114 protein-coding genes, 5 pseudogenes, 2 riboswitches and 2 other annotated features are annotated in these 115,343 nt (G+C 32.5%); of the genes and pseudogenes, 26 read left to right on the top strand and 93 right to left on the bottom strand.

Annotated features, from left to right (window positions below; translation table 11 throughout):
* The first annotated feature begins 12 nt into the window (after window positions 1-12).
* The 4 genes and pseudogenes from DET63_RS08385 (at window position 13) to DET63_RS08370 (ending at window position 2,976) form a co-directional block, all read left to right on the top strand.
* The gene (locus tag DET63_RS08385; RefSeq protein WP_113936397.1) at window positions 13-378 is read left to right on the top strand and encodes a hypothetical protein; all 366 of its coding nucleotides are present in this window, start codon (window positions 13-15) and stop codon (window positions 376-378) included.
* 79 nt (window positions 379-457) lie between these two features.
* A pseudogene (locus DET63_RS08380) lies at window positions 458-1,653 on the top strand (alpha/beta hydrolase-fold protein).
* A 21-nt stretch (window positions 1,654-1,674) separates the two neighbouring features.
* Complete coding sequence (locus DET63_RS08375) at window positions 1,675-2,082, top strand: DnaJ family domain-containing protein (protein WP_113936396.1); 408 nt, start codon at window positions 1,675-1,677, stop codon at window positions 2,080-2,082.
* A 78-nt stretch (window positions 2,083-2,160) separates the two neighbouring features.
* Window positions 2,161-2,976 (top strand): YwqG family protein, encoded by an 816-nt coding sequence (locus tag DET63_RS08370; RefSeq protein WP_113936395.1) that lies wholly within the window; start codon window positions 2,161-2,163, stop codon window positions 2,974-2,976.
* A 710-nt stretch (window positions 2,977-3,686) separates the two neighbouring features.
* Here DET63_RS08370 and DET63_RS08365 read toward each other — a convergent pair.
* Both DET63_RS08365 and DET63_RS08360 read right to left on the bottom strand, forming a co-directional pair.
* Window positions 3,687-4,082, bottom strand: coding sequence for a RidA family protein (locus DET63_RS08365; protein WP_113769500.1), 396 nt, complete (start codon window positions 4,080-4,082; stop codon window positions 3,687-3,689).
* A 194-nt stretch (window positions 4,083-4,276) separates the two neighbouring features.
* On the bottom strand, window positions 4,277-5,044 hold the full coding sequence (locus DET63_RS08360) for a hypothetical protein (protein ID WP_258550632.1): 768 nt from the start codon (window positions 5,042-5,044) through the stop codon (window positions 4,277-4,279).
* Window positions 5,045-5,811: 767 nt separating this feature from the next.
* Here DET63_RS08360 and DET63_RS08355 point away from each other — a divergent pair.
* Window positions 5,812-6,774 (top strand): MBL fold metallo-hydrolase, encoded by a 963-nt coding sequence (locus tag DET63_RS08355; RefSeq protein ID WP_113936394.1) that lies wholly within the window; start codon window positions 5,812-5,814, stop codon window positions 6,772-6,774.
* Window positions 6,775-6,832: 58 nt separating this feature from the next.
* Here the strand turns inward: DET63_RS08355 and DET63_RS31020 are convergent, their stop codons facing one another.
* The 13 genes from DET63_RS31020 to DET63_RS08295 all read right to left on the bottom strand — a co-directional run bounded on the left by DET63_RS31020 (window position 6,833) and on the right by DET63_RS08295 (window position 17,139).
* Complete coding sequence (locus DET63_RS31020; RefSeq protein ID WP_113936393.1) at window positions 6,833-7,078, bottom strand: hypothetical protein; 246 nt, start codon at window positions 7,076-7,078, stop codon at window positions 6,833-6,835.
* Between the two features lie 148 nt (window positions 7,079-7,226).
* Window positions 7,227-7,736 carry an NUDIX hydrolase gene (locus DET63_RS08345; protein ID WP_113936392.1) on the bottom strand — a complete coding sequence of 170 codons (510 nt, stop codon included), beginning with the start codon at window positions 7,734-7,736 and terminating at the stop codon, window positions 7,227-7,229.
* Between the two features lie 22 nt (window positions 7,737-7,758).
* The gene (gene dnaN, locus DET63_RS08340; RefSeq protein ID WP_113936391.1) at window positions 7,759-8,889 is read right to left on the bottom strand and encodes a DNA polymerase III subunit beta; all 1,131 of its coding nucleotides are present in this window, start codon (window positions 8,887-8,889) and stop codon (window positions 7,759-7,761) included.
* 30 nt (window positions 8,890-8,919) lie between these two features.
* Window positions 8,920-9,363 (bottom strand): NUDIX hydrolase, encoded by a 444-nt coding sequence (locus tag DET63_RS08335; protein ID WP_016101906.1) that lies wholly within the window; start codon window positions 9,361-9,363, stop codon window positions 8,920-8,922.
* A gap of 189 nt (window positions 9,364-9,552) precedes the next feature.
* Entirely contained in the window at window positions 9,553-10,761 is a 1,209-nt protein-coding gene (locus DET63_RS08330) for an L-lactate MFS transporter (protein ID WP_113936390.1), read from the bottom strand.
* A gap of 278 nt (window positions 10,762-11,039) precedes the next feature.
* Window positions 11,040-11,183, bottom strand: coding sequence for a hypothetical protein (locus DET63_RS30160; RefSeq protein ID WP_002013225.1), 144 nt, complete (start codon window positions 11,181-11,183; stop codon window positions 11,040-11,042).
* A gap of 31 nt (window positions 11,184-11,214) precedes the next feature.
* On the bottom strand, window positions 11,215-12,243 hold the full coding sequence (locus tag DET63_RS08325) for a serine hydrolase domain-containing protein (protein ID WP_002013222.1): 1,029 nt from the start codon (window positions 12,241-12,243) through the stop codon (window positions 11,215-11,217).
* 113 nt (window positions 12,244-12,356) lie between these two features.
* The gene (locus tag DET63_RS08320; protein ID WP_002013220.1) at window positions 12,357-12,629 is read right to left on the bottom strand and encodes a heterocycloanthracin/sonorensin family bacteriocin; all 273 of its coding nucleotides are present in this window, start codon (window positions 12,627-12,629) and stop codon (window positions 12,357-12,359) included.
* 199 nt (window positions 12,630-12,828) lie between these two features.
* Window positions 12,829-13,275 (bottom strand): NUDIX domain-containing protein, encoded by a 447-nt coding sequence (locus DET63_RS08315; protein ID WP_002013219.1) that lies wholly within the window; start codon window positions 13,273-13,275, stop codon window positions 12,829-12,831.
* 372 nt (window positions 13,276-13,647) lie between these two features.
* Entirely contained in the window at window positions 13,648-14,217 is a 570-nt protein-coding gene (locus DET63_RS08310; RefSeq protein WP_113936389.1) for a DUF4256 domain-containing protein, read from the bottom strand.
* Between the two features lie 261 nt (window positions 14,218-14,478).
* Window positions 14,479-14,943, bottom strand: coding sequence for a GNAT family N-acetyltransferase (locus DET63_RS08305; RefSeq protein ID WP_113936388.1), 465 nt, complete (start codon window positions 14,941-14,943; stop codon window positions 14,479-14,481).
* A 77-nt stretch (window positions 14,944-15,020) separates the two neighbouring features.
* Entirely contained in the window at window positions 15,021-15,944 is a 924-nt protein-coding gene (locus DET63_RS08300; RefSeq protein ID WP_113936387.1) for a nucleoside hydrolase, read from the bottom strand.
* Between the two features lie 283 nt (window positions 15,945-16,227).
* The gene (locus DET63_RS08295; RefSeq protein WP_113936386.1) at window positions 16,228-17,139 is read right to left on the bottom strand and encodes a DMT family transporter; all 912 of its coding nucleotides are present in this window, start codon (window positions 17,137-17,139) and stop codon (window positions 16,228-16,230) included.
* 152 nt (window positions 17,140-17,291) lie between these two features.
* On the opposite strand from DET63_RS08295, the gene pdxR (DET63_RS08290) reads away from it, so the two are divergent.
* Window positions 17,292-18,725 carry a MocR-like pyridoxine biosynthesis transcription factor PdxR gene (gene pdxR, locus DET63_RS08290; protein WP_113936385.1) on the top strand — a complete coding sequence of 478 codons (1,434 nt, stop codon included), beginning with the start codon at window positions 17,292-17,294 and terminating at the stop codon, window positions 18,723-18,725.
* Window positions 18,726-18,770: 45 nt separating this feature from the next.
* On the opposite strand, the gene DET63_RS08285 is transcribed toward pdxR (DET63_RS08290), so the two are convergent.
* Window positions 18,771-19,301, bottom strand: coding sequence for a DUF4269 domain-containing protein (locus DET63_RS08285; RefSeq protein ID WP_113936384.1), 531 nt, complete (start codon window positions 19,299-19,301; stop codon window positions 18,771-18,773).
* Window positions 19,302-19,472: 171 nt separating this feature from the next.
* Here DET63_RS08285 and DET63_RS08280 point away from each other — a divergent pair, with 171 nt between their 5' ends.
* The gene (locus DET63_RS08280) at window positions 19,473-19,940 is read left to right on the top strand and encodes a DUF2306 domain-containing protein (RefSeq protein WP_113936383.1); all 468 of its coding nucleotides are present in this window, start codon (window positions 19,473-19,475) and stop codon (window positions 19,938-19,940) included.
* A gap of 102 nt (window positions 19,941-20,042) precedes the next feature.
* On the top strand, window positions 20,043-20,456 hold the full coding sequence (locus DET63_RS08275; RefSeq protein ID WP_113936382.1) for a magnetosome magnetite crystal formation protein family: 414 nt from the start codon (window positions 20,043-20,045) through the stop codon (window positions 20,454-20,456).
* A gap of 133 nt (window positions 20,457-20,589) precedes the next feature.
* On the opposite strand, the gene DET63_RS08270 is transcribed toward DET63_RS08275, so the two are convergent.
* Both DET63_RS08270 and DET63_RS08265 read right to left on the bottom strand, forming a co-directional pair.
* Entirely contained in the window at window positions 20,590-21,465 is an 876-nt protein-coding gene (locus DET63_RS08270; RefSeq protein ID WP_113936381.1) for a glycerophosphodiester phosphodiesterase, read from the bottom strand.
* Window positions 21,466-21,511: 46 nt separating this feature from the next.
* The gene (locus DET63_RS08265) at window positions 21,512-22,312 is read right to left on the bottom strand and encodes a GNAT family N-acetyltransferase (RefSeq protein WP_113936380.1); all 801 of its coding nucleotides are present in this window, start codon (window positions 22,310-22,312) and stop codon (window positions 21,512-21,514) included.
* A gap of 507 nt (window positions 22,313-22,819) precedes the next feature.
* Between DET63_RS08265 and DET63_RS08260 the strand changes: the two genes are divergently transcribed.
* On the top strand, window positions 22,820-23,518 hold the full coding sequence (locus DET63_RS08260; protein WP_002085281.1) for a hypothetical protein: 699 nt from the start codon (window positions 22,820-22,822) through the stop codon (window positions 23,516-23,518).
* Between the two features lie 91 nt (window positions 23,519-23,609).
* Here the strand turns inward: DET63_RS08260 and DET63_RS08255 are convergent, their stop codons facing one another.
* Complete coding sequence (locus tag DET63_RS08255; RefSeq protein WP_002085280.1) at window positions 23,610-23,993, bottom strand: winged helix-turn-helix transcriptional regulator; 384 nt, start codon at window positions 23,991-23,993, stop codon at window positions 23,610-23,612.
* 143 nt (window positions 23,994-24,136) lie between these two features.
* Between DET63_RS08255 and DET63_RS08250 the strand changes: the two are divergent.
* Window positions 24,137-24,993: pseudogene (locus DET63_RS08250) on the top strand (SDR family oxidoreductase).
* Window positions 24,994-25,198: 205 nt separating this feature from the next.
* On the opposite strand, the gene DET63_RS08245 reads toward DET63_RS08250, so the two are convergent.
* The 15 genes and pseudogenes from DET63_RS08245 to DET63_RS08175 all read right to left on the bottom strand — a co-directional run bounded on the left by DET63_RS08245 (window position 25,199) and on the right by DET63_RS08175 (window position 41,304).
* Entirely contained in the window at window positions 25,199-26,503 is a 1,305-nt protein-coding gene (locus DET63_RS08245; protein ID WP_113936379.1) for an MFS transporter, read from the bottom strand.
* Window positions 26,504-26,616: 113 nt separating this feature from the next.
* A complete protein-coding gene (locus DET63_RS08240) occupies window positions 26,617-27,840 on the bottom strand; it encodes a methyltransferase domain-containing protein (protein ID WP_113936378.1) in 1,224 nt (407 codons plus the stop codon).
* A gap of 146 nt (window positions 27,841-27,986) precedes the next feature.
* Entirely contained in the window at window positions 27,987-28,793 is an 807-nt protein-coding gene (locus tag DET63_RS08235) for a DegV family protein (RefSeq protein WP_078176616.1), read from the bottom strand.
* Between the two features lie 196 nt (window positions 28,794-28,989).
* Window positions 28,990-29,496 carry a DUF3189 family protein gene (locus DET63_RS08230; RefSeq protein ID WP_002085266.1) on the bottom strand — a complete coding sequence of 169 codons (507 nt, stop codon included), beginning with the start codon at window positions 29,494-29,496 and terminating at the stop codon, window positions 28,990-28,992.
* Between the two features lie 80 nt (window positions 29,497-29,576).
* Window positions 29,577-30,032, bottom strand: a complete 456-nt coding sequence (locus DET63_RS08225; protein ID WP_113936377.1) for a CcdC protein domain-containing protein — start codon at window positions 30,030-30,032, stop codon at window positions 29,577-29,579.
* Window positions 30,033-30,203: 171 nt separating this feature from the next.
* Window positions 30,204-30,755, bottom strand: a pseudogene (locus DET63_RS08220) (GNAT family N-acetyltransferase).
* A 27-nt stretch (window positions 30,756-30,782) separates the two neighbouring features.
* On the bottom strand, window positions 30,783-31,808 hold the full coding sequence (locus DET63_RS08215) for a serine hydrolase domain-containing protein (protein WP_113936376.1): 1,026 nt from the start codon (window positions 31,806-31,808) through the stop codon (window positions 30,783-30,785).
* A gap of 111 nt (window positions 31,809-31,919) precedes the next feature.
* Window positions 31,920-33,158, bottom strand: a complete 1,239-nt coding sequence (locus DET63_RS08210; protein ID WP_113936375.1) for an MFS transporter — start codon at window positions 33,156-33,158, stop codon at window positions 31,920-31,922.
* Between the two features lie 65 nt (window positions 33,159-33,223).
* Window positions 33,224-33,481, bottom strand: a binding site (T-box leader).
* A gap of 191 nt (window positions 33,482-33,672) precedes the next feature.
* On the bottom strand, window positions 33,673-35,811 hold the full coding sequence (locus DET63_RS08205; RefSeq protein WP_113936374.1) for a penicillin-binding protein: 2,139 nt from the start codon (window positions 35,809-35,811) through the stop codon (window positions 33,673-33,675).
* Window positions 35,812-36,035: 224 nt separating this feature from the next.
* Window positions 36,036-36,635 carry an undecaprenyl-diphosphatase gene (locus tag DET63_RS08200; RefSeq protein ID WP_002085252.1) on the bottom strand — a complete coding sequence of 200 codons (600 nt, stop codon included), beginning with the start codon at window positions 36,633-36,635 and terminating at the stop codon, window positions 36,036-36,038.
* A 273-nt stretch (window positions 36,636-36,908) separates the two neighbouring features.
* Window positions 36,909-37,898: a zinc-binding dehydrogenase gene (locus DET63_RS08195; RefSeq protein WP_113936373.1), complete on the bottom strand. Its 990-nt coding sequence runs from the start codon at window positions 37,896-37,898 to the stop codon at window positions 36,909-36,911.
* 148 nt (window positions 37,899-38,046) lie between these two features.
* Entirely contained in the window at window positions 38,047-39,462 is a 1,416-nt protein-coding gene (locus DET63_RS08190; RefSeq protein ID WP_113936372.1) for a HAMP domain-containing histidine kinase, read from the bottom strand.
* On the bottom strand, window positions 39,459-40,133 hold the full coding sequence (locus DET63_RS08185; RefSeq protein ID WP_002032425.1) for a response regulator transcription factor: 675 nt from the start codon (window positions 40,131-40,133) through the stop codon (window positions 39,459-39,461). Before DET63_RS08185 ends, DET63_RS08190 begins: the two co-directional genes overlap by 4 nt.
* A gap of 12 nt (window positions 40,134-40,145) precedes the next feature.
* A complete protein-coding gene (locus tag DET63_RS08180; RefSeq protein WP_002085249.1) occupies window positions 40,146-40,676 on the bottom strand; it encodes a hypothetical protein in 531 nt (176 codons plus the stop codon).
* A gap of 109 nt (window positions 40,677-40,785) precedes the next feature.
* Window positions 40,786-41,304 (bottom strand): GrpB family protein, encoded by a 519-nt coding sequence (locus tag DET63_RS08175; protein WP_113936371.1) that lies wholly within the window; start codon window positions 41,302-41,304, stop codon window positions 40,786-40,788.
* 126 nt (window positions 41,305-41,430) lie between these two features.
* Between DET63_RS08175 and DET63_RS08170 the strand changes: the two genes are divergently transcribed.
* Window positions 41,431-42,312, top strand: coding sequence for a protein kinase family protein (locus DET63_RS08170; protein WP_113936370.1), 882 nt, complete (start codon window positions 41,431-41,433; stop codon window positions 42,310-42,312).
* A 46-nt stretch (window positions 42,313-42,358) separates the two neighbouring features.
* On the top strand, window positions 42,359-43,678 hold the full coding sequence (locus DET63_RS08165; RefSeq protein WP_113936369.1) for a sensor histidine kinase: 1,320 nt from the start codon (window positions 42,359-42,361) through the stop codon (window positions 43,676-43,678).
* 99 nt (window positions 43,679-43,777) lie between these two features.
* Here DET63_RS08165 and DET63_RS08160 read toward each other — a convergent pair whose 3' ends face one another.
* From DET63_RS08160 to DET63_RS08145, 4 genes are all read right to left on the bottom strand, one after another.
* The gene (locus tag DET63_RS08160) at window positions 43,778-43,876 is read right to left on the bottom strand and encodes a YjcZ family sporulation protein (protein WP_000007808.1); all 99 of its coding nucleotides are present in this window, start codon (window positions 43,874-43,876) and stop codon (window positions 43,778-43,780) included.
* Between the two features lie 135 nt (window positions 43,877-44,011).
* Window positions 44,012-44,812 carry an energy-coupling factor transporter transmembrane component T family protein gene (locus tag DET63_RS08155; RefSeq protein WP_113936368.1) on the bottom strand — a complete coding sequence of 267 codons (801 nt, stop codon included), beginning with the start codon at window positions 44,810-44,812 and terminating at the stop codon, window positions 44,012-44,014.
* Window positions 44,805-46,505: an ABC transporter ATP-binding protein gene (locus DET63_RS08150; RefSeq protein WP_113936367.1), complete on the bottom strand. Its 1,701-nt coding sequence runs from the start codon at window positions 46,503-46,505 to the stop codon at window positions 44,805-44,807. Before DET63_RS08150 ends, DET63_RS08155 begins: the two co-directional genes overlap by 8 nt.
* A 10-nt stretch (window positions 46,506-46,515) precedes the next feature.
* Window positions 46,516-47,064 (bottom strand): ECF-type riboflavin transporter substrate-binding protein, encoded by a 549-nt coding sequence (locus DET63_RS08145; protein WP_113936366.1) that lies wholly within the window; start codon window positions 47,062-47,064, stop codon window positions 46,516-46,518.
* A gap of 139 nt (window positions 47,065-47,203) precedes the next feature.
* A riboswitch (SAM riboswitch) is annotated at window positions 47,204-47,319 on the bottom strand.
* 150 nt (window positions 47,320-47,469) lie between these two features.
* On the opposite strand from DET63_RS08145, the gene DET63_RS08140 reads away from it, so the two are divergent.
* Complete coding sequence (locus DET63_RS08140) at window positions 47,470-48,153, top strand: aspartate/glutamate racemase family protein (protein WP_113936365.1); 684 nt, start codon at window positions 47,470-47,472, stop codon at window positions 48,151-48,153.
* A 49-nt stretch (window positions 48,154-48,202) separates the two neighbouring features.
* Here DET63_RS08140 and DET63_RS08135 read toward each other — a convergent pair whose 3' ends face one another.
* The 7 genes from DET63_RS08135 to DET63_RS08105 form a co-directional block, all read right to left on the bottom strand.
* The gene (locus tag DET63_RS08135; RefSeq protein ID WP_113936364.1) at window positions 48,203-49,381 is read right to left on the bottom strand and encodes a macrolide family glycosyltransferase; all 1,179 of its coding nucleotides are present in this window, start codon (window positions 49,379-49,381) and stop codon (window positions 48,203-48,205) included.
* A 256-nt stretch (window positions 49,382-49,637) separates the two neighbouring features.
* Window positions 49,638-50,168 (bottom strand): signal peptidase I, encoded by a 531-nt coding sequence (lepB, locus tag DET63_RS08130; RefSeq protein ID WP_113936363.1) that lies wholly within the window; start codon window positions 50,166-50,168, stop codon window positions 49,638-49,640.
* 77 nt (window positions 50,169-50,245) lie between these two features.
* On the bottom strand, window positions 50,246-52,372 hold the full coding sequence (locus DET63_RS08125; protein ID WP_113936362.1) for a peptidoglycan D,D-transpeptidase FtsI family protein: 2,127 nt from the start codon (window positions 52,370-52,372) through the stop codon (window positions 50,246-50,248).
* Window positions 52,373-52,591: 219 nt separating this feature from the next.
* Window positions 52,592-54,379: a PAS domain-containing sensor histidine kinase gene (locus tag DET63_RS08120; protein WP_113936361.1), complete on the bottom strand. Its 1,788-nt coding sequence runs from the start codon at window positions 54,377-54,379 to the stop codon at window positions 52,592-52,594.
* 353 nt (window positions 54,380-54,732) lie between these two features.
* Window positions 54,733-55,584 carry a Cof-type HAD-IIB family hydrolase gene (locus DET63_RS08115; protein WP_002085231.1) on the bottom strand — a complete coding sequence of 284 codons (852 nt, stop codon included), beginning with the start codon at window positions 55,582-55,584 and terminating at the stop codon, window positions 54,733-54,735.
* 177 nt (window positions 55,585-55,761) lie between these two features.
* On the bottom strand, window positions 55,762-56,340 hold the full coding sequence (locus tag DET63_RS08110; RefSeq protein WP_113936360.1) for a cysteine dioxygenase family protein: 579 nt from the start codon (window positions 56,338-56,340) through the stop codon (window positions 55,762-55,764).
* 114 nt (window positions 56,341-56,454) lie between these two features.
* Window positions 56,455-57,669 carry a cytochrome P450 gene (locus DET63_RS08105; protein ID WP_113936359.1) on the bottom strand — a complete coding sequence of 405 codons (1,215 nt, stop codon included), beginning with the start codon at window positions 57,667-57,669 and terminating at the stop codon, window positions 56,455-56,457.
* 140 nt (window positions 57,670-57,809) lie between these two features.
* Between DET63_RS08105 and DET63_RS08100 the strand changes: the two genes are divergently transcribed.
* Window positions 57,810-58,307 carry a PadR family transcriptional regulator gene (locus DET63_RS08100; RefSeq protein WP_088033681.1) on the top strand — a complete coding sequence of 166 codons (498 nt, stop codon included), beginning with the start codon at window positions 57,810-57,812 and terminating at the stop codon, window positions 58,305-58,307.
* A gap of 102 nt (window positions 58,308-58,409) precedes the next feature.
* Here DET63_RS08100 and DET63_RS08095 read toward each other — a convergent pair whose 3' ends face one another.
* The 6 genes and pseudogenes from DET63_RS08095 to DET63_RS08065 all read right to left on the bottom strand — a co-directional run bounded on the left by DET63_RS08095 (window position 58,410) and on the right by DET63_RS08065 (window position 63,760).
* Window positions 58,410-58,565, bottom strand: coding sequence for a DUF1540 domain-containing protein (locus DET63_RS08095; protein WP_000046089.1), 156 nt, complete (start codon window positions 58,563-58,565; stop codon window positions 58,410-58,412).
* 73 nt (window positions 58,566-58,638) lie between these two features.
* Window positions 58,639-59,268 carry a Vat family streptogramin A O-acetyltransferase gene (locus DET63_RS08090; protein WP_113936358.1) on the bottom strand — a complete coding sequence of 210 codons (630 nt, stop codon included), beginning with the start codon at window positions 59,266-59,268 and terminating at the stop codon, window positions 58,639-58,641.
* Window positions 59,258-60,541 carry an MFS transporter gene (locus DET63_RS08085; protein ID WP_113936357.1) on the bottom strand — a complete coding sequence of 428 codons (1,284 nt, stop codon included), beginning with the start codon at window positions 60,539-60,541 and terminating at the stop codon, window positions 59,258-59,260. Before DET63_RS08085 ends, DET63_RS08090 begins: the two co-directional genes overlap by 11 nt.
* 267 nt (window positions 60,542-60,808) lie before the next feature.
* Entirely contained in the window at window positions 60,809-62,044 is a 1,236-nt protein-coding gene (locus DET63_RS08075) for a cytochrome P450 family protein (RefSeq protein WP_113936356.1), read from the bottom strand.
* A 160-nt stretch (window positions 62,045-62,204) separates the two neighbouring features.
* Window positions 62,205-62,609 carry a hypothetical protein gene (locus tag DET63_RS08070; RefSeq protein ID WP_002032464.1) on the bottom strand — a complete coding sequence of 135 codons (405 nt, stop codon included), beginning with the start codon at window positions 62,607-62,609 and terminating at the stop codon, window positions 62,205-62,207.
* A gap of 146 nt (window positions 62,610-62,755) precedes the next feature.
* A pseudogene (locus tag DET63_RS08065) lies at window positions 62,756-63,760 on the bottom strand (DUF1835 domain-containing protein).
* 298 nt (window positions 63,761-64,058) lie between these two features.
* On the opposite strand from DET63_RS08065, the gene DET63_RS08060 reads away from it, so the two are divergent.
* Window positions 64,059-64,262, top strand: coding sequence for a hypothetical protein (locus DET63_RS08060; RefSeq protein ID WP_002142003.1), 204 nt, complete (start codon window positions 64,059-64,061; stop codon window positions 64,260-64,262).
* A gap of 352 nt (window positions 64,263-64,614) precedes the next feature.
* On the opposite strand, the gene DET63_RS08055 is transcribed toward DET63_RS08060, so the two are convergent.
* Window positions 64,615-64,818: a hypothetical protein gene (locus DET63_RS08055; protein ID WP_002085220.1), complete on the bottom strand. Its 204-nt coding sequence runs from the start codon at window positions 64,816-64,818 to the stop codon at window positions 64,615-64,617.
* Window positions 64,819-65,442: 624 nt separating this feature from the next.
* Here DET63_RS08055 and DET63_RS30565 point away from each other — a divergent pair.
* Window positions 65,443-65,634: a hypothetical protein gene (locus tag DET63_RS30565; protein WP_002070042.1), complete on the top strand. Its 192-nt coding sequence runs from the start codon at window positions 65,443-65,445 to the stop codon at window positions 65,632-65,634.
* Window positions 65,635-66,233: 599 nt separating this feature from the next.
* Here the strand turns inward: DET63_RS30565 and DET63_RS08045 are convergent.
* From DET63_RS08045 to DET63_RS08000, 10 genes and pseudogenes are all read right to left on the bottom strand, one after another.
* The gene (locus tag DET63_RS08045; RefSeq protein ID WP_113936355.1) at window positions 66,234-66,713 is read right to left on the bottom strand and encodes a homoserine dehydrogenase; all 480 of its coding nucleotides are present in this window, start codon (window positions 66,711-66,713) and stop codon (window positions 66,234-66,236) included.
* A 244-nt stretch (window positions 66,714-66,957) separates the two neighbouring features.
* A complete protein-coding gene (locus DET63_RS08040; protein ID WP_113936354.1) occupies window positions 66,958-68,016 on the bottom strand; it encodes a glycosyltransferase in 1,059 nt (352 codons plus the stop codon).
* Between the two features lie 364 nt (window positions 68,017-68,380).
* A pseudogene (locus DET63_RS08035) lies at window positions 68,381-68,715 on the bottom strand (DUF3995 domain-containing protein); the annotation flags it as partial.
* Window positions 68,716-68,858: 143 nt separating this feature from the next.
* Window positions 68,859-69,626, bottom strand: a complete 768-nt coding sequence (locus tag DET63_RS08030; protein ID WP_002085215.1) for a DUF3959 family protein — start codon at window positions 69,624-69,626, stop codon at window positions 68,859-68,861.
* Between the two features lie 210 nt (window positions 69,627-69,836).
* Complete coding sequence (locus DET63_RS08025) at window positions 69,837-72,218, bottom strand: pPIWI_RE module domain-containing protein (protein ID WP_113936353.1); 2,382 nt, start codon at window positions 72,216-72,218, stop codon at window positions 69,837-69,839.
* Between the two features lie 331 nt (window positions 72,219-72,549).
* Window positions 72,550-73,236, bottom strand: coding sequence for a thiaminase II (tenA, locus tag DET63_RS08020; protein WP_113936352.1), 687 nt, complete (start codon window positions 73,234-73,236; stop codon window positions 72,550-72,552).
* 125 nt (window positions 73,237-73,361) lie between these two features.
* Window positions 73,362-73,467: riboswitch (TPP riboswitch) on the bottom strand.
* 73 nt (window positions 73,468-73,540) lie between these two features.
* Window positions 73,541-74,455 carry a D-alanine--D-alanine ligase gene (ddlB, locus tag DET63_RS08015; protein WP_113936551.1) on the bottom strand — a complete coding sequence of 305 codons (915 nt, stop codon included), beginning with the start codon at window positions 74,453-74,455 and terminating at the stop codon, window positions 73,541-73,543.
* 4 nt (window positions 74,456-74,459) lie between these two features.
* Complete coding sequence (pdxR, locus tag DET63_RS08010) at window positions 74,460-75,908, bottom strand: MocR-like pyridoxine biosynthesis transcription factor PdxR (RefSeq protein ID WP_002085207.1); 1,449 nt, start codon at window positions 75,906-75,908, stop codon at window positions 74,460-74,462.
* Window positions 75,909-76,004: 96 nt separating this feature from the next.
* The gene (locus DET63_RS08005) at window positions 76,005-77,030 is read right to left on the bottom strand and encodes a homoserine dehydrogenase (protein WP_098168297.1); all 1,026 of its coding nucleotides are present in this window, start codon (window positions 77,028-77,030) and stop codon (window positions 76,005-76,007) included.
* A gap of 86 nt (window positions 77,031-77,116) precedes the next feature.
* On the bottom strand, window positions 77,117-78,358 hold the full coding sequence (locus DET63_RS08000; protein WP_113936351.1) for an esterase/lipase family protein: 1,242 nt from the start codon (window positions 78,356-78,358) through the stop codon (window positions 77,117-77,119).
* A 278-nt stretch (window positions 78,359-78,636) separates the two neighbouring features.
* On the opposite strand from DET63_RS08000, the gene DET63_RS07995 reads away from it, so the two are divergent.
* Window positions 78,637-78,978 (top strand): DUF3914 domain-containing protein, encoded by a 342-nt coding sequence (locus tag DET63_RS07995; RefSeq protein WP_113936350.1) that lies wholly within the window; start codon window positions 78,637-78,639, stop codon window positions 78,976-78,978.
* A 76-nt stretch (window positions 78,979-79,054) separates the two neighbouring features.
* Here DET63_RS07995 and DET63_RS07990 read toward each other — a convergent pair whose 3' ends face one another.
* From DET63_RS07990 to abc-f, 5 genes are all read right to left on the bottom strand, one after another.
* Window positions 79,055-79,738, bottom strand: coding sequence for a lipoprotein BA_5634 family protein (locus DET63_RS07990; protein WP_113936550.1), 684 nt, complete (start codon window positions 79,736-79,738; stop codon window positions 79,055-79,057).
* A 54-nt stretch (window positions 79,739-79,792) separates the two neighbouring features.
* Entirely contained in the window at window positions 79,793-81,724 is a 1,932-nt protein-coding gene (locus DET63_RS07985; RefSeq protein ID WP_113936349.1) for an FtsX-like permease family protein, read from the bottom strand.
* Window positions 81,699-82,469 (bottom strand): ABC transporter ATP-binding protein, encoded by a 771-nt coding sequence (locus tag DET63_RS07980; protein WP_113936348.1) that lies wholly within the window; start codon window positions 82,467-82,469, stop codon window positions 81,699-81,701. The genes DET63_RS07985 and DET63_RS07980 overlap by 26 nt, the downstream gene beginning before the upstream one ends.
* 468 nt (window positions 82,470-82,937) lie before the next feature.
* A complete protein-coding gene (locus DET63_RS07975; RefSeq protein ID WP_113936347.1) occupies window positions 82,938-83,531 on the bottom strand; it encodes a GNAT family N-acetyltransferase in 594 nt (197 codons plus the stop codon).
* 20 nt (window positions 83,532-83,551) lie between these two features.
* Window positions 83,552-85,180: a ribosomal protection-like ABC-F family protein gene (gene abc-f, locus DET63_RS07970; RefSeq protein ID WP_113936549.1), complete on the bottom strand. Its 1,629-nt coding sequence runs from the start codon at window positions 85,178-85,180 to the stop codon at window positions 83,552-83,554.
* Window positions 85,181-85,691: 511 nt separating this feature from the next.
* Between abc-f and DET63_RS07965 the strand changes: the two genes are divergently transcribed.
* Window positions 85,692-86,681: an aldo/keto reductase family protein gene (locus tag DET63_RS07965; RefSeq protein WP_113936346.1), complete on the top strand. Its 990-nt coding sequence runs from the start codon at window positions 85,692-85,694 to the stop codon at window positions 86,679-86,681.
* A gap of 116 nt (window positions 86,682-86,797) precedes the next feature.
* Here the strand turns inward: DET63_RS07965 and DET63_RS07960 are convergent, their stop codons facing one another.
* From DET63_RS07960 to DET63_RS07945, 4 genes are all read right to left on the bottom strand, one after another.
* Window positions 86,798-87,697, bottom strand: coding sequence for a LysR substrate-binding domain-containing protein (locus tag DET63_RS07960; RefSeq protein WP_113936345.1), 900 nt, complete (start codon window positions 87,695-87,697; stop codon window positions 86,798-86,800).
* Window positions 87,698-87,897: 200 nt separating this feature from the next.
* Window positions 87,898-88,881, bottom strand: coding sequence for a sensor histidine kinase (locus DET63_RS07955; protein ID WP_113936344.1), 984 nt, complete (start codon window positions 88,879-88,881; stop codon window positions 87,898-87,900).
* Window positions 88,878-89,585, bottom strand: a complete 708-nt coding sequence (locus DET63_RS07950; RefSeq protein ID WP_016091485.1) for a response regulator transcription factor — start codon at window positions 89,583-89,585, stop codon at window positions 88,878-88,880. The genes DET63_RS07955 and DET63_RS07950 overlap by 4 nt, the downstream gene beginning before the upstream one ends.
* A gap of 119 nt (window positions 89,586-89,704) precedes the next feature.
* The gene (locus DET63_RS07945; protein ID WP_113936343.1) at window positions 89,705-90,619 is read right to left on the bottom strand and encodes an acetamidase/formamidase family protein; all 915 of its coding nucleotides are present in this window, start codon (window positions 90,617-90,619) and stop codon (window positions 89,705-89,707) included.
* 159 nt (window positions 90,620-90,778) lie between these two features.
* Here DET63_RS07945 and DET63_RS07935 point away from each other — a divergent pair, with 159 nt between their 5' ends.
* Window positions 90,779-91,207: a cell wall hydrolase gene (locus DET63_RS07935; protein ID WP_113936342.1), complete on the top strand. Its 429-nt coding sequence runs from the start codon at window positions 90,779-90,781 to the stop codon at window positions 91,205-91,207.
* 61 nt (window positions 91,208-91,268) lie between these two features.
* On the opposite strand, the gene lysS is transcribed toward DET63_RS07935, so the two are convergent.
* Both lysS and DET63_RS07925 read right to left on the bottom strand, forming a co-directional pair.
* The gene (gene lysS / locus DET63_RS07930) at window positions 91,269-92,822 is read right to left on the bottom strand and encodes a lysine--tRNA ligase (RefSeq protein WP_113936341.1); all 1,554 of its coding nucleotides are present in this window, start codon (window positions 92,820-92,822) and stop codon (window positions 91,269-91,271) included.
* A 77-nt stretch (window positions 92,823-92,899) separates the two neighbouring features.
* Window positions 92,900-93,156: a binding site (T-box leader), on the bottom strand.
* Window positions 93,157-93,227: 71 nt separating this feature from the next.
* Window positions 93,228-93,398, bottom strand: coding sequence for a DUF2197 domain-containing protein (locus tag DET63_RS07925; protein ID WP_113936340.1), 171 nt, complete (start codon window positions 93,396-93,398; stop codon window positions 93,228-93,230).
* 140 nt (window positions 93,399-93,538) lie between these two features.
* Here DET63_RS07925 and DET63_RS07920 point away from each other — a divergent pair, with 140 nt between their 5' ends.
* Both DET63_RS07920 and DET63_RS07915 read left to right on the top strand, forming a co-directional pair.
* Window positions 93,539-94,441, top strand: coding sequence for an SMP-30/gluconolactonase/LRE family protein (locus tag DET63_RS07920; RefSeq protein WP_113936339.1), 903 nt, complete (start codon window positions 93,539-93,541; stop codon window positions 94,439-94,441).
* Entirely contained in the window at window positions 94,438-95,142 is a 705-nt protein-coding gene (locus DET63_RS07915; RefSeq protein ID WP_113936338.1) for a class I SAM-dependent methyltransferase, read from the top strand. The genes DET63_RS07920 and DET63_RS07915 overlap by 4 nt, the downstream gene beginning before the upstream one ends.
* Window positions 95,143-95,203: 61 nt before the next feature.
* On the opposite strand, the gene DET63_RS07910 is transcribed toward DET63_RS07915, so the two are convergent.
* Window positions 95,204-96,130 carry an NADP-dependent oxidoreductase gene (locus tag DET63_RS07910; RefSeq protein WP_113936337.1) on the bottom strand — a complete coding sequence of 309 codons (927 nt, stop codon included), beginning with the start codon at window positions 96,128-96,130 and terminating at the stop codon, window positions 95,204-95,206.
* Between the two features lie 241 nt (window positions 96,131-96,371).
* Here DET63_RS07910 and mleBCA point away from each other — a divergent pair, with 241 nt between their 5' ends.
* Complete coding sequence (mleBCA, locus tag DET63_RS07905; protein WP_113936336.1) at window positions 96,372-97,229, top strand: BCA family alpha/beta fold macrolide esterase; 858 nt, start codon at window positions 96,372-96,374, stop codon at window positions 97,227-97,229.
* Window positions 97,230-97,449: 220 nt separating this feature from the next.
* Here the strand turns inward: mleBCA and DET63_RS07900 are convergent, their stop codons facing one another.
* Together DET63_RS07900 and DET63_RS07895 are read right to left on the bottom strand one after the other, a co-directional pair.
* A complete protein-coding gene (locus tag DET63_RS07900; RefSeq protein WP_002085171.1) occupies window positions 97,450-97,785 on the bottom strand; it encodes a hypothetical protein in 336 nt (111 codons plus the stop codon).
* A gap of 11 nt (window positions 97,786-97,796) precedes the next feature.
* Window positions 97,797-98,966, bottom strand: coding sequence for a ParM/StbA family protein (locus DET63_RS07895; protein ID WP_113936335.1), 1,170 nt, complete (start codon window positions 98,964-98,966; stop codon window positions 97,797-97,799).
* 209 nt (window positions 98,967-99,175) lie between these two features.
* Here DET63_RS07895 and DET63_RS07890 point away from each other — a divergent pair, with 209 nt between their 5' ends.
* Entirely contained in the window at window positions 99,176-99,580 is a 405-nt protein-coding gene (locus DET63_RS07890; protein ID WP_113936334.1) for a hypothetical protein, read from the top strand.
* Between the two features lie 41 nt (window positions 99,581-99,621).
* Here DET63_RS07890 and DET63_RS07885 read toward each other — a convergent pair whose 3' ends face one another.
* The 6 genes from DET63_RS07885 to sleB form a co-directional block, all read right to left on the bottom strand.
* Complete coding sequence (locus DET63_RS07885; RefSeq protein WP_113936333.1) at window positions 99,622-100,158, bottom strand: DUF1697 domain-containing protein; 537 nt, start codon at window positions 100,156-100,158, stop codon at window positions 99,622-99,624.
* Window positions 100,159-100,322: 164 nt separating this feature from the next.
* Window positions 100,323-100,820 (bottom strand): GNAT family N-acetyltransferase, encoded by a 498-nt coding sequence (locus tag DET63_RS07880; RefSeq protein WP_113936332.1) that lies wholly within the window; start codon window positions 100,818-100,820, stop codon window positions 100,323-100,325.
* A 27-nt stretch (window positions 100,821-100,847) separates the two neighbouring features.
* Complete coding sequence (locus DET63_RS07875) at window positions 100,848-101,204, bottom strand: hypothetical protein (protein WP_002085167.1); 357 nt, start codon at window positions 101,202-101,204, stop codon at window positions 100,848-100,850.
* 104 nt (window positions 101,205-101,308) lie between these two features.
* On the bottom strand, window positions 101,309-101,905 hold the full coding sequence (locus DET63_RS07870; protein ID WP_002085166.1) for a YhcN/YlaJ family sporulation lipoprotein: 597 nt from the start codon (window positions 101,903-101,905) through the stop codon (window positions 101,309-101,311).
* A 26-nt stretch (window positions 101,906-101,931) separates the two neighbouring features.
* Window positions 101,932-103,272 carry a germination protein YpeB gene (gene ypeB, locus DET63_RS07865; protein ID WP_113936331.1) on the bottom strand — a complete coding sequence of 447 codons (1,341 nt, stop codon included), beginning with the start codon at window positions 103,270-103,272 and terminating at the stop codon, window positions 101,932-101,934.
* A 15-nt stretch (window positions 103,273-103,287) separates the two neighbouring features.
* Complete coding sequence (gene sleB / locus DET63_RS07860) at window positions 103,288-104,067, bottom strand: spore cortex-lytic enzyme (protein WP_113936330.1); 780 nt, start codon at window positions 104,065-104,067, stop codon at window positions 103,288-103,290.
* A 144-nt stretch (window positions 104,068-104,211) separates the two neighbouring features.
* Between sleB and DET63_RS07855 the strand changes: the two genes are divergently transcribed.
* On the top strand, window positions 104,212-104,544 hold the full coding sequence (locus DET63_RS07855) for a DUF3889 domain-containing protein (protein WP_113936329.1): 333 nt from the start codon (window positions 104,212-104,214) through the stop codon (window positions 104,542-104,544).
* 56 nt (window positions 104,545-104,600) lie between these two features.
* On the opposite strand, the gene DET63_RS07850 is transcribed toward DET63_RS07855, so the two are convergent.
* The 5 genes from DET63_RS07850 to kynU all read right to left on the bottom strand — a co-directional run bounded on the left by DET63_RS07850 (window position 104,601) and on the right by kynU (window position 109,092).
* Window positions 104,601-105,236 carry a Pr6Pr family membrane protein gene (locus tag DET63_RS07850; protein ID WP_113936328.1) on the bottom strand — a complete coding sequence of 212 codons (636 nt, stop codon included), beginning with the start codon at window positions 105,234-105,236 and terminating at the stop codon, window positions 104,601-104,603.
* A 20-nt stretch (window positions 105,237-105,256) separates the two neighbouring features.
* Window positions 105,257-106,174, bottom strand: coding sequence for a serine hydrolase domain-containing protein (locus tag DET63_RS07845; protein ID WP_113936327.1), 918 nt, complete (start codon window positions 106,172-106,174; stop codon window positions 105,257-105,259).
* Between the two features lie 126 nt (window positions 106,175-106,300).
* Window positions 106,301-107,140, bottom strand: coding sequence for a tryptophan 2,3-dioxygenase (gene kynA, locus DET63_RS07840; RefSeq protein ID WP_000661975.1), 840 nt, complete (start codon window positions 107,138-107,140; stop codon window positions 106,301-106,303).
* 33 nt (window positions 107,141-107,173) lie between these two features.
* A complete protein-coding gene (gene kynB, locus DET63_RS07835; protein ID WP_078185613.1) occupies window positions 107,174-107,803 on the bottom strand; it encodes an arylformamidase in 630 nt (209 codons plus the stop codon).
* Window positions 107,804-107,805: 2 nt separating this feature from the next.
* Window positions 107,806-109,092 (bottom strand): kynureninase, encoded by a 1,287-nt coding sequence (gene kynU, locus DET63_RS07830; RefSeq protein WP_002032712.1) that lies wholly within the window; start codon window positions 109,090-109,092, stop codon window positions 107,806-107,808.
* Between the two features lie 159 nt (window positions 109,093-109,251).
* Between kynU and DET63_RS07825 the strand changes: the two genes are divergently transcribed.
* The gene (locus tag DET63_RS07825; RefSeq protein WP_113936326.1) at window positions 109,252-109,863 is read left to right on the top strand and encodes a TetR/AcrR family transcriptional regulator; all 612 of its coding nucleotides are present in this window, start codon (window positions 109,252-109,254) and stop codon (window positions 109,861-109,863) included.
* Window positions 109,864-109,910: 47 nt separating this feature from the next.
* On the opposite strand, the gene DET63_RS07820 is transcribed toward DET63_RS07825, so the two are convergent.
* The 6 genes from DET63_RS07820 to DET63_RS07795 all read right to left on the bottom strand — a co-directional run bounded on the left by DET63_RS07820 (window position 109,911) and on the right by DET63_RS07795 (window position 114,388).
* The gene (locus tag DET63_RS07820) at window positions 109,911-110,150 is read right to left on the bottom strand and encodes a DUF3953 domain-containing protein (protein ID WP_002165667.1); all 240 of its coding nucleotides are present in this window, start codon (window positions 110,148-110,150) and stop codon (window positions 109,911-109,913) included.
* 21 nt (window positions 110,151-110,171) lie between these two features.
* Entirely contained in the window at window positions 110,172-110,417 is a 246-nt protein-coding gene (locus tag DET63_RS07815; RefSeq protein WP_000873838.1) for a DUF3977 family protein, read from the bottom strand.
* A 115-nt stretch (window positions 110,418-110,532) separates the two neighbouring features.
* Entirely contained in the window at window positions 110,533-112,383 is a 1,851-nt protein-coding gene (locus DET63_RS07810) for a sigma-54-dependent Fis family transcriptional regulator (protein ID WP_113936325.1), read from the bottom strand.
* A gap of 314 nt (window positions 112,384-112,697) precedes the next feature.
* The gene (locus DET63_RS07805) at window positions 112,698-113,036 is read right to left on the bottom strand and encodes an NIPSNAP family protein (RefSeq protein WP_002127705.1); all 339 of its coding nucleotides are present in this window, start codon (window positions 113,034-113,036) and stop codon (window positions 112,698-112,700) included.
* The gene (locus tag DET63_RS07800) at window positions 113,009-113,605 is read right to left on the bottom strand and encodes a GNAT family N-acetyltransferase (protein WP_113936324.1); all 597 of its coding nucleotides are present in this window, start codon (window positions 113,603-113,605) and stop codon (window positions 113,009-113,011) included. Before DET63_RS07800 ends, DET63_RS07805 begins: the two co-directional genes overlap by 28 nt.
* 12 nt (window positions 113,606-113,617) lie before the next feature.
* Window positions 113,618-114,388, bottom strand: coding sequence for a DeoR/GlpR family DNA-binding transcription regulator (locus tag DET63_RS07795; protein WP_113936323.1), 771 nt, complete (start codon window positions 114,386-114,388; stop codon window positions 113,618-113,620).
* A gap of 253 nt (window positions 114,389-114,641) precedes the next feature.
* Between DET63_RS07795 and DET63_RS07790 the strand changes: the two genes are divergently transcribed.
* Complete coding sequence (locus DET63_RS07790) at window positions 114,642-115,139, top strand: hypothetical protein (RefSeq protein ID WP_113936322.1); 498 nt, start codon at window positions 114,642-114,644, stop codon at window positions 115,137-115,139.
* The last annotated feature ends 204 nt before the right edge of the window (window positions 115,140-115,343 follow it).

Genomic DNA, 115,343 nt, shown 5'->3' with positions numbered 1-115,343 from the left:
GACAGCACTAACATGGAAAACGTGTCAAAGATAGATAAATTGGAATCAATAAAATCTTTACAATCGACAATTCGTAAACTTGAAAATGCTTTTTCACAGATGACTCAAAAAGGAGCAAATACTACCTTAGTAAAAAAAAGGCTTAAAGCCGTTTGCATAGGGCTAGCAGTGTTAGAGAACGTGTGGAATCAAGAAAGTCATCGGTATAGCCAAGAAGAGTTGGCAGAAGCTCGTAATGTCCTTGCTGGTTTGCTCCCATCAATTGAGAGAGCCTATGATAAGTCTAAAGATGGTAGTCCTCAAAGAACGCTTTTAACAAGACGGATAAAAGCGTTGGAGCTTTCTATTCAGGCAATTGATAAACTTTCTAATAAATAACTCATCTAAATACATAACATCCTAATCCTAAATTTTATAAAAGCAATCTAGTGAAAAGAAATACAAAGGAGGAAGATGGATGACTTCAATAATTAGTCCAAAGTTAGAGGAACTTAATAATCAATTGAAAAACGGAAACGAGAAAGCTTTTTATACTTTTTTGCATGAAATAAAGTCAAATAATACGCCATTAATAGAACAGTGTCCAGTAGATAATCGGTATAAGCTTATAACGTATATATGGTTAGGGGACCGAAAAACTGAAAACGTTTATGTATTCGGTAGTTTTCCTGGTTGGGATCTGTCTGTAAATCAATTGCAACGGTTGTTACATACAGATATTTGGTATCGAACGTTTAGAACGGATAAGCGTTTTATTTCAACTTACTATTTTTCAGTAAATGATTTTTTCGAAAATGATTGGATAAAGCGTAGTGAGCAGTACCGACTAGACCGATTTAATGGAAATGTATTTGGAGAAGATGCCAATAAAGCATCCGTGTTAGAAATAGATATGAAAGTGCCGTATGATAGTCGATTTCCTTCTAATCATTATCCATCTGGAGAAATTGAAACATATTCTTTCTATAGTTCAACTTTAAATAATACACGTAAGATTCATATTTATACTCCTCATAATTATTCTCAAACTTCACACCTTCATGAACTTCTCATTGTATTTGATGGGAATTCTTTTATTAAAGACCTTTCAATCACAAGAACACTCAATTATTTAATTTATAAAAAAGAAATTCCGTCTTGTATAGCTGTTGCTATAGATCCTGTTGATCGGCTAGAAGAGCTAACCTATAACGATAAAATGAATACATTTTTAACGGAGGAATTACTTCCGTGGATTCAAGCTAAGTATCACGTATATCAAGAAGAGAGGAATACAACAATTGCCGGTTTCAGTCTCGGTGGCTTAGCAGCTTTTTATGCAGCTCTTCAAAATCCACATATTTTCGGGAATGTGTTGTCAATGTCTGGATCCGTACATTGGAAAAAGGATGGCTTTGAAAATAAAATTCCGTGGATTGAAAATCAAATTACATCTGTAAATCCCGATACGTCTCAACCTCATTTTTATTTGGCAGTAGGACAACTTGAAAATGAACCCCTTTTAACGGCTAATAAGCGCTTATATAGAGCTTTAAAAGATAAGGGATACCAAATACTTATGAAGAGTTTCGAGGCGGTCATGACAGTGTTTGGTGGCGAGAAAAGTTATTTGATGGATTGAGAGCATTAAAACATACAAAAACCACACTATAAAATAAAAAGGAGAGAGAATCTATGAATCAAGATGAGCTAGATAAAAAACTTAAAAAACAAGAAATTTTAGTTAAAGATGAAAAAGTTTGGTCGTTCACGTATGAGGATCATATTAGTTCTATCGTTAAACAGGCAGAAAAGACAGGAGCGTTTAATGATTTACCTGGGAAAGGGAAACCTCTTAATCTTGATAAAGATCTTTCGTATAATCCTGACAAGCAACTTTATAGAACTTTGAAAAATAATCATGTTTTGCCTAGGTGGATTGAACTTTCAAAGGAAATAGATCATCTAAAAGAAAATTTAAAAGAACTAACGGATAATGCAGAAGCAGCTATGTTAATTACAACTATTAATAAAAAGGTCTCAGAACATAATTTACTTTGTCCGCCAAGTGCGCAAAAAATGAGGGTTAAAACGGATTTTTAGCTTTTTTTAATGAAACCATCTTTTGCAATATAATTGAGGTAGGCATTTATTATTTATCTTTAAAGGGAGGCAGAAGAAATGAAGAATACGTATCAGCTTCAATTACCGAAAGAACTAGAGCAGTATCGAAGTATTTTAGAAGAAAGTGTGAAACCGTATATTAAAGTGTCTGGAACGCAAGCAGAAACAACTCTTTTTGAAAGTAAGTTTGGTGGCTATCCGTATGTACCTATAAATCAAGAGCATCCTAAAGACTCGAACGGACAACCTATGATGCTACTTGCGCAGTTAAACTTTGAAGAAATGCCGCATATTGACACTATGCCCCAAAAGGGACTATTACAATTTTTCGTAAGTGCTGATGATGAACTTTTTGGAATAGATTTTGACCATCCAACTAGCCAAAAAGACTTTCGAATTATTTATCATTCTACAATAACGGAAGATTTAACTAAGGTTATTACTGATTTTAGTTATTTAAACACTTTAGATTTAGAGCATTTTATCATACCTGAAGCAGCTAAACTAAAGTTTGAATTGGATTATCAACCAGTAACATCAAGAGATTATCGATTTGAAAAAATTTTTAAGGAAAACATTGATTGGGAAGAAATTGTTGATGAAGAAAATAAAACAAAATTAGGCGAACTGTATGATGATCTATACGAAGATCAAGGGCATAAAATTGGCGGTTATCCATTTTTCACACAGACAGATCCGAGGGAATGGGAAGAAAAATACCAACAACACGATATATTATTGTTACAAATCGATACAGATGATTCATTAAATATTATGTGGGGAGATTCTGGTGTTGCTAATTTCTTTACACGTAAGGAAGATTTGTTAAACCTAGATTTTTCCAATGTTATTTACAATTGGGATTGTTACTAAAAATAGATAAATGGATTACTAGCTAGCAAAAGAAATCTTCCTGAAGGTGAGGAGGATTTCTTTTGCGTTAAAAATAAACGTTATGTTAACTAGAATGAAGAATACAATGAAAGTCAAGCGTAAATAAAAGAAATAACAACAAAAATATAAAATAATAAAACATATGTAATTAGCAATAAATCTATAAAGCAAAACATAAAATGAAATTTATCATTTGTATAGAAAAATTTATTTCGCATAAAAAAATTCCGTGCTAATCAAAATTATTTTTGGCTCGTTAAACGATAATCAATCGATTAAGATTTGCTGTGATTAATTTATAGCAAAATAAACGATAAAAACTGTAGAAATTCATTTAGATAAGATTTTATGTGAATCTCATTAAAAATCCCGTTTCATCTCATTAAGTATAGTTTACTTGGTTTTTGATACAGATAAACACTTACTCTATACAACTTTGTATAATATATATTATGTTAACTAGTAAAAAGTGATAAACTTATTATATGTTAGTTATGGTTGTTAGGCTCCCCTTTTTAATTTGGTTCATAATGTGTTGTAGATTGTGTGGTTATTTGTTTTTTAAGTTATTTATGTTGTGTTATTGATAAGAATGTTTCCGTGTATAATTTATATTTTAGTTAATAAAAAACGCAATTCGTTTAAAGTGAACGAATTGCGTTGATATGATTAAGAATAAGTTTTTAAAATTAGTTTGCTACAGCAATTGCTTCGATTTCGATTAATAATTTATTGTTAATCAATTTATTAACTTCTACAGCTGAACTTGCTGGTGGATTGTTTGTGTTGATGTATTGATCTCGAATATCTCTAACAATGGCCATTTGAGAAATGTCCGTCAAGAAAAATGTTAATTTTACTACATCATTAAAATTTAAGTCTGAAGTTTTTAATGCGATTTTAATATTTTCAAATACTTGTCGTGTTTGTGTAGCTAAATCATCAATTCCAACTATTTGACCGTCAGTATTAATTGCTACTTGTCCAGATATGTAAATTGTTCGTTTAGCGTTACTAACTTCAACTACATGTGAGTATCCAAAAGTTGCTGGCATAGTTTCCGGATTGATAAATTTCTTTTGCATGGCTCTTCTCTCTTTTTAATATCTTATTTTCTTTATATTAGGTTTTGATTTCGGATTATCCTCTATTTACTAATTATTGTCTATACAACATTCAGCTGCTACATATGCAAAAGTATATTAGTCATTTTAATTTAAAGTTTTTAATAGATTATGTACGTTTGATTTTTTTGAGCGCTTGTTATAATTACGCCTTTTTATATTAATTCTTCAGTTACCTTTGTATAGAAAAAGTGATACCACCAAATAAAAAATTCTTCGTAAGTTATTTCTTTTGAGTATCTGCTGCTTGCAAAGTATTCTTTTAAAGGCTTCTCATTTTCTTTACATAATAAAATCAAATCTGCACTGATCGTGTTCGCGATTTCGTTAAGTATAGATAAATCTACGGCTGTAAACACTGGGATAACAGGTTGTGAATTTTTATATAAGCCTAATTTTTCGTATAATACATTTGAATTTAAGTCTACTTGTCTAGCTACTGCTGCAAAATTTTCAACTAATTGCTTTTTCGTATAATTAATATCGATAATAGCATCGTGAAAATATTCTTCAAACGTTTCCTTATTCGCAGTTATTAAATTCAAAGTTGTATATCGTGTGTTTCTAAAAAGGCCAATTTGAACTTCCCCTAAATCCAAATACGTATTACCATACATTCCAAAGGACTCTTTGTCTGTTTGTTCTTGTTCTAGAATCGCATAATAATATCTTTTATTGTTTCCCAAAGGCCGTTCTGTTTCTAAATAGCTTTCTTCAATGTTAATTATTTGTCCAGAATCTAATAACACACCGCTATAAAGTAAAAGACTATACGATTCTTTAGATAAATAATTAAATGTCTCGATTCTTTTAGACATAGCATCAATTTGATTAGAATACTTTTCAATTATGTTAAGTGCAGTTTTAATTAGAGGCTCACATAGGTTATACAGTTTTTCTCCTTCATTAGCTGTTATAACCATACATGTTGGATAGTAACTCCCTTCTGTCTTATTCAATAAACCCTCTAGTTCTAATGCGTGCATTTGTTTTTCGAATTCCTCGTTAGTCCAATTTAGCTTCGTTTTTATAGTATTTGACTCAATTCCATGATGGAGCATTACAAGTAAATATTGAAGGTTTGTTCCGCTTATTTTTAAAGTTGGATAATTGTCAACTTATGAAATCATTTTTGTCTCATAAGTTGTTTTAAGTATTTTCTCCGGAGGATAATTAGCAAGCATTTTAAAATCCCTTCTTTTTTAGTAATTTAATTGTAAAATCTATGTATTTACTATGTTCTATAAATAAAAATAAGTATCCTTTAATGATTTCAAATAAAAAACCTTAGTATAGCTATGTTAATACCTATACTAAGGTTATCTAGAATTCTATATTTGGTTATTGCTATTTAATAGTTTATATTTAGACTTCTTTTTTCTTTCTTCAAGCATTTATAGACTCTCCTTCCTGTGGATAATTAGTTACCTATCTGCTTCTATAACATATAAAGAAACATACGGTCTTTGTTGTTTATAAGAAAGAATTTACTTAAACAAAACAATTCACAAATACATAATATTAGTTTTAGCTGCTGCTAAATGAATTCTATTTTTTATATATAAATAATAAATTTGAAGAATTTATGAAATGTACTGCATTTAAGATGAAAGGTAAAATGATATAGTTTAAACTACAATTAGCTACGATAACAACATACGTATATTGTTAAACGTAAAAAGGAGAACTAATGAAAAAGAAATATATGAATCAAATTCCGACTGATGTAAGTTTTAATCCGAAAGATATTATTGGTTTAATGACTGATTACTTTAAAATGAAAACAAAGCTGCGTCCTGTAAAGAATTTACCTATTGTTTTATCGAATAAAAATAATGAGTCTTTAGAGAGTGTGACATGGTTTGGGCACTCTGCTTCTCTTTTGAAAATAGAAGGTAAAAAATTGTTATTAGACCCTATGTTTGGAGATGCCTCTTCCCCATTTCCTGTGTTTAATAGTAAGCGGTATAGTGGTGCTTTTTCTTTAGAACATGATGAACTTCAAGAAATTGATGCGATTATCATTTCTCATAATCACTATGACCATTTAAATTACAAGAGTATTATGCAGTTAAAAGATCGCGCAAAGCACTTTTATGTACCAACGGGAGTTGCGCAATATCTTATTAAATGGGGTATTTCACCTAGTAAAATTAGTGAACATAATTGGTGGGAGGAAATTACGTTTGATAATATTAAGTTAGTTTGCGCTCCTGCAAGGCATTTCTCTGGACGAAGTATGACAGATAAAGATCGTTCTTTATGGTGTTCATGGCTTATTCTTGGTCAAGAAACTAAAGTTTTCTTTAGCGGTGATAGCGGTTATGCGCCTCACTTTAAGGAAATTGGTGAGAAATATGGTCCATTCGATCTTACTTTAATGGAATGCGGGCAGTACGATACGAGATGGTCTGCTATTCATATGTTGCCAGAAGAAACAGTACAAGCTCATATTGACGTTAAAGGAGAATTGCTTGTTCCTATTCATTGGGGTGCTTTTACGTTAGCATTACATGAATGGAGTGATCCTATTGAACGTGTTACGAAAGAAGCAAATCGTTTAGGGGTTAATATTGCAACGCCACAAATTGGTGAAGCTATTACGTTAAAATCTAGAGAATATCCTACGTCAGCTTGGTGGCGAGAAGTATAATTATAATAAAAAGCGAACCGATTTAATATTGATGGTTCGCTTTTTATTCATTTATGACTCATCTATTAAAATTTTTTGTTTTATCTACTGGAATTGCATTTTTCATCTTTTCTGTTGTCCAATATCCTGTAGGGTCTTCTATATCGTTTGAATCTTGAATAGCAGATGGGATATTGGGGGATTTTTTCACTTGAGTAAGAGTATCTTTTTTGCTAGAGGTTGCCAATGCTAAGTAAATAATTAAGGGTATTATAATAGTAACACTAGTTATATATATCCAAAATAAGTGATTTCCTTTTTTTATGAGCTCCTCCTTCTATTACATACTAATCTCCCCTAATTACTACTTTACTATATTTGCTTTCCCGCTATTTAAAATACTCTCCCTCACGTTAAATTTTATCTTTAGTTTCACTTCGACTACATTAGCTATTTTCTGTTACTGCTTACACTCATTTATGTATTGAATCTATTGGGCTGTTCTGCTGAGCTAATTCTTTATTCTTATATTCTACTAATTTATGATTTGATAAAACGAAAGAGTGCTCTAATATTAATTCATTATAAAGTACTTCAGTTAAAAATTTAGGTATCACCTCTCCTACGCCGTAATTATAGTCACTTAGAATCCAAGATACCTCTTTCCAATCTAGAATTCCTTCTGAGACTTTTTTTGGAGTGTGATATGTAAATTCATTAAGTAGCTCTACTAAATAGACATACATGCCACCAGAATATGAGGAATCCTCCCATTTAATAATGCCTTTAAATTGAATTTGATTTTGTTCAACATCTATATTTGTTTCTTCTTTTATTTCACGAATTGCATTTTCTAACGGTGTTTCTCCTTTTTCTATCTTCCCTCCTACACCGTTCCATAATCCTTTTACAGGATCATATTCTCTATTTAGCATAAGTATTTCTTCATTTCTTTTTATAAAACATAAAGTGTGCTTGTACATAATTTAATTCCTTCCTTTGTTCTTAATAAGTTCTAACAGGCGATATTAAATATACTGCTGCAGATTGTTCACCTGCTTCAATTAATATCGGTCTCATGGAACCGCCAAAACTTAAAGTAACTCTATCTTCTTTTATTGCTTTTAAAGTATCGACCATATATCGTCCATCGAAAGATATATTTAATTGCTTTTCGCCGTGAATAGCATCTATTTGTTGTGTCTCAGATATTTTACCAATCTGAGAAGCGTTAGAAGAGATTTGTATCGTGCATTCGTCGATGATTTCTAAGTTAACGTTGTTGTTTGCCCATTCACTAGCCAATAAACTTGACCGATCTACACCTTGTAAAATCTTTTTTCTATCTATATTAATAACCGTTTGGGATTCATTTGGAATTAGGACGGATATATTAGGATATTTTCCTTCAATAAGCCTTGAATACAACGTAATTGTACTGAATTTAAAAATAATGTGACTCTCTGAAAGATATATGTATACTAAATTTGAATTACTGTTCATTAATTTTAGTAGTTCACTAATAGTCGAATTTGGTACAATGCAATTTAATTTCGCATGTGAAGAAATGGGTATTTCACGTAAAGCCAGTCTGTGCGAATCAGTAGCAGCACAAATTAATTTGTTATGATCAATAACGAAATGTACGCCAGTAAGAACTGGTCTAGATTCATTTTTAGCAGTTGCAAAGACAGTTTGTTTGAATACCTCAATCAGCTGTTCCGTTTCTACTTGTATTTCTGTATGTGCGTCTAAAAATGGTACATTAGGAAATTCATTTGCCGAGAGTCCATTTAAGTTTAAAGTAATTTCATCTGATTGAATTGTAATCAACTGCTCATTCATACTTTTTATTAAAATCTCACTTGGCATTTTCTTAATAATTTCAATGAAATACTTTGCTGGTACAACAATACTCCCTGCTTTTAAAATAGTTGTAATTTGTTCGTCTTCAATTGAAATAGGTATAAATTTTTCAATGAAAATATTCGAATTACTTGCGATTAAAGTAATTCCAGATTGATCTGCTGTTATCTTTATTCCGGATAATATAGGAATTAAAGTTTTTGTTGAGATAGCTTTACTTACTTCTGAAAGAGCTTGTGTAAATTGTTTGTGATTAACGATAAACTCCATTTTTCCCCCGCCTTAAATGAAATACTATCTTTATGAAGATTGATGAATAATAGTTCCATTAAAAATATAAGGAACTGTTTCTTTCTTTTGTAAAAGGCTTTTTAAGTGTTCTGGTATACGTAAATAAGGTTCTGCTGAATCTAATTCCATCCAGGTAATCTCCTCAATCTCTTTTGGCCGTGATATACAGATTTCCCCTCCGATTATTTCTCCTAAAAAATTAAAGAAGATTGCATGATGTCCTCTCTCCTCAAAAAAGGCTTCACTAATGGAACAAACCCCTTTTACGGATATATCTAGCCCTGTTTCTTCTTTCACTTCACGAATTGCTGCCTCTTCTAACGTTTCCCCGAATTTAACTGCTCCACCTGGTAAAGTGTAATAAGAACCATTTTCCCCTTTGTTTTTAACCATTAATAGCTTTTCATGAGTTTCATCATATAGAAGTGCGTATGTAACATTTACTTTTTTCATATGTAACCCCCTTGAATGGTGAGAATTTTCTGTCTTTATTTTATTCTATCATTAAATTGCTTGGATTCATAAAAAGTAATTTGAGTAAATAACTAATACGAAACGAATTAGATTTTTTGAATGGCATCCATTGTTTATACATTATGCTGTAATGAAAAAGAGCCCTAGCATAAGGACTCTTTCTTAGCATTAAGCTATTTTTCGATTTAACTGTTTTATTTCCTTCTTCTTTTCTGCATTTGGAGGGCGAATTAATATAGAGATAACGAATGATATAATACTTAAAACACCGATTGTAATGAAGGTTGGTTGAAACCCTCCAAGTAGTGCTCCAATGAATGATCCTGCAAGTGCACCAAATCCGAAACCTTGGTAAACAATCCCGTAGTTTGTACTATGGTTTTTTAATCCGAAGAAATCCCCGACAATGGCTGGGAATATAGTGATATTACCACCAAAGCAAAAGGCGACACTTGCTACACAAGCAAAATAAATCCCGTAATTTAGTGGAATAAAACTTAAAGTGAAGACGGATAATCCAATAATAATAAATGTAGCCGAGACGATTTTTAATCGACCTATTTTATCTGATAACGTTCCAAGAATAATTCTACCTATTGTATTAAAGATTGCAATCATTGCGACGGCATTAGCGGCCGTCGCTGTACTAAGACCAACGAGCTGCACCCCAATGTCTTTTACCATACCGATTAAATATAAACCACCCATACAGGAAGTGAATAGCATAAAAAACAAGAAATATACTTGTTTAGTGCGCATCATTTCACGCGGAGTATAGTCATTGTGTAATGTTTCAGCCGTAGTGTTACTTACAATTGCTTCACGTAAGAAGAACGATCCGATTAATACTAAAAGTAAGACGATAATACCCCAATATAAAAATGCTTGTGATACACCAAGACTATCGATAAGATTTCCGTTTACATATCTAAAAATTAAGCTTCCCATTCCATATGCTGAAACAGATATACCAGAAATAAGCCCTTTACGGTTTGGAAACCATTTAATTAAATTAGATAGTGATGTAATATATGCTGTTCCATCAGCGTATCCAACGACAACACCGGCTAATAAATAAAGTAATGGTAATGAGGAAACTTGTGAACTAAGTATTAAACCGAGTCCTAAAACAATTCCTGCAGTAGCGATAAGTTTACGAAGTCCAAATTTTTGTTGTAGCTTTCCTGCAAATAGAGTTGAGAATGATAAAGAAAAACTCGTAATTGAGAACGTGATCGCGACTGAATTGAGATTCCATCCAAACTTACTTACAAGGGGTTGATTAAATAAACTCCATGTGTAAATTGTTCCTAGGCCAATTTGAACAATGATTGTACCTAGAACAATTAGCAATGGATTTATAGATGTTTGTTTCATGCTAACTGTCCCCTTCTTTTATCATGACATGAATTTTCACAGTTAGTATATCCATGATAAATTGCAAGATACTGTACGGAAAATGGAAATTGAGTTAGCTTACACAAAAAGACACTTCATCAAGAAGTGCCTTTTTGTAGGTTATATACAGCATTTAAAGAAAGCTTTGTTAAGATAAGACATTTTCGAATGCTTATGTATATATGTTATCAAATAATTTGCTGAAAGTGATGAGACTTAAGACGTATTTTTCTTTCATAAATAAGTCGGAGAGAAAATTAATATTCAATTTCCTCAAAGTCTTTCGGCTGCGGTACAGTTTGCATATTAGCTGCATCTTTCGGATCGCTATAAATCGCGTTTTGTTCTGTGTTTACATCCTTTATATTTTGCTTTTTATTTTTATTCACTTCATTTTTCATTAAAGTTCACTCCTTTTTATTATAGGAGTAGTTATACCCTAACCATATTATTTTTACTGCTACTAAATGTATCAGCGACTAAATTGCTAAATTCACGTAAATAATATAAATAATTATCCCCACCATAGTTGTATCTTTTATTGTACATTTTAGCAACGACGACATTATATTCTGGAATGACTAATATCGTTGGTCCTGTAATTCCTAATATTTGATAGGAACCTTTAGGAACTCGCTCACCAAGTTCGCTAAATAAAGCAGGTTCATTTTGAACGAACCAAAACAACCCGTTTTGAGGTAGTTCTTTATTTGTATACTCTGGACTTTGTAAGCTCGTAGCAAGTGCTATAACTTCTTTTGGCACAATTTGTTTACCATTTAAAAACCCTTTATTTAAATGCAGGTTCCCCCAGTAGGCAAATTCTCTCGCGGAGACAAAAAGATTTTTCTCGGAGCCGTCATCTACTGCACCAACACTACTTATTGCATCTTCATTTGGATTTACAATAACCTTAACTAAATTTTCATCATGTTCTATTCTCCATCCAGTTTCATTGAAGTTGGCAGGTAGGAATACACGCTCCTTTAGTAATTCAGGAAAACTCTTATTATACAGCTGATAAATAAGCTGCGTCACCATTCTTACATTAATATCTCTGTACGCCCAAGCTTGTCCCGGTTCAAATTCACGAAAAACTGTCCCCTCATCGGTTTCATTTAAACCGTGTGAATGAGTTACTAAATGTCTTATCGTTGTCTTACCGAGTAATGAAGGATCATGTTTTTCAAAATAATTTACTGCCTCGTCATCAAGTGATTTTATTTCCCCCTCATAAACTGCATAAGCTACCATTAATCCTAAATAGCTTTTTCTTGCGGAAGCGACATTGAACTGTGAAGATATGGTTACTTTTTTACTAGTAGGAGTATTTGAATGCGTTCCACTATAATGCTCTAGTACAATCTTATTATCTTTCATAATACAAAGTGCTGCCGCAGAACTTTGATTGGTCTCTTTAATGCTTTCTACCCATGAAATTAATTTTTCATATTTGTACAAATAAATATCCCCCTAAAACATATAAAAATAACAGCATGAAAGAAAAGTTTCAATACATTATAACTTTGCATCTGCACTTTTCTTTCATGTGAAATATTATAGATCTATAATACTTAAATAAACCACCAGTTCCAGCAATTAGAACAGCTGAAACAACCAACACAACCTACGCAACCGCCACAACGTCCGCCGCCACAACCACCACAGCGACCACCACAACCGCCACCGCCACAACGTCCGCCGCCACCGCATCCGCCACAACGACGTGCATCGTCTTGAATGTAGTAATATGGATATTGATTTTGTTGCTGATCCCAATACACAACATTACCAGGTTGATAAGCATTAAGGTTTAACGCTTGTAGTTCTTGTTGAAACTCATTCATTATGAAACCCTCCATTTACAAATGTAAATTCCGTCCAAATTTTCGAGTTTATTTACTTTTAAAAATAAAGTAGAAATAAGGCTATAGACTAAATGCGTACATCAACAAAATATGACTTTACACTAGGTGATGTACCTTGTTTATGAGCCTATTTTCTTTATATTCTTTTAGTGGACGGAATTAATATAAATAGAGACAATTAAAAGTTACTAATCCAGCAAGTTAATAGTTCATCACTTAATTTTCTTTCTAGTAATTCTTTTACTGAAGGTGTCGGCATTATTGTATAGGAATTTATATTTTCTTTATTAAAATCAATCCAGTGAAATGCTAAATGGGACTCTTTAGATATTGGAGTGAAATCGGATTTTAACTCATTTGAATCTATTTCAAAAATGTGGTTAATTTCATGGTGGAGGGTTTCTTTGGCTTGCCATTGATTCTCTATGACGCCTAAAAATTGTTTTATACTGCAAGTTACTCCAAGTTCTTCTCGTAACTCTCTTATTAGTGCATTCTCTGCTGATTCCCCAATTTCCACATGACCACCGGGTAAAAAATAGTGATGGCCTATGTATTCAGCAACTAGTAGTTTTTCATCTTGTATCATGATAGCTCGTACAATATGATGGAATTTACTTTTCATTTTGTATTCCTCCTAATCATTCACTTTATACTTGCTCGAAAATTTTCATTTAAAAGCGGGATAATATAAATCATAGGTGTTTCATATGGGTGAATTTCATTGATAATTGCAAGAGTACCTTTTACAAGTTCTCGTTTATACGTTAATTAAAACTAATAATTTTGATAAACGATTCTAAAAAAGAGTATGTTTATGAAGAAAATTATCAAAACATACTCTTAATATTTTTAGTTGATTCATTCTTTTACAATAAGGTTTGATTAGCCCTATTCTTTGCGGCCTCAAAATCGAAGCCGTAGCTAAAGTATGCAATCACTACTATTCCCTAAGCAAATCTATTCTCTACTTCAAATTTACCTGCCTGTACAAATTTTAGACTCTTAACGAACCACGAAAGCCTCTTGCGGCATAGTAAGATTCTGCCCCATTGTGATACACAAAGACGTGTCCAAAGCGATAATCGCAAAAAAGGGCACCGCCAAGTTCTCTAATATCAGAAGGTGTTTGCACCCAACTCGACGTCTTCATATCGAAATTTTCAAGATTATGTAATGTACGATATTCTTCTTCCGTTAATAGTTCAATACCCATGGTAGTTGCCATATCAATAGCGTTATTTTCTGGTTTATGTTTCTTTCTTGATTCTAGCGCTTCAAGATCGTAACAAACACTTCTACGACCTTTAGGACTTTCTGCTGAACAATCATAAAAAATATATTCGCCTTTTTCTTTATCAAAATCAACAACATCAGGTTCGCCACCAGTTCGTTCCATTTCGTTGAGCGACCACAACTTTTCAGTATTAGCATCCAACCTTTCTTGAACATTAGCCCATTCTAAACCTTTATGACGGTTCATATTATTCTCAAAACGATCTTTCAATGTTTGTAGTAATTCTTCACGTTGCTCTAGTGACAACTTTTTTTTATTGCTTTCTTTCATATTAGTTCCTCCATTGATGTTTTTATTAATGATAGTTTAAGTATATATAAATACTGTTTTATAATAAAATGTTTAAATAATTGCGTGAATTGAGTTTGCGATAATTTATATGAATTAGTACAACCAATTCTCTGCAATATGGCCCTTTAACGGAACAACTTATTGTTTCAAAACAGTTTCTTAATCGATCTTTCAATTCTAGATGTTCTTTTCCTTTTCACTATAAATACACGATATAACTTTATTCAAAACAGTACATCTTTATTTCAACAACAATAAGCGATATACTTCCTCACCGTCATATACATTTCCTAATGGTTTAAAATCATAACATTCATATAGTTTCTTTGCAGAAATATTATCTTTATGGACAGTTAATCTAATTTCCTCACACTCTTTAAAGTTATTTTTTATTAAGTTAATGATTTCCTGTAATGCTGCTTTTCCATATCCTTTTCCTTGCTCTTTTTCATCAATGATAAATCCGTTAATCCAATACATATCTGTTGACTCTCGTACAAAAGCATGCATAATAAAACCAACTATAAGGTCACCATCATATATAGCGAATGGAATATATTCGACATTTTCACCATCTGGTTTTATGTATACTTTAGCAAGTGATACTGCCACTGCCGGAACAAATTGCATTTGATTTTCTTTAACTCGTAACTTTAATGCGTCTTCCCAATTTTCTCTCGTAACAATTTTTAATTGGACGTTCACTATTTTAAGCTCCTTTAAAAAGAGAATTTATCTTTTATATTCAACGGAGTGAAATGATTCCCTTTTTCGACATCAACTTATAACATGATTTTCATAAAATCCTGAATAAATTTTTCCTCATCTAATTGTAACGCTATACGCGCCCCTTCAGATTTAGAGTGTAGGCGAAAATCAGCAAAAGTTTGTCCCTTCGTTTCGCCGCAAATATCCACAGTCACTTTTCGGGATGTATAATTTAAAAATGTAGGATTCACTAAACCGCTTATAGCAAGTACATCGTGTAATAATGGCCCTTCAATAGATGGATTGAGTTTTTGGTATGCTGATAAATAATAATCGTACATGGGTTTCATAATCGGCTTAAATGGATTTTGTGTATTAACTAAAATATAAGTAAATACACTTGGGGTTAAAACCGTTTTATTTGTTACATTTAAAGGGAATAACGTTAAATTTTTCGCTTGCTGAAATACAATTTGACTTGCTATAGGATCTCCGTACACGTTTGCCTCTGCTAATGGAGTAACATTCCCTGCTTCTAAAAAGACACCACCCATAAAATAAATTCCTTTTATATTTAACATCAAGTCGTTCCATAAATTAAAAGCAATCGCTAACGAGGTAGATCTTCCTACATCGACAATTGTTAAATCTTTTCCATACTTTACAAGAATCGCAGCAATACTACCAAAATTGTATATCGGAATAGATAACACACTTTCCGGTACATGTATGGGTCCTAATCCTTCTGGTCCATGAATTTCAGGATAATACGTTGTAATTTCATTTGTAAGTGGCTTTGTTGCCCCGCTAATTACAGGAATATCTTGTCTGTTTGCTAACTGTAAAATATATGCGGCATTATGAGCGGCATGTATATGTCCAACATTTCCATATCCAGTTACGATACCAACAATTTCAATTTCAGGATGCAGTAAGCCATACATAATTGCAAACGAATCATCAATACCTGGGTCTCCAAAAAATAAAACCTTCTCCAAGAAATGCACTCCTTTCATAGGTAAGATAATTATGTATATGTGGAAATAATTTAAATCTATACAGTTCTAAGCAAATATTAATGGTGAGTAATGTATTGATAAAAAAGAACTAGCATTATGCTAGTTCTTTTGCAGATAAATAATCTACCAGTTTAATTAAATCTCGTACAAATATTGGACTAACTGATTTTAATATAGATTATCCCCACTATATTTATAGAATTGAAAGCCTGTTATTAATCCGAAATTTTGCATTCAAATTGCAAATACTCGCAGGGATGTCTTACCATACTTTTTCGCTCTCGATTTGCTTATAATTATCTTTTTTAAATATTAAATGAGCAATCACAACTCCAAGTATAGTAATTATCCCTCCAATTATCGAAACAAAGGTTGGCACCTCGCCTAACCATATCCACGCAATAAAACATGCAGTAACTGGTGTTAAATATAGAGAACTCGTTGCTTCAGAAGCCCCGGCATGAGATGTAATATACGCTAATGCAATATATGGAAGGACTGTCGGAAACACACCTAAATATATAACGCTCAAAGTAATTTCTATAGGAGCTGCTACAATTTCTTGATAAATCCCTGGTAAAAAAATAAGCATACATACAGTACCAGACCAAATTGTATATATTGTAAATGGTAAGAAACCGTACTTTTTTAAATAAGACTTTTGAAAAACGAAAAATAGACTTTCTGAAAATGCCGCTAATAATATTAGTAATACCCCACTATTCAATTGAATGGAATCTCCTTGACTTAATGATAAAAAAGCAATTCCTACTAAACTAATTACACCACCAATCCAACCATTTAATTTCATTTTTTCATTCATAAAAACAGAAGCAAGAATTGCCGTTAATATAGGTGTTACTGAAACAATTAAACTAGCAGGTCCAGCATTTACACTCTGTTCACCGTAGTTTAGTGCAATATGATAAATAGTAAATCCTAGAGCGCCAAATATAAAAATTACTGGAATATCTTTTAAATCAGGTAACCGTAATTTGTATATAAGTGAAAACAGAAGAAGAATCAAAGAAGCAATTAGTAATCGTAGCAAAGTAAGGTGTTCAGGGGTGTAAGCTTCAAGCCCCATCCGAATTCCTGGAAAAGCTGTTCCCCATATAAGAATCGTAAAAGCGTGAGCACATACAATACGAAAATCCCATTTTTTATTATGCATATTTTCTCTCCCTCTCCAATAAACCAGCCATTTTCTAATTACCAATTATTTCTTTTCATCATATTTAATAGTTGATACAATGTCTTCAACCAGTTAATCCTCGAAAAAACCAACCACTTTGCATTTTTAAAATGAATGAGGGAGTTTTTAATATGTCTACTGATAAAAAACTGCCTAAATATCGGCAGATAATAGACTATATGAAAGAAAAAATTGAATACGGAGAATGGCCGATTGGAAGTAAGGTTCCTAGCCAGCGGCAGTTAGCGAAATTATTTCATGTAAATCGTAGTACTGTAATAACCGCACTAGAAGAACTTATGGCAGATGGCTTAATTCAAGGGCAAATCGGGTCAGGAACAATTGTAACGAATAATACATGGTCATTATTAGCCACCAATCCCCCGCCCGATTGGAGTGAATATGTAAAGGCTGGTATTCATAAACCAAACAAGTTAATGGTACGAGAAATAAATAAAGCAGAAGCAAATAAAAAATTGATTCATCTTAGTAAAGGAGAACTTGCACCTCATCTTTTCCCGTTAGAAACTATGCAATTCATTATGCGTAACGTATGTGAGGAACTAGATTATTTCGGATATGAAGAACAAAAAGGATATTTCCCTTTACGTGAAGCAATAAGTAATTATGTAAAATCATTTGGAATAAATACATCACCAAGCTCTATATTAATAGTCTCTGGTGCATTACAGGCATTACAATTAATATCAATCGGTCTTTTACATAGAGAGTCAACTGTTTTACTTGAACGACCTTCTTACTTATATTCTCTTCACGTATTTCAATCGGCTAATATTCACCTTTCAGGAATACAGATGGATCAACATGGAATTATCCCTAATGACTTGTTAAGAAGAATTAATTATAGTCAAAAGAAAAATATTTTATATTCGATTCCTTGTTTTCAAAATCCGACGGGTGTATTAATGTCCAAGGATCGAAGAAAAGAAATACTAAAAATATGCGAAAAAGAACAATTGCCTATCATTGAAGATGATATTTACCGTGAATTATGGATTGATGAAATACCGCCACTACCTTTAAAGTCGATGGATAAACATGGACATGTTTTATATATCGGCAGTCTATCTAAAACACTTAGCCCAGGACTTAGAATTGGCTGGATTATCGGGCCAGAGCCTGTTATTGAGAGATTGTCAGACATAAAAATGCAAACTGACTATGGATCAAGTTCTTTATCACAAAGAGTTGCTGCAGAATGGTTGAGTAAAGGATTTTATGAAGAACACGTTGCGAACGTAAGGATCCACCTGAAAGAGCGGAGACGAATGATGTTACAAGCTTTAGACAAGTATTGTGCAGATATTGCTACATGGGATATTCCAAGTGGTGGATTTTTTATATGGCTAACGGTTGTACCTAACATTCCAATGAAAAAACTGTTTTCAGAAGCACTATCAAAGGGAGTTCTTTTAAACCCAGGACGTATTTATGAAGAAGAATCGGATCAGTGCATACGCTTATCGTATGGATATGCTTCCTCTGAACAAATTACTCAAGGTATTTATATATTAAGTAATTTAATTCGTAAGTTAATGGCATAATAAAAATCCTCTTTTATATAAAGAGGATTTTTATGTGTACCCTATTTACCACAATCTCATTTCCTGTCCTAATAGAATAAGTTCTTCATAAGGATCTCCGTCAATTTTTAATACTTGTGCAAAAGCCGGTTCTGTTTTTATGCCTTGTTCTTTTAATTGGATGATTTTTTTTCTAATATGGGGATGCTGCATTAATAGCATGTGCTCCACTATCATATGTTTATATGCATTTTGGTTACGCACTGGCCGCGGTTGACCAAATAATTCAAATTCAAAACCTTCAAATTGAAAATTCACCTTTATTGTTAAGATATTTTTAAAGTTTTTCTTTTTCATTTCAAATCCTTCGTATGAGCCATACAATGATCTAATTTCCTGTTCAAAAAAATCATAATTATGTACTTCCATTACAATGTCTAAGTCAGAATGAAGGGTATCAATTCTAATAGGGATTGTCCCGCAAAGTACAGGGCTATATAAAGCTAAATCCTCCATTATGTTTAGTTTATTCATAACGTCGTAAACTTTTTGTTGCTTATCATTCCCAGATTGTAAATATGTAATAGATGTAAACATAGAAGTCTCTCCTTCATTTAACGTAATACTAGTCTCACTAAATTTGAGAAAAAATTTAATCATTCCATTTTGTTCTAGGAGTACCTATATTTCAATATATTAAGCCGAACTAACTATATTTTTCAACTTTTCTCCTATACTGCAATACTATAAAAAAAAGGAGGAACTTTCATGAGCATTTTCAACATTCTTTTGACCATACACATATTATTTGGAACCATATGTTTAATTACTGGTATTGTAGCGATGGTTGCTCAAAAAAAGAAAGGAAAACATACGGAATGGGGCGAAATATATCATGCATCGTATGTTGTCATCACCCTTACTGCAATACTATTATCCATTATAAACTGGGATAAAATCGCATATTTATTTTATGTAGCAATTTTCTCTTATTCATTTGCGATTTATGGCTACCTTGCAAGAAAAAAGCGTTGGAAAAATTGGATTCGCCACCATATTAGAGGTATGTTAGGCTCTTATATCGGTGCCGTAACTGCGCTTTTAGTAAACGTCGGCATTCATATTCCAATTATTAATTTACTGCCGCCTATATGGTTTTGGTTTTTACCTACCTTAATTGGCATTCCTCTCGTAGCCAGTGTATCAAAAAAATATAAAAAACAGAGGAAAAATTAGTTACATTTTGATTACTTTCTATTTCATTTTTATTCCATGTTTCCTATGATATAATGGGTTGTATTGTTTTTTACCATCTAAATTAAATATAGGAGGATTTTAATGATACTATCACAAGATAAAAACATTAAACTAGCGATACATGGAATTACTTTATTATCTTTCTTGGCCTTTTTCCTCTTTGGTAATACACTTTTCTTTATACCGCTCATACTTTATTTCGTTTTCAAATCACAAAGTATAAAAGAAATGAATCTAGAATCAGCCCTTTTCCAATTTGGAGTATGGCTCGCTGTATTTCTTTGGAACTTCGTAGTAGTCCGTACACTCATGCTTTCCTTATTACACATTGACTTGAGTACAAATTCCTTATTTGTTATTTTTGGAACAATTCCACTATATATAATATTTTTAGCTGCTGTAATTTTAGGACCACTTAAAGGGATTTTATATGAATTACAAAATAAAGAGTTTCATTATCCTATTGTTTCACGATGGGTGCATAGAACTAAATAAAAAGAATCCAATATTTTTATTGGATTCTTTTTGGTCTCTCTTTTGCATAGTTATTTAAACTTCGGCTCAAGGTATTTAATTATGTTACCGTCAGGAAAACAGCTGTACATCATTTCCTAGCGGGGGCTTCTTTTTACTTATGATTTTTTAAATCCAATATTGACTGCAAACGATCTGGATAATTAGTAAACATCCCATCGACGCCCCAAGAAAGTAATTTTTTCATATCTTTTTCATTATCTACTGTAAATGGATGAACTTCTAATTCATATTTCTTTATTTTTTTAACATAAGCTGCATCAATATATTTGTAGTTCATGCCAAGACCCATGCAGTATGTTTTATACTTTTCTATTTCTGATTCTGTTAATTGAACTGCTTTTTTATATGATAATAATTGTACTAACGGTATATTGGCATTTAAATTATGAATCTTTCGCAGACTTTCTTCACTAAATGATTGAATAATAGCTTTATCATTTATTTGGTAGCGATTTATAATTTCTAATAGTTTTTCTTCCATTCCAGGATATTCATCTGGTGATTTTGTTTCAATATAATAATTAGCATTATGTCCAAACGTTTCAATAATTTCTTCTAGTGTTGGAACTTTAGCATTTTTAAATTCTTCTTTTGCTAAATCGGGGTATTTTTCATTGAAAAAGCTGCCTGCATCAAGTTGTTTTATTTCTGTTAATGTATGATTTCTTACTAATCCAGTACCGTTCGTTGTACGATCCAATGTTTCATCGTGCATAGCTATTAAACGTCCGTCTTTTGTCATTTGAAGATCTATTTCTATATAGTCTCCCTTTAATTGTTGTCCTAATTTGTAAGCTTCTATTGTATGTTCTGGTGCATATGCAGATGCACCTCTATGTGCAATGTTTTTTATATGATTTAATGTATTAGTAGCTTTAATGTATTTATGTTCATTTATTTGCTGAAAAACAAAGATGCTTATTACCATAAAGAAGCATATGAGTGTAATTAGAGATATTTTTTTCATAACGGTATGTTAACTCCTATATTTAAAGTAATTTTATTTGGATGAATTATCCAAATAAATGCTGGTTTTCAAAAACAGTCATTTGTCCTACAGCTTTAAATCCAGATTTTTCATAAATGTTAATTCCATCAGGTGAAGCTTGTAGTACGCAGTACATATTTTTTAATTGTTTTGCTTCTTGCAGCAGGAAATTAAACATAGTAGAGCCAAAACCTTTTCCTCTCATTTCTTCTTTAGTCGCTATATCATAAATACCGACACTATCTTTCGTACATACTAAAGAGCCAACAGATACTACCTCACTTTTATAAAGACCTAAGTATAGTTTCATGTCATCGCTATTCCATACATCTAAAGAAGAAATTTGATTATAGTATGCTTGAACGTGAGTACCTTCTGCTGATGTACCGAATAAAGCCGCTAACGTTTCGCCAAATTGTTGTATTTGTTCTGGCGATGTTGCTTTTTGTATTGTAAAACCTACTGGAATGTCTATTATTGGATGAATTTTTCTTAAGTCTGCTACCATCGCGATATTCTGTTCTGCTTCTTTTAAACCAAGTTTGATTAATTCGCTTTTTATAGTCTGTTCTTGTTTATCATCCCAAAACCAAACACTCATTGGAAATTTCTTTTGATTATAGCATTCTACCTCCTTATATAATTTCTCAATCCCTTCCGTTACATTACTATTTAGTAGTGTAATAATATTAAATGTATCTGCAGGTAATCCGGAGTCGATAGTAATGTAATCCTTCGTTTCTTTTACATCCATTCCATTTACCTGCCGCGCAATATATGAGGTTTTATATGTGAAATTATCTATTAGTAACTGTTTATAATTCATTAATTTTGCTCCTTTCATAAAAATTCGTATTCGAATCTTTCAGTATTAAATATAACATATAAGAAATGTACCTATTTCTATAAAAATATCTCTATAAATCACTCTTTGCGCCCTAAAAGAATTAAAAATGATATAACGTTGTCGGAATGAAAAAAGTGGTATATAATAAATATTAACATTACTAGTAATTATTTTAGGTATTCCTAGAATAAAGGAGCGATACATATGAAAATTACTATTTATTTCGGAAGTCATGAGGATCAAGATGTCCGTACTATGGACTGTCATTTAGATGTAGAAGATACAGAAGAGATTGTTTCTGTATCTTAATATAAATAGTTGGGATGAACCCTCTTCCCTACAGCGTTTAAGACACCTTTTACAGGTGTCTTTTTTGTTGTTTTTTCATCAAAAACCCTTTACTTTAGAGCGTTTTAATAGTAAAATATAAATATACGAACAAACGTTCTTTTTATTTTAATTGTACATGAAGGGATGATTTTAACAATGACTCAAGCAAAGCGCAGAGGAAGAAAAAAGCAAACACCTATTATTTCAAATACAGGCTTTATCGGCTCTGTCTTTATTGATACATTGGAGTTACAAAAGAAATCCTATTATTTCGCTCGTAAAAAACTTCAAATTGTTCATCACGTACTAGATGGTCTATCTGGAGCAACGAGTGCATTATTTAAAGAACATAATATCGCTGCATACATGTCATGTGTGTATTTACATAAACAACAGAAAATTGGCTTCGTTCTTTCAACAAAACCGTTTGAACAAAGTGATGGTGTTTCTTATTTTATAAATTATTTGATCGAAAAGAATTTTTATGGTGACGAAGACATTGAATATCAAGAAGTATTTAATACAGGTTTTATTGGTGTAGTATTCGCGGATTTATCTAGTATAGATCGCTTTAATTTTGAGTTTGAAATGGGTATGCTAACGAAATTAATGAAAGATATGATTATTCCGGTTAAAGAGCTCTTTTTACGCCACAATGTACCGGCTTACATCTCCACTTCTCATTTAGAGGAGCAAAATAAATTAGGTTTCGTTCTATCTGTAAAGCCATATGATGAACGTGCAGAAGCAGATTTATACTTCGAAACATATTTAAAAGAGCGCGGATTATTTATTGGTGATGAAGAAGATGATATTGATAAAATAGTTATTAGAAAGACAGCCGAATTACGATAGTTTTCCAGTACAACTTACATTAATAAATTGTTCAGTATTTAATTTGAACTTAATACCTTCCTATTGGTAATAGGAAGGTATTAATAATTTATTAGTCCTGACGCTTTTCATACATCTCTATTTTTTTATTTAGTAAATCTTTACCCCAAGCTTGCATTGCTTCTAATACAGGTATAAACTTTTCCCCCTGCTCTGTTAAAGAATATTCTACCTTTGGTGGAACAACTTTATAAACTTCTCTGTGTACTAGCTCGTCCTCTTCAAGCTCTCTTAATTGTCTAGTTAAGATTCCTTTTGAGATGCCAGGTAACATCCTCAATAATTCATTAAACCTAATAATTTCATTTTTGCTTAAATGCCACAAAATCACGATTTTCCATCTTCCTGCAATTGCATTTTGGGTAACTGTTAATGGACAAATTTCTTGCTGTGTTTCTTCAGAAACCGATTCATCTTGATAACTAAAACGTGCCATAATAAAATCTCCTTTTTCGCTAAGTACTATTTTTATGACTATGTTATTAAATTGTGCCTACTTACATAAATCCTTCTTAAGAAATAGTATATGTAATGTATACAAAAATCAAAAATAACGCTGTATGTAACGGAGGAGATTGTATGAAAGTTTTTGTAACAGGTGCAAACGGAAATTTAGGTTCTAAAATTGTTGAGTATTTACTTACCAGATTATCAATTGAAGAAATAATTGTTGGTGTACGTGATGACAAGTCTGAAAAAGCACTAAGCTATAAAGAACAAGGCTTAGAAGTACGTGTAACGGATTTTGAAAATCAAGAAACCTTGTTTTCAGCATTCAAAGATGTTGATCGTTTATTCATCATGTCAACATTTGGTGACTTTGATACAGTTATACGTCAGCATACAAATGCAGTAGAAGCTGCCCAAGCAACAGGTGTAAAATAAATTATTTATCCAAGTGTTACAATGACTTCTTCCTAGCAGGCATGCATAGAGCACGTGAAGTAGCAATTATTGAATCAGGTATTCCTTATGTGATTCTGCGTAACAACTGGTATGTAGAAAATGAACTTGGTACAATTCAAAGCTGTATGGCTGGTGCCCCTTGGGTGACTTCTGCAGGAGAAGGGAAAATCGGTTGGGTATATCGTCCGGATTTAGCTGAAGCGGCAGCGAATGTTTTGGTAGCTGATGGTCACAAAAATAAGATTTATGAACTTTCTGGTGAAAATTTAAAACAACAGCAATTTGTTGATACATTAAGTGAAGTATTAGGTAAAGAAATTCCTTTATTAGAAGTAGATGACTCTTCTTATGAAGAAATGTTAAAAGGTGCTGGAGTACCTGAAGCCTACCTTCCAATGTTAGTAATGACTCAAAAAGGGATTCGTGAAGGAGGATTAGAATCAACACATACCCATTTAAATTTCTTATTAGAACGTCAGGCTACACCATTAAAGCAAGCATTAACACATTTATTAGTAAATACAAAATAGATAAATCAAATTCTACAGCCGAGATCAAATAATAAATTTTGTATCTTACAAAGTGCCAGTCCACATTAGGAATGGCACTTCTTTATTACTGCCTTTACTTCAACCATCTATCACTTTAGTTAAAGAAGGATTTTTAAACAACATTATTATTTTTTAAAGGACTCTATTGCAAAATAAACATCTTTTTGTTACTTAACAAATTTACTTAGCTACGCAAAACACTATAATCTTTTGAATGAATTTCTAAGTTCAACTTATTTGAATAAGCCTTATTCAAAATAAGAAATACTATCCCTCCTGTAATTGGAAGCGTGTAAGCAGGGATATAATTTAATAATAATCCTGATAATGCCAATGCTATTGGCTGCATCATTTTACCTATACTTAATCCAATACTGAGTACTCTCCCCCTATATTCATCAGGAATCTCTTTTTGCGTGAAGTAAATTAAAGGAATATCAATTAACGCTATTATTAGCCCTAAAAAGAACATAACAACACAATACGTAATAACGTATACAAAATCATTTACTTCAAAACTTTTGAATAGAACTGGAATTCCTGAAATAATCATAAAAACTGCCAACATTGAACTTAGCTTTTTCAAAAGATAAGAGTAAGAAAAACGATTAGTTATCTTTTTTACTAAAATTGCACCAATTATCATCCCTACAGGAAAAGTCCCTTGAATCATACCAAATTGCTTAGAACTTAGATTGAGAACAGTGTTTATAATATATGGCAATGGAACAGTTACAGCAAAACCTAGGAAGAAATTAATTGAAGTTAAAATACTAAACGTATTCTTTAAGCTTTCCTTTTCAATTAAGTAAAAAAACCCCTCTTTTATATCTTTAATAAAATTAATTTCTCTTTTTGAACATCCATCATTTATGTTGTACTCGAACAATTTAAAGTGAATAAACAATATGGATATGCCCGAAAGAATAAATGAAATACCATTTATAATTATAAAAGTTTTTATATCTAATACAGCAAAAACGATGCCACCTAACATAGGACCGAGAATTAAAGATACAGAATCGATAATTTTACTTATAGAGTTAATACTCATTAACCTCTCTTTAGAGACGATATTTGGTTTTGCCGCTTCTAACCCTATTCCAAAGAATGTTGTAAATACCGACATAAGAAAGGTAGTAGCATAAATAATGAATAAGTTTAATCCATAATTGCTGCTTACTATATAAACAGCAATTAATAAGCCTCCATTTAGTAGATCCATACAAATAACCAGCTTCTTTTTATCAACCTTATCTGCGATTACGCCGGCAAATGGATTCATAACAATCATTGGAATCGTTCCTAAAATGAGTGTAATTGCGAAATTTAATGCTGATCCGGTTATTTGTAAAACATATAATCCTAATGCGAAACTATAAATAGAGCTACCAAATATTGATACTGTTTTCCCAATTACATAGAGACAAATATTTCTTAGTTCTTGTTTTCTTTTTTCATTTTGTAAATGTAATCGTAAACTCCCCATAACTTTTCCCTCCCGCTTAACTTTGTATTATGTACAGTGTAAGTTCTCGGGTCAACCCAATATCAATATGCTAGTATTAAAAACTTTTAAAAGAAAAATTAAAAAAGATGGGGTTAACCCCATCTTTTTCCGAAAAATGCATATGTATAAATTTCTTCTCCTTGAACAAAGAAATCCTCGTATTTTCCTCCTCGTTCTATATATTCTGAAGTTCTTTCATCTATGGAATTAAACTGTAGCTTTTGGATTTCTTCCTTGACTTTTGAAGACGTAAAATTATCTCTTAATCTAGTTGTAATTTGGCTATTTATGCTAAAATTTTTAAATACAATAAATGAACTTAATAAATAACAATCAGGTTTGAATAGATAGTTTAATTCGTGCAATAAAAATTTTTCATGCTCAAAACTGTAATTACTTGTACCAGACTGATCAATTACAATATCAACAGAATGGTTCTGAATAGGTATACTTAAAAAATCAGCGCAAATAAAAAGAATGTTTCTTTTGGAATTTTTTTTTTCAATTACATCTTTTAAAAATAGAAGTTTATTCAAATCTCGATCAACAGCAATATATAAGCAATCCTCTGGCAGCTCTTCATAAATATTTCGTAAAAAGAATCCAAGACCCGATCCTATATCAAGTATTACCTTGTCATTTAAATCTAGTTGTTTTAGTTTCTTTTTCGCCCATTCTCCTATTCTATGTATATTCTCCAAATAAGAAGAATCAGTTGCATGGATATAATCTGAAATAGGATCTTCAAAAGAAGCCCTGTCAGACGTTTCAAACGATTTATCTGCTGTTAAAATCCCTGAATTAATAACATATTCTTCGCCGCAATTACAAGTTAATTTCCCCTCCGTAATTTGATTACTATTAATAATTCCATCTTGAAGAATTAAATTTCCACTACACTTAAAACATGTAAGAAAATTAAGCACCCTTAAATCTACCCCTAAAATTGAATTAGAAATCTCAGTTGTTATAGATAAATCATTTAACGCTACCTTTAATTTATCTCTTCTTTCCTCTAAAATTTGTATTTCTTGTTCAATCTTTTCATATTTCAATTTAAATAAAGATTGGTAAAAAGTATCTTTTTCATAATTTATAGATTTTGCTAAACTTTTATAAAGAAAAAGTTTTTTAATTTCATTCAAACTAAATCCTAGCCATTTGTACTCTAATATAAGCTCTACATCTTTTTGACAATACTCATCAAAAAAATAATGGCCACCCTTTTTTTCAGGAATAATTAGTCCGAGATCCATATAATGTCTAATTGTATCTATACTTATATTGTTTTTTTCTCCAAACTTTCCGATTTTCATAATATCACTACCATTTTAGTATTTGTTTATAAATACTTCTTTTCTAATAGTAGGAAATCCTTTTATCCATCTATATATAATTATCTAGTATAGGGTAATTGTAGAAAAAAATAAAAAAACCCGCGAATCATTCACGGGTTTTCCTCTTAATAACTAATTGCTATTGTACCTTCACCTGCATGTACAGCAAATGAAATCGGCAATGGATACAGTTTGAAATCCATTTCAGGAAATGATTGTTTAATATCTGAAATCCATTCTTCAGCTCCATCTTTATCGTTAGCATAGAACATATGAAGTACTTTTGGTAATTCTTTTTCAAGTTCATTTTTAATGTATTCTCTACATTTTTGGATTTTACGCACTTTCTTTTCAAGTAAAAGTTCGCCGCCTTTTACTTCTAAGATTAAGTTGACACTTAATAAACTTCCAAGTAAAAATTGAACTCCCTTTACTCGACCACTTGCATATAAACCTTTTAAGCTTTTTGGAAATACATAAAAAGGCCTTCTTTTTTCATCTACTAATGTTTTATGTATATCTTGTAAAGTCATACCATCATTGTATAACGTTTTAGCTTTTCTCAAAAGTTCATCCATTGGATAACTTGTCGTTTCACTATCTAATACAGTTAAAGGGAAACCTGCCATATCAGCAGCTAACTTCATATTTTGATAGGTCCCACTTACTTTTCCGCTAATAGCAACTGCAAAGCCTTCTTCATATTCTTCTTTGCATTTAGTAAATAATTCTACCATTTCCCCTATATTAGGTTGCGAAGTAGTAACTGTTCTTCCATCATTTAACGCTTCATAAAGGCGTTTATGAACTCCTTCTTCACAATCCTTATAAGACACTCCATCAATAATAACTTCAATTGGGATAACAAAGTTATCACCATCTGTTGTAAAACTCGCAGTTGTACTATCAGTAAACCAAGCAACACGCTTCATGTTGTTCCTCCCTTATTCTGTTCCTCTTTTCTGACTTTTCTATATATTTATCTTACGAAAAGAGAATATCCCCTGTAATAGTAACAGGACTTTATTATTTTGGCTATAGTAGATGTATAATAAATGTGAATGTTTTTTGTCTATTTATCAAAAAAAAGAAAACCACAAAATTTTCCGGCTTTCTTTTAACATTAAATTACTTAAATGTTTCGTTATCTAAAATGACAACATAATCATTCGTCATTCGCCCCGCTTCTTTCGTATAACTGACAAGTCGCTGGATGTTATCACAGCAAATCTTTGCTCCCCATACGAGTAACGGTACACCAATAAAATCAATATGAAATCTTCTAGAAAACAAACCGCCTAAAGTCATTGGCAATGGAACTGTTGGTGATGTATTAGAAAAAATAATCTTATCATGGTTTTGATAATGTTTTTGCAGAATCTCTCCTAAATGCTTCATTGCAGGTACAACGACCTTTGATGCCCCGCAGCCAATTGTATATACGGGATTCCCATATTCATCTTGTCCATGAAAAATAATTTTCCCCATATCTTCTGTTTTCAATTTATTAAAGTACTCCACATTTAAAATTTCTTCTTTCGTTAACTTCCGATCAGTTGGTAATTTATTTAAATGATAAGCTGCAGCTAGCGATGTTGTATGCGTTCCACCGAAATCTGTGTAGATAAAAATCATAATATCATCCCTTATTGTAAAAAGTTCAATGTTAATTAGTATCACCATTCAAAAGATTGTTAAACAAGGGATGAATTTTTTTATACTCTTTGTGTTAATTCATTATATTTTTTCCAAATATAATATCGTCTACTAATTACTGTACCTAATGTGATACAGAGGAAGGCATTCGTTACAACCATTAATGTGGAGTGCGTACTGCCAGAAAACATACTTTGCTTAATCACGATTTTCGCACCTAAAATAAAAAGGAGAATAATTGTACTTAACCAATTTCCTTTTCGTAATACATGACCCGTTTCACTATCTAACCGAAATGTTAAAGCTTTCCCCCTAATAATCCCAAGTGCCAATCCAATTCCAAACATTGCAACGAAGAGAAGTCCTTGCAATAAAGTTACTTGCTCCATGTGAACAATGGACTGAATTGTTACATAGCACAATAAAGCTGGAACAAGCCAAATACGATTAATTTTCACTTTACGTTCTTTCCCTTGCATTAAAACGATAATAAGAATAACAACGATAATATCCAATTAAATCCCCCCTATTTACACGTTTCCCTTTAAAAATTATATTCTTCTTTCTTTATTCGATACTCGAAATACAATATCTACATTAAATTGTAAAATATGGAGTGTTCTTTTACATCAGTCTTAAGCATTATTTATAAAAGTAAAAAGACGTACTTTTTACTCGTACGTCTTTTAGTACCTGTATTCAAAACGAGTACATTCATGAACCCGTTTAAATTGTTTTCTTATCTCTTCTTTATTTTCACCTGTGTAATGAGCAAATGTTTGAACCGGATTTAACTGTTCTATATTACTTTTTATTACATCTTTTATTTCATCTGTATGATCAGAATATACGTGTAAATATGAATATACGTTTACAAAAGCATTTTTTTCATACCATCCATGTACCCACAGATTGTCTCTATTCCATGCTTCTAGTCGATTTAGCTTGAGTTCTTTAGCTATCTTTTCTGCTTTATTTAATAGTTGATTACCAATGCTCCTTCTACGAAGATCCGGATGAACTGCAATATGCCAAATCATACCGCCAAGCCCTATTCCTCTTGAACAAACAGTACGCTCTTTTACTTCATATTCAATATCTATCAATCCTACTACTTGGTCTTCATATATAGCTACTAGTTCAATAGCGGGATTTTCATATTTTTCTTTCTCTCTAAGTACATTGTCATAATATGCTGTATCTAAAAAAGATAACGCACGGCAACGTACCTAGCTTATTTCGTCTTCTTTTTTATATCCATGTAATTACAAAACTCCTTCTATTTCTACCATTAGTTTTTCAGGTCCTGCCCCTTTATTTGATGGAATAACTAATGTAATTCCTAATTCCGGGTATACGGCCGAGCGAAAACTCACGCCTGGATCATATCCCATTACATGATATTTAAAAATATTTCCTTGTTTTTTTTCAATCCATATTCCATAGCCGTAAGACTGGCTATTATTCACTAAAATATGAGGAGTTAAAAGTAACTTCGTATATTCGTGGCTTAATATTTCGTTGTTAAATAGAGCTTCCCAAAATTTCACCATGTCTGGTGCAGTAATATAAGCACCACCATCAGAACCTCCTTTTATGGGTATAGAGTATGCATTTGTTCTCCATTTTTGACTATTTCCATCCTTTATATATCCGAGAGCTGTATGTTTTGGTAAATTATCTAAAGAGAAATAGCCTGAATCATTCATACCAACTGGAACAAATATGTTTCTTTCTATATATTCCGTAAATTCAAGTCCTGTCTGCTGTTCTATAATTAATCCAAGTATAATAAAACCTGCATTGTTATAGTAAAACTTACTTCCTGGTGTAAACATCATATTACTGTTTTGGAATAATGGTAAAAAGTCTTTTAAACTTTTTAATAGATACATAGGAGTTTGTTTCCAAAGGTCTTCAAAGTTATCCATGATACTTTCATCAAAATAATCTGGAATACCTGAACTATGCGTTAAAAGTTGATGTACTGTAATATCTTCATTAAAGTTTGGAAATTTAATATGTAGACAATCTTTTAACTTTGTATGAAAAGTAATTACACCTCTTTCAACAAGTTGACAGATACTGATAGCAGTGAATAATTTGCATCCTGAGGCAATTCCAAATCTTGTTTGTAGTGTATTGTTTATACATTCACTTCGGTTAGCATATCCAAATGAATTTTCATAAATAATATCATCATCTTTTTTTATTAAGACTAGCCCAGAAAAATCTATATTCTGATGTATTTCTTTTACAATTTTCTCTATTTGATCTTTTGTTTTTATCATAATAACCACCCTTGTTTATTGGTATTGTTCTTTCCCCTTATTATTTTTCCATATATAGGGGAAAGAAACCTCCTATTCACCCCCCTAAGTTTCAAATAAAAACCAAGGGAACTATTTCGAATTTATTGATTCAGCGGAATATACCTTAGACTGCGATGGTAATAAAGTAAACACGCACAATATGATAGTAATAAGTAGCATTACCAATACTCCTACAATGACTACAAGTTGTATAGAAGTGAATTGAGTTGCAACGCCGAACAGAATCGTTATAAAAATTGTAAAAACAGCTATAACGAGCCCGTATATACTCCCGATTCGTCCCATCATATGAACCGGAACGTTATTTTGATAAAATGTGTAAAATCCTGTATTTGCATATGCCATAGAGAAAGATAGAATAAAGAATCCAATAGCAGCCATTAAAAACTCATTTGAAAAAGCATAAATCAAATATCCGATTGCAATGAATAATGATCCTATCCCAATTAGAAATGAAGGTGCTAATTTTTTTGATAAAATTGTATTTGTTATTGCTCCTAAAATAAAACCCGCACCAGCGGTACTAACTAAAAAGCCATACTCACTATCTGTTAACAATAAAACTTCTTTCGCAAACGATAGTTCAAGTGAATCTATAGCGGTAGCTAAAACCATCATTCCTTGGAATAGGAAATAAACACATACTATATACACAGATTTTTTGCTGAAATTTAAAACTATGTTCCAATCTTTCTTTAATACAGTTAGTGACAATTTATCATTGGATGTATTAAAATCGTCTTTTTTATCAAGATTAGGTAAAAGTAATGTAATGAACCCTGATAGCAAAAATGCTATAGCATTCATATATATAGCAAACTCTGGTGTACCAGTTATTAATAATATCCCCGCCACTGCTGGACCAATTAAAAATGCACCTGATCCTATTAAACTACGTAGTGAGTTGAAACGTTGTCTTTGCTCTACTGGAATTAATTTCGTCATATATGTCATAGCAGTTGGTTCATAAATCGCACTGGCCATGCTTATAAAAAATACTAAGAGATAGACAATCCAAAGGGATGGAACCAAGGGTAAAATAGCGATAAATACTACTCGATATATATCGAGGTGAATCATTAACTTTCGTTTATTTAAACGATCTATCATACTTCCTGACCAAGCGTTTGTAAATAAAGTGGCTAATGGTTTTATCACATATAAAGTAGCGACAGCTAAGGCTGAGCCACCCATATTATAGACAAGTACATTCAGTGCGATTAAATAAATCCATGCACCTAAATTCGCAATACCAACTCCGGACAATAGTAATAAAGGATATTTCAAATCTTTAAGTAATTTTTTCACTTTAGGCACCCGCTTTCTAAATTGTTTTAAAACAATAAAAAAATCCCACCCCCAAGACTTAAAGTCTTAGGGACGAGATTTATCATCGCGGTGCCACCCTAGTTTGTTAATATGTCGCCATATTAACCTTATCAGGTACTGCACTATTTCCATGCTTATACCTTAGCTCTATAACGGGAGCTCCCGTCACACCATCCACTTTTAAAAGGTTCCGATGTGCTGCTCAGAGACTTGATTCAATAAAGAATTTTTGCTCCTTTTCAGCTAAATGGAGCTCTCTGTGAAAAATTCATTTTATTTACTCTTCTCTTCACTGCATTTGGTTTTTTCCATATTATCACATAGGTTTTATATTGTAAATAATTAAAAAGAATAATCAGTTTTTTTAAAAAGTGAGCATTCTTTATAATTTTGTAACTTGATTTTTTATTTATTAAAAAATACGGTGCGTGAAATTGCTTGTAACTCTAACAAAAAGAGCCTATTCTACTATAGACTCTTACAAAATTCGATATTAATTTGTACTCGCTTCTGCTAATGGTTCTAGAGGCGGTTCCAAATCTAGTTTTAAAGTATCACCTTCTTGTATATATTGTTCCTTTTCAATGCTTTGACTCGTTACATACCCTGTACCTGTTGTTTTTAAATCTAATTTCAACAACTTAGAGAAATACATAACATCACGCATTGACCAACCTTTTAGGTTAGGCATTTTCACATTACTTCCTACTAGAAATATGCGATCTCCTTCACTCATTACCTCGCCAGTCTGTGGATATTGTTTTATTATCTTTCCTTCTCCTAATAATACCGGCTGAAGTTTCTCTTTTTCTGCAATATTTTTTACGGTATCCATTGTTTGATTTACATAATTTTGTACTTTTATTTCAGATTTCTTTGTTGCATCTGCCATTTGCTTTTCTGTATATGGTTTCACTTTTAAATATTCTAGACTATTTTTCATAACTGGTTTAAAAATTTCAGCAAGAGGCTGAGCACCGTATTCATTCCCTTTTAATTTAGGTTGCTTAATGGCTAAATATACGACTAATTGCGGATCATCAATTGGAGCCATTCCTAAGAATGAAAAAATATAATTATCTTTCCCTTCCATATATCGTCCATTTTCAGGATTCGGAATTTGCGCTGTCCCTGTTTTACCACCAATCGGATAACCATCAATTTTATACATCGTTCCCGTTCCTTTAGATGATGTTATAACACGCTCCATTAAGTTCCTTACCTTATCTGCGGTTTCTTTTTTAATCGGATTCCCTATTTCTTTAGGTTGATTTTCCATAATAACTTGTTTATTTGTTGGATTTACAACCTTATCAACAATATAAGGTTGCATCATTTTCCCGTCATTTGCTATAGCTGTGGCTGCTTGTACTATTTGAATAGGGGTTACAGTAGAGCCTTGACCGAAAGAAGTAGTAACTTGTTGGATTTGAGTATTTAGCAATAATGTATTTTTACTTTCTCCAGGCAAATCTATACCTGTTTTTTGATTGAAACCAAATTTATTCATATATTGCTTGAATTTATTTGGTTTCAGTAACTGATCTTCTAAAATAGAAAAAGCAACGTTCGATGACCGTTCAAACCCTTCATCAAATGTAATTGAACCCCATCCATAGCCGCCATTATGATCTTTAATCTCTGCTGAACCAACTGCGTATTTTCCTGATTGGAAATATTCTTTCCCGTTATATACACCTTCATTAATTGCAGCAGCTAATGTAAAAACTTTCATTGTAGACCCTGGTTCGAATGCATTCGCAATTGGATCGTTTAAAAAATATTCAATGTCTCCTTTGTTAGGATTATAACTAGGCTTACTAGACATTGCTAAAATCTTACCTGTTTTTGGATCCGCAATAATACCTACTAACATAGAAGGGTCATAGTGTTGCTCCGCTTTGTTCATTGCATCTTCTAAAAAACTATTAATTTGTTTATCAAGCGTAAGGTATACGTTATTTCCATTTTTAGCAGGTTCTATTTTTCCTATATCATTTGTAAGTGGGATACCATTTCGTGAACCTACATATTTTACATTTCCGTTTGTAGAGCGCAAATATTTATCAAGACTTTGTTCGAGTCCAAACTTACCTTCTGCATTTCCTTTTTCATCTGGCCTAGCAAAACCTAGGATATATGATGCAAAGTCTTCGTTTGGATATACTCTAGCTTTTTCTGTCGTAAATGACACCCCTGGTATTTTTAATTTTGCTATTTGTTCCTTCACTTCTCTAGGTAAATTCCGACCAATTTTACCAATTTCAACTTGCGTACGTCCTTCATGAAAATTTTTCATGATCTCCTCTTTATCAACTTCAAGCGCACCTGCTAAACGTTGTGCAGTATCTTCTTTATCTTTTAATTTATCTTTTCCTTTTAAATTTACAACGATGCGATATGTTGTTGAGTCTTGGACTAATACTTTCCCGCTTTGATCATAAATTGTGCCACGATTTGCTTCCAAAACTCCATTTTTATTCTGTTGTTCATTCGCAAGATCCTTTACATTAACATTATGCACGACTCCTACTGCTTGAATATAAAATATACGTAAAAGCATCGTAAGAAACAAAACAATAAAAGCAATCATCATATATCGAGCGCCTTTATTCGTTTGAAGTTTATGCATACTGATCTCCTTTCCTTTACAATTTATTAATGCAAATATGCACTTTTTTATTTTAGATACTATATTTTTCGTAGTTTTTTCAGTGAATTCCTCTAAAACGATAAGAAAACAATCTAAGTTGCTATTTGTTTCTGATCGTTTATGTATTTAAATATAAAATACGGTGAGTGAAATTTTTCGAATCTTCAAATGAAAAGAACCTACTTTTTGGTAGGTTCTTAAGTTTACGCTATGTGGTTATATTTCGCTAAAAAAGGAACTCGTTTTGCTACTAGTGCATACATTTTGAAAATAAAACTTGCTAACGGTTCAAATATACGTGCGCTTTGCATCACTAATCCACTTGTAATAAATGTTAAGAACGCAGCACCAAGTATATCTAGAGGATAATGAACGCCTACGTACATGCGTGATACACCGACTAATATTGCCCATATTAACGCGATATATTTAAGTTTTTCTCCTCTTAGAATAAATACGAAAGCAATCGAAAATACGAGTACAGAATGATCACTTACAAATGATGAATCTGCTGCATGCGGTACTAATTGATTTACATGATGTGTTATAAAAGGACGCGGATGGTAATATACCGCATGTATAAGAACATTTACTAATAATGCAATACTAACTGAAAGTGTCGTATATAACACTGTATATTGTTTTCTAATTGCATTCTCTTTCTTTCCATTATTGAACCATAGGATAAGCATGAATAGAATAGCTACATATGGAACACTATTTGTAATAGCGATCATTAGCGTATCTAATAGCTTGGATGATCCAGCAAAGTTATTAATCCATTGAAATACTGTGTAATTCATATTACTCTCCCCTTATTATTACTCATTGTACTTTAAATAAAGATACAAGTGTTCTTGATTTACACAGTATACAACATCAATATGAAAATGGGCTTAAACTTTTCTCATCTAATTCTCATTTTATTACTATTCATATGACAATCGTGTAACTATTTACAAGAGCTAAGTATGTATAAAGCTTGTAAAACATTTTAAATAGTATGATAAACACTTTATGCATGAATATAATACTTAACATGTTCATTTAAATATAATTTCTCTGAAATCATATTTTCATTCCATACGAAGGGCAATATTACCGAATTGTTCTCCTTGCTGCATTCGATTTAAAGCTTGAATTGCTTCTTCTAATGGATATACTTTATCAATGATTGGTTTAATATTATGTTCCTCTATAAAATGAATCATCGCATTAAACTCTTCACTGCTCCCCATTGATGTTCCCATAATATCGATTTGATTATAAAATAATGCTCGTAACGGTAATTCGATTTTATCTCCTGAACTTGCACCAAAGTTAACGATTCTTCCATTTGGTTTTAATATATCAAAATATTTTAAGAAAGTCGCCGGACCTATACTATCTATAATTAAATCCACTTTTTCTCCATGTAGGCACTCGTCCCAATTACCAGAACTATTAAAAGAAAAGTCTGCTCCATATTTTTCAGCAGCCTTTCTTTTGTCCTCTATCCTTGAAGTAACACTCACCTTTGCTCCAATTGCTTTAGCAAATAACATAGCATAAGTAGCTACACCACCGCCGATTCCCGGAATTAGGACATGTTCTTCAGGTTTTAATCTACCTTTTGTAAAAAGCGCTCTATATGCAGTTAATGCCGATAAAGATAAAACGCCAGATTCTTCCCACGTAAGATATGATGGCTTTTCCACTACATTTTCTGCTGGTACAATAACATATTCAGCAAACGTTCCATCGGCTGGTCCACCTAGTACTTCAGGTAACTCTGGTATTTCATGAGTATTATTCCATCCAATACTAGGATTTATAATAACCTCTGTATGTAGTGCGATATTTGAAACATCTTCTCCTAATTCCGTAACAATACCTGCACCATCTGATCCTAGAATTAAAGGTAATTCCATATCTTTTCTATTATTCATTATAAATAAATCACGATGATTTAAACCTGCTGCTTTTAATTTAACTTTAACTTCCCCGGCCTTAGGAGCTATCTCCGGTGATAATTTATATTCTAAACCTTTCAATCCTTTTTTATGTTGATGTACAATAGCTTTCATTAATTATTCCCCCTTAATCCTTTCAATGTACTTTAAATATCAAAATAAATAAAATAATTTGATTACTAAGCATTAAAAAAGGAGGAAATACGAAATGTATTCCTCCTTTTAAAGAGTATTTTCAAAAAGAATTTTATACCTTTAACTATTAATGTGTAGCATAAGGAAATGTAATCGTAACAACTGTTCCTTCGTTTTCTTTACTCTCTAATTGAATAGCTCCGTTATATTTTTCTACAAGCCTTTTTGCAATTGATAAACCTAGCCCATTTCCACCTTGTTTTCGGCTTCTCGCTTTATCAACTCTATAAAAACGGTTAAGAACAAATGGTAAATCTGCTTCAGGTATTCCTGCCCCATGATCTATTATTCGGATTTTAATTTTGCCTGACCGCATACTTGATTCAATGCAAATATACTTATTAGCTTCTTTTGTATATTTCACTGCATTATCCATTACAATAATAATTATTTGTTCTAAGTAAGATGATGGTATTGAAACATACGCTTCATCTGCATCCAATTTCATATCAAATTGAAAGTCAGTTTGCAGTATTGCAAAGTTTTGTGTAACTTGTTTTAATACGCTATTAACATGGACTCGTTCGACTGCTATTGGATGCATTTGTTCTGCTTCAGCTCTTGATAGTTCTAGCAGTTCTGAAACTAATTTATTTAATCGATCTACTTCTTTTAGACTGGATTGAAGAGATTTATCCAATACTGCTGAATCATTTTTCCCCCATCGATTCAGCATTGATAAGTGCCCTTGAATAATTGTTAATGGTGTTCTTAATTCATGAGATGCGTCTTCTACAAACTGTTTTTGCTGTGTAAAAGAAGTTTCTACTTCATCCATCATTTCATTAAAAAGAATCGATAATTTTGCGAGTTCATCATTATTTTCTCGTACTGGAACTCTTTCATTTAGTCCGTTTTTCTTAATACGCTTCATCGTATCCGTTATGTTTTGGACACTTGATAAAAGCTTTTTCGTTATAAGTATTCCGCCTAAAAAACTAAACACTAATCCACATATCCCTGCAAAGACCATTACCACTAAGATAATTTTTAATAAATGATCAAATGTCTCTAAGTTTTTCGTAAGTTCAATAGTTCCCGTGAATTTTTTTGTTTGAATTGGTATGCGCTCAACTAATATTCGATCTTCTATATGTCTTTTTATTAAGGATTCATCTTGGGTAACCTGTTTTGGTTTTATCCAAGCTTCATTAAAATCTCGAGAAACAGTAACAATGGGCTTTCCATCATTTCCGATAATACGAATCATTTGATGTTTATCAATCATATTATTTAGAAATTCTTTACTATTTTCAAATGTTTTGCTCGAGAGCGTTTCGTTTTTATCTTGAAAATATGCCGCTATTTCTGTCAATTGTCTGTTTATTTGTTTCTGTTCATAATCTATAGTCCACTTATTAATTACAATGAATTGTAACGTGCTATACAAAATAAACAAAATGAATACTAGTGTAGTGGACCAAAGTGTTAATTTCCACTTTATAGGTAAATTTCGAATTCGGTGCACAATGTTTTTTATCATTTCATTATATATCCAGCACCGCGGACTGTTTGGATATACTCCTCCTTATCCACACTATGTAACTTATTACGTAAATAACGAACATATACATCGACTATATTCGTCTCAACCATTGCATCATAACCCCATACTTGGTCCAGTAAAATATCACGGGTAAGAACTCGATTAATATTTTTCATAAACATAAGCAGTAGCTCGAATTCTTTATTTGTAAGTTCAATTTCTTCATTTCCTTTAGTTATAGTTCGAGATTCAATCTGAAGCTGTAGATCTTTAAACGAAAGAAATGATGCGTGCTTTTGCTCTGTATTTTCTTCTCTCCTAAAAATCACTCTCATACGTGCTAAAAGTTCTTCAATTGCAAACGGTTTTGGAAGATAATCATCAGCTCCACTATCTAACCCTGTCACACGGTCCATAATACTATCACGAGCAGTCAACATAATAATAGGTGTACTTTTAGTTGCTCTTAGTCGACGACATACTTCCAGTCCGTTTAATCCTGGTAACATTAAATCAAGTAATATGAGATCGTAATTCTTTTCAAGTGCTGCTTCTAATCCCTTTCTTCCATCAAGTTGTATATCTACTATATATCCTTCATACTTTAATTCTAATTCTAAAAAATCTGCTAAGCTTTCCTCATCCTCAATAATTAGTATATGTTGCAACGATACTTCCTCCTATACGATTAAATGAATAAGTAATCCTATTCCGAATATGACTGCAATAATTTGATGTGCTTTTCGATACATCTTCAATTTTGTTTTCTGATTAGATTTCTGTAAAACAAATCCCGCAACCCCTAATGTTATTAAGGTTAAAAGAGAAAATATACCACTGTATATTAGTATTATATGACGACTTCCTTTTATTAAAAAGTAAACACCGTGAGTAGTCGCAACAGCTATTACAGCGTATCCAATTAATACGTGAAAATGTTTTATAAAAAGATATAGCTCTTTAATTATTTTAAATCCGTGAATATGTTTCTTCTTTAAAAATAACCATATATGACGTAAGAACCATAATGATGCAGCTATAATTACCCCGTATTCACCTAAAGAACCTAATTTCTTATTTAGCCATTGTACATTTAATACATTCCCGTACAAAACATTAATAAATAGCAATTCTACACTACAAACAATAATAGTAATACCAATTATTTTAACATATATATGGAAATATTTATTTCTAAGTATTTTCTCCATTTTATATAATCTCCTTTTGACTCAAAAGCTCTATAATCAGCAGTGTATCAAGTAAAAGAGAGAATAACATGAGAGAAAGATTAAAATAAAATGAGAATCTGAAAACTACTTATATTTTATTTATATCCTTTTTGGCCAATTCTAATATGTTGCAAATAAACGGTGCTTTTGCATTTGTATATGAAACACGATCAAAAGGATATGCAGCAGCAAGCATCTCTTTTAATACTCTATATTCTTCACGTGCCCACTCATGATTTATTAGAAAGTCTCGAAATAAAAGGTTGTTCCTCCATTCCTCGCTATTATAAATATAAACATGTAAATGGTGGGTACCAGCTCTCCATTTACCTTTTCTAAAAAAACGCCAATTAGGTGTTTTTTTAGGAACATATTCATAGCCAATTTCTTCTAGGGCTTCCCTCCAATTTCCGGTAATTTGTAAATTTGTTACGCCGATCATCATATCAATAAGAGGTTTAGCCCCTAACCCTTCTACGGCTGTGCTTCCGATATGTTCAATGGCAATAATTTCTTCATGGAGTAACGGCACAATTTTATTTTTTTCATTTAAAAACTCTGTATGCCAATATTGTTGGTACGGTTTAATTATGATTTTTCCATCCATTTGCTTTCCTCCTTATAACTATATATTATTATATTTATAAAATTTAATTTTATAAATATAGGGATTTCACAAAATATGTCGAATACTGTAATGGACAACTTAATTATATTAAATTTGAGGTGAATTATGAAAGATATTCCAGTTAAAATTCAGTTAGATACTATAACATTCCAACTAAAAAAACATCATAATTTTGATTGGCTTACAAAACTAGGTACAGTATTTGCGGTTTTTGACCAACAAGATTCCGGTAATATAAGTTTTGGTGTTGAAAAGAATGGGAAAAAGCACTTTATAAAATATGCAGGGGCACAAACACTCGCATATAATGCTTCTACAAATGAAGCTATACAAAGATTAAAAAGCTCAGTTACTATATACAATGAATTAAAACACGTTTCTCTTATAAGTTTAATTGATCACTATCCTGTACAACATGGATATGTTTTAATTTTCGATTGGTTTGACGGTGAATGTCTTCACCCGCACTGGAGTTTCCCACCCCCAGCAAAATACAATGATCCTAACTCACCATTTTATAAATATAAGAAATTATCCGTTAAAAATAGGCTAATTTCATTAAATTCTATTTTTAATTTCCATACTTACGTTGAACACAAAAACTATGTAGCTATTGATTTTTATGACGGTAGTATTTTGTACAACTTTAAAACTAATGAAACAAAAATTTGTGATATTGATTTATACAGTAACAAACCGTATGTAAATAAGATGGGACGAATGTGGGGGTCATCTCGTTTTATGTCACCTGAAGAGTTTCAACTTAACTCTATAATAGACGGACAAACAAACGTATTTAATATGGGGGCTATAGCTTTTGCACTACTAGGTGGCGGGCAAGATCGTTCCTTTATGAAATGGGAAGCTAGTGAAGGCTTATATGAAGTAGCATACCGTGCTGTAAATGAAAATCGTAGTGAGCGCTATGCGTCAATGGAAGAGTTTAATAATGCATGGTTAAAAGCCTATAACACTGAAAATCTATAAAAACTACATACATTATAAAAGTACATGTAAAACTTGCACTTTTATAATGTATAATACATATGGGATTGAAATTCAGGATAACGGGGCATGTATTATGAACTTTGTTTACATTAATCAAAATGTTTTAAATAATCTTCTTTATATTTTAAGCAGTATATTTGTTTTTTATTTTATTTATGATAGTGGGTACTTCGGGAAGAAATATAAGAAACTACTTATCATTCTTTGTACGAGTATCCCACTAATTTTATGTATGCGGTATCCCATCTATATGGATGAAAATTATATTCATGATTTAAGACAAATCCCCTTTTTAATTGGTACACTTTATGGTGGATTTCCAGTCGGTATTGCATTACTCATGATTTTATTAATAATACGTTTTATGTTTTATGGTTTTAGCCTGTTAACAATCATTGTTTATGGAACGATGTTAATCATTACAGCATTCGCATCATCAAAATTTAATACATACAATAGGAAAATAAAAGTAACTTCATCTATGTTTTTAACTTTTTTCCTTGCAATATTTACAACAGTAATTGTTTTAACTCTATCAGATTTTGAAGTGAATAATTTGTACATTATTTATTTCATTCTATTACCAACTATTTTAATATTATTTATGGTCTATTTTAATGAGGTTTTAAAAGATGCAATATTTATGCGATCAAAATTAATAAAAGTTGAAAAAATGGAGATTGTCAGCCAACTCGCTGCAAGTATTTCACATGAAGTAAGGAATCCATTGACTGTTGTAAAAGGATTTACACAACTTTTAAAAACACCCAATATAACTCAACAATCCAAAGATGAGTATATTGAACATATTCTTGAAGAGTTAAATCGTGCACAAGCAATTATTGATGATTACTTAACTTTTGCCAAACCAGCTTCAGAAAAACTAGATCATATTTCAGTGGAGCACGAGTTAAATCGAGTTATTAATATGATGTTGCCTTTTTGTAACATGAATAATATTAATATTACAAAAGAGTTCTCAGAGGGAACAATTATTGGTAATACACAGCACTTCCATCAATGTTTTTTAAATTTAATAAAAAACAGTATAGAAGCAATGCCATGTGGCGGTAATCTAATTATTTCTGCAACTGTCAGCAATAATAAGGTCATAATAAGGATTCAAGATAGTGGAGTTGGAATGTCGCAAGAGCAAATTAATCGATTTGGCGAACCGTATTTTAGTACAAAAACGAAAGGTACTGGTTTAGGTACGATGGTTGCTGTTAAAATTATTGAAACGATGCGAGGCAATTTAAAAATCCGAAGTATCGTTAATAAAGGAACTACTTTAACTATTACATTCCCAAAATATAATAATGAGAGCACGTTGCATAATAAATAAAAAAGGAGCATAATGGCTCCTTTTTTATTTCGATACAAAAAGTATCTGCTATGTTTTTTTAATTTACATTTAGAAGAGACTAATTAGAAATTAGTACCCTTAGCTCCAACAACTACATCCAACAATAATTAATAAAATAAATAACACAACTAATAAAGCGAAACCTCCACCAAAACCACAAGAACCGCCGAAACTCATATTTTCTCCTCCTTTTGGTTTGAAAACTAATAGGTAGTTGATCATTTTAACTGGTTCGTATTATACAGTATGTATATCTCCCTTTTTTGAGCATGTCTTCATAAAAATTAGTAAAAGCACTCTATTGAGAGTGCTTTAAAATGGGTACCAGAAGCTTTGGAATACATTCAGCTTTAAGTAAACTGCAATAATCAAAATGATAATACCAACAAAAAGTGTGATGTAATCCTCCTTTTGTGCGTCTTTTGCATAGTACCACGTTCGTTTATCCTTTTTTCCAAAACCTCTTAAATCCATTGCATTTGAAACAGTATCAATCCTTTCTAATGAATGAATAATAAGTGGCCAAAAAATTAAAACACGGTTTTTCATACGAATCCACAAGCTCGCTTCTCCTTTTTCAAAAGGTACGCCTCTTGCTTCCTGCGCGTGTCTAATGATTATATATTCAGATTGAATGCTTGGTATATAACGCAGTGCAATATTTATTGCATATGTAATTTTATAAGGAACAGCAAATTTATTTAAGCTGCTCACAAATTCACTTGGATGAGTTGTATAAATAAAAAGAAGTGTAAATGGTAATAACGTAAAATATTTCAATGAAAGTGTAGCTGCATAAAATAAAGTTTCATATGTAATTGTTGCATAACCTATATAAAAAAAAGAGGTATACGATCCCGTTAATTCCGATCCATGGGTGGGCGTAATGAAAAGAATCATAACGGAATTTAATAAACTAAATGTAAATATAACGCTGAAAATAACTATAATTTTACGCAATTGAATTTTTGCAATTAAGAGGCTGATACATCCAACAATAAATAAAATTAGCAATATACGAAAATCAAAAAATAAAAAAGTAAGTGTCATACAAAATATAAATAAAGATAATTTAATTGCACCATCCATACGATAAAAATACGTATTATGCATATTCCTCCCTCCTATTAGCCTCAATATAAAGTTTCACAAATGTTTCTGGAGTTGGAATTTCGCTTAATTTAGCTAGTTTTATTAATGAAATCTCCCGTAGATTAGCTCTTTGTAACGTTCCTTGATCCCCTAAAACAGCAGATACAGTATTGTCCGCAATAATTTTCCCTTCATGCAGAACTACCGCTCGATCTGCATATTCTAAAGCAAGATTCATATCGTGTGTGATAATAATAAAGGATATGCCCCTTTTAGCCAGTTTTCTAATAAACGACATAAACTGTTTGTAATGGTAATAATCTTGTCCAGCTGTTGGCTCATCTAATACAATAAGTTTTGGGTTTGTTATAAGTACAGATGCAATAGTAAGCCTCTTTTTTTGTCCATAGCTTAATGCCTGAATTGGCCAGTTACGAAATGGATATAATCCACAAATTTTTAAAGATTTTTCGACTCTTGTCTCAATCTCATCTTTAGAAACCTTTTTTAATTTTAATGAATATGAAACCTCTTCTAAAACAGTAGGCTGTGTAATCATTTGATTTGGGTTTTGCATAACGTAAGAAATAACTTCCCCGCGTTTACGAATAGACCAACAATTTATATTTTCTCCATCGAATGTTATTCTCCCATTCTCTGTTTTATTTATTCCTATAAGAGTATGAGCTAATGTCGATTTTCCTGCTCCATTATGACCCAATAACGCTACTATTTCTCCCTCTCCTATTGAAAGGTTGATATCTTCTAAGGCTGTATGTTTGTTATTGTACGTAAATGATAAATTTTCTATCTTGCATAAAGCTTTTTTAATATATTTGTTTTTTGATGAAACTTGCTTATGCATCCAGTTCTTTAATAGGCTATGAACGCCTGCATTACGAAGATTTTCAATTGGAAATACCCTCACATTATTACTATCAAAATTTAATTTCTTTAGCGCCTCTATATAAATAGGTTCTCTTAGTCCGATATTTGGTAATATATCAGAATTTAAAATACTATCCGGTGAACCAACGGCAATAACTTCTCCCTCATCAATTAAAATAATTTTATCTAAATCAAGGTTTAATATTTCTTCTATTCGATGTTCAATAATTACAATTGTTTTATTATATTTCTCATGTATATTTTTAATGAGTTCTATTGTATTCAAACTACATGCAGGATCCAAATTAGCTAACGGTTCATCAAATAATAATATATCTGCATTTGTCGTTAGCAGACCTGCAAGAGAGACTGTCTGTTTTTGACCTCCTGATAATTCATGTGGACTTTGTGTATGAAAGTCCTGCATGCTTACCTTTTTTAAAGAATCCGTAACAATCTTTCTCATTTCTATTTGATTTACACAATCGTTTTCTAATGCAAATGCTACATCCTCTTCGACAGTAAGGCCTATAAATTGTGCATCTTGATCTTGTAATATTGTCCCTACGTGTTTACTCTGTTCAAAAACACTACCTTTTCTCGGATCCTTTCCAGCTATTAAAATGTTACCGGTACTTATCCCTTCGTAAGAAAATGGGATTAGCCCATTTATACAATGAGCTAATGTTGACTTACCTGAACCACTTCGTCCGGCGATAAGTACCTTTTCCCCAGGATATATTTGAAATGTAATATCTTTTAAAGTAGGCTGCGTGGTATGCCTATATTGAAAGGTAAATTGTTCAAAAGAAATAATTGGTTGCATGTATTCATCCCTACTTTTCAATTTTTAAATGTGTATGTTTCTTATTTGATTTCGCTAGACCGATCGTGATTGGTAAGCCAAGAACTAAAAATACGATAACGTCTGCAATTGTTGCGCCTAGTACTTGTATAACTATTTTGTCAAACGGTTCTCCCATCACAATAATATCGAATGCTCCAGCAAATATAATAGCTATGACAATACCGATTAACCCTGCAATTGCAAAATAAGAAATATCACGGTTATTATACGTTCCATGTTTTACACTAAAACCAACTCTTTTTTGTATGAGTCCCATTGCTAAACCAATAATACCTGAACTAATAACCCATCCCCACCAAATACCCCATCCAGCGATCGTATCTGTAACGGTATGACCGATGAATCCTATTAAAAGTCCTGCTACTGGGCCAAATAAAGCTCCAAAAACTGTTAAAATAGCCAATGCGGGTTTAATAAATGTATTCGGTGCGATAGAAAATCCCCAAAGCCCTAATACCCCGTATAAAGCTGCTCCAATTCCAATAGCTACTACTAGCTTTGTCGTTAATTTGTTCATTACAATTCCCCTCTCGTATTATTCAACTTTTAATACTCTATATTTATTTTGAAAATGAATTATGCATCGACACTTCCTTTCTATACAACAAAAAATGACCTCTTAAATAAGAGGTCATTTTCTTTCACGTACAAGAATCCCCTTATCTTTCAAAAGACACATCGTGTCCTCTGCGGAATTAGCACCTTCCTATGTAATTACATAGGGGTTGCTGAGGCTTCAAAGGGCCGTTCCCTCTACCTCTCTGGATAAGTATGTATTTGTAATCTGTATTATGGCACTAACAATAAATAATTTCAATACTTTTCTTACTATTTTTATTTTTCGATAAATAGTTCAATTAAATCATTGTATTCTTATCGGAATTATGAAATAATAAATTCAAAATTGTTACAGGAGGAATGCATGATGAAAGTAATTGGCTTAATTGGCGGACTAAGTTGGGAATCAACATCGTTATATTATAAACATATTAATACACTAACTCTCTCTCAATATGATCAAAATGCGAAGCTTGTTTTATATAGTATGGACTTTGGTGAAGTAACTACATTATTACAAAATCATCAATATGAAGAAGTGAAAAATGAATTAGTCGCAGTAGCAAAAAAGGTAGAAAACTCAGGAGCTGAATGTTTACTAATGTGTTCTAATACTGTACATCTATTTGCTGAGGAAGTAGAACAAGCAATATCAATCCCACTTCTTCATATCGGTGATGTAAGTGCTAAAGAAATGGTAGAACAGAATATAAAACGGATCGGATTATTAGGAACGAAACAAACGATGGAACAAGATTTTTATACATCACGACTAGCAAAATATAACATTGAGACAATTATCCCAAATGACGAAGAAAGAACTTTTATCCATCACGTCATATTAAATGAATTAAGTAGAGGAATTATTTCAGAAACATCAAAAGAAAAACTAATACAAATTACCAATTCATTAATTCAAAATGGTGCGGAAGGAATATTACTAGGCTGTACTGAAATACCATTGCTTATTTCCCAAAATGACCTTACTGTTCCTGTTTTTGATACTGCTTATTTACATGCAAATACTGCTGTACAATTTGCTGGATAATAATATAAAAGCATACAGGTAGAGCCTCTATGCTTTTATATTGTCCGAACTATTTATTTAAAAGAGCATCAATAACTGCAATGGCTCTTTTGGAACCACCACACCCTAAAAAACTTTCATTCAGTTTTCGAATGCCATGTTTATACTTTTCATTTGAAAGAACGTCTGTTACCGCCTTTTTTAAAGTTTGCACATTAACATGCTCTTTCAATAATCTATGTGCTGCCTCAAGCTCAGTTAATCTTTGCGCTATCATAGGTTGATCTTTATCATGCGGTATTATCACAAATGGGACATTATAATGGATTGCATCGTGCACACTATTCATTCCACCATGTGTAATAAAAACATCTGCTTCACTTAATATTTCTGATTGAGGTACGTAAGGGGTTATAATAAAGTTGTCTGGCGCTTGCTTAATTTTTGAAATATCATTTCTATCACCAATCGCCATTACTACAATCCCTTCGAAATTTGAAAAAGCATCAATACAAGTATTAAAAAATGGTTCGAGCCCTTCGAGAAGTGTTCCCATTGAAATATAAATAACTTTCTTTTTTGAAAGCAATTCAAGTGGAAACTTTACATTTGTTTTGCGCTTTATAATACTCGGTCCAATAAAAACATTGTTTTCTCCGAACGAATCGCTATTAGGTTGAAAATAACGACTTGTATACACGAGACTAATATCTCCCTTATTATGCATAAATTGAAGATTATTTTTGGGCTTTACTCCAAATTCATGTTCCATTTGATGCAGTAACTTTTCAGAGAGTTCATCGGGTTGGAATTGTATTTCTGCATTTGGATGAAAAGGCAAGGTTTCCAATAATACTGGTGGAATTAAAAATATAGGAGAGGAAACTATGCCTGGAACTTGTAAATATTCCTTTACTAACTCTCCAGCACCAAATATATCATAAACTACGAAATCAAAATTAATGCTTTTACATAATCGTTTCGTAATTTCTAATATGTATAAAGAAGTTTGAACATGTACATGAAAGAAAGATTTTAATCCATATGAAGTTTCATTATCAATAGAAATCTCCTTTAATAAATCCGGATGAGTATGTACAATGGCTCCCAAAACTTCAAGCCTTTCCTTAAAGCTTTCCGTTGTAATATAGTGTACGTTATCACCTCTTTCAGTAAAGGCCTTTACTAAACTTAATGTAGGATTTACATGTCCCTCTGCAGGGAAATTAACTATTAAAATGTTCATCACTTATTTCTCACTCCTTACAATTCAATGTTCTTATTAATCGTACTGTTATTATTACAAGCAATCTCCCCTTAATAGTCCCAATATACTTACTACTTTAGGTTGATAAATAATTATCAGACATTGAAAAAGGCATCTACATAAAATGTAGATGCCTAACTGTGATAAGGAGTGTTCTGTGAGGTTAGGATAAGCTTTTCTGCTTGTCCTATGCTATCAATATATGATTTATTTTGTAAAACGTGCATATCTAATAGAATTATTTTAACCATTTTATTTGATCAAATGGATAATATACCATTTTTACTTTACCTATTACATGTGACTCATTGATCAGTCCAAGTGTATTCCTACTATCCATACTATGATTACGATTATCACCTAGTACAAATAATTTATGCGAGGGAACTTTCATTTCTCTAAAGTTTGAAAAACGATTTGATACTTGTGACATATCTAACTGTATATACAACTCATCTCGCTTTTTACCGTTAATATATAACACATCGTTTCTTAATTGTACGTTATCCCCTGGTAATCCAATAATTCGCTTCACGTAGTATGTAGGCGAGTCTTCTTTTTTTATTATTACAACATCACCATGATGAAAAGAAGAAAAATAGATGCTAGCCTTATTAACTAGTATGCGATTATTCTCATTCAAAGTAGGTTGCATCGAAATTCCTTCTACCATACAAAATAAAAATAACTTATTAATAAAAATAATTCCTATTATAATTAAAATATAGCTACATATTTTTCTCCAATCTTTTAGAATCAATTGCTTCATATATACCTCATTTCTAAACTATTCGTATGTAAAAAACGTCTCTAGTTCATATAATTGCTAGAGACGTTTCGTATATTTTAATTCTCTTTAGAGTCATCTATTTTTGGTGCTTCGCCAGTTAATCGCTTATTTTTTAAATCAAAATAAGCATCTAAAACTTCTTTTCCAATATCAGAGTTAATACCTGATTTATCATTTATAACCCAGGGCACAACAACAGAAAATGCTACTTCTGGATCGTCATATGGCGCATATCCTGCTAACGTTAAATTATAACATTCTCTTCGCTCGCCTTTTTCATTTCTTCCAATATCACTTTCTCCACCGTATACTGTCTGTGCTGTCCCTGTTTTTCCCGCTGGTTTATACGGTGCTTTTTGGAATGCCCTTACTCCAGTTCCATCACCTTCTTGGAATACTCTCCTAAATCCTTCCTTTACTTGATTTATATAATCCTCTTTCATATCTATTTTATTTAAAACGATTGGTTCTACTGAATGCACCACTTTACCAATCTCATCTTTTTGCGCGGTTTGCTCTCTAACCTCTTGAACAATTTGTGGCTTCATTCGATATCCACCGTTTGCGATTGTTGAAATATACTGTACAAGCTGAAGCGGTGTATACGTGTCATACTGGCCAATTGAGTAGTCTAATAAGAAACCTGGCTGGTTATCTTTTTTACCAATTTGTCCAGCTGTTTCATTCGGTAAATCGATACCTGTTGGAACACCTAATCCAAATTGCCTGAAATAATACCTCATTTTATCAAAGTATTCCTGTTTAATATTTAATGAGCTATTTTTCACATAATCCACACCTGCAATTTTTAATGCTGTATTAAACATATAAACGTTTGAAGAAACTTGTAACGCTCTTAAATCGTCTATATTTCCAAACTCTTTCCAAGACTTCTTCTCCTTAGTTCCTTTAAACTTCATAGGCGCATCATAAAAATAAGTACCTGGTGTTATAGCTTTCGTTTCAAAACCAGTCAATATTGTCGCACCTTTAACAGTTGATCCAAGCTCATATGAACTTGTCATCGTACCTAAAGCATAATCTTCAACTTCTGTTTTCCCATCTTTTTCTACTAATTTTTTCCCTGCCATTGATAATACTTGACCATTTTTCGGATTTATCATTACAACGAAAGCACGGTCCAACATCGATTCTGAACCTTTATAGGCCTTTAATATTTTTTCTATGCTCTCTTCTACTTTTTTCTGTAATTCCATATCTATTGTTAAAGTTAAATTCTTGCCGCTTTTTCCTTCAGAAACTGTTTCAGTTCTAATTGTATTACCTTGTTTATCAGCAATACTTCTTACTTCTTTTTTCGTACCATGAAGCACATCTTCGTATTGCTGTTCGATGTAACTTTTCCCAACACGATCATTCCGGCTATACTCACGCACTAAATAATAATCTAATCGTTCACGTGGTAATCCTTCATCAGCATTCGAAACATTTCCAAGAACTGAACGGAATAAGCCATCATTTACATAGAGCCTTTCCCAATCAACTGATGCGTCTACACCTGGGAGATTTGCTAAATTTTCACTAATCACAGTATATTCCTTTTCACTAACATCTTTTTTAATAATTTGAGGTGCCATTTGATAACCTGAAGTCATTTTACTTTTAATAGCTAACACTTCTATATCTATGGCTGTTAATTCTTGAAGATTTTTATCTGTGATGCGCTTTCTTTTTAACTCTTCTATTTTTTTGTCTAGATCTTTCCCATTAATATCCTTTTCCCTAAACGTATCTATTTCTTTTTTAGATACTAAGTTTTGAGTAAGTTTTGGATTTAATTGCATCCAAAAATCTTTCTTATCAGTCTCTGTTAACTTATCAATATCTTCTTGCGGCATTTCAATTATTGCTGCAAGTTGTCTTGCGGTTTTTAACATTTCTTCCGCTTTTACACCTTTCACCTTTGTATATGTAATCGTACGTAAAGACTTATTGTCAACAACTGGATTACCTTCACGGTCATAAATTTTGCCACGTGGTACTGTAAGATTAACAGTTGCATTCTCTCTTTTTTCTACTTCGTTTTTATATGTTTCTCCATCGAAAATTTGTACTTTGCCTAACTGGATTATAATTCCAGAAAATAATAAAAACACACAAAAGAATAAAATATTTAATCGTATAGGTAGTGCTCTACCACTCTTTTTCTCTTTCTTTTTCACCTTGTCATAATCTCCTCCTTACAACATTTCTAATAATTTTAAGCTTTCTATATTAAAAATAATGTACAATTTCCATACATTACTTTGTACGCATATTAATATAACGTTTAAAACTTAATAGAAATTAAAACAAACATAAAGAAAAGGTAAAGTTTACTAAATTAAATATAAAAATACCCAATAACAAAAGCTTAGCTTTGTTATTGGGTATTAAGTATTTTAGGAGTTAATATTAGAACGTATTGAAATACATCTATCATCACAATTTGATAGAGATTGTTTACTCTGAATTTTCGGCAAGTAAATAGTTACAGTTGTCCCGACGCCAACCTCACTCATTATACTTATTGTTCCTTGATGACCTTCAATTATTTTATAACTTAACATCAATCCAATACCGGTACCTTTTTCTTTCGTACTATAGAAAGGTTCACCTAATCTTTTAATTCTTTCTTCAGGTATTCCTATTCCTTCATCTATTACACTAATAATGACACCTTTTTTATGTATTTCTTTTATATGGATTGAAATTTTCCCGCCATCTAGCATTGCTTCGATTGAATTTTGCAAAATATTAATAAATACTTGTTTCAATTGATTTTCTGAGCATTCAATGATTATCTCTTTGGAATCTGTAAATAGTTCAACTTGAATATTTGTCATGATTGCTTTTGTATTAATTAACGATACGACATTTTTAAAAATTTGATAAATATTTTTCTTTTCTGTATTTATTTCATCAGTTTTAGCAATCGACAAAAACTCTTGGAGGATTGCTTCTATTCTTTCTATTTCGGAAAGCATAAGGTCAAAATATTTTTCTTGATCTTCTCTATTAATTTGGAATAACTGTATAAATCCTTTAATTACAGTTAATGGGTTTCTCACTTCATGAGCTACACCGGCTGCTAATTGACCAATTGCCGCAAGTGTATCTGATTTATTTAGCAATTCTTCTGCCTTTTTCCGCTCTGTAATATCGCGGACAATGATCATAATTTTATCTTGTAATAATGGTAAACATCTAGCTTCAAAGAAATCAATACTTCCATTAATTGTTAGAGGATATTCTACAATTACATTCTTTCCTTCTTCTTTCAATTGGCGAATTGCTTCTTGAAATTGCTGTGCTACTGGAGACGGTAATATTTCGTAAAACTTTTTCCCCATAAAAGCTTCTGCGGGTACGTAAAATTTTGTAGGGGACCCTGCTTTATAATCTATAATTGTCCCGTCATCTTCTGTTAAAAAACATAAATCTGGTAAAGCTTTAAAAATTAATTCTAATTCAGAGGTTTGTTGTTTCAATTGCTCTTCTATCGCTTTTAAATGTGTAATATCTACACCAACAGCCCAGTAACTAAATCCTGTTACAGGAAACTGCTCTGATATATTGGACCACATTATCGTTTTAATTTCACCATTTTTACATGTTAAACGCATTTCCCAATCTCTAAAATTTTTTCCATGAGTCAAAAATTTATTTTGTATTTGATAGCGATAATTATGGTCAGGATACAGTAATCGAAGTGCGTTTGGATTCCCAATTATTTCTTCAGCAGTATAACCTGTTACAATCTCGCATTCTCGATTCCACAAAACAAAATCTCCATTATAGTCAAGCGCATCAACCATAACAGGCATGTTTTGTAAGATTGTATGCAGTTCTTCCTCTTTTCGAGAAAGTAACGATGTATTTTTACTTTGAACTACTTTTTTCACCCCATCTATAATGAGGTTAGAAAGCATTTCAAAATATTTCTGGCAATTTAAGATTTCACTTCTTTTGGACCATACAACAAAAGATCCTAAATATTGATTGTATAAGAAAAGGGGGATTTCAATTTTTGGAAGTTTACATACTTTCATTTCATTAATTCCAAATGAAAATATACATTCGTTTTCAGCATCAAGAAGTTGATGTGATATGTTGGTTAATTTATAAAATTGTTCTGCCATGGTTTCTATTGTACTCACATCAATAAGTTCCATTAGCCGCGCATTCATTCCTTTTTCACCTCGATATGTAAAATTTATACAAATTCAAAATTCATACTTCTTCATTATACGAAGAAAGTGCCCCTAGGTATATAGCTGTAGAATAATTATTCAAACAAATTCTATTTTTCAATTAAAAACAGAAAATAATATGGGATTGTTACGCGCTGCTAGTGGCAGTATAAAAATACAATAACTGTAAAATTCACAAAAGTTTCACAACTTTCATGAAAAATATAAACATTTATTCCAATATATTCTATATAATGAGTTGTAATAAGGCTTCTATGAATCTCATAGAATACCTTACCCCTAATAAAAAGAAAAAAAGAATCTATTTGGATTCTTTTTTTCTTTTTTTATTACATTACATATTTATATAAAGCATGTGCGACACCATGTTCTTCATTTGTTAACGTTTCGTATTGACACATCGCTTTTATTTCTTCAACTGCATTTCCCATTGCAATTGATATATTTGCTTTCTCCATCATAGAAACATCGTTTAAGCCATCGCCTATTGCTACAGTGTTTTCAACCGGAATATTAAGATGTTCTGCTAAAGTATATAATCCATTTCCTTTTTGAGCATCTCGATGATTAATCTCTAAATTATGCCAGTAGGAAGATGTAATAGCTAAATCCGTATTATGCAGAAACGTTTCTTTTAATTTTTTTAATTTCTCTATGTCATAAGAAAACGGTAAAAGTTTATGCACATGTATATCCATTTCTACAATTGGTTTACAACTTTCTGTACTATGAAATGCTGTATGCTCAAGGTATAATGCAGCAATCGTTTCTAACTCTTTCAAATCGAAATTCTCTTTTGCATTCCTCACATACTCGATTTCATTACGTACACTCTCTACTCCATAATCCGGTACATACACACCTTTATTAGTATAAAGCTGATAATACAAGCCATTCTCTTCAAGATATTCTACAATCTCAAGTGCCTGCATATTTTGAATTGGGTATCTCTTCATCATTTTTTTATCTTTATATATAAGTGCACCATTCTCCGCGATAATCGGACACTCCAAATCAACTTCTAACAATAGTCGTTCAATATCCACAATAGAACGTCCAGTACAAATTGCTACAACATGGCCAGCTTCTTGACATTTCCGAATTGCTTCTGCATTCTCTTTACTAATCATTTTATTCCCTGAAAGAAGAGTTCCATCTAGATCAATTGCGATTAATTTCATTATTTCTTCACCACTTTCTATAAATACACGAGATCTATTTAACAAAAAGGTATCGTTTTCATATTGAGCTCGTTAAGTACTTCTTATTTATAATTTATGAAAAGCGTTTCAGGTCAAGAAATAATTAAAAATAAAATCAAAAGCTTTTCTCTTTAAAGAAAAGCTTTTGATTTTAAACTATGAACTATAACTAATATATTTTGTCTCACACATGTATACGTTTTTTTCTTCTGTTGGTATATATACTTTAAACTTTTCTAAACGTTTTCCGTATATATGAATAGTGATTACGCTTTCATTTCCGGATATCTCTAGAATATGACAATCAGCTGGTGGCATTACTTTATCTGTTTCGCCTTCTCCCAAATAAAGATTTCCTGTATGTGTTAAATAAGAAAGTGAATTTCCAAGCTGCTTCGTTTGAACAAAGTTCTGCACCATTATCCTCCCTGAAAAAACGCCTTCTACTCCCCATGTGCCATCATGATCATGTAATGGTGTAGATTGTCCATCTTTCCATACGAGAGCTAATACTTCAAAACGTTTTAACGGATCTTCATACAGTAAGTGTCGTGCATATTGAGCCGAATTCACCTTCTGTTTATCTAACGGAAGCCATGTTTTCTTTTCTAAAAGTTCTTCTAGTAATGTTTCAATTTCACACACGATTTGTTCTTCCAATAAATCACCATCTATTAAATCAGTTACAGCTTTAATAAATATTTGAAACGTTTTACTCCCATCGCACGTTAACATAAGCATCCTCCTCCACTCTTCTTTCACACACTTCCATACTAAATAGACCACTAAAAATTTACAATTGAGAAATAAAAAAACAAGGTACAGTAATTTTGTACCTTGCTGAACGTTTTACCTAGTTTTCAAAAGAATAGGTAAGTATTTTAATGTTTGTTCATTTTCTAATATACATTTTTCTAAATTGAACGATGGAGATAACTCTATTTTTTCAAAGGCATTTATAAAGGTAGTTAATGCAATCTCAGCTTCTAAACGTGCAAGTGGCGCCCCTAAGCAAAAATGAGGACCTTTACCAAAGGTTAAATGCTTTTCATTTCCTATTCTGTGTAAATTAAATTTAGAAGCTTGTAAGAACTTTTTTTCATCTAAATTTGCTGCACTAACCCACGCAACAATCATTTGATCCTTTTTCATAAAAGGTCCAAATATATTTGTGTCCGCAGTAATCCTCCTAGCTAATGTAATGGGAAAACGATAGCGTAAAACTTCCTCAATCGCTTTTGAAATTAACGTAGGTTCTTTTCTTAACTCTTTATATATTCCAGGTGAATCTACTAAAAAGCAATAAAAGCTGTTAATAATTAAATTTGTAGTTGTTTCATTACCTGCCGCTAATAAACCTAAAGAAAAAGTAACTATTTCTTCATCGGTTAATCTTTCGCCTTCATATTCAGCTCGTATTAAATCTGAAATAATATCGTCGGTTAAATGATATCTTTTCTCTTGGACAATTGGAAGAAGGTATGTTTTAAATTCATTTAACGCAATTCCTTTTTCTACATCCAAATCGTTAAATTTTTCTTTACTATACGGCATAAATAAAATATCAGACCATTCTTTAATTTTTTTACGATCCGTTGTTGGTACTCCTAATAAATCGGATATGACGGTAACAGGTAAAGCTACAGCAAACTCTTCAACGATATTAACCTCACTATATTTTCTGATATGTTGTACAAGTTCATTTGCGATAGCCTGTATTCGAGGTTTCCATTGTTCTAAACTTCTTGGAGTAAATGCTCTAGAAACAATAGAACGTACATTGCGATGTTCTGGTGGATCAGTAGAATTTATATTTATTCTAGTTTCTAAAGGTGGGATTGCGAATTGTCTTCGTTCCCTTCTACTGGAAAATAAGCGATAATCCGATAAAACTCGATTTACATCATCGTATAAAAAAACATTCCATACATCCTGCTCCTCATCATAATGAACCGGATGGTTATCCCTCATAAATTCATACCACTCATACGGATTCCACAATTCTTCTTTTGTTTTCAGCTTTGAAATTTCATGAACTAAAATCACATTTTCAGGCGAAGCCATAGTTCTTTCCTCCCTTTTCTTTTACAATAAAAGTGATAGGTCGGTAGTTCAAAGTTGTATAATCTAACATATGTTATTTTAACATATGTTAAAGGAGATTTTTCATTGGAGAACTTGAGAAATATATAAGGGGGATTTTTATGTACGTTGACATTTTATTACTAGCAGAATTAACGACTGGACCAAAACATGGATATGAAATAAAGAAAAATGTTCAAAATCGGTTAGGTGAGAATTTCGAATTAAATCATAATACACTGTATCCCGCTCTTCGGCGCTTCGAAAATATGGGCGCTATAACGAAAAAAATACATAAACAAGTCGGAAAGCCAAACCGAAATATGTACGACATAACTGAAACAGGAGAAGAAATTTTTTCTGAAATGTTAAGAGAGTTTCCCGAAAAGATTGCGACAAATAACGCTGAGTTCCTTGTGCGTATCGCACTATTTGAAAAACTTGATTACGAAGCTAGAAAAGAAATTTTAACAATACGCCAAGACGTACTACATAAACAACTTACTGCTATTCAATCTTTACATGTTAGCTCATCTTTTATTACAGAAGTCATTGAATTTAGTAAATCACGTATTGAACATGAATTGCTCTGGATTGCATCACTTATGAAGAAAATATGAAAAAATAAAAAGAAAAGTTAAAAACAATGAATGAAAATGAGATTTATTATCAATACTATAATTAATAAAAGGGCAACCACGATTTGGCTACCCTTCAAAAATTTATACTTCTGGATCAAAAGTTTTGCAATCTGTTTCTTCAGTTGTAGATGCATGTTTACCTTTATGACTTACTACATAAATTGCATCTGCACTACATTTATTGCCGTTAGCCCAAAATTTACAGTTGTTTACTTCACATAAAACGTCTTGTGCCATAGTATCACACCTCCTTGTTCTATTATCATTAACAAAATTCAGAGGTATGATACTCTTTGTCATGCATTTTTTATTACCTTTTTAACTTTCTTAATGGTTCAATATCTCCTTGTACAATGGCATCTATATTTTCGGTTATTTTTTCAATGTCAAAATGCCACCATTGAATTTGCAATAATTCTTCTATTATTGTATTTGTGAATCGTTCCCTTATTTTATTTGCAGGGTTTCCGCCAACAATTGTATATGGTGCGACATCTCTAGTCACAACAGATTTAGCTGCAATGATTGCACCATCCCCTATTTTTATTCCGGGCATAATAGTTGTATCCATACCAATCCAAACGTCATTTCCTATAACTGTATCACCTTTGTAAGGTAAATCAGACAAACTAGGTGTATACTTCTCCCACCCATTTCCAAATATATTAAATGGATATGCCGAAAATCCATCCATCCGGTGATTCGCTCCGTTCATAATAAAGGTAACTCCATTTGCAATACAACAAAACTTTCCAATGGTAAGCCGATCTCCAATAAATTCATAATGATATAATACTCGATCTTCAAATGTTTCTCCATCTTTCGCATCATAATAAGAATAGTCACCAACAAATATATTAGATTTCGTTATTGTATTTTTTATAAAATGAACGTTTTGATTTCCTTCAATAGGGTATTTAACATTTGGATTAGGATTCATGTTGCACAGCACTTCCTTTACCATTCATTTCACTTTCTACTGTTATTACTGGCTTTAAATTGTATATAGGTAAAATAAACAATAATCCAATTATAAATAGTAGAGCCGTTCCCTCGTACATCGTACCTAATGAAAACATCTCCTTTAAGGAACCAGCTATACTCATCGTTACTACCATTGAACCGGTGAATAGTGGACTTAAAATGCCGTTCACGCGACCAATAAAATCGGTATCGCTATTTTGAATAATGAGCGTATTAATACCAATTTGGATACATGGAAGAGCTAAACCACTAAAAAGTTGTGCCGTAAGTGTCACCCATAAATTTGTGGAGTAGCCTATAATACCAATTCCAATTGCCTGACCGAGCATCCCTACAATTAACATCTTTTGGGGAGCGACGTTTTTCGCAAATACCATCGCTAAAGCCCCGCCAACAATCATTCCCGCACCATTTACTGTTAGTAACCATTGTAAACTCTCTTTTGATAACCCTAACTGCTCAGTCACAATAAAGATGCCTAGTGGCTGAATTAAACCTATACCTAGTCCAGCTGCCATAAAACAAAACCCTAGCAAAGTTAATGCTTTTTTCTTTTTTACATATTTAATACCATCCAGCATTTCCTGTAACAGCGTAATTTCTTTCTTCTCATTATCATTTTCAAGATCTTTCGGAAGAAATAACAACACAGCTGCTGCAAGTAAAAAAGCGATACCTGTTATGATGATTGAAATATAAATTCCAAAACTATGAAAAATAAATGTTCCAAGAATCGGTCCTAACACCATAAATATTGCAAATATCGTTTGATATATAGACATCGCTAATTGAATTTGTTCCGTTGATAAATGCTGTTTAAACAACTTCATACCAGATGGTTGAGAAAACTGCGAAAGGATTGCAGAAATAAGCGTCACAAAAAACACGATTTTCCACGTTCCAAACATAAGAGTAATTAATACAGCGAATACGGAAATAGAACTTAACGTCTCACACCATATCATTGTCTTCTTTGGCTTCCACCTATCAGCAAAAGTTCCACCAATGAATGAGAAAATAAAAATGGGAGCAAATTCAGCAACCGAAATCATCGAAATGGCAAAAGCATCACCTTTCGTCATTTCCATAACATAAAGTAATATCGCAAAGTTACGAACCCAAATACCAACTTGTAAAAATAATGCTGATGCTAGAATCCCTTGCACAAATCGATTTTTTAATACTTGTGATACCCCATGATTTTGTTTCGTTTCTGCAGTCGTCGACATAAAAAAGCCTCCTATTTCGTGTTCTGAACAGGAGGCAGCACAAATCATATGAAAAGACTATATATTCGCAGTGCGAAACACATCCCTTTTCTATATATGCACATACTAATCCTATTCAGAAGAATATTTCGTTTTTTAACGAAGATCTCTTACAAATAGAATTAGTTGATCATTGGGATGTTTTCACCCTTCCGTTTCGAATTTAAATAACACATACATACTCTATGTTAATCATTTGTCGTGTATGCATGTCTCAATATAACTATTCTAAAAAGACAATGGTAATTCCTCTAAAGAACGCATTAAATAATTACCTTGCCAATTAATTTTTTCACGCTCACCTTTTATTTGTAACGATGGCATCCGTTTAAACAAAGTAGTAATAGCAATCTTTGCTTCCAACCTAGCAAGTGGTGCTCCTAGGCAGAAATGACTACCATGCCCAAAGGCAATGTGACGGTTATTTTCTCGTGTAATATCAAATACTTCTGGGTTTTCAAATACTGTTTCATCACGGTTTGCTGAAGCTAATGCGATAATGACCATATCTCCTTTTTGGATTGTTTGTTCGTGAATTTGAAACGGCTCAGCCGCCCATCTTGCAGTCGTCACCTCAACTGGAGAATAATAACGCAATCCTTCCTCAATAGCTGAATCAATTAATTTCGGATTATCTTTTAATAACTGTAATTGCTTCGGATTTTCAAGAAGTGCTAATACCGTATTTGTTATTAAATTCACTGTCGTCTCGTGTCCGGCTACAATTAATAACATGATCATTGAATATAGCTCTCGAGCACTAAGTTTATGCCCTTCATTTTCTGCAAGTATTAACGCACTAACCAAATCTTCTTTTGGATTTTTCCGTTTTACATCAACTATATATTGAAGATATGTAATAAACTCAGATAGTTGTTTTTCGGTTTCTTTTATTTCTTCAGGTGTTTCTGGCGATGCAATGACGGCATGAGACCAAATTCTAAATTTCGCTTGATCCTCTTTTGGAATTCCAAGCATCTCACTTATTACAATAATCGGTAATGGGAATGAATAATCATCTACAAGATTTAATGTACCTTTTTGCTCTATCTCATTTATTAAATCATCCGCTACTCTCTGAATTCTTCCGTCTAATTGTGAAATCATCTTTGGTGTAAAAGCTTTTTGAACTAAAGATCGTAAACGACTGTGGTTAGGTGGGTCCGAATTTAACATATGCGTTGTTAAATGATCACTATTGTCAACAGAAAGAAACATGTTCATTGTATCTTTAGAAAAAACATTATTTGGATCTTTTTTTAAGCGATTATCTTTTAAAAGTGGCAGAGCATCTTCATATCTTGTAATGAGCCATTCTGTACCAATCTCGACTTTATTGACAAATAAAATAGGTTGCACTTTTCGCGATTCTTTATAAATCTCATAAGCATCTTCTTTAAACTGAGCAGAAGCTAAATTAATGCCATCCTCTATTTTTCGGCCAACCTTATTTTTTATTGACATTACATTCCCTCACTCTCAATTATTTGTGTAAATCAACCTAACATTTGAATTATACTTCAATAAAAACTAGAAAATTGTAAATTTTTAATTAAAATCTTACTTCGTATATTGAAAAATAAAAAAGTGAGAGAGTAAAATTATTCTACTCTCTCACTTCCTATTATGCGAAGCACATAAAATTACTAATTTGTTGATATCGATAACTTACTTTACGACGACGACCACCTTGCCAAGTGTAGCCTGAAACCCCGCTTCTTCTTACCTCGGTTGGAAAGAACCATAAATCTCTTCCGAAAGGACCAGGTCGATGTAAACGTAAATAGCCCCATCTTCCTAAACAGTTACACATCCAAGATTTCATATTGCCTGCTTGTGCTGGAGAAGCAAATGTGGACGGTAACGACGGAGCTTGTGACGGTGGTGGTGATGTTGGAGCATCTTCCGCATCATCTGGTCTATAGTCTTCTTGTTCAATATCTCTCACTTCATTTGTAGATTCATAACCGTAGTTTTGTGGATTATAATACATCTCTTGATCATATGGATAGTTTTGTTGGTTATACATAATAACCCATCACCTTCTTTTCATTTGTTTCTTTTAACATTCATATGTGATACGCCATTCATAGGAAGCTTATGTATAGCCTAAATTCATCTAAAAAAAGCTCGTATTTTTAAAATACGAGCTTTTTTATAAACAAAATATATTTTTTATTTTATTAACTTCACACTATAAAAACGCATTTGATCTAACGAACCTTCATATTCAAATACTTCTTGCTTAATTAATTCTTTCAAGCGATATTCCAAAAACGTATCCCCAACCAATTGATCCGCAAGTCCAAGTGCTTCACCTATTACTCTCGGAGCTTTATGAAACTCTTTATCTGCTCCTACATTTTTCGCGCACTCAATAATGAATTGATCAAAATAATCTTCTTGTACAGAATGCACTTCATCGTCTTTCCAAACTCTTAAAAACTCCGTGCTTTGCGATAACCTATCCCACTCATGTGCAAACTTCATTCGCTTCACTTCAGTTAAATACGGAAATTCCACAAAACTTTTTTGGAAAAGAGCTAAACTTTCAGGAGATACTTCTCCAGTTCCACGGATATCATAATCTTGTTTTAATATTTCTCTACTCGCTTCAGAAGTATTCATAAGACGAATATTTTTCTTATCTTTTAATTGCGCAATTGCAAAACAAAGCCCTACGTGCTCATGGGCATTATCCGCCTTCCAGATGGTAATTGGTGTTTCATTCGGAATTGAATGTAGCTCTTCTAAAGTCTCCTTAAATCTTGGTAAATACTCTTCTTCAAAATAACAATCATAAGAAGTTAAGTTATTTTATAACCACTGTGCCCTTGCTAATTGACCTTCATTCGTATGTAATTGATGTATGGGACCAATTGAAAAGAATTCAGAGTATGAAACAACACTCTCCTCGTGTAATCCTTCTTGTTTCAACATATATTTTAAACATCCAGCAGTTGAATCATCAAAGGCAATATGAATGTGTGTGCTTTCTTCTAAATTTTTTTCCTGCGTTGTATGACTCGTCAATTGCTTAGGGATACTCGTTAAATTTTTTATCATATCTTCGCTATAATTCCCGTCTAATACATCTAACTGTATTAGAATACTTTGAAGTAAATGTTTTGCTTCATCTTCATACATATCCTCTACAACATTTTTAATTTTATCTATCATATAAATCCCTCTATTCATTTCTAAAATAACGTAGATTATAGTGTATCATTTTAGCCCAGATGTTTAAAAGTCTTTTTAAAATCAAATCGTTTATTACACAGATTGCTGCAGCCATCTAAGTTTTTAACAAAAGCTTTCTCTATGTTCCTCTCAATCTATAGATCTATAATATTTTTTTCTTCCTCCTTATTTATCTCCCAAAATCACATTAGTTGCTAAATAATTTTTAAACACTTTGTAAATCTTTTTATTTAAATGTATAATTATATAGAAAATAAAAAATACAGGAGCAATATTAATGGCGAAAGTACTTACTAATTATAAACATTATTTAAAAAATTGGAGATTTATATTTATTTGTATATTACCTGCTGTCGCTTTATTGTATACATTCGATGTCATCTTTGAACTACTGTGTCACCAAAATTTCTATTTGTCTAATTTAATTATTGCTATCATATTAATCTTAATATTTATTAACATTAAAGAAAACTATAATTGAAACGAAACCGTTGTGAAGCTACATTTTTCATAAAAAATTAGAGCACCCTGCTATTGGATGCCCTAATGTGATTAGAGGTTTTTTCTGAGTATTTAGTAGGACACGAAGATCTTGTCCTATTACATACTATATGCTTGTACTTATTACATTGTGCACTAGAAAGCACAATGTCTAGATACCAAATAGATACATACACATTGGAGTAACTAACACGCTAGAAAAGACCTTTCTATATCCATTCATTCTTAATAGCCTACATTATTACTAATAAAATTTTCTCATACTTTCATTGTACAATTGCTTTATTTATAAACAAAAAACATCCCCATGGATGTTTTTTATCTAATTACCTTTACACTTCCATAAATTTAGCAGGTACACCAATTTTTTCAACTACAGAAGATATATTAGTAGGGTTAATCATTACATTTTCAATACAAACTAATTTATTTTCTAATAATCCATTCTCTGTAGTAATAAACTCTTCAAATCGTTCTAAAGTCATTGAGAATTTGTGCTCACTTCCACCATTCATACTGACTTTTACATACTTCATAGTGTCACCGCCTCTCTTAATTATCTATAATTCGCTAAAAATACGCTTACATCCTTTTATTAAAACGTGGATTTATCACTTTTATCACTTCCCACTACACGTTTGAAATGATTTTGAGAAAAAAGCTACTAAACACCACCTGTTCTTTTCATTAAAATTTCAATAGAATGTTTCTAGAATTATATATCTTTGGAAAAGATTACATAATAATACTGATTAAATATTAGGAGTGTTATTAATGGTTGATATAATCCGACTCTTAATCACCATACTTATCGCAATTTTTTTATTTTCATCAATTATTATGGAGTTTAAAAAACCTCACAAAAGTATGTTTTGGTTCTCAATTGAAGTCTTGTTTCTGCTAGGAATCGTACTTTTAATGAAAGAATTTTTCATCAAACTTTCCGCATAAGCCCTTAAGTAAAACATAATATCCCATCAATAACGCAGGATAAATTATGATTGTTATTTTTTTCACTGAAGTTAATAATTTAACTTCAGATAGTTATCTTTTATTTATAACTACTTTATAAGCCTCTGCTAATTACTCTTTTTCGTATATTATCATGAAGACTAGAGCAAGCATGCCTTGTCATATATTAGATAAGGGATGTGATAACATTGGGTAACGATAACAATCAATTTATTTTTCATGTAGTACAAAGTTCGGCAATTAAAAGATTTATAATTATCGATATAATTGCTGGAACAGGAATTTATTGGACCGTAAATTTCATTTCTTCAAATGCATTACTCGCAATTATTAGTTGTTTTTTGGGGACAAAAAAAATGAAAAAAATGCATCATTCATAGAAGCAATAACTAAATCCCAATTCATTTCTTTCAAATTTGTTGCCTTTACTCTTCTTTAAGTGGGAAAGCAATTTTTCACAGTTGGCTAATTCATCTGACTTTCTGGCAGACAATACTTTTGATTGTCTGCTTTTTGTATGAGATTTTTTGTTTGACATATACTACTTTTGAACCTGTATACCAATACAAGCCATTTTGGTGTTTGGGATTTCCCTTCCTGGGATAAGTATTTTTGAACTTATCCCTTTTTTGTATAGGCATGAGTATTTGGGATAAAACTAATTACAAGCAGATTTTCTGTTTATTCGTAGTTCTTAACCAAAAGACTTTTCTCCTTTAAAGGACAGTAGGTACGACTACTTGTCCTTTTTTATTAATATTTCACACACCATTTTTTGCCCCCTTCTAAGCATTCTATTACAGCTCCCAAATAGCCAATGTTTATAGTCATACAAAATAAGCAGTTGCTGATACTTTCCTTTTTAAGTTACACAACACAATAAAAATGTGTAACTATAGATTTGAATCCATGTCCCTCCTATCTCAAAAGCTCTCCTAAGTAGCTAAAAAAAACACCTTAAGTGGGTGTCCTTTTTTCTTTATGTAAGAGAACATACAGATAACATTAATCCTCCAAATGTCACTGTTCCTAGTAACCCCAATACAACTCCTGTTAAACAAACACAATCAGCAAGACAAATTGAAGATTGCGATAATGGAACAAATGACCTACTTGTGCTCGATCCATAATGTTTTATTTTCTCATAATTTATATTCAACATTACATGTAGACATGATACACAACCCTCAATAGTTTGAAGAGATTCATTTTCTAACCGCTCCAATAACTTGTTATTTAAAGCAAATGGAAGAGGGTACTGCTTATCTAATTTCATATTTTGATAAATTAATTGTAAACGAGATAGCATACTATTTTTCTTTTTTTCAGATGCAGCCGTACATTTTATATTATTAAATTCATTTAATAACAGCGTCAATTCATCTCTATTGCCGTATAAATCCCTAGCTATTCTTCTCTTTAGTTTGTACGAATGGATAATAGATTTAATTTCAATCATTTAATTACACTTCCTAATTAAATATTATTTCCCCTTATATATAAAAAATACTTTTAAATCCTATTAACAATACACTCAAACATCTTAATTTACTATCAATTATCATTACATTAACCTTACATAGTTGTAATAATTTCTTAAGTTACGTACCAACTAGAAGCAGTCCATCCTCATAATTAATATTGTGTATATCACTATAGAAAATGAAATCATTAATAAAAATAACTTGACTTTATTTGCTTAATTAACCCTTCTCTTTACTTTGTAATAAAGTATTAAAATATTGCTGGTTATATATTACCGCTGGATGATTAGGTATATAATTTGCTGCTAATTCATTATACTGTAACGCCTTTTCATAGTTTCCTAAATGGCTGTAGCACAAGCTTATATGGAAATATGGAACCCAATTGTAACTTGCGGGGTTATAAAGTATCGCCTCGTTAGGATATGTAATTTTCGTGGCTGCTAAATACCAACGAATTGCTTCTTTATACTTTTTTTGTTCCATCATGACATGCCCTATCCCAACACAAATTTCCCCTCTTGGATTCCCGTATTGAAAAGCCCTTGTAAAAGTTTCTAATGCTTTATCCCACTTTTGAAGTTGCATATAACAATACGCTAAGTTTCCGCACACATAAACATTTCCTTCTCCCCATTTTTCTTTACTATCTAATACTTTTTTATAAAATTGAATTGCCTGATCATACTTTTGCTGAAACATACATTCATTCGCATAATTGAACCAATCTGTAAGCGTAACTTCTTCTGTCTCAATTATGGATTGGAGAATTTTAAAATTCTGATCAATTCTTGGCTTTTCTTTACAATGAGTAATAGTTATATCCGTGTGCAACACATTTCCTTCAACTTGTATAAATTCGTGCACTTTGTTAATCCATTGAAAATTTCTTGAGCGATTAACAAGCCTATAACGTGTTGTAATATACATTAGCTCCATACTTAATCCAGTATTCAAATGATACAACATTAATACAGCGTCAATATCATTATTCATTTCTTGTTTTAAATTTAAAAATTTCTGCTGATCCTTTTCAAATAAAACATCATCAGCATCCAACCATAAAATATAATCTTTTTTCGCTTTAGAAAATGAAAAATTTCTGGCCGCCGCAAAATTATCATTCCACTTATAATCATAAATATTAGTTGTATACTTTCGAACAATATCTTTAGTTCTATCTGTAGATCCAGTATCTACAATAACGATTTCATCAACTATGTGTTTTACTGAATCTAGACACCTTGCGATAACTTGCTCTTCATCTTTTACAATCATGCATAAACTAATTGTTATTTCGGTCAAGATAATCCCTCCTCCTAATGTATTATATGATTGAAAAAGAAATTATCTTCACAAATACATACCTCAAGATATACATGAAGTTATTATTTAATTGACTAATACTTCTAAAACTGTGCATACGCTATAATGTGTCACACTCTTTTGCAATAAAATGCAATCATACAAAATAAGCGGTTTCTGATTACACAGAAACCGCTTATCCGACATACGTATATTTATATTTTTTAAATTCACTATACAATTACCTTTTATATGTTCACGTTATTATTGCTAATAAGAAGGATAAAGATAAAAATGCACAAAGTGGTACATATAAAACAGTATCCATTCTAGCAAACTGCGTATCTTTTTTTCGTTTAAATATACCAAAATAATGAAACTCACCAATTACTCTTATGAAAAAACAACCATACAAACCCAGGGTCCTATTTGAACAAAAACATTGGGAACTGCGAAATAAACAATATTTTCTTGTTGTAATAAAATCATTGCTGCCATACTTAACAATAACGCAATGAACAATGTCATTCCTGCACCTGGTGTAAACGCCTTTTCTCCAGCTTTAGTTGGAATGAAACTATTTGTCGCCCACTTACCTCCGAAAGCCCAATAAACATGTAAAAAACTAACTAAAAATAATATGCAAACAGAAATATATGTAATAATAAGCATTTTGTCCTCCTATTATTTTACTTAAATCCTTACCTTTAAAATATGCTATGAATACTTCATACGCAACCTATATTTAATTACATAAAAACCCCTTAGTGATTTATCAATTTTACGATAAATCATTAAGGGGTTAGTGGAATTTATTATGCATTATACCTATTTTTTCGACGTTCCATCCTAGTTTGTCCTTGAACAGTACTTTCTTTATATTGATCTATTTGCTCTGCCATTTCATATGTTACAACTGGTTCTTCGTTATTACGCTCATGCATTGTTTCTGGCCTTTTACGTTTAGAACCTTTTCCACCAAACTTAAATAATTTCATCTTAAATTTCGGTAATCTTGGAAAGCGGATCTTAAATGATAGCCTTTTACGTTTCTTTTTTTGTTTAAATAAATTAGTATTTTCTTTATTAGTGTCTTTCTCTTTACGGTGTAATAACATCGCAAGTAATCCACCTAATATAAGTCCTCCAACTAAAAGGAGAATATATAAATAATGGCTTGTCATTAAATTCATCATACGCTCAAGTATGACTAACGACTGCACTTCTTTTATATCCCATAGTAACGCGGCCCATAATGAGAATAAGCCCAAAGTAAGCCCGTATGTACGAAACCGGAATAAACACGGAATTAACGCAATGCAAGCGGCGATTTTCGCGTTCGCTATTATTGAACTTATTGAAATATCCTGATTCCAAATAACTAACAGTAGTGTTATAAATGGTGCATAGGCTATCCAGCTACATATACGTGAATATATCTTTTTCGCAAAGTAACTACCGAAACTAGTAAAAAATAAAAGTCCTCCAATATATAAAGATTGTTCAAGAGGGATTTGCTTTAACATTCCTGCAATTGGAAAGAGGCCGCTCAGTAGCATTAATAATACATCTAATTTCTTCACAATTCCCCATTCCTTTCAAATTTTCTTTTCAATTAATAAAAATCGCTTTTCCATATGATGTAGTTTTTGTATTTCTAAAAAACATCTTAATCCTGTATGTAAATAAAGTAAATATGAAACCGAAAATATACATGACAAATCATATCTATATTTACAATGAAAAATGACAAATCCTGCTCATTATTACTAGCAGGATTTGTACACTATTATTTATATTAATATCAATGTATCTTCTTTTTCAAAAATTATTACATCTTCATCTAATTCGTCATTGAATTCTTTAAACTCCCTTGAATCAATATCGGTAGTATAATTTTTAATTAATTTAGCCATATGCATTACATGCGTATTATGAATATTTTGTTCTGAGAGCAAGGTTGATTTACAGCACATGTAATGTATCATTTTGGCGATTTCTTCTCTCTCTTCAGATTTTACACCAAGCGGGATAACTTCGAGTATGTACTGATGTACTATCTCATTACAATCTAATTCGTATGCAGCCGTGCTATAGTAAATTCCCATTTGATCTACAAATAATCTCGTTTCATTCATAACATGTTCTTGGTCTCTAACAATATAGTTCGGTACATCTGAGTTAGTATTAATTCTAATTATGTTTATATCCTCTTTTAAATTTGAGATTATTTCAGGTGAAACCCCAATATTAACGCTTTTATTTTGTAATTCCTCTATCCAATATTTCCTCATATTGGCATCTACAATAAAATAAACTTCTTTATTTTGTTTATGTGCATCTTGTGAAATTTCAACTAATGTTTCTGACATAAATTGTTTAAAACTGACTCCTATATCATTCCTTTTTGATGGTTGTGGTAAAAACACTTTATTATTACCTATATTTAATAAAGTATGATCAATTGTGCCCCATTCTTCTTGACCATATAATTTATATAATATTTCTCTCCCATTTATTTTTGAAAAAATAGGTAAGAAATCATATTTAGACATTTTCTCAATTGATAAATTTACAATTATCCCCGGTAATTTTATCTTATTCCAACTACACTTTAAGAACCCCTTTTGTTCTAACAAACTAAGAATGGCATTAATAATTTCTTTTTTAGATACACTTTGTCCGATAAATAAATTAATAAATGCTGAAATACGTTCCGTTTGAGCGAATCCTTCCCGAATAATTTGCTTTGGATTAATTTTTTCGCGACCATCACAATTTTTCATTGCAATTAATGCTAATTTCATTTCATTTTGCTCACCTGCCGTAGCATGTACAGCTTTTACGACATCGTCTACTAGTTTCTTTTTGTTTTTATGACTATATTGCATTCTATATGGATTTTGTAACAATTTCCCAATGTTATATCTTACTATTTTTAACAACACCGGATTGTCTGCATTTAATACATAGGAGGAATCTCCGTTTTGAGCTAAAACTATTTTGCTATCTAATAACGCTTGTTCTATCTCTATTACTATATCATCTGACCATACTTCTAAGGTAATTGTGTCTAATCCCTTTGGTGCAAATAAAGGTAATAACTCATTCTCATTATTAGTTAATACTTTTTTACCCTCTGGAAGTAATGTGAAGTATGGGAATATTCGTTGGAATTCATTAAAAAGTTCCTCTTTTTCTCTTACTTTTATACCAAATTTTATTTTTGTTCCTTGAACTTTATATATATTTTCGTTATATGGAAGAAGTACTCTTACATTAGTTCCTCTAATATACTCTTTCGGACATTGGAGAATGCGCTCTAATTTAACTTCTCCCCCTATCCTATAATCATCTTTTAAATTTCTAAAACGTTTAATCCACTTTATTCCTTTTTCAGCTTGTTGCACTTTTAACTTTATAAACCTTTGCTGTTTCTTATTTAATTCAAATTCAGGAGTTGAAATCAGTATTTGGCTCCGCTTTCGCCCTAAAAGTATAGAAATATCTTTATGATTATATTGTTGATAAAACCGCCTAATCCCTACAGATACTTTTAATAGCGGAATATTCTCACCTCCACGAGTTACGTATTCAAACCGATATACATAAGCGAAATAATCATGTGTTTCTTCATCTTTAATTGGCTCAGACATCGCTTCAGAAATATGTTGTGATCGCAGTGGCGAAAAATATATTTCTTCCTCATTTTTATTTTCCATACGTAAAGGCTGTTCGCAAAAGATATGAGTAATTAGAGCCGGTACCCATTTAGAAAACGTTTTTTTATCATGTAATACTGGTAAATTACTAATTAAATCATGCTGCCATTCTAAATGTGGTGGATCTATTAATTTATTCGGTTTCCAATCACGAATAACCTCATACCAGCTTTGGAAAATATAGTCTAACTGTTCTTGTCTCATTGGTTCCTTAGCCACAATCCAAGGTGTATCTTCCTTTAATATATATGGATTATGCTGAATGAATAATATATCAGAAAACATTTCATACAATCTTTCATTTACAAGTTTTAATTTGCTCGTTAATAAAAATGTTCTATAATGTATCTCTACAATCTCAAGCCATTCAATAGGAAAATAAATATACGATACTTTCTCATTATAGAGGGGTTCTACTATATTTTTAAATGCTAATAACTGTAATTTTTCCATATTATTAATACTTCCTCTCTTAATTTATATTGATCATGAATAATACTAGAAAAGATACCAATTTTTTAAGCATTAACGAATCAAATTTTAACCAAGCACATTAAAGGAAATAGCTAAATTACATTTAGTTATATAAATAAAACATTATTAAAATCAAATTAATATAAAATACCTATTAACATATAAATACCTCCTTATGGGACTTTATATTATAAAATCATTATAATGAATTATTATATTTTTTATCTATGATTTACAAAAAAATTACAGAAACTAAATATAATAAAAGGTATCGCCTCTTTATATAGCGATACCTTTTATATACTCTTAATTAAATAACACCTTTAACTTCTTCATTCATCGGCCATTTTTCTACTGTATATGCCATTTCCCAAAACGAATATTCATATTGACTACTAAAAATAAAATGTTGTCTCATACGATTACGGTCTGCCTCTGTTACCTTTTCAGCGATCATATCTAATCGTGTGATTTGCTCTTCTACTAGAGTACGGAACCAATCAGACCCATATGCAGAAATCCATTCTTGATAAATTGGCTCTTCTGGTTGACATTCTTTTAATCGTTCACCGATTTCATAATATAACCAATAACAAGGTAAAATAGCCGCAATAATATCTCCTAAATGCCCTTCATAAGCTGCACGATACATATGAGATGTATATGCATATGCAGTTGGCGCAGGAATGAAATTATCTTTTTCTTCTTTTGTAATCCCTAATTTTTTTGCGAAATTCTCATGTAATGATAACTCAGCTTCATACGTATTTTGTGCATGGTGTGCCATACGAGCTGTCGTTTCTAATTCAAGAGCCTTTGCAGCACCTAACGTTTGTACTCTAGCAAAATGACTCAAATAATAAGAATCTTGAAGCACATAATATCGAAAACTAGCTAAATCTAATGTTCCTTCGCCTAGTTTTTTTACAAAAGGATGGCTAAAACTTGCTTCCCAAATTGAATCTACTTCTTTACGTAATGATTGTGAAAAAGTCATTTAAATCCCTCCAAATAATGTAAAAAATATACGTATTTATCCACAATTATTAAAGCTGTAAAATAAAAAAAACTTTCTTTACAGGCGTAAAGAAAGTGAAATTGACAGTATATATTCGTTAAATAGCAACGTCTTTCCCACTTCCCTACGCTGGCATTAACCAGATCAGGTACTAAGAGTCTCAAAATTTCATCTGATCTCAGCCTATAAAAGGCCCCCCTAGTGGATAAATATTTAGTTGTCGTATTGTAATTATCATAGCATAATTCATGGAACTGTCAAAAGAATTAATTATATAACTACCTTAAAAACCTTCTTCTTTCCTTACTTTTAATGAAGTTTCAATTATCATATCTAATAGTTTGCTATAATTAATTCCCGCTGCTTCCGCACTTTTTGGTAGTAAACTTGATTGTGTCATCCCTGGTAATGTATTAACTTCCATTACATATGGAAGTCCTTCCTTCACCATCATATCAACCCTTGCATAAACACTACATTTTAATGCTTTATAACAAGCCAGTGACGCTTTATTTACACGTTCCTTTATTTCAGCTGGAAGTTCAATAACTTCTTCAACTGTACTAGTATCATCATATTTTGCATTATAGTCAAAGAACACAGCAGCATGTCGAATCGAAATGATAGGTAACTGTTGCCCATCAAAAATTGAACATGTAATCTCGTCACCTTTTATATACTTCTCAATTACTACTTCAGAATCCCATTCGAATACAGTTTCCAGCATAGAGATTAATTCATTTTTATCATAGACAATCTTAACTCCAACACTTGAGCCGCCAGAGTTTGGTTTTACCACTAACGGAAATCCTAATTTATCTAACTCCTCAAACTTTAGATCCTCCATTTTTGTAAGTTCAATCCAATCTGGTGTTTCTACTCCTTCATAACGCAAAATCTTTTTCGAAATATTTTTGTCCATACATATACCGCTAGATAACATATTGCTACCGCTATAAGGAATACCTAAACTCTCTAGCGTCCCTTGAACTGTACCATCTTCTCCGTACTTTCCGTGTAATGCTAGCAATGCAAAATCAATGTCTTTCGCTTTTTCAATTAAATCCATTTTTTCATTTAACGTAATTGGAACGATTTCATATTTACTCTTATCTAAATGTGCAATCATTTCATTCCCAGTCATAATTGATACTTGTTTTTCAGAGGATACTCCTCCCATAATAACGCCAATTCTCATTTTCTCAACTCCAAGTTTCATTTTTTAAAGTTTCACCAATTATTTGAATCCCTCTAACAATTTCCTGTTCTTTCAAACGTGAAAATCCTAATCGGAATGTGTTCGCTCCTCCTCCATCAGAGTAAAAAACATCACCAGGAGAAAAGGTAACTCCTTTCTCATAACACTTTTGTAAAAGTGTGCGGGCTTGAATTTTTTCTTCCAACTCTATAAACAAATGAAGTCCACCGTCTCCAGTCATTCTTTTAAACGGAATGTACTGATTACACGCCCCAACAGCTAACTCATATTTTTTCTTATAAACAGATCTTGCTTTTTTTAAATATTTTTCAAAATATCCTTCATGTAAATATTGAAACAGAACAGCTTGATCTAACGTAGATGTGTGAATGGTTCTGGCTCTTTTAACACTTTCTAAATAATGTATCAGTTCTTTATCTGCAATGATCCAACCTACACGTAAACCAGGGAAAAGTACCTTTGAAAAGCTACTAATATAAATCACATTATTACCAGCCCCTGCAAAAGTTAATAATGGCGATAAATGTGAACCCGAATAACGTAATTCTTCATTAAACCCATCCTCTATAATAGGGATCTTGTATTTTGAAAATAACCTCATCAATTCCGTTCTTTTCTCCGAACTCGTAACAATACCAGTTGGATTATGATAAGAAGGGATTAAATACGCGAAATCAAAATCCTTTTCACGCAAACTTTTTTCTACTTCATTCGTATCAATACCATCATCATTCATATCAATTCCATGAACTTCAAGTCCATGTAAACGAAAAAGCTTCAATGCAGCATGGTGAGTTGGGTTCTCACAAATAACACGCCCTGATTTCTTCGATAAAGAAGATAACACAATATCTAATCCTTCTGTAAATCCATTTGTAATTAGAATATCTTTGTTCGAAATATCTACACCTTTCATTTCCATGTAATGAAGTAAATAATTCATTAACGGTCTATAACCTTTGGCATATCCGTAGTTCAATACGATATCCCCTTCAATGGACATACGAGTAAGAAAAGCTCTTTTGAAATTTTCAACATCAAATAGCTTTTCGTCCGGAGCTATACTATTAAAAACAATCATTCCTTTTTCCCAGCGAACTCCATGCTTCATTAAGTCTAATTCATCCGCTAATGTGGTAACTGTATTAAGTTTATTTTTCCAATCTATTTCAACAGACGAGGTGTTACTTATATCCACCTTCGCAACGAAATTTCCTTTTCCTTTAACTGCATAAATGAGTCCTTCTTGTTCTAAATCCGCATATGCAGAGAGTACTGTATTTCTGCTCACTGATAATAATTCACTCAGTTCCCTTGTTGATGGGATTTTTTGGTCCCCCAACAAATGCCCTTTCATAATCATCTTTTTTAAATAATCCTTTAATTGAATATAAACGGGACGATCTTTTACAACTTTAAAATCTTTAAACAATTTCTTACCCCCTGCAATTATTTTTGCATATTTATTTCATTCTCAAAAGGTCCACTACATATGTATTTTTTATTAATAGCGGTACGGTTATAAAGCCTATAAATCATTTCGATATAAATTGATTACATCTTTTAAAGCAGCAGCTGCAGCTCCGCGTGGATTAGAAGCTCCACCAATTGTAGTGACTTGTCCCATTGTATCTGTAAAGAACGTAATTCCTTTTTCCGTGCCATTTATATTTGCTAACGGATGTTCTTTCTCTAAATTACAAGGTTGTACACTAAGGTTTACTTTTCCATTATCATCTTTATATGCTGATGCAATTAATTTAATTGATTTATTTTGTTCCTTTGCATTTTGAATTTGTTGCGTTGTAACGTGCTCTATTCCGTTTATTTTTATATCTTTGAGTGAATAATCGTTTCCCATTAAACTATTCGTCAAAAGTAATAATTTACAAGCGCTATCCATCCCGCTTATATCTAATAACGGGTTAGTCTCCGCAATTCCTTTATTTTGTGCTTCTTGCAATGCTTCTTCAAACGTCTTATATTCTTCATGCATCTTTGTAAGGATATAATTTGTTGTCCCGTTCAATATTCCTTCTATTTTTTCAATATGGCAACCTGCTAAACTTAGTTGTCCTATGTCTAATGTCGGTAACGCAGCGGCAGTTGCACCGCTATATCGAATGCGTGAGCCTGAAATACGTGCTGCTGTATTCAGTTCACTCCAAGCTGTAACAAGTGCACCTTTTGAAATAGCTACTATATCCATTTGTTTTTCAATAGCTTGTTTCATATACTGTTTCCCTGGATTTCCATTTTTAAGATTTGTAGCAGTTGATTCAACCAATACAGTACCATTTATATTAATCGTTCCGCGTTCCTCTGGATAATGTTCGATATATTTTTCAATTGCAGCAGAACCATCACCATACGTCAATAAATCATTAATCTGCAAACCTTTCCCGTTATGTATTGCAATATTTCTTCCTATCACTCCACTAACAACTAAGTCAATTCCATATGTTTCATTTATATATAAATATTTTTCATTTAATAATTTTATAAACTCTCTTCCTACTGTCCCGTATCCTGATAATACAATTTGAATTTTCATAATATCCCCCCATATCTTTATACCAAATCCCTCTTTCAATATAATATAAAGCGCCCTCGAATTCCATCGAGAGCGCTTTATATTATCTATTTCGGTAGACGTGATAATTTTCCAACAATTGTTCTATAAAACTCTTGAATGTTAGAAAAACCTAACGTGTCTGAAACACTAAGCCCTACCATATCAAGATGGTCCCAATTTGCTTTCATTTCAATATGATTCCATTTTCCAATTTGTAAAGACTCATTATTATTTACAAAAGTATTAGACGCAGGCGCAATCATAGAATTTGTATTTACTACACCATCGTTTTGCCACCAAGAAGTATCTATTAATGGTCGGTTTTCTTCATATCTTGCATAAGAGCCTAAGAAGAATGCATTCCCCATTAGCACTTTATTCATTGTTATATGCGGTAGATGCAAACCTGTTATAGGTGCTGCTTGCGATGCATGTCCACTATAGGATAAGTAATATACATCCGATTGCGTCTTTACCCAATTATTTAACTCCTTTGCTCCATCAGTACTTAAATCCCATTGACTAATATCTTTTGTATTCTCCCAAATTGAACTATTTAAAATACGATCAGTATATTGGAAAAAGGACTCTCCAGCATATTTTTTCATACCCCATTGATCCAATTTAAAATCATATAATGATAAATTATTGTTTCCTCCTAAACTCGCAGCTGTAATGAGAAAATCTTTAACGAATGGCAATAGAAGACTCCCGTCTGCAAGTGTTGTCCCATTATGAGGAGTTGCTAAAGTTGTAACACTATGAACATACGATTTACCGCCTTCAAATAGTGGTGATATCTTTGCGTTCGGATGATTTTTCACATGATTTTTTTCTTCATAACTGCCTTCTTTTAATAACTGCACTAATGTTCTTGTCGTTTGTCCACCCATGCTATGCCCAACTAAATGAACTTTATTTGTTTCACTCCAATTCGGTGCAAATCCACTATAAGTTCTACCAAAACGATTATGTCCATGTTTCTCAGCATGCGCCGCGCCGTAGTCTACTGTTCCACCGTTAATTTGCGCGTATAATTCACATGCACGGTCCCAGTTACTAGAAACTGGCCCAACAGCTGCAGTATGTACTGTATAACCATTTCTTTTTAAATCTTCTTGTATATCATGAACACCACCCCAATATTTTACCCCTAGCATTTCCTCTCTACCCCATCCAGCAAATCCATTCACTAAAATGATAGGATAATTATTTTGTTGTCTCTCTTCAGCGTATGTTGTTTTCGCTGCGAATGAACAAACAGTCACTAATGTAAAAAAACATACTTTTAAAAATAACTTCCCCATACTTTCTCCCCCTAATTAAACGCTTTCATTTTTCTGTGAAAAAGATTGACACAATCAGTTTTTAACTTAAACATAATGTAAAGTATTTTATATACGTTGTATATATAGACAACATACACAAATGTTGATAAATATTAATTCAAGTAAACATTTACTTTTCACAATACAACTTGTAAATCTGATTATTTGAATTTATAATTGAATATAGTTTCCTCATGTCAAATGGATTTAATAATCATAAGAAAACTTATTTCATTACTTGAAAAGGAGGAAAAAGCATGCAAATTGAATCAAACATTCATACATTATCTCAACCTACTAAAATAACTCCATCTATTCTTGAGCATAATACTATCTCTTCTACTAAACTTGAAGGTAAGAAAGCGGATGATCCTATCAAGTTCGATATTCGTTCCTCTGAAAAAGAAATGAAACAGCCTGAGCATAAATTTAACGAATTAGATTTATGGAAGATGTTAAAGGATAAAGGTGTTCCTTTATGGATCATCCTTGAAATGCTACAAAAGTCTCGTAAAGAAAAAGAAGCTCAAAATAATTCAGTTCAAAATTCAAATACGATTGAAGAAACGAGTGAGGCCCGATTAGATGAAGTAATGTAAAGCATAATATTTGATTGGTCTATAAACTAAAAAGAGTTCAAGATTGATAAAGTTTTTATCAACCTTGAACTCTTTTTTAAGATTTTTCTCCAATCGTTACAAATTGAAAAGATACTTCTCCTTCCAAACCTTTAATTAGCCTTGTTACTTTGACATTTTCATTAACCAATGTATTATCTGTCGACATTTTAGGTTTTTCATCTCCTAAAGATTTTTTCAGATGAAGAAGGTGCATTTTCGTTTCATTTACCTTTATTTCTTTATACACACTATTTTGTGCTACAATCACATACCATTGCGTTGGATATTTACGAGTGTTACCTATCCAAGCGTCACTATCGTATGAAACTGGAATCTCTTTTCCTTCTAATTCAATACTTTTCATATTCTTTTCGTCTTCATGTGTAAACAACAGCGAACCTTCTTTTGGGAATTTCGGTAACGTATCTATAATATAATTGGAGCCATTATCTCGTTTACGAAAAACTTTTTCTTTAATCAATGCTTGTGCTGTAGATTCATTTAAAATTAATACCTGTCCATTTCCAACTTTACCTTTTTTCACAGAAAACACTTCATTTTCTTTCGTAATTTCTTGATAACGATTAATAATTGGTGGAATTTTATTTTCATCTCCAATGATTAATAAACCGTTTGCAGGAAATGGATTTTCCTTTTTAGAGCATGCACTAAAACTTATTAAAAGTAGTATCGTTAACATAAAAATAGTTAAAGTTCTTTTCATCGCGTTTCCTTTCATCATACAGTTCATTTTTTCCACATACTTTAATGTAGTCTTACAAGCTAATAAACTCTATTGCTCCATAACTTTATAAAGCTTTTGTAGGTAACGCCAACGAGTTATAAAGAAATATAAAACTTGTATACATATAAATGAAATTAAAATAACGATCGAGCTATTTAAAATAGAAAAATCGACTAATTGTTGCAGTGCCGTATACGCAACTACAGTATGAATCACTGCAATGATAATCGGTAAGAAGAACATTAATACTAACTGTCTCGTTACAATTTTTTTTAATTCTCGTTTACTTAATCCCATTTTCGAAATCATTTTATATTGCTGTTGATCGCGATCCAAATCAGTATATAATCGGAAATAAATAAAACTAGCAGCAAATGTAAAGAAAACGATTCCGACTAAAATACTTGCCATAAGTAATAAACCATTCTTTTGTTTTGCCTCCAACAAGTTTAATGTTAAAGCTTCAAAGTAGAAATCTCTGTCCCTAAGATCTTTATCGAATACATTCTTTAATTGATTTGAAATCTCTTTCGTTTTTATCCAATCATCTACAACAAATCCGTAAGTACGATGTTGAATATTTTCATCTTTTGGATTACTTGTATGAGGAATTTCATCATACACATGATCTTGAACAGCAATATAAATACTACTAGGATCATGTGGTAAAACTAAATTTCCCACAGTTTTTTTCACACGAAATGTCTTTGTCCAATCTCCTTGAATGACTTCAATATTTTTTTTATAGTCACCATTTTTAAATTCTTGTTTTTGTGACACCCTCCCAGGGATTAGTAAAATTTCATCTTCTTTTTCAATCGTTTCTTGTTGGTACCCGAGTGCTCTCGTAAGTTCGTTATATTCACTTAATTTCAATACATTTACGTTACTTTCTGTAAATTTATTTGAAGATGAAGCCATTCGGTACGGAATATTTGCATCCTCAAGATGTTTTTTTATAATAGAGAGATGTTTATCTACCAATTTGTTGTTTTCAGAGCTTTCATACAGAAATGTATATGGGTTTGTCATCCATACTAAATTCCTATTACCAAGAGCAGCTGTTGTACCGATTGCTGTAAATGCAACTGCTGAAATAATAGATACAATGAAAAACATCGTTGCGTTATCTTTCATACGGTAAATTAATTCTGAAAATGTTAATATATTTGTTCGCTTTAAAAAGAATGATTCACTTCTTTTAGCAAGATACAATATATACACGCTACACTGTGTATATAAAAAGTACGTTCCTATAATAACTAGAAGTACACCCATTCCGAGCGTAATAAAATTAGTACTTGGGATAAAGCGAAATACTGAAATATATCCATAGCCTACACTAATTAAAGAAAGTAGTGATAATAGAATTGAAGCTTTCGGTTCAGGCTTTGGCTTTTCCTCTGCTTGAATAAGTTCCACAAGTTCCGTTACTTTTATCATTTTAAAAGTAACAAGCGAAACAATTAAAAATAATAAAAGAAATGTGATGAATGTTAATAATACCGCCTGCACTGGTATATAAAAAGGTAAACCATTACTAATCATTAATACACTTGCGCTTATCAATAACACTAGTTTAGAAAATATGAGTCCGATGAAAATCCCTATACAAATTGACCCAAGTCCAATTAACATATTTTCAATTAATAATAATTTCTTAAGCTGCCTCATTGACATTCCTTGCATCATTAAAATGCCAAATTCTTTCTTACGTGTTTTTAAAAATGAACTTACTGAATATAAAATAAAGAAAAATGAAAATACAAAAATCAAGCCTTGCGAAATTGTAAATCCTAATGTTCCAAATGCACTTATTGTTGTACTCGTCGATTTTAATTCACCTTGTAAATCAGGATGAAATAATAAAAGGGCATACGTAAAGAAAATCATAATAGAAAATGCACAACTTAAAAAATGGGCAGCGTATGTACGCTTATTACGAAAAATATTATTAAATGCGAACTGACGAAAAGTCATGCCTTTTCCCTCCTAACAAAGAAAGGACATCCATAATCTTTTGATAAAAGGCTTGCCTGCTGTCACCGCAATAAATTTCGTTATATAATTGACCATCTTTAATAAAGATAACTCTGCTGCAAAAACTCGCTGCATACGGATCATGTGTAACTAACATCATCGTAGCTTTTTCTTCTTTATTTAAAGTATCTAGCATCTCCATTACATCATTTGAAGATTTAGAGTCTAAATTCCCTGTTGGTTCATCTGCAAGTAATAATTGTGGCTTATGAACAATTGCACGAGCAATTGCTGTTCTTTGAGCTTGCCCCCCTGAAATTTCAAAAGTTCTTTTACTCAATATATCTGTAATATTTAATTTCTCTGCAATTTCTTCAACTCGTTTGTTCATTTCTTGTACAGAAACACCATCTAATGTCATCGGCAATACGATATTTTCCTTTACTGTAAGTGTGCTAAGTAAATTAAATGATTGAAAAACAAATCCTAATTGTTTCCTACGGAATAAAGCCAAATTATCTGATGTCAACTGGAAAGGATTTGTACCATTTATTAATATTTCTCCCGATGTTGGAGAGTCGATAGTAGATACCATATTTAATAACGTTGTTTTCCCGCTCCCTGATGGCCCCATAATCCCTATAAATTCACCTTCTTGAATTGATAAATCAATATCTACCAATGCTTTAAAAGGCATTTTCCCTTTATATACTTTACTAATACTTTTTGCATGTAAAATTTCCATTTATATTCTCCCTTCATTTCCACTGCTCACTATAAAGTGTAAATGAATTGTCTTATAGCACATATTGATTCATCTTTCATTTATCTTACACGCTTGTAAGATTTCTAAAAGAACTGATAACAAACCTGTTTTCAAACTATAATTAACGATTATTCATCTTATAATATCTATATAGTAGTATAAAATACAATACTACTTATTTCTGGTTGCCAGGACACCTTGTAAGCCTATTAAATATATAAATAAAAGTGGGTTTAAGAAACGATTATCATCATTAAAAGTTGCTGTATTCCTTGTATTCTTTATTAGCAACATAAAATATATTATAAAGAATAACTATAGAACTTCAAAACGATAAATCATAACTTATAATTCATAAGTATAATCCAAAAGTAAATAGTACATAAAAAAGCTCAGAGTTTTAGCTCTAAGCTTTTTTAAAATCATTTCATTCCATTATAACTCCTTTTAAAGAGCAATATTTTTTATCCACTCTGATTTGCTTAATAAATAATGATTATATAGTTGGTTTTCTATCGTCTGTTGGCTCAAATAAGTAAATCCACATTTTTCAATAACTTTATTTGATGGTACGTTGTTAATTAAAGCAATTGCGTTGAGGACATCTACATTTGTATTTTCAAACAAATAATTAATTAACCCTTTAGTCGCTTTCGTAGCGTGACCATTGCTTTGATACTCGCTTGAAATAGCATACATTATTTCTCTATTTGGTGCAGGAAGTTCACCTTTAATACCTGTGCAGCACCATCCAATAAATTCATTTGTGGTTTTCTTAAATATTCCTAGTCTTAATATGTGATCATCTATGTTAGTCGTAGTTCTCACTGCATTAAGAAATGCTTTATTTTCTGGTATTTCATAATTTGCAACCCAATTAACCCTTTGTTCTTTCGTTGATTTCCAGTCTGGTAAAAACTGTTCTATTTCCGGTTGATTCGATATTTTATAAATACTCTCCGCATCTTTGATAGTAAACTCTTGCAAGTATATATCTCCACAGTCTATTCTAAATAAATTAGTCGAACTCTCTTCTCCCATGTTAATCCCCCTTAATTATATTAAAGCGCCTTAATCTGCTTCGTAAGTTCTATAAATCGTTCATCAAGTTCTTTATATTCTTTATCGTTAGAAGTTAAGAAACTTAATTTACCTAATACTTCTTGTCGCTCTGTTTCTAACGTTAAACGTAGCTCTTCAATATCATCTCTTGTTTTAATAAGTTCCTCTAGCTGCTTTTGTATCGTATTATTTGAAAACACGAGTTTCGTGTTAGTTGTTTTCTCTAGAAAATATCGATCGTGAGAAACTATAACGAGTGTTCCATTATACTCAGCTAATGTATTTTCAAGCTGTTCACGTGAAGGGAGGTCAAGGTGATTCGTCGGTTCATCTAAAATAAGTACATCTTTTTCATCTAAAATATAAGCCATTAACTTGCATTTTACTCGTTCCCCCATACTCATATGCTCAATCGGCTCTTTCCATTGAGAAGCTTGGAATCCTAAATGTTTCATTAAATTTTGGACTTTTCCTCTTTCTTCAAATGTCTCTTTAAAAAATAAATCTTCTGGTGTTTTATCTAGTGGTAAATCAAATACTTCTTGTGTTAAATAACCGATGTTTGCAGATGGTGAAACCCATACTTCTCCTTCAGCAGTTTCTGTTTCCATAATCATCTTCAATAAGGTTGTTTTCCCGCTACCGTTTGGTCCAACAATCGCAACCTTCTCACCGTGCTGGATTGTAAAATTAACGTTTTCAAATAATGTCTTTCCATGAAAGTCTTTTTTTAATTTCTTTACTTCTAAAAAGCGTTTTCCTACTTTTTTATTCGCTTGAATAGAGAACTCCACTGAATACTCTTCTTTCACACGTTCTACTTTCGTTTTCTCCAGCTCTTTTTCGAGACGTTTTCGTTTTGACTTCACTTGCGCATCCATTCGCTTCGCTTTTACACGATAAAACTCTTTAACTCCTTCTTGTTTTGTAGACTGTGCGTGTGCCTTTTGTGACCATGAACTTAATTCTTTTATATGTGTTTCTACTTGTTCTATCTTTTTTTGTTGTTTTTCATATTCACGTTGCTGCGTCATTCTTGTATGCTCACGTGCTTTCATATAACTCGTATAATTACCGCTATGCTCAATTAGTTTCTTTTCCTCAATTGACCATATTTTCGTTGCGACAACATCTAAAAAGTATCGATCATGCGATACAACGATAACTGTACCCTTCATATTTTTTATTTGCTTAATGAGAAATTCCGTACTCATCTCATCTAAATGATTTGTCGGTTCGTCTAATATTAATAAATTAGGATTTTCGGCAAATCCTTTTGCTAGTCGAACTTTCAGCTTTTCACCACCACTTAAAGTAAGAAAATCGTTCGTTGGCACGCCCCATTTCGCAAGAAGTTCTGCTTCTTTTGCAATCATATCATTACTAATAAAAGATTCTATTTCTTGTTCAACATATGCCGTTGTCATATTCATTTCCTGCCATTCAACATTCCCTTTTGATGGCTCAATCTTCCCATTTATTAATTGAAGTAACGTTGATTTACCGGCACCATTTTTACCGATTAATCCGATAACATCCCCTTGTCTTACTGTAACATTCATTTTCTCTAATAAAGTATTTTCCATTATTTCAACATACACATCATTTAATTTTAAAATTTCTTTCATATTACCGATCCCTTTCATTAAGGGAGAACAAAAAAATCCTCCCAAATTAATTTGGCAGGATTAGTCGTTAACATATTTATACCCAAATAAGCTATTACGCATAATAAATAGCAATACCGTTGTAAGGAGATTGGGCAGACTAATCCTATTTTTTATAAATTGAAATTTATTGAATTTCAACATTTAAAAATAAGATTAGTTAATCATCGTCCACCCATCATTCCTTTCCGTCGTTAGTAACCATATTGTACCATGATAGTACTGTATGAGTAAATGTAATTATATGTGCTGTGAAAATGATTGCTTTCTTTTAGGTCTATTTATCTTCACTTCATATCGATCAAACACAAACAACATCTGTAATACTACTGGCTTTAGATTTCCTTAGTAGTAAACTTCTACGCACTCTCTCTTATATAATTTTTATATAAATGTATCATTAATTACATATTATACATATTACATTTCAGTTCTTATAATAAAGATATCATTTTAAAAGGAGGATACTACAATGGAATTTAGTAAACTAGGAAACAGTGGATTAACAGTAAGTAAGATTGCATACGGGAACTGGATTAACCATGGTGGAAAAGTAAACGAAGATACTGCAAATGATTGTGTGAAAGCCGCACTAGATGTCGGAATTACTACGTTCGATACTGCTGATGTCTATTCGGACACTATAGCCGAAGAAGTACTTGGCCGGTCTTTGAAAGGTACACGCCGAGAAAGCATAGAACTATGTACAAAAGTATGCCATCCGACCGGACCTGGAAAAAATGATCGTGGATTATCGAGAAAACATATTATAGAAAATTGCAATGCATCGTTACAGCGGTTGCAGACAGACTACATTGATGTCTATTATGCACATAGATTTGACTCAACAACTCCTCTTGAGGAAACGATGTTAGCTTTTGCTGATCTTGTAAGACAAGGTAAAGTCCTTTACTTAGGCGTAAGTGAATGGACATCAGAACAAATTACCCGCGGTGCAGCACTTGCACGAGAATTGAACATTCCACTTATCGCTAGCCAACCTCAATATTCGATGTTGTGGCGAGTTATTGAAACTGATGTAATACCAACATGTCAACGTGAGGAACTTGGTCAAGTTGTATGGTCTCCCCTCGCACAAGGTATTCTCTCTGGAAAATATCAACCTGGTAAACCAATACCGACTCAATCACGTGCTAATTCAGATGCTGGTAAACCATTTTTCCACAAACTCGTGCAACGTTGGATGAGTGATGATGTACTCACTGCAATTCAGAAACTCAATCCCATCGCGCAAGAAACTAATCTTACCCTACCACAACTCGCAGTTGCTTGGGTACTACAAAATCCAGCTGTTTCCTCTGCAATTATTGGCGCTTCAAATCCGGAGCAAATAAGAGAAAACGTAATTGCTTCTAGTATTAAATTACAACCTGAAATAATGGATCAAATTGATAGTGTACTAAAAGGTTTCATTGAGTACGATCCGAGTAAAACAGGTTGAAACATCAGTGAATTCCTTTTTAAAAACCACAAAATATCTTTGTAGTCTGACTTTAAAATAAAAATAGAAGTTTTCCTATCCAACTTTCCCCCTGCCCATCCCATCAAGATGGGCCTTTACTTTTCAAATTCAAATTGTGAAGTCGTATAAACCTCTCTAACAACTGTTAAGAAGTTCTCTAATACGACAGATTTTTCATCTTGTCTCCATCCAACATATAAATTTATTTTCGGTGTATTTTCTTGAATGTCTTTATACATGACACCCGATTTTTTATAGCTTTCCACCGATGATGGAACGACAGAAATCCCCATCCCTGCTGCAACTAAATTCACAATAGTTTGCATTTGGATCGCCTCTTGAACAATATTTAAACTTACTCCATGTTCCCAAAAGTAACTAATAATAAAATCATAAAAGTTAGTACCGAAATGACGAGGAAATAAAATAAATGGTTCATCAACTAATGATTTGATTGAAATGTTACGTAATGAAACTAAAGGATGCTCTTCATGCAAAACTAATTTTAAACATTCCTCAGAACAAACTTCGGAAACTAATATTTCATTATTCTGCTTGGAACGAATAAATCCAATATGAATTTGTTTTTCATATAACGCTTTTATTTGCTGGTCTGTTGTCATCTCGCGTAATATGAGCTGTATTTTAGGAAAACGTTCTCGAAATTTTTTTAATATGTCTATAACGGTTTCTGTAGAATCGACAAAACCAATTATTAAATGTCCTATCTTCCCTTCATCCGCAAGCTGTGTTTCTTTAATGGTTCTATCTACTTGAAGCAATGTTTGCCGCGCACCTTCTAAAAATATTTTTCCGGCATCCGTAAGTTCAACCATTCTTTTCGTTCGATGAAAAAGTTGAACTCCTAACTCTTCTTCTAATTTACGAATTTCTTGACTTAAAGGAGGTTGTGCCATCATAAGACGCTCTGCTGCACGACTAAAGTTTAATTCTTCTGCCACCGTTATGAAATATCTCATTTTTCGAATATCCATTTCAATCCTCCTATCATTTACAACTATCAAAGATTTCTCTTGTATTACTAAAAAACGTTTATAGGCCTACTATTTCTTTTAACTTCATCAGGTTCTTTTAAATTCTCTTAGGTAAATAATCTGTCATTCTCAAATTGTATCAAGGATACAAAACAAGGCTAAAAAACTTATCTCAAAAGTTCTTTAGCCTTGATTACTTTTTACACATTACAAAATTTAATTCGTACAACGGTACCTTTACCAACTTCTGAATGGATCTCTACATTATGTCCTAATTGTTTTGTAATCTCATATACAAGATATAGTCCCATTCCCGTTGATTCTTTAAAATCTCTACCGTTTTCTCCTGTAAAGAAAGGTTTAAACACTCTTGGTAAATCTTGCTTCGGTATCCCTACGCCACTATCGGCAATTTCAAGTACAATATTATTACCTTCCTTACAAGCTTTCACTTTAATCTTTTCTCTACTACCTGATGAGTATTTAATTGCATTCGATATAATTTGTCCAATTAAAAATTGTAACCATTTCGCATCACTTTCTACAGTAATACCCTTATCAATTTCAAGCTCTGGATATACGAAATTCCGGATAAAAAAGCGTTTATGTTCATGTACAGAATCATTCACTATTTTATGTAGTTGTACTCTTTCCACATAAAAATCTTGTGTAAATGCCTCTAAACGTGCGACATACAGTGCCATCTCTAACCCCTTTTTCAACCTATCCGTTTCCTCATTAATACTTTCAAAACGCGAATCCACTTCATCTTGTGTAATTAATTCTATTACAGATAAAGGTGTTTTCATTTGATGAATCCACTGATTCATAAAGGTTAAATGATCATTATTTTTCCTCTCTTGTAACTGGAGCTGATTTTGATAATGTCGATATTGTACTTCGAGCAAATCTTGGAGAGCAGTAGATAAAACTGCAAAATCAGATTTTTGAACAGATTCATCCAAAGATTGCAACGGATTTGCTAAACGTTCATAAAAAGAACGATGTGTAAAATAACGAAATACTAAATAACTTACCATAAAAAAAGCACCTAAAAACATTGCATATAATGCCGTTGAAATATGATTATGCCCATCAAACCAATAAACTAAGAATATGGCTAGTAGTTGGATCGCAGTAAAACAAATAAGTGGTATATGATCACGTATAAACAACCTTATCATTTTTCCATACCATTATCCCAAGTAATATGTAATCTATATCCAACACTACGAATTGTTTCAATTGCTCCTTCAATTTGTAACGTTTTCAACTTTTTACGCACACGTGTTGTATTTACACTTAATGTATTATCATCAACATAGGATTCACTATCCCATAATTTATTTAATAATACTTCTCTACTTACAACACGCGGATAATTTTTCATTAACATCTCTAATAAAATGGCTTCGTTTCTCGTTATATCAATCTCTTGGTTCCTAAGTTTTAATACAAGTCTTTCGGGATATAAACAAAGCCCTTGTTGCTCAACCATTCGTTCTTCTAGTTTCGGTGCGTAATCTCCGTAAGCACGTCTTAAATGACTACGGATTTTCGCCATTACAACTTCATAATGAAACGGCTTCGGAATAAAATCATCGCCACCATTTTCTAACGCCATAACTTGATCCATCGTACCTTCACGGGCCGAAATAAATAAAATCGGACATGTAGAAACCCCGCGAATTTGACGACACCAATAGTAACCATCAAAACTTGGTAAATTAATATCTAATAAAACTAACTCCGGTTGTTCTTCTAAAAATATGTCTAACACATTTTGAAAATCCGTTACAATAATTCCTTGGTAACCGTATTTCGCAACATATGTTGATAATAGCTCCGCAATTTTCATATCATCTTCAACAATCATAATTTTAACCATCTCTGAACTCCTTTTTGATCCACAATCTCAAATATACTTATATAAATACTACCTCTTTTCACAAAATCCGTAAAATAGAAAAGGATACTTTTATACAAAAGTATCCTTTTCTATTTTTCTTATTTAATATGAAATTCATTTAGAGAAAATCCTAACTTCTTCACATATTCCCTTCCTAGTTCCATCCGCGCCGTTTTTAGTGGATCCACAACTTGGCAAATTTTCAAATTACCTGCTGCTGATAATAAAAGAGTTGCATCAGCTTTAGACATTTCTAATTCTTCATGTAAAAATGTCACCATATTACGTACAGCACGACTAGCTGCATCATCTAACAATTTCTCAGAAGCGATTGTCATTATTTTTTCTTTTTGGATAGCCATTGGTATTGGCCATGTCTTTTCTTTTATAATTTGAACAGTTACAGTTACTTCACCAGCAACCTCTACTCCACTAACACCAATTTCACCATCACCCATCGCAGCGTGTAAATCACCTAATGCTAAAAGAGCACCAGGAACATTTACAGGTAATAATAATGCTGTTCCTTCTTTAATCTCTTTACAATCCATATTCCCGCCATGATCATGCGGTGTACCACATGAAATACTCTCTTCTTTCGGTGCAGTACCAATCACACCAATCATTGGATTAATTGGAATTTGCAGTTCATTTGAAAATGAAACATATCCATTATGTATTGGGACAATTTTTACTGTATTTTCATTTAACTTATCACCCATTACACCTAGGTTCGCACCTGTAGTTAAAACACCCTGCTCTGCAATTTTAATTTTTTCAATCATTACGACTAATATATCACCAGGTTCTGCGCCTTTAATATATACAGGTCCAGTCGCTGGATTAATTCGATTCCAATCTAACTCTTGAAACACAACATCTTCAGAATCAATTTGATTTTCAAAGCAATCATATGTTTCAAATACAAGACGGCTCCCAATTTCTACTTCAATACATGGATTATTTTCTGGTGACATTGCGTAAATGATATGTTCTTTATGAATACGATGCATAGTACCTCTCCTTTTTCGTTTTTATCTTCTATATAATAATTAGCTTTTATCTGCATAAGCTCCTTTTTAAAATTAGTAGTTATTTTCAAGAAAAATGCACTTAGCTCATTTTGAAACATACACTCTTTACTATAACAGGTAAAGAAAGGTGGTATTACAATGCCCCTTATTCCATACAACGAAAGTGACGTTGATTTACTAGCACGTTTAATCCGTGCTGAAGCTGAGGGCGAAGGACGACAAGGTGAACAACTTGTTGGATGTGTTGTAGTAAACCGTGTATTTTGTGATTGCTTAGATTTCAAACAACTTCGATCTGTGCGTGATGCAGTATATCAAAGCCCTGGCGGATTCGAAGCAGTTCAATACGGTTACTTTTATCAACGTGCCCGTGAATCAGAAAAAGAAATCGCAAGAAAAGTTTTACAAGGTGAATGGCGCTGGCCAGCACGATGGGCTCTTTGGTATTTTCGTCCAGTTGGAGCTTGTCCACCCGAATGGTATAACCAGCCGTTTGCAGGACAATTTAAAAGTCATTGTTTTTATGAACCAAGTGGTGATGAATGTCCAAAAATGTATACGCGCTAGTAAAAAGTAAACAACGCAAGTACTTATTCTTTTAAGTACTTGCGTTGTTTTTTATTATATTTTAGAAATCTAATAACGAGACAAATTTTTCAACTCCTACAACATGTATAAGTAGTGGTATACGCGGGCCGTTTGATTGATTCATAATGAGCCTATATATAATGGCAAACAATTGTTTTTGATTCTCTCTCATTATTTTTTTATTTTCATGAAGACAAATCGGATACAATAGTTCCATTAAGTTAGAATGATCGTTATTAGAACGAAGTACTTCACAAACTTCTACTACCCATTTTTTCTGCCTATCTTCTAATGTGTTATAAAACGCCGTATTTTTCTCTTGATTTACCGTTATTACTTTTTCAGATTGAAAGTTTCTTATCCAATACTCTACACGATTACTTATCGCTATCATTTCAGGTAATGCAAAACTCCTATCTATTTTTCCTAATATATCTTGTAAAACTGATGAATCAAAATTTAATAAAGGTAAAGTTCCTGCTACTTGATTAAACTTTGGATACTCTTTAAATCGGCTATCAAGCCTAGAAAGTTTAATTGCATCAAATAAATCTTCATTTTTGAGTGTTTTATTTTCATAACTATCCTTCAATCTCTCATACTCTGTATAATTGCGAATCACATCTTCATCAAGTCCAATATGAAAAGCTGCGCCGGGCCTATATTTTGCAAACATAAAAAGAATCACTTCTGGTACATACACTTTTAATAAGTCGCTAGGTGTAATGCTATTCCCTGAAGAACTGGACATTTTTTCATGATGCCCTTTAATTCCAATGAAATCATAAGCAACGTATTGAGGGGCTTCACAATTGAATATTTTCCTTGCAATTTCTTTTGATACATTATAACTACCGGTTTCCGATGAATGATCTCTTCCGCCCGGTTCGAAAATAACATCCTCTATCATCCATCTCATCGGCCAATCGATTTTCCAATTCAGTTTCATTTGACTTGTATTTAATACGGATAATTTATTTTGATTTCCACATTCACAGTCATACCGAACTGTTTTTAATACTTCATCAAAATGTGTAATAGTTGTTGCATCTTTCCCGCACCTCTCACAATATAACGTAACGGGATAAAAGTTTTCTCTATCTTCTTCTCGGTGTATTCCTGTTTTAAAACCCATTAAAATATCATATATTTCTTTTCTTTTATACAAAGACTCTAATATGTTTTCGTTATACCTTCCGCTTCTATATTCAGCATATTGATATATGAATTCCACTTCAATCCCAAATGCTTGTAGCGATTTCTCAAACTCTTTTTCAAAATGCTCTGCGTACGAGTTATGACACCCATACAGATCAGGAATATCACAGTATGGCATACCAATATATTTTGCAAAAGAAGGATCAATATTTTTAGGAACTTTTCTAAACCTGTCATAATCATCCCATGAAAAGATAAACCGAGTCTTTTCCCCTAAATCTTGCAGAGCCCTTACAACGAAATAAGTCGTTACTATTTCACGGAAGTTTCCAATATGAACAGAACCAGATGGACTAATTCCAGCTGCACAAACAAAAGTTTCTTTGTTTGGATGTTTTCTAATTAATTCATGTGCTACTTCATACGCCCAATGCATATGCCACTCACCTCAATTGTATTTTCACATTTTCAGTTTTATACAACAAAAAAACTCCCACCCCCAAGATTATTCATCTTGAGGACGAGAGTTATTAGCTTCGCGGTACCACCTCAGTTTGTTAATACGTCACCATATTAACCTTTTCAGGTACGGCAAAATATGCTTATACCCTATCTCTATAACGGGAGAACCCGTCGCACCATCCCTAAATAAATTAGTTCCTTGCGCAGCTCCAAGTCTTTTTTCATTAAGATGTATACCGCTCTTTCTCAGCTACCAGAGCTCTCTGTACGTATTCTTTCTTAACTACTCTTCTCTTCAATGCCATTTTAAATATTGATTTTTACATATGATAATTTATTATGTGTTTATTGTCAATTTTTTCTGAACAAAAATATAAAACTACCTAAAAAAATTTTTTATCGCTTCTAATTGAATTCTGTGGCTACACTCATCACAACAAGATGTCCCTTTCGGTTTCTCCTTAAATCGCTTATATTTTTCACTTCCTTCGTATACTCGGAATACATTTTTACACGAAAAGCAAACAATCTCATAAAACATCATATGCATTTTCCTCACAGTGTTTATACATTTTTTAATAACTTGAAAAGGTCTGTTTTCGACATTATAAATCTTAATAATCTCTCACAAAAGGTTTACCTCTATTCTTATCGAATTATATAAATATCTTATAAAGCGAGGTGAACATCTTGTTCAATAATATAGAATTAGTTTTAGATGCTAAAGCAAGTTTAGCTGAAGGACCATGTTGGAATGAAAAAAAGCAGCTTTTATACTGGGTTGATATTATGGAGAAAAAACTATGCATTTATACCCCCACTAATAATTCAAACCGAGTGATTGCCCTCAATCAGCAAATCGGCTGTGTCGTTCCATATCTAGATGATGTAGTACTTTTAGCTCTAGAAAGAGGGTTTTATTCTTTTAATCTAAATACAGAAGAGCTTACACATATTTATGATCCTGAACCACATTTAATAGAAAATCGTTTTAATGACGGGAAATGCGATCCGGCTGGCCGCTTTTGGGCAGGCACTACAGACTTATACGGTATTAATGCTGCTGGTTCCTTGTATTGTTTAAACAATAATTTCAACGTAGATAAAAAAGTTGCACATGTAAATACATCAAACGGCATAGCATGGTCTCCTGACGATACATACCTTTATTTTATTGATACACCTACAAAAAAAGTAGTCCGTTTTCATTATGATATACATACTGGTGTAATTAGCAATCCAACAGATGTTATCATCTTCCCTGAAAATGAAGGTCTACCCGATGGTATGACAATTGATGTAGAAGGTTGTTTATGGATTGCGCATTGGGGAGGCTCGAAGATTACTAGATGGAATCCCTTGACTGGAGAACAGATTTTAAGCATTCCGATTCCTGCTTTGTATGTAACGTCGTGTACATTTGGAGGACCTAATTTGACCGATTTATATATCACAACAGCCAGAACAAGAATGACCGATGCGGAATTAAAACAGTACCCACATGCTGGTGGTATATTTCGAATTCAAATGAATGTTAAAGGTTGTCGAACCTATTCATTTCGCCATGAAACTATTGGAGCTGAAATACTATGAACAGAATCGATTACATAAGACAAGAAGAGAAAAAGTATCACGATCTTTGCTATGAACAATATAAATTATTCGAAGCAGGATCTTGGCTGTATAAACCTGTTAAAACAGTTATGGGCATGCTGAACTATTTTGAAGGACAGAAAGACCTACAAATACTTGACCTTGGATCTGGTGTCGGTAGAAACAGTATTCCAATTGCACAAAAAATCATGAATAGTGGCGGCACTGTTACTTGTGTTGATCTACTTGATTCGGCTTTAATGAAGTTACAAGTTTATAGCAAAGAATATGGTGTATTTGAATACATAAAAACGGAACAAGCAGCAATTGAAAACTACTATATTGCTCCTAATACTTATGACTACATCGTTGCAGTATCAAGTTTAGAACATGTTAGATCAATAGACGATTTTAAAAAAGTGCTTCAGACTATGAAAAATGGGACAAAGAGTGGCGGTATCAATTGTTTAATCGTTAACTCTAACATTCAAGAAATAGATTTAGAAACAGGAGAAGGATTAGATGCTTTAATTGAAATTAACCTTTCTACGGAAGAAATGATACGTACACTAAAAGGCGTTTATAACGAATGGAAAGAAGTAAAAGTTGAAATAAAAAATTTAGCGTATGATATTGTACGAAACGGTAAACACATTCAATTCAATACGAATGCGATTACTTTTGTCGTGCAAAAATTGTAGTTTATATGAGTGGTGACAATTTTTATTTTTTATAGTCACCACTCCTATATTTATGTAAATATCACTCCATCGTAATTACAATTTTCCCTCTAGTATGCTGACTTTCACTCAAAATATGAGCTTCTCTAACGCCTTTTTCATTAAACGGAACAACCTTACTGATGATAGGTTTAATTTTTCCATGCTCAATCAAAACAGATAATTCGTCCAATTGCTTCCCGCTTGGTTTCAACCATAAAAACCCTGATTTTATGCCCTTTACTTCATGACGTGGTTCATGAACGATAGAAACTAGAACACCACCAGATTTAATAATTTGAAAACTTTTTTCTTGTACTTCTCCGCCGATTGTATCTAACACAATATCATAATCTGATAGTAGCTCTTCAAATTTATCTTTTTTATAATCAATAATGAGGTCAGCACCTAAAGACTTTAAAAACTCTTCATTTTTACTACTTGCAGTTGTAGCGACAAAGGCGCCAAATGATTTTGCAATTTGAATTGCAAAACTACCTACTCCGCCCGCTCCAGCATGAATTAATACTCGATCATTTTCTTTTATTTGTGCGTAATCAACAAGACTTTGCCAAGCTGTTAGTCCTGCAAGAGGTATAGACGCAGCTTCTTCAAAACTAATATTATTTGGCATATGTGCTACTAAATCTGATTTCACTGTAATGTATTCAGCATAGGAGCCTTTCCCTATATTTTCTGGTTTCGTAAACACTTTATCTCCTATTTTGAAATGGTCCACATCTTCTCCAACTTCTTCAATTACTCCAGCAACATCTAAACCTAATATTATTGGAAATGAAAATTGCAGCTTCTCTTGTAATTCTCCCTTTCTTATTTTCCAATCAACAGGATTGACAGATGTTGCTTGTATACGTATTAATACTTCATTACATTTAACAACTGGTTTAGGAACTTGTCTTTCTTGTAATTCTTCAACACTACCATATTGATCAATAGCAATTGCTTTCATTTCCTCTCCCCCTTGTTGTTTATTGTAATAACAAACAATTATTTTTCAAAATTTTCCGCCTTGGATGACAATAAATATGTTAGGAGGTGATATTTATGCTACTCTACTCTACTAATTAAGCATCATGAGTGCAAAAAACATTTATTTCACTTAAATACAATCTAATTTACGCCTAAGAAACACCCAAAGTTATATTTCTCTTTATTTATTAATGGCCTTTAAATGAAACGGAGAGTGTGCTATGAGTGAACAAGTTTTCAAAGTAAACGGTATCGATATATGTACAGAAAGCTTTGGCAATCCTAATAACCCAGCAATATTATTAATTATGGGAGCTACGTGTTCAATGGTTTATTGGGATGAAGAATTTTGTGAAAGGTTAGCTAGCACAGGAAGATTTGTCATTCGCTATGATAACCGTGATGTTGGTCGCTCTATTACATATGAGCCTGGGACTTCCAATTACACTGTAGCAGACATGGCTGAAGATGCAATCGGAGTACTCGATGCGTATCATATTGACAAGGCACACCTTTTTGGCATGTCATTAGGAGGTATGATTGCTCAAATTGCTGCAGTAAAACACCCAGAAAGAATTTTGACCTTAACATTACTAGCAACAAGCGTTATTGGATCTGATAACAATACTCGTGATTTGCCTCCAATGGATGAAAGAATTTTGACACATCATGCTAATGGTGCAAATTTAGATTGGACAAATAAAGATGTTATAGCGAAATATTTAATTACAGGATCACGTCTACTCTGTGGATCAAAGCGTATATTTGATGAAGCAAGAACTTTAAAACAAGTAAAGCAAGAAATAGAACGTGCTAACAATCTATTAAGTATGTTTAATCACGCCCTCCTTACAGGTGATGATTCTTATGAAGGTATACTAAAGTCGTTACTAGTACCTACTTTAGTAATTCATGGTACGCACGATACAGCTCTTCCACTTGAACATGGACTCGCACTTATTGATGAAATTCCGAGCTCAAAGCTATTACCCCTTGAAGGTACAGGACATGAGAATCATCCCGATGACTGGGATAAAATTATTAAAGCAGTTTCAGAACATATATCCCATATAAGATAAGAACAAATATTAGAAGGGGCACAAGTTGTTTTGCCCCTTCTATTTATCCCGCTATTTGTGGGCAGTAAAACTCCCGATTGGTGAAGGCTAATAATCAGTGGGGTATGAACAAAACCCCCACTGATTATAGTTTCACTTTATAAAGATTACGATACAATATCAAAAACCCATCACTGCATTCGTATGTATAGTGATGGGCTCTACCTATATTTTTCTATGCTTAAAAAAATGGACAATCTAACTGATCAACAGATTCCCACGATTTTTTTTTTACATTTTCGGTGGATTTACTATTTTCTAGTGGTACGTGTTTAAATGGATTCATTTCAACTTTTAATAGAGATGATGGTTCTATATATAAAGAAAAAACATGGCTACTTGGCAAGGTTTTTGATACATCAATATCTCCTACTTGTTTAAATAATTGCTGGGCCGCAAAGAAAAAGAAATTAGTTGGATTAGATTGTTTATTAAGCCAAGCAATCATTTCAGGCGATACTGATTTATTAATATTAATTTTCACTCGATCACCACGTTTATATCGCCTAGATCGCATACTTCCACCAACTAACTTATCGTTAAGTTTGTAAACCCTAACTCTTTTTGCTTATGCTCTCTATATTTTGGCGAGCATGTATATACTAATAACCCGCGAGCATTGGTGAATAACGGGTTATCTACAAAAATCACATTTTTCAAGCGTCCTTTTTGTTTCAAAATCATTTTCAAGCTATTTTTAATAATAACTGCGCCCCCACCATAAATAAATACATATGGATCGTCTTTCATATCATCAATTTTGTTAATAATATCCGTTGCGACACGTGCTGCTAAACCTAAAAATGCTGGCTGCGATTCCTCAACTAACAATGCATTTCTTGGGTGCTTTTCATTTAAATAAATTTGGTTAAATTCTGTAATGCTATCAATTGTTTTCGTAGGATATTTCCGATTCCATCTCGTAATAATTTGTAGTAACGTTTCTTTTACACCGTACGATAATCCTTTACTTAATTGCGGACGGAAATTTACCCCTAATGAAACAACTTCTTCCGTTGTCCCCGCGCCAATATCAAAAGACAATAAAGTTTTATCTACAAAATCAATTTCTGAAACTTGATTTTGTTCACATTCTATTTTATGTTTCACAACATTTCCTTCCTCATCATATACAATCCCCCACGTCCCAGAAGCACCTTCAGGTAGACATTTACAAAACTCAATAGAAACATTAATCGTAACATCGCGTCCATTTGGATAATGGAATATGACCTTGTGATTACCCATATACCGTTTCGCATTTTCAGCAGCAATTTCCTGTGTAATAAGTTGCATTGGAAGAGCAACAGATAAATCATAACGAATATTAATATGACTTGAAGTTGGACTTTGACGCATAGCACTTATCGCTAAACCTGAAAGGATTGTAATGACCATTAATTCATCAGTAGATTTATTTGATTTCTTCTCCACTTCAGTACCTTTTAATTGATCTTGAATCACTTTTTCTCCAACGATGTATCGTACATTATTTAACATTAGCGATGGAGAACTAATGGTCACATCAATGTGATTCTCTAATTCTGACGATAAAACTTCACCCTCATCTAACAACCCCGTAGACTCACCTATATATAAAGAATAAATACTCGGAATAAAAATAGGTTCCTGCCCTTTCACCATTAACTTCAAACCATTATTTCCTGCATCTGCACCCGCTTTTAAAAGAATAGACATAACTACCCCCTAAATTAATCTGACATCCCTTCCAAATATATGCGAGCCCATTCTTTTACATTCAAATGTAATGTAATTTTTTCTTCATCCTTTAAACAAAATATCATAAACATTCACTTCATATGTAAAAAACATTTGACATAAAACTTTTCTGATTTTATACTATGGATGTAAAGAGTTTTTTACAAAAGTGGAGGTGTTGTTCTAATATGAATCATAAAAAATTTATTTTAATAACAACCGTTTTATCATTACTCGGAGTACTTATACACGGAGCTTATAAATACATTACTGAAGGTACGATTTTAGGTGGAACAATTTTCACAAGCGCTTTAATACTTAGTTACCTCATCAATCATATTACATGGGGAGATCTTCACGGCGTGTCAGAAGAAAGTCAAGATGAGATGGGACAACAAATTACATATAAAAGCTTTAAAATCGCGTATTTTGTTCTTGTAGGTGTTATGTTTCTTATATTATTCTGGTCAGAAGGATTTTCTATGGGTTCCAATTTGGATGGTGTAAAAAACCTTCCCCTTTTTATAGCGCTTTGTTCTTCATTTTTTATTTATCCTATCGTTGAACTCATTGTCGCCAAACAATATAAATAAAAAAAGTGGTTTTCTAAATGCAGAAAACCACTTTTTTATGTTTAAATACCTTCTGCTATTGCTTTCAGCTTATTCACAGTCCGCCAGTTCCTTACTGTAGCTGGCGTATGTAATTTTTGAAACTGGTTCATTAGTTTAGAATTCCGAATGCTTTTTTTGAAAAATAAATACACTACTCTTCCTTCGATATGGCAATCTTCTATGTTACTTTTGTACATAAGTAACCGCTTACTGTCTTCTTCAGAAAGTGGATTAGCTAAAAAGGCCACATGTACACTTTCTCCTTCTAATAACGAATGGGTCTCGTAAGGACACTTTTTAATAATATTAATAAATTCATCATTTGCTCGTAACATGACTGGAACATTGAAATCAAAAACGTTGTTAATTTCACATTCAATTCGTTCCTTTAAAAAACTTATCTCTTCTTCTGACTCAAACACTACATTTCCACTTTGAATATATGTTTTCACTCTTTTTAACCCTATTGATTCAAACATTATTTTCAAATCTGCCATTTTGATTACTTTATGTCCACCTACATTAATTCCCCGTAGTAGTGCAATATAAATTGTCATATGATTACCCCTCACGTATTTAAATGCTTAACAATCGAATTGTTTTGCACCTTCATGCTTCTCGAATACTTACTTTAATACATCTAACATATCATGTACGGAAAATATCTCAAATAAAAAAACTTACTACATGATTTTTTTCAAGAGTAAGCTTTGTTATCTCATTATCTCGTTATAGGCAAATGTAATATGAATTGTTGTCCAATTGGTCCCATTCTTCTAAACCCTTTATCTTGAAATCCAACTTTCTCATATAACTTTTGTGCCGGAATGTTTTTTTCATTTACAGCAAGAATCACTTCATTTTTTACTGGATAATAATATTTTACAAAGTCTTGTAATAACGCCAATGATTTTTTAGCATATCCTTTATTTTGTTTATTGTGATTAACGGAAAAAGAAGTTAAAAGTAGGGCATCCTTATTTTCTGTAAACTCCTGTACCCTATCACCTGTTTGTAATATAAATACACCGACAGGTACTCCGTTATAGTCTAAAATAACAACTACATTTTTCGTTCGATCATTTTTCGCTTTCTCCAGTAATTCACCTGGATTCGCCGTAAATTGAACTTGTTCACTTGGTAAAGTAAATGATTGTATTATCTCTTTATATTGCTCCTTATACGGCACTAATTGTATTTCCCCTGTATGTATGTTCATGCTTAACTCTCCCATTCCTTCAAGTTATTAACTTAAACCTTGCTGTGTTTTAGAATGCACTTTTCCATCCAAAAATGTTATTTTAGCAAATGATTTTGGATCGTTTCCTTTCCAAGCAAAAATTTGCTTAATTCGTGTAGAATGTTCTTCCCCTTCTTCTATGAGTAAATCCCCTTCAAAACCGATTAAATCTTTCACTTCTAAATAAGTCATTCCTTCATTAATATTTGAGAAATGATTTATATTAATGGTCTCTTGCTTTTTATTTTCCGTTATAGTAGAAGACATAGCTGTTTTTTTCTTTACTTCTTTCTTCTGGTCACACGCTGTCATACTAAAACCTATGCATAAACTACCTAATATGAGTGCGCTTTTTTTAATCATAACGGCTGTCCCTCCCCTCATTATTAAACCATATATTCCCTCGAAAATAAACTGAATATTTAATCTTACAGAAAAACCCCGTACAATTTAGTACGGGGTTTTCACTATTTTTTCAAATGGTTATTTGACTGATCTTCTTGTTCTTTTCGTAGTTCTTGTTCTTCATCTTTTGGTAATTGTTTATCATTATCTTTAATCGGATTCGTTTCTCTATTTTCAATCATATCATTTGGAACTTGCGGCATTACTCGGCCAACAATTGCTGCTAATTCATCAAGTATGCCTTCACCAGTCTTACCTTTTTTAATTTGCTTACCTATTTGTTTTAATCGTTCATACGTATCCACATCTGCTACAACGACTGCATTTGCACCGTTCGGGTCATTCTTTAAACTTTCTGCAACAGAATACTTAATTGACTCAACGCGAGTTCGATCAAGTTTCGCTTTCACATCAATACCTACAACAGCATACTTCCCAACTACTACTGCTGTCGCATCGTTTACACCAGGTATACTTGCAGCTAAAGATGCCAGATGATCAGCTGCTTTTTCATTTGGCTTATTTGATTTATTTGTATACGTAACATTTTTCATCGAGACATTTTTTTGTTCTGGCTTTTCATTAGGATTGTCTTTTTTTCCAATGCTACATCCAGTAATAACGAAACAAAGCATTAACATATATATAATGATTTTCATTATTTTCACCACTTTATCATTGATGTTTAATCATAAATTTTTTCAACAGCTTGCATCTTCTTCACTTTTTCTTCTGCTCCGCTATTTGCGTTAATGAAAATTTGGTACGTATCTTTCCCTAAAGTACCAATATATTCATAACAAAGTACTTCATTATGCAAGTCATTTACTACTACAGCTTTACGTTCTTCCATAACTTTTACATCGGGGTTAATTTTCTTTCTCGCCTCAGCAGCGGTTAGCTTCGCACTCGGAATCGTTCGTTTTTGATGTGATGCTAAATATTCCTTTGCGGAAAAACCAACAATCGACCCATCATCTAAAGCAATTTTCATTTGGATTGCTTCTGGATAAATACGCACTCCATTTTCATTTACAACGTACGTAAACACACCGATATTATCATATTGAGAACTATCAAACAGCTCCATATTTGTAAACTTGTGATCCTTTAAAAACGTCAATCCTTTACTTCCTGCATCATTTAAACTGATTTTTTGCTCTTTAATTTCTCGGTTGTTCATTACCCAAATTGGATATCCACCTTTTCCGGTAATATCCATATAATACTCATTGTTCGTTGCTGGATCTTGAATTTTCACACTGTAGAATGATTCTTTTGCACCTTTTCCACTTTTCTCAACTTCTACTTTTTCATTCCCTTTTAAGTTTAAAAATGATTTCGCGATTTTTTCCGCTTCCTCTTTCGAAATCGCCTTTCCTTTTGCCTCAAATCCGCCTTTTTTATTCTTTTGTGCACTTGTAAAAGTCGGTCCAAAGTTTGTGGACGAATATGATGTTACATTCTTTTCTACCGTCTTTAATCCATCGATAATTGTGTTATCTGCTGGATCTTGGTTTGACGCAAGAGCCATTTCTACATCCATCCAGCGAAGATTATTTTTCAATACAAGATGCTGCACTTTTCTCAGTTCATCTTGTATATTTGCTGCATTTGAATATAAACCTTGTAACGTTTTATATTCTTGATCATTTAACGGATCTTTTTCTAAATCACGAACCGCTGCACGATAACTAAAATCACCGATATTCGCAAGGAACTCTTCCGTTTTATTAAATGGCATTAATGTTAAAGGTAATTGTCCTACATCAGAACGAGCCTCTGATGTTAAACGCCATACATCTACTAAAGCTGGCGATAATGAGGAACGTGAATTCATCGCCAGTGTTGTTCCAATTTTATCGTGTAATAAATCAACTTCATATGCTAAATCATGAAACGCACGCTGATAACTATTTTCCGCTCGAATTAATACTGCATTTTTCTCTTGATGCTCTTTATAGCCCCAATACCCTGTTCCGACTACACCTACTGTTAACAATACGATGATAATACCTCGTAACATGTTTCCACCTCCGCTCTATTTACAGAAAATATGCTTGCCAATTTTTTTAATTTGTGGACGAGTCCAAATCCATTTACTTGTCGCAGTATCCGGGTTGAAATAATATAATGCATTCCCAGTTGGGTCCCATCCATTGATCGCATCTAATACGGCTTTTTTCGCATTTTCATTTGGCGTTAAATATATTTGTCCATCTGCTACTGCTGTAAATGCTCTCGGCTCAAAGATTACTCCTGAAACAGTATTTGGAAATGATGCACTTGTGACACGGTTTAAAATAACCGCAGCTACTGCAACTTGTCCTAAATACGGCTCACCACGGGATTCTCCGTATACAGCGTTTGCCATTAACTGAATGTCATTTTGAGAATAACCGTTTGGAACATTTGTCCCTGTACTTTTTGGCGGCTTATTTTCCTGTGTACCTCCACCACTGTTCCCTTTATTAGTTGTAGTATCTTTATTAGCGGTCGACTTATCATACTTCGTTGCCTTTACAAGCATTTGCTTCGTTTTAGCACCCGCTAAACCATCAACTGGCAATCCGAATTTTTGCTGAAAGTTTCGAAGCGCCCAATATGTACCCCATCCGAAAACACCATCAACTTTCCCCGTATAAAATCCGTTATATTTCAAACGAGTTTGCAGTTCAATGACATCTTCTCCAGATGCCCCTCTTTGAATCACTTGATTAGAAAAGGCTTCCACATTTTTGGTTTGTATACTACTGACCATCAAAGATAGTCCCACAAATACAAGCAAAATCGCTATCTTGAAAACAGCTTTTTGACGCATGTATTTCCCTCCTTAATTACGGAAATGATTTCATGGTTATGTTTTGTAAAACCCTCGTTTTTATGTAAAGAAGACAAAAAAATCCAAACTTATATGCTTAAAGAAATATGTAAATAATATAAAAAAAGACAAAAGGAGCTTATTATGAGGCAGTTCTTCGCACGCACAGCATTTATATTTTTTTTAATAACAATATGTTCAAATATACATACCGACCCATCTATTGTTCGCGCACAGCCACCCTATGCAAAATGGGGTAAACTAGCCGTTGAAAAAACGAAAGAACAATATCCGAAAGCTGAGATTATCGATTACCTTCATATAGGTAGACAACCAAAAACTGTTCAAATAACCGTTGAAAAGTTTAAATTATGGCTACGTGAGGGTGGAAAAGAGTATGGTGTTTTTGTGGATGTAGAGTTTGATACGAAAACAGAGGAATTTTTAAAGATGTCCTTTCAGAAGACAAGTCGGTAAAACAAAAAAACCTCCGTCTTTACATACAGACAGAGGTTTCTTTATGTACTTCTTCCTTAATAAGGAGGATTATTTTTTATATGCAAAGATCGATTCCCTAACATTTTTACTAATCCGCAAATAGCTCCAATAATAACTGATATCCCTATACTATATAAAAATACTCTCCCATATCCACCTATTCTCGGATCTAAAAACGGATATGGGTACCAATTCACGAATGGCCCGCGTATTAAGCTATAGACAACATATAAAAGCGGGAAAACAAGCCAACTCGCAGCCTGTTTCCATGTAATGGTCTTCGTAGGTGGATTTATAACCCAATCTAAAATCATCGCTAACGGCATGATGTAATGAAGCACAGTATTGACCCACGGTATCGGTGTTTGAAGTGACTCTTCTAATCCCCTTAATAACAAAAAATAAATAAGCCCTGTAGTCAGTATGTATACTGTAGCTGCACCTCGAAGAACTCCAAACTGCTCCGAACGTCCAAATAGGGTTGTCCCTAAACTACTTAATAGAAGAATTACCGCCACTAAAATGTTGCTTTCAATTGTGAAGTAACTAAAAAAATTAACTGGATTGAACGGTTTCACTTGTGCTCTTGTAACAAATTGAGTAACAAGTGCACTAAACGCTAAAAGACTTAAAAACAATCTTAATATCGCTATCATTTTTGCACTTCTCATAAAACACCTCCTGTCTCTTCTTATTTATGATTGGAATTCTCTTTTATATGCTCTATAAATAACTTTAATGGTACGAGGCCACGTTTGGGCATGTGACTACTAATAACAGCTACGAGCTCTAACTGCGGAATGATAATAATGTATTGCCCTCCGTATCCCATAGCAAAATACATACAATACGGTATGTGAAATCTTTCGTTATTTAACACCCACCAGTGATATCCATATGCCCCGACATGTTCATACGTTTCAAATAGAGCTGTACTTGATTGCTCTAACCATTTCGATGATATAATTTCATTTCCCTTCGAATATCCATTCTGCAAACATAATTTTCCTAACTTTAATAAATCTATAGATTTCATTTTCATACCAAATCCGCCAACATATATACCTTGCGGGTCTTGTTGCCACTCATACTCCGTAATGTTTAACGGCTCAAATAAATACTTTTTCGCAAACTGCTCCGTCGACATTCCAGTTGATTCTTGAATGATGTAACTAAGTAAATGGGAAGAACCTGAGTTATAATTCATTTTCGTACCCATTTCTTCAATGAGCGGCTTTTCTAAAATGTATTGCACCCAATTGTCTGATTCCACAAAATCATTCGGGAAAACAACCCCATTTCCGAACTCTTTCCAATCTTCTCCTGTTGTCATCGTTAATAAATGATACAGCGTTAATTCCCTCTTATTCTCCGGTACATTTGGAATCCATGTTGTGATTGGTGTATGTATATTATTTATAAATCCTTTATCAATTGCGATACCAATTAATATAGATACGATACTTTTTGTAATCGAATTAATTTTAAATAAGTCATTTGCACAGTCTATCGTTTTATAGTACTCAGTCGTTAATTCCCCCTTTTGATAAACAAGAAATGCATTAACCTTTTTCTTTTCAAATTTATTTTGTAATTGCTCGAAATTCAAGAAATCTTCCTCCATCTAAACGGTTATGTAATATTTGTAGTTCATCTCGTTCTCTCTATTAAATCATATTTGTTATTAAAACAAAAAAATAAACTTGCCAGCATTTAATAGCTGACAAGTTTATTTTTATAATTTCGTTCGAACGTTCCAAAGCTCTGGGAAGAAGCATTGATCAAGCACTCGCTTTAAATAAGATACGCCAGAAGAGCCACCTGTTCCCATTTTATGACCAATAATTCGTTCTACCGTTTTCATATGACGGAAACGCCATTGTTGTAGCCAGTCTTCAATATCGATTAATTTCTCTGCAAGCTGATATAAATCCCAATATTTCTGCACGTCCGCATATACTTCTATCCAAGCCGCTTCTACCGTTGCATCCTCTTCGTAAGGCTGCGTAACATCACGATTTAACACATCTTTATGAATTGGAAATCCTTCTTTAACAAGGGCTTGTATCGCCACATCATACAAACTTGGTGCATGAAGTGCTTTATGAAGACGAGCATGTAATTCTGGGTCCTTTTCATAAATTTTTAATGCATGTGGTGTTTTATAACCAAGTGCATATTCAATCATTCGATATTGATACGATTGGAAGCCTGAAGCCTGACCAAGTGAATCGCGGAACTCAATATATTCTGATGGCGTTAATGTCGCAAGAATATCCCAAGATTGAATAATTTGCGACTGAATTTTTGATACACGTGCTAACATTTTAAAGGCTGGTGGTAATTTATCTTGTTTAATAGATTCAATCGCTGCATTCAATTCATGTAAAATTAGTTTCATCCAAAGCTCACTCGCTTGGTGGATAACGATAAATAACATTTCATCATGATGATCTGATAATCTTTGTTGACTAGATAATAAGCTATCTAGCTGTAAATACTCTCCGTACGTCATATTCTCTTTAAAATCCGTATGAATCCCTTTTTCCATAATTACCTTTTCATTTTCTTTCATATTAGCCAAACGCCCCTTTGTGTTCATTTCTACTTATATTGGTCTAATAACAGCTCGAACTGGACTCCCATCCGCATCTGTTAATGCAAGTGGTAATGCAATAAGTTCGTAATCGCCGTCTACTACGTGATCTAGTACGACATTTTCTAAAATATGAATTCCATGTTTAAATAATTGATGATGCGCTGCTAGTTCTTTATCATCTAAAGGATCAACAGATGGTACGTCCACCCCGATTAAACGAATTCCCTTTTCAGAAAGAAAGGCTGCAATATCTGCGCGTAAATGCGGGATTACATCTGGGAATTCATTTACTTTACCATGTGAAGATGTACGTAATAACAATCGTTCTACACCTTCTAAATGAAAGTTTTCTAATTCCTTTTTCCCGATGCTTTCAAGATTAGAAACGTCAATGATCCGGGCTGGACCAACATAAACTTGAATATCTAAATCCAACACCTTCTTACCGTCATTATCAAAATGAAAAGGTGCATCAATATGAGTGCCTGTATGAATACTCATCGTTAACTTTCCGACATTTACTGAACCACTGTCTTCTTTTGACCATGAAACTTCATACGAGAACGGTGTATCCCCTGGCCATGTCGCGATATCATTATTTAGCGGTTGTGAAATATCAATCCACTGCGATGTTTTCATGCTTACGCCACAACCTCTCGCTTATTTTCAAAGTTTTTATATTCTTCATTTTTCATAATGTTCTTTAAGATTTGTACAGAATTCCATACTTCCTCATACGTATTGTATAAAGCAACAGGCGCAAGTCTAACTCCATTTGGAGCTCTAAAGTCTGGAATAACCCCATTTGCTTTTAACGCTTTACATATACGTGCCGCCTCGGCATGTTCTAAATAAATATGCCCGCCTCGTTTTTCATCCTCTAATGGATTTCCAATTGTAAATTCAAAGCCTTTTAATTCATGTTCAATTAAATCAAGCATATATCTCGTAATATGTAATGATTTTTCACGTAACTTTTCAATACCAGCTTCTTTAAAAATTTCAAGAGAACCGATTAATGGTGCAGTACTTAATACGTGAGGTGTCCCTATTTGATAAGCTCCAGCATGGTCAGCCGCAGTTAATGAATGCTCCATATCAAATTGCTTATCTTTTCTAGAACTAAACCAACCAGATAATCCTGGGAGTCTATTAAAGTGTTTATTATTTACATAAAGGCCTGCAACACCACCAGGACCTGCATTTAAATATTTATAATTACACCATACAGCGAAATCTACATCCCACTCTTTAAAATGATGCGGAATGGAGCCGATTGAATGACATAAATCAAAACCGATATGAATACCACGTTTATGAGCTTCAGCTGTTAATCGCTTCATATCAAGAATTTGTCCACTCCTATATAGTACAGAAGGCAATAAGATTAAAGCGATATCATCGGTCATCGCATGAATAATATCATCTTCAGAAAGTGTTCTTCCATCTCGGCTTTTCACTCGTACTAAATGTTCATCTGGATCTAAGCCTTTTAAACGAATTTGACTCTGAAGTGCATAAATATCTGACGGAAAAGTTAATTCATCCGCAAGAATTTTTGTTCGTATTCCTTTTGGCTCATAAAACGTCGCAATAACTTGATGTATATTCGCAGTCGTGGAACCGGTTACAATCGTTTCTTCCGGTAAAGATCCAATAAGAGGTGCTGTCAATTCACCCAATTTCTCCGAAAGGAAAAACCATGGATGCTCACCTTCAGTCCATCCATCAATCCCAAACTCTTTCCATGAATCTAGCAAGGTAAGTAACGATTTCTCTGCTCTTTTTGAAAGCAACCCTAAAGAGTTACCATCTAAATATATTGTTCCTTCTTTTTTATAAAATTCAGATTGAAAATCTTTCAGTTCATCATGTTTATCACATTCAAGCGCATACTCATAAGTTGGTTGAAATGGTTCTTTATACATGGTGTCACCTTCTTTTAATTTTCTTTTTATTCTAACTAATTGAAATATATCACTTAAATTGATATAACGTCAATGATATTATGTCAGTTGACTTTATATACGAACTTCTTTTACAATACAATTATATTTTCAGATATTTCAGTATAAAGAGGTGATTCCTTGGAAAATTCTACTCTTTCAACAAGAAAACATCGCTCCTTAGAAACAAAAAAGAAACTATTACATTCCGGTTATACTATGTTTATAAAAAACGGATTTCAGAAAACTACAATCACGCAAATTATTAAACATGCAGAAACTGGTTATGGAACAGCATATGTATATTTTAAAAACAAAGATGCTCTCCTCGTCGTTTTGATGGAAGATGTTATGAATCGCTTTTATGATATTGCTGATCGCTCTTTTTTACCTCAAACAAAGGCCGAAGCACGAGATATGATTCAGAATCAAGTGCGCGCTTTTTTACAGTTAGCACAAGAAGAAAGAGCTATATTACAAGTTGTTGAAGAAGCAATAAGAACCTCAAAAGAAATACGTCAAAAATGGGATGAGATTCGCGAACGCTTTGTAACACGGATTATACAAGACATTACTCATTCCCAGGAAAATGAATTAGTACGAACTGAGTTAAATAAAGAGATTGTCGCATGCGGCTGGTTCTCTATGAATGAAACGTTTCTTTGGACAATCGTGCAAAATGATAAAGAACTAGAATTAGAAGAAATTGTACATACTTTAACGGTAATGTATACGACGGGGTTATATAAATAGCACATTATAACCTCAATAAACCGTTACTCAATATGCTTAGTAACGGTTTATTTAAAATATTTTATTAACGATACAATAATACAAAAAAGTGATGTAAGTAATAGCAAAAGCCCCATATTCTTATTCTCTTTTTCATCCTTCTTAACGTTGTGTATCCCCATACCGGCAAGCATAAAACCTAAAAGTAATTGTAAAATGAGCATACTTTGCTTCGAATCATCATTCCAACTGTAAATAGAATAGCCCATTATAATAAAAGCGAGTATGAATGTGATAATTCTAATCATAAAAACACCCCCTGTTTGATTCTATTGTTTTAACCTACTCACCATCCCAACAATAAACTTATACTCAGCTCTACTTTTTCTTACTTTCTTAAAGCCCTCTTTCGTATCAAAAATAAAACACGTTTTCCGAAACCAAATCCGTACATATAAAGACTCAAAATAAATTGGTTTAATAATTCCTCGTTCCTCGAATTCAGTTCCATCTTTATTTTCGGTTTCCGTTCGAATGAACCACCTATTCCCGATTCCAATTTCAATATACTTCACATGCTAACCCCCTTCAGGAAATCTTCTTTCTAATTATTCTATTATTTCCCTGGCAAGCGCACATTCCGACAGAACGTGAGCCCATAAAGAAAAAGTAGATTACAAAAATCTACTTTTATAGCCTAAATTTTTGCATTCGTTTATAAAACGTACTGCGCGGCACAGCTAATAGTTTTGCAGCTAATGAAACATTTCCGTTCGTCTTTTCTAGCGCTTCAATCATGCTATCACGCTGTATTTTTTCACGGAAATTTAATGTATGCTCCGTTTTATTTTCTGCTTGCAATTCAAGTTGATGTTGATTTCCCATCATTGTTTGTAATAAAAAAGAGATTTGTTTTTCGCATATTTCCCGTCCTTGCGACAAAATGTATATGCGTTCTAATACATTTAATAATTCTCGAATATTTCCGGGCCATGTATGCTGTGAAAATTGATTACAAATACTCTTTGGAAATACAACATTCCAATCCTTTCGTTCACAAAAATGTTGTATGAAGTACGGAATATCCTCTTTTCTTTCTATTAACGACGGAACATATAACGGATAAACATGTAAACGATAATATAAATCTTGACGGAATTTCCCTTCTTCTACTAATCTTAGTAAATCTTTATGTGTCGCAGTAATAATACGAATATTTACTGGTACCTCTTTTGAACTACCAATTGGGGTTACTGTTCGTTCTTGCAAAACACGCAATAATGCCACTTGCATCTCTGGCGGCACTTCACCAATTTCATCTAAAAATATTGTTCCTCCGTCTGCTTGTTCGAATTTCCCTTTATATCCTTGGCGCCGCGCACCTGTAAACGCACCTTCAGCATAACCGAATAATTCACTTTCCATTAATTCTTTCGGTAATGAACCGCAGTTAACAGCTATAAAAGGACCATTTTTTCTTGGACTATTTTCATGAATCGCTCTCGCTACATATTCTTTCCCTACACCTGTTTCACCACATACATATACACTAGCGTCAGTTGGTGAAACAAGCTTAATTTCTTCTAAAGTATGTTGAAATACGCTGCTTGTCCCAATAACTCCAGGGAAAGTAATTCCGTTTATAAACGGGTAAGTAGAAAATAAATTTTCTTGTTTATTTTCCTTTAAGTAAATACATTTCCCGATCATTCTATCATTACTATATACCGGTACCTCTAATTTAGGTTTCAATCCATTGTGCATTAAATCTTCAAGTTTCATTCGTGACCAATTACATACTCGTTCACGAACCCTCTTGCTCGCAGAAACGATAACATCACGATGGTTACAAATAACAACTTGTTCATCACTGTCAATTACATCTAAAAAACGATGGATTAAATGCAGTTCATTTTGATGTACTCGAATACTACATTCACGTTCAATCGCATGCGCGATCGAAGTTACCATTCCGAGCATATATGGATGTGAAAACTCAATTGGACAAGAGAAATCTAGAACACCAATTAATTTCCCGTCATCATTATGAATCGGAGAGGCCGCACAGCTCCAGCTATGAGATGCGACAGAATAATGCTCTGTACCACTTATCATAATAGCCTCTTCAATCTGTAACGCTGTTCCTATCGCATTTGTACCAACAGCTGCTTCCGTCCATTTCACACCTTCAATAAAATTAATATGTTTCGCTCGTTTCAACGTTTGCTGATTTCCACTTAATGATAGAACATAACCATCTGGATCAATTAATAATGCCATCATTTGCAGTTCATCAATGGTTTTTCTCATATTTTGTATTTGAGGTATTGCTATATCAAGGAAGATTTCACTCTTTTTCTTTTGATCCTGAAAAATATCAGAAGACAAAATTTTCTGACCTTTATTCATATGAGGATTCACATTTGCTTGTTTACATCGATGCCATGACTCTGAAATTCTTTCGTTTATACGGTTCGAATCAAGGACTCCTTCATCCATAAACTTTTTCCATGTATGTAAGTAAAACGGTGAAGCTAACATTGTATCATCTCCCCTATTAATTGTTTTGGAGATTTATAAAACATACTTTTATTATAAAACTGAATAAAAGCGTTTTCAATACAACTAGAAAGATGACACAAATATGTTAATAATTTGAATATCTTAATGAACTTCTTTATTCTTTTTTAGTAGAACTATATTTTGTATAATGGACGCAAAGAAAATACATAACCAAAACCACTTTTGTGGATTGCCGTTTATAAAGAAAACTATCACCGCTATTGCAAATAAAATGGTGGATGCTAAACTAAAATATAATTTTGTTTTAATTCCCATTATTCCTCACCCCTCTATCACTTTACAGTACATACTAACTCTTCATTTTTTAACTCTAATATGTACTCCTGTAAAACATATTCTTTCCCGCCATGTTTTTCATACCAATCATGTATTCTTTTAACATGTATCTTGTCGCTTCTAATTTTTGATTCAATTTCTTTATACTGTTCATAACTATCATATTCCCATATTGCAAATACTTCAGTCGTACCATCATTATTATCTTTCATCCAGCGTCCTATTAAACGAGAACCATATTTTATTTGATTAGGTAAATTAGTATCATTGAAATGATCATTAAATATTTCTATGAATTCATTTTTTACTACATAGTATTTCCTTCTGTAAAACATACTTCTTCAACTCTTTTATGAAAAGTATCAGTAAACCTTCCCATTACTACCGTATTATAATACTTACCATCCGACAGTTTTTTATCATTTTTTAGAATACCTTCTACCTCCAAACCTAATTTTTTATAAAGTTGGATGGCTTTTTCATTTGTCTCTAACACTTGCAATGATATCTTTTTCACTTCATTTTCATCAGCCCACTGAATAGATTGTTGCAATAGACTCTTACCCATTCCATATCCCCAAAACTCTCTTAAAATACAAACACCAAACTCTACTTTATGGGATAATCTCTTCAAATTTGATCCTTCACATCTCGAAAATCCTACGATTCGGTTGTGCACTTCTGCAACTAAAAAAAGATTCTTCATCTCTTCACTATCTGTTTTTACTATTTTTTGGAACCCTATCTTATCAATAAACCCCTCTCCAGCTTCTCTATCCATATTTTCAGTTTCGCCATCGATCTGAACTCTAATTTCTGATAACTGCTCAGCATCCGTTTGAACTGCAGAACGAACTATATAAGTTAATCCATTTATATGAAACTCTTGTCCTTTTATAATCATTTCAAACTCCTTTTAAATGAGGTCTATTGACGCTATTACAATTTCTTTACCTTGTTTCTCAAATTGTTGAATCGTTTCTTTACTAGCCCCTTCATCTGTTATTATAAGGTCAATTTCTAACAGTGACTCTCCTTTTATAAAGCAGTCTATTCCAAGTTTATTATGAGGAGCTAAACAAATATTTCTTCTAGCAATTTTACTTACTGTTTTTCCAAAATAAGCAACTTCCGGTGTCGCAGTACTTATACCATTCAATGAAATACCGCCACCTGTAGAGAAATAAAGATCAATAGAGAATCTACTTATCAATTCAGAGGCCAGTGTATCTGTCATATTTCCTGATGGTTTCACTTTTCCACCAATTAAGTACGTATCAATGTTCTTATATTCTCGTAACTTACTAGCAATTTCTAAAGCATTCGTAATAACTATAAATGATGTTTCAGGTAAATACTTTAACATGGCATAATGAATGGAAGCCCCGCCAATAAAAACGGAATCTCCTTCTTGTATGTAGGATACAGCAACTTTCGCAATCGCATCTTCATCTATTGAACCATCACGATAACGTTTCGATGGTTCGGCAACTAAATTTCTCACTCGCGTAAGTTCAACTGCACCTCCGTGCGTTCTTTTTAATAAACCATCCTTCTCCATAATAGACAAATCTCTTCTTATAGAATCAATAGACATATCAAAACTTTCCGCAAGATCCTTTGCGATTACTCTTCCATCTTTCTTAAGTAACTCTAAAATTTTCTCTCTACGCTCTTCAGTAAACATGTTCCCACCACCGTTATTGAAGATTCAGAAATTTAATCCTTCTCATTCAATTATATGCATGTTTTTTCTGTTTTACAATATTTTCAATTCTTATTTCTTCAGCTTTATACAGTTTTTCTCTCTATTTTTATCCCATTAACTTGAAAACGAAATAAATGTATATTTGCATATTCCACAAACATACTTCCATTTATCTTCCTATTGATGTAAAATTATTCCTATGTTTTACTTTTTAATACAGAAAGGGATTACTATGAAATCTATAATTAAAGTAACTTGTACAGCATTATTATTTACAGGAATAATGGCAGGATGTAGTGGAAATACTGCACCAAAACAAGAAAAGAGCGCTTTTGAAAAGAATGCAATGCATTATGGGGAAATTGTTAAAAATGAATACTATAGAGCAACAGTTGAAAATGCAAAATTTGAAAAAATAGACAAAGAGTGGCGCCTAACAACTCGTGTTATGATTAATAATGTTCGAGACGATGGACAAACTATTGATCTTTCGGAAATAAAATATTTCATACAAGATGAAAAAACTGGTCAGAAATATGAAGGTGAAGCTCATCCGATAGGTGACGAGCACTATAAAAATGTTCCACACGAATTCTCTTTAACTACTGACGTTGTATTTGAAATAAAAACTTCTCCTAAAGACTTAAATAACATGTATTTGTATATTGATAGTAAAGTTGCTCCATTAACAAATACATATTGGAAGCTTGATAATCTAGTATCTAAATAAAAAGACCAGTCTTTGATTGATATTATCCCCTTTAGGTAGACAGTGTAAAAAGACCATGTACATACATGGATGTTACACTATTACTTGGAGGGGATTTTTCATGACTAAAAAAGGCTTAACTTTTAATATATATTCAGAAGAATTAAAGTTATCAGCTGTTCAAAGTTATTTAAACGGAGAAGGAAGTTACAATACGATAAAGGA

Source organism: Bacillus sp. DB-2 (genome assembly GCF_003315125.1).
GTDB lineage: Bacteria > Bacillota > Bacilli > Bacillales > Bacillaceae_G > Bacillus_A > Bacillus_A mycoides.
Note: the sequence above shows the minus strand (reverse complement) of the source record. Positions and strands in the feature narration are given on the sequence as shown.

What these genes read in the sequence shown, in the direction of transcription:
- DET63_RS08385 (WP_113936397.1), top strand. Translation starts at nt 13, where the DNA reads ATGGAAAACGTGTCAAAGATAGATAAATTGGAATCAATAAAATCTTTA.
- DET63_RS08375 (WP_113936396.1), top strand. Translation starts at nt 1,675, where the DNA reads ATGAATCAAGATGAGCTAGATAAAAAACTTAAAAAACAAGAAATTTTA.
- DET63_RS08370 (WP_113936395.1), top strand. Translation starts at nt 2,161, where the DNA reads ATGAAGAATACGTATCAGCTTCAATTACCGAAAGAACTAGAGCAGTAT.
- DET63_RS08365 (WP_113769500.1), bottom strand. Translation starts at nt 4,082, where the DNA reads ATGCAAAAGAAATTTATCAATCCGGAAACTATGCCAGCAACTTTTGGA.
- DET63_RS08360 (WP_258550632.1), bottom strand. Translation starts at nt 5,044, where the DNA reads ATGGTTATAACAGCTAATGAAGGAGAAAAACTGTATAACCTATGTGAG.
- DET63_RS08355 (WP_113936394.1), top strand. Translation starts at nt 5,812, where the DNA reads ATGAAAAAGAAATATATGAATCAAATTCCGACTGATGTAAGTTTTAAT.
- DET63_RS08345 (WP_113936392.1), bottom strand. Translation starts at nt 7,736, where the DNA reads ATGTACAAGCACACTTTATGTTTTATAAAAAGAAATGAAGAAATACTT.
- dnaN (WP_113936391.1), bottom strand. Translation starts at nt 8,889, where the DNA reads ATGGAGTTTATCGTTAATCACAAACAATTTACACAAGCTCTTTCAGAA.
- DET63_RS08335 (WP_016101906.1), bottom strand. Translation starts at nt 9,363, where the DNA reads ATGAAAAAAGTAAATGTTACATACGCACTTCTATATGATGAAACTCAT.
- DET63_RS08330 (WP_113936390.1), bottom strand. Translation starts at nt 10,761, where the DNA reads ATGAAACAAACATCTATAAATCCATTGCTAATTGTTCTAGGTACAATC.
- DET63_RS30160 (WP_002013225.1), bottom strand. Translation starts at nt 11,183, where the DNA reads ATGAAAAATGAAGTGAATAAAAATAAAAAGCAAAATATAAAGGATGTA.
- DET63_RS08320 (WP_002013220.1), bottom strand. Translation starts at nt 12,629, where the DNA reads ATGAATGAGTTTCAACAAGAACTACAAGCGTTAAACCTTAATGCTTAT.
- DET63_RS08315 (WP_002013219.1), bottom strand. Translation starts at nt 13,275, where the DNA reads ATGAAAAGTAAATTCCATCATATTGTACGAGCTATCATGATACAAGAT.
- DET63_RS08310 (WP_113936389.1), bottom strand. Translation starts at nt 14,217, where the DNA reads ATGAAAGAAAGCAATAAAAAAAAGTTGTCACTAGAGCAACGTGAAGAA.
- DET63_RS08295 (WP_113936386.1), bottom strand. Translation starts at nt 17,139, where the DNA reads ATGCATAATAAAAAATGGGATTTTCGTATTGTATGTGCTCACGCTTTT.
- pdxR (WP_113936385.1), top strand. Translation starts at nt 17,292, where the DNA reads ATGTCTACTGATAAAAAACTGCCTAAATATCGGCAGATAATAGACTAT.
- DET63_RS08285 (WP_113936384.1), bottom strand. Translation starts at nt 19,301, where the DNA reads ATGTTTACATCTATTACATATTTACAATCTGGGAATGATAAGCAACAA.
- DET63_RS08280 (WP_113936383.1), top strand. Translation starts at nt 19,473, where the DNA reads ATGAGCATTTTCAACATTCTTTTGACCATACACATATTATTTGGAACC.
- DET63_RS08275 (WP_113936382.1), top strand. Translation starts at nt 20,043, where the DNA reads ATGATACTATCACAAGATAAAAACATTAAACTAGCGATACATGGAATT.
- DET63_RS08270 (WP_113936381.1), bottom strand. Translation starts at nt 21,465, where the DNA reads ATGAAAAAAATATCTCTAATTACACTCATATGCTTCTTTATGGTAATA.
- DET63_RS08265 (WP_113936380.1), bottom strand. Translation starts at nt 22,312, where the DNA reads ATGAATTATAAACAGTTACTAATAGATAATTTCACATATAAAACCTCA.
- DET63_RS08260 (WP_002085281.1), top strand. Translation starts at nt 22,820, where the DNA reads ATGACTCAAGCAAAGCGCAGAGGAAGAAAAAAGCAAACACCTATTATT.
- DET63_RS08255 (WP_002085280.1), bottom strand. Translation starts at nt 23,993, where the DNA reads ATGGCACGTTTTAGTTATCAAGATGAATCGGTTTCTGAAGAAACACAG.
- DET63_RS08245 (WP_113936379.1), bottom strand. Translation starts at nt 26,503, where the DNA reads ATGGGGAGTTTACGATTACATTTACAAAATGAAAAAAGAAAACAAGAA.
- DET63_RS08240 (WP_113936378.1), bottom strand. Translation starts at nt 27,840, where the DNA reads ATGAAAATCGGAAAGTTTGGAGAAAAAAACAATATAAGTATAGATACA.
- DET63_RS08235 (WP_078176616.1), bottom strand. Translation starts at nt 28,793, where the DNA reads ATGAAGCGTGTTGCTTGGTTTACTGATAGTACAACTGCGAGTTTTACA.
- DET63_RS08230 (WP_002085266.1), bottom strand. Translation starts at nt 29,496, where the DNA reads ATGATTTTTATCTACACAGATTTCGGTGGAACGCATACAACATCGCTA.
- DET63_RS08215 (WP_113936376.1), bottom strand. Translation starts at nt 31,808, where the DNA reads ATGATAAAAACAAAAGATCAAATAGAGAAAATTGTAAAAGAAATACAT.
- DET63_RS08205 (WP_113936374.1), bottom strand. Translation starts at nt 35,811, where the DNA reads ATGCATAAACTTCAAACGAATAAAGGCGCTCGATATATGATGATTGCT.
- DET63_RS08200 (WP_002085252.1), bottom strand. Translation starts at nt 36,635, where the DNA reads ATGAATTACACAGTATTTCAATGGATTAATAACTTTGCTGGATCATCC.
- DET63_RS08195 (WP_113936373.1), bottom strand. Translation starts at nt 37,898, where the DNA reads ATGAAAGCTATTGTACATCAACATAAAAAAGGATTGAAAGGTTTAGAA.
- DET63_RS08190 (WP_113936372.1), bottom strand. Translation starts at nt 39,462, where the DNA reads ATGATAAAAAACATTGTGCACCGAATTCGAAATTTACCTATAAAGTGG.
- DET63_RS08180 (WP_002085249.1), bottom strand. Translation starts at nt 40,676, where the DNA reads ATGGAGAAAATACTTAGAAATAAATATTTCCATATATATGTTAAAATA.
- DET63_RS08175 (WP_113936371.1), bottom strand. Translation starts at nt 41,304, where the DNA reads ATGGATGGAAAAATCATAATTAAACCGTACCAACAATATTGGCATACA.
- DET63_RS08170 (WP_113936370.1), top strand. Translation starts at nt 41,431, where the DNA reads ATGAAAGATATTCCAGTTAAAATTCAGTTAGATACTATAACATTCCAA.
- DET63_RS08165 (WP_113936369.1), top strand. Translation starts at nt 42,359, where the DNA reads ATGTATAATACATATGGGATTGAAATTCAGGATAACGGGGCATGTATT.
- DET63_RS08160 (WP_000007808.1), bottom strand. Translation starts at nt 43,876, where the DNA reads ATGAGTTTCGGCGGTTCTTGTGGTTTTGGTGGAGGTTTCGCTTTATTA.
- DET63_RS08155 (WP_113936368.1), bottom strand. Translation starts at nt 44,812, where the DNA reads ATGCATAATACGTATTTTTATCGTATGGATGGTGCAATTAAATTATCT.
- DET63_RS08150 (WP_113936367.1), bottom strand. Translation starts at nt 46,505, where the DNA reads ATGCAACCAATTATTTCTTTTGAACAATTTACCTTTCAATATAGGCAT.
- DET63_RS08145 (WP_113936366.1), bottom strand. Translation starts at nt 47,064, where the DNA reads ATGAACAAATTAACGACAAAGCTAGTAGTAGCTATTGGAATTGGAGCA.
- DET63_RS08140 (WP_113936365.1), top strand. Translation starts at nt 47,470, where the DNA reads ATGATGAAAGTAATTGGCTTAATTGGCGGACTAAGTTGGGAATCAACA.
- lepB (WP_113936363.1), bottom strand. Translation starts at nt 50,168, where the DNA reads ATGAAGCAATTGATTCTAAAAGATTGGAGAAAAATATGTAGCTATATT.
- DET63_RS08120 (WP_113936361.1), bottom strand. Translation starts at nt 54,379, where the DNA reads ATGAATGCGCGGCTAATGGAACTTATTGATGTGAGTACAATAGAAACC.
- DET63_RS08115 (WP_002085231.1), bottom strand. Translation starts at nt 55,584, where the DNA reads ATGAAATTAATCGCAATTGATCTAGATGGAACTCTTCTTTCAGGGAAT.
- DET63_RS08110 (WP_113936360.1), bottom strand. Translation starts at nt 56,340, where the DNA reads ATGTTAACGTGCGATGGGAGTAAAACGTTTCAAATATTTATTAAAGCT.
- DET63_RS08105 (WP_113936359.1), bottom strand. Translation starts at nt 57,669, where the DNA reads ATGGCTTCGCCTGAAAATGTGATTTTAGTTCATGAAATTTCAAAGCTG.
- DET63_RS08100 (WP_088033681.1), top strand. Translation starts at nt 57,810, where the DNA reads ATGTACGTTGACATTTTATTACTAGCAGAATTAACGACTGGACCAAAA.
- DET63_RS08095 (WP_000046089.1), bottom strand. Translation starts at nt 58,565, where the DNA reads ATGGCACAAGACGTTTTATGTGAAGTAAACAACTGTAAATTTTGGGCT.
- DET63_RS08090 (WP_113936358.1), bottom strand. Translation starts at nt 59,268, where the DNA reads ATGAATCCTAATCCAAATGTTAAATACCCTATTGAAGGAAATCAAAAC.
- DET63_RS08085 (WP_113936357.1), bottom strand. Translation starts at nt 60,541, where the DNA reads ATGTCGACGACTGCAGAAACGAAACAAAATCATGGGGTATCACAAGTA.
- DET63_RS08075 (WP_113936356.1), bottom strand. Translation starts at nt 62,044, where the DNA reads ATGTCAATAAAAAATAAGGTTGGCCGAAAAATAGAGGATGGCATTAAT.
- DET63_RS08070 (WP_002032464.1), bottom strand. Translation starts at nt 62,609, where the DNA reads ATGTATAACCAACAAAACTATCCATATGATCAAGAGATGTATTATAAT.
- DET63_RS08060 (WP_002142003.1), top strand. Translation starts at nt 64,059, where the DNA reads ATGGCGAAAGTACTTACTAATTATAAACATTATTTAAAAAATTGGAGA.
- DET63_RS08055 (WP_002085220.1), bottom strand. Translation starts at nt 64,818, where the DNA reads ATGAAGTATGTAAAAGTCAGTATGAATGGTGGAAGTGAGCACAAATTC.
- DET63_RS08045 (WP_113936355.1), bottom strand. Translation starts at nt 66,713, where the DNA reads ATGATTGAAATTAAATCTATTATCCATTCGTACAAACTAAAGAGAAGA.
- DET63_RS08040 (WP_113936354.1), bottom strand. Translation starts at nt 68,016, where the DNA reads ATGATTGTAAAAGATGAAGAGCAAGTTATCGCAAGGTGTCTAGATTCA.
- DET63_RS08025 (WP_113936353.1), bottom strand. Translation starts at nt 72,218, where the DNA reads ATGGAAAAATTACAGTTATTAGCATTTAAAAATATAGTAGAACCCCTC.
- tenA (WP_113936352.1), bottom strand. Translation starts at nt 73,236, where the DNA reads ATGACTTTTTCACAATCATTACGTAAAGAAGTAGATTCAATTTGGGAA.
- ddlB (WP_113936551.1), bottom strand. Translation starts at nt 74,455, where the DNA reads ATGAGAATTGGCGTTATTATGGGAGGAGTATCCTCTGAAAAACAAGTA.
- DET63_RS08005 (WP_098168297.1), bottom strand. Translation starts at nt 77,030, where the DNA reads ATGAAAATTCAAATTGTATTATCAGGATACGGGACAGTAGGAAGAGAG.
- DET63_RS08000 (WP_113936351.1), bottom strand. Translation starts at nt 78,358, where the DNA reads ATGGGGAAGTTATTTTTAAAAGTATGTTTTTTTACATTAGTGACTGTT.
- DET63_RS07995 (WP_113936350.1), top strand. Translation starts at nt 78,637, where the DNA reads ATGCAAATTGAATCAAACATTCATACATTATCTCAACCTACTAAAATA.
- DET63_RS07990 (WP_113936550.1), bottom strand. Translation starts at nt 79,738, where the DNA reads ATGAAAGGAAACGCGATGAAAAGAACTTTAACTATTTTTATGTTAACG.
- DET63_RS07985 (WP_113936349.1), bottom strand. Translation starts at nt 81,724, where the DNA reads ATGACTTTTCGTCAGTTCGCATTTAATAATATTTTTCGTAATAAGCGT.
- DET63_RS07980 (WP_113936348.1), bottom strand. Translation starts at nt 82,469, where the DNA reads ATGGAAATTTTACATGCAAAAAGTATTAGTAAAGTATATAAAGGGAAA.
- DET63_RS07975 (WP_113936347.1), bottom strand. Translation starts at nt 83,531, where the DNA reads ATGGGAGAAGAGAGTTCGACTAATTTATTTAGAATAGACTGTGGAGAT.
- abc-f (WP_113936549.1), bottom strand. Translation starts at nt 85,180, where the DNA reads ATGAAAGAAATTTTAAAATTAAATGATGTGTATGTTGAAATAATGGAA.
- DET63_RS07965 (WP_113936346.1), top strand. Translation starts at nt 85,692, where the DNA reads ATGGAATTTAGTAAACTAGGAAACAGTGGATTAACAGTAAGTAAGATT.
- DET63_RS07960 (WP_113936345.1), bottom strand. Translation starts at nt 87,697, where the DNA reads ATGGATATTCGAAAAATGAGATATTTCATAACGGTGGCAGAAGAATTA.
- DET63_RS07955 (WP_113936344.1), bottom strand. Translation starts at nt 88,881, where the DNA reads ATGATAAGGTTGTTTATACGTGATCATATACCACTTATTTGTTTTACT.
- DET63_RS07950 (WP_016091485.1), bottom strand. Translation starts at nt 89,585, where the DNA reads ATGGTTAAAATTATGATTGTTGAAGATGATATGAAAATTGCGGAGCTA.
- DET63_RS07945 (WP_113936343.1), bottom strand. Translation starts at nt 90,619, where the DNA reads ATGCATCGTATTCATAAAGAACATATCATTTACGCAATGTCACCAGAA.
- DET63_RS07935 (WP_113936342.1), top strand. Translation starts at nt 90,779, where the DNA reads ATGCCCCTTATTCCATACAACGAAAGTGACGTTGATTTACTAGCACGT.
- lysS (WP_113936341.1), bottom strand. Translation starts at nt 92,822, where the DNA reads ATGCATTGGGCGTATGAAGTAGCACATGAATTAATTAGAAAACATCCA.
- DET63_RS07925 (WP_113936340.1), bottom strand. Translation starts at nt 93,398, where the DNA reads ATGCATATGATGTTTTATGAGATTGTTTGCTTTTCGTGTAAAAATGTA.
- DET63_RS07915 (WP_113936338.1), top strand. Translation starts at nt 94,438, where the DNA reads ATGAACAGAATCGATTACATAAGACAAGAAGAGAAAAAGTATCACGAT.
- DET63_RS07910 (WP_113936337.1), bottom strand. Translation starts at nt 96,130, where the DNA reads ATGAAAGCAATTGCTATTGATCAATATGGTAGTGTTGAAGAATTACAA.
- mleBCA (WP_113936336.1), top strand. Translation starts at nt 96,372, where the DNA reads ATGAGTGAACAAGTTTTCAAAGTAAACGGTATCGATATATGTACAGAA.
- DET63_RS07900 (WP_002085171.1), bottom strand. Translation starts at nt 97,785, where the DNA reads ATGCGATCTAGGCGATATAAACGTGGTGATCGAGTGAAAATTAATATT.
- DET63_RS07895 (WP_113936335.1), bottom strand. Translation starts at nt 98,966, where the DNA reads ATGTCTATTCTTTTAAAAGCGGGTGCAGATGCAGGAAATAATGGTTTG.
- DET63_RS07890 (WP_113936334.1), top strand. Translation starts at nt 99,176, where the DNA reads ATGAATCATAAAAAATTTATTTTAATAACAACCGTTTTATCATTACTC.
- DET63_RS07885 (WP_113936333.1), bottom strand. Translation starts at nt 100,158, where the DNA reads ATGACAATTTATATTGCACTACTACGGGGAATTAATGTAGGTGGACAT.
- DET63_RS07880 (WP_113936332.1), bottom strand. Translation starts at nt 100,820, where the DNA reads ATGAACATACATACAGGGGAAATACAATTAGTGCCGTATAAGGAGCAA.
- DET63_RS07875 (WP_002085167.1), bottom strand. Translation starts at nt 101,204, where the DNA reads ATGATTAAAAAAAGCGCACTCATATTAGGTAGTTTATGCATAGGTTTT.
- DET63_RS07870 (WP_002085166.1), bottom strand. Translation starts at nt 101,905, where the DNA reads ATGAAAATCATTATATATATGTTAATGCTTTGTTTCGTTATTACTGGA.
- ypeB (WP_113936331.1), bottom strand. Translation starts at nt 103,272, where the DNA reads ATGTTACGAGGTATTATCATCGTATTGTTAACAGTAGGTGTAGTCGGA.
- sleB (WP_113936330.1), bottom strand. Translation starts at nt 104,067, where the DNA reads ATGCGTCAAAAAGCTGTTTTCAAGATAGCGATTTTGCTTGTATTTGTG.
- DET63_RS07855 (WP_113936329.1), top strand. Translation starts at nt 104,212, where the DNA reads ATGAGGCAGTTCTTCGCACGCACAGCATTTATATTTTTTTTAATAACA.
- DET63_RS07850 (WP_113936328.1), bottom strand. Translation starts at nt 105,236, where the DNA reads ATGAGAAGTGCAAAAATGATAGCGATATTAAGATTGTTTTTAAGTCTT.
- kynA (WP_000661975.1), bottom strand. Translation starts at nt 107,140, where the DNA reads ATGAAAGAAAATGAAAAGGTAATTATGGAAAAAGGGATTCATACGGAT.
- kynB (WP_078185613.1), bottom strand. Translation starts at nt 107,803, where the DNA reads ATGAAAACATCGCAGTGGATTGATATTTCACAACCGCTAAATAATGAT.
- kynU (WP_002032712.1), bottom strand. Translation starts at nt 109,092, where the DNA reads ATGTATAAAGAACCATTTCAACCAACTTATGAGTATGCGCTTGAATGT.
- DET63_RS07820 (WP_002165667.1), bottom strand. Translation starts at nt 110,150, where the DNA reads ATGATTAGAATTATCACATTCATACTCGCTTTTATTATAATGGGCTAT.
- DET63_RS07810 (WP_113936325.1), bottom strand. Translation starts at nt 112,383, where the DNA reads ATGTTAGCTTCACCGTTTTACTTACATACATGGAAAAAGTTTATGGAT.
- DET63_RS07805 (WP_002127705.1), bottom strand. Translation starts at nt 113,036, where the DNA reads ATGTTTTACAGAAGGAAATACTATGTAGTAAAAAATGAATTCATAGAA.
- DET63_RS07800 (WP_113936324.1), bottom strand. Translation starts at nt 113,605, where the DNA reads ATGATTATAAAAGGACAAGAGTTTCATATAAATGGATTAACTTATATA.
- DET63_RS07795 (WP_113936323.1), bottom strand. Translation starts at nt 114,388, where the DNA reads ATGTTTACTGAAGAGCGTAGAGAGAAAATTTTAGAGTTACTTAAGAAA.
- DET63_RS07790 (WP_113936322.1), top strand. Translation starts at nt 114,642, where the DNA reads ATGAAATCTATAATTAAAGTAACTTGTACAGCATTATTATTTACAGGA.